This is a genomic window from Caballeronia sp. ATUFL_F1_KS4A (assembly GCF_023630905.1).
In the GTDB taxonomy this organism is placed as follows: Bacteria; Pseudomonadota; Gammaproteobacteria; order Burkholderiales; family Burkholderiaceae; genus Caballeronia; species Caballeronia zhejiangensis.
Map to the genome: position 1 here is coordinate 398552 of NZ_JALQEB010000029.1, position 112380 is coordinate 510931.

The 112380-nt window shown below is 62.6% G+C and carries 111 protein-coding genes and 1 tRNA gene (2 of these 112 only partly in view); 59 read left to right on the plus strand and 53 right to left on the minus strand.

Annotated features, from left to right (window positions below):
• Both NCS03_RS17040 and NCS03_RS17045 read right to left on the minus strand, forming a co-directional pair.
• Nucleotides 1-694: the 5' portion of a response regulator gene (locus NCS03_RS17040; RefSeq protein ID WP_250529449.1), read on the minus strand. Its footprint begins 20 nt before the window's first position; only the first 694 of its 714 coding nucleotides appear in the window; the start codon lies at nucleotides 692-694; the stop codon falls past the left edge of the window.
• A gap of 12 nt (nucleotides 695-706) precedes the next feature.
• A complete protein-coding gene (locus NCS03_RS17045; protein ID WP_008353431.1) occupies nucleotides 707-1009 on the minus strand; it encodes an EF-hand domain-containing protein in 303 nt (100 codons plus the stop codon).
• 259 nt (nucleotides 1010-1268) lie between these two features.
• Between NCS03_RS17045 and NCS03_RS17050 the strand changes: the two genes are divergently transcribed.
• From NCS03_RS17050 to NCS03_RS17095, 10 genes are all read left to right on the plus strand, one after another.
• Nucleotides 1269-1622: a hypothetical protein gene (locus NCS03_RS17050; protein WP_250529450.1), complete on the plus strand. Its 354-nt coding sequence runs from the start codon at nucleotides 1269-1271 to the stop codon at nucleotides 1620-1622.
• A 118-nt stretch (nucleotides 1623-1740) separates the two neighbouring features.
• Nucleotides 1741-2022 (plus strand): DUF3303 domain-containing protein, encoded by a 282-nt coding sequence (locus NCS03_RS17055; protein WP_008353429.1) that lies wholly within the window; start codon nucleotides 1741-1743, stop codon nucleotides 2020-2022.
• A 176-nt stretch (nucleotides 2023-2198) separates the two neighbouring features.
• Entirely contained in the window at nucleotides 2199-3035 is an 837-nt protein-coding gene (locus NCS03_RS17060; protein ID WP_008353428.1) for a 3-oxoadipate:acetyl-CoA acetyltransferase, read from the plus strand.
• A gap of 228 nt (nucleotides 3036-3263) precedes the next feature.
• Complete coding sequence (locus NCS03_RS17065) at nucleotides 3264-3956, plus strand: FadR/GntR family transcriptional regulator (RefSeq protein ID WP_008353427.1); 693 nt, start codon at nucleotides 3264-3266, stop codon at nucleotides 3954-3956.
• Between the two features lie 133 nt (nucleotides 3957-4089).
• Nucleotides 4090-5040, plus strand: a complete 951-nt coding sequence (locus NCS03_RS17070) for a dihydrodipicolinate synthase family protein (RefSeq protein ID WP_250529451.1) — start codon at nucleotides 4090-4092, stop codon at nucleotides 5038-5040.
• Nucleotides 5041-5353: 313 nt separating this feature from the next.
• Entirely contained in the window at nucleotides 5354-6526 is a 1173-nt protein-coding gene (locus NCS03_RS17075) for an ABC transporter substrate-binding protein (protein WP_250529452.1), read from the plus strand.
• Nucleotides 6527-6606: 80 nt separating this feature from the next.
• Nucleotides 6607-7683, plus strand: a complete 1077-nt coding sequence (locus NCS03_RS17080; RefSeq protein ID WP_008353423.1) for an ABC transporter ATP-binding protein — start codon at nucleotides 6607-6609, stop codon at nucleotides 7681-7683.
• The gene (locus NCS03_RS17085) at nucleotides 7680-8543 is read left to right on the plus strand and encodes an ABC transporter permease (protein WP_250529453.1); all 864 of its coding nucleotides are present in this window, start codon (nucleotides 7680-7682) and stop codon (nucleotides 8541-8543) included. The genes NCS03_RS17080 and NCS03_RS17085 overlap by 4 nt, the downstream gene beginning before the upstream one ends.
• On the plus strand, nucleotides 8543-9451 hold the full coding sequence (locus NCS03_RS17090; protein ID WP_033536134.1) for an ABC transporter permease: 909 nt from the start codon (nucleotides 8543-8545) through the stop codon (nucleotides 9449-9451). The genes NCS03_RS17085 and NCS03_RS17090 overlap by 1 nt, the downstream gene beginning before the upstream one ends.
• Nucleotides 9448-10383 carry an aldose epimerase family protein gene (locus NCS03_RS17095; protein WP_250529454.1) on the plus strand — a complete coding sequence of 312 codons (936 nt, stop codon included), beginning with the start codon at nucleotides 9448-9450 and terminating at the stop codon, nucleotides 10381-10383. Before NCS03_RS17090 ends, NCS03_RS17095 begins: the two co-directional genes overlap by 4 nt.
• 111 nt (nucleotides 10384-10494) lie before the next feature.
• Here NCS03_RS17095 and NCS03_RS17100 read toward each other — a convergent pair whose 3' ends face one another.
• Nucleotides 10495-10947 (minus strand): response regulator, encoded by a 453-nt coding sequence (locus NCS03_RS17100; RefSeq protein ID WP_008353416.1) that lies wholly within the window; start codon nucleotides 10945-10947, stop codon nucleotides 10495-10497.
• 195 nt (nucleotides 10948-11142) lie between these two features.
• Here NCS03_RS17100 and NCS03_RS17105 point away from each other — a divergent pair, with 195 nt between their 5' ends.
• Together NCS03_RS17105 and NCS03_RS17110 are read left to right on the plus strand one after the other, a co-directional pair.
• Nucleotides 11143-11838: a response regulator transcription factor gene (locus tag NCS03_RS17105; protein ID WP_033536135.1), complete on the plus strand. Its 696-nt coding sequence runs from the start codon at nucleotides 11143-11145 to the stop codon at nucleotides 11836-11838.
• A gap of 145 nt (nucleotides 11839-11983) precedes the next feature.
• Nucleotides 11984-12499: a hypothetical protein gene (locus NCS03_RS17110; protein ID WP_250529455.1), complete on the plus strand. Its 516-nt coding sequence runs from the start codon at nucleotides 11984-11986 to the stop codon at nucleotides 12497-12499.
• Between the two features lie 16 nt (nucleotides 12500-12515).
• Here NCS03_RS17110 and NCS03_RS17115 read toward each other — a convergent pair whose 3' ends face one another.
• Nucleotides 12516-12872 carry a hypothetical protein gene (locus NCS03_RS17115; protein ID WP_008353413.1) on the minus strand — a complete coding sequence of 119 codons (357 nt, stop codon included), beginning with the start codon at nucleotides 12870-12872 and terminating at the stop codon, nucleotides 12516-12518.
• A gap of 411 nt (nucleotides 12873-13283) precedes the next feature.
• Here NCS03_RS17115 and mprF point away from each other — a divergent pair, with 411 nt between their 5' ends.
• Complete coding sequence (gene mprF / locus NCS03_RS17120) at nucleotides 13284-15878, plus strand: bifunctional lysylphosphatidylglycerol flippase/synthetase MprF (RefSeq protein WP_250435741.1); 2595 nt, start codon at nucleotides 13284-13286, stop codon at nucleotides 15876-15878.
• Nucleotides 15875-17170: a virulence factor family protein gene (locus NCS03_RS17125; RefSeq protein WP_250440588.1), complete on the plus strand. Its 1296-nt coding sequence runs from the start codon at nucleotides 15875-15877 to the stop codon at nucleotides 17168-17170. Before mprF ends, NCS03_RS17125 begins: the two co-directional genes overlap by 4 nt.
• Nucleotides 17171-17188: 18 nt before the next feature.
• On the opposite strand, the gene NCS03_RS17130 is transcribed toward NCS03_RS17125, so the two are convergent.
• Both NCS03_RS17130 and NCS03_RS17135 read right to left on the minus strand, forming a co-directional pair.
• Entirely contained in the window at nucleotides 17189-17698 is a 510-nt protein-coding gene (locus NCS03_RS17130) for a DUF1993 domain-containing protein (RefSeq protein ID WP_008353409.1), read from the minus strand.
• Between the two features lie 92 nt (nucleotides 17699-17790).
• Nucleotides 17791-17976, minus strand: a complete 186-nt coding sequence (locus NCS03_RS17135; protein ID WP_235366212.1) for an oxidoreductase-like domain-containing protein — start codon at nucleotides 17974-17976, stop codon at nucleotides 17791-17793.
• Nucleotides 17977-18118: 142 nt separating this feature from the next.
• Here NCS03_RS17135 and NCS03_RS17140 point away from each other — a divergent pair, with 142 nt between their 5' ends.
• From NCS03_RS17140 to NCS03_RS17150, 3 genes are all read left to right on the plus strand, one after another.
• Nucleotides 18119-20569 carry a penicillin acylase family protein gene (locus NCS03_RS17140; RefSeq protein ID WP_250529456.1) on the plus strand — a complete coding sequence of 817 codons (2451 nt, stop codon included), beginning with the start codon at nucleotides 18119-18121 and terminating at the stop codon, nucleotides 20567-20569.
• 98 nt (nucleotides 20570-20667) lie between these two features.
• Nucleotides 20668-22137 carry a M20 family metallopeptidase gene (locus NCS03_RS17145; RefSeq protein ID WP_250529457.1) on the plus strand — a complete coding sequence of 490 codons (1470 nt, stop codon included), beginning with the start codon at nucleotides 20668-20670 and terminating at the stop codon, nucleotides 22135-22137.
• Nucleotides 22138-22316: 179 nt separating this feature from the next.
• Nucleotides 22317-23426, plus strand: a complete 1110-nt coding sequence (locus tag NCS03_RS17150) for a malate/lactate/ureidoglycolate dehydrogenase (RefSeq protein WP_008353401.1) — start codon at nucleotides 22317-22319, stop codon at nucleotides 23424-23426.
• A gap of 58 nt (nucleotides 23427-23484) precedes the next feature.
• Here the strand turns inward: NCS03_RS17150 and NCS03_RS17155 are convergent, their stop codons facing one another.
• Entirely contained in the window at nucleotides 23485-24381 is an 897-nt protein-coding gene (locus tag NCS03_RS17155) for an NAD-dependent epimerase/dehydratase family protein (protein ID WP_250529458.1), read from the minus strand.
• Nucleotides 24382-24518: 137 nt separating this feature from the next.
• Here NCS03_RS17155 and NCS03_RS17160 point away from each other — a divergent pair, with 137 nt between their 5' ends.
• On the plus strand, nucleotides 24519-24911 hold the full coding sequence (locus NCS03_RS17160) for a RidA family protein (RefSeq protein ID WP_008353398.1): 393 nt from the start codon (nucleotides 24519-24521) through the stop codon (nucleotides 24909-24911).
• A gap of 3 nt (nucleotides 24912-24914) precedes the next feature.
• Here NCS03_RS17160 and NCS03_RS17165 read toward each other — a convergent pair whose 3' ends face one another.
• The 3 genes from NCS03_RS17165 to NCS03_RS17175 form a co-directional block, all read right to left on the minus strand.
• Nucleotides 24915-26612 (minus strand): acid phosphatase, encoded by a 1698-nt coding sequence (locus NCS03_RS17165; RefSeq protein ID WP_250529459.1) that lies wholly within the window; start codon nucleotides 26610-26612, stop codon nucleotides 24915-24917.
• Nucleotides 26613-26864: 252 nt separating this feature from the next.
• A complete protein-coding gene (locus NCS03_RS17170) occupies nucleotides 26865-27659 on the minus strand; it encodes a sulfite exporter TauE/SafE family protein (RefSeq protein ID WP_175979322.1) in 795 nt (264 codons plus the stop codon).
• Nucleotides 27660-28071: 412 nt separating this feature from the next.
• The gene (locus NCS03_RS17175) at nucleotides 28072-29055 is read right to left on the minus strand and encodes an acyltransferase family protein (RefSeq protein WP_250529460.1); all 984 of its coding nucleotides are present in this window, start codon (nucleotides 29053-29055) and stop codon (nucleotides 28072-28074) included.
• 200 nt (nucleotides 29056-29255) lie between these two features.
• Between NCS03_RS17175 and NCS03_RS17180 the strand changes: the two genes are divergently transcribed.
• Nucleotides 29256-31496 carry an amylo-alpha-1,6-glucosidase gene (locus NCS03_RS17180; protein ID WP_250529461.1) on the plus strand — a complete coding sequence of 747 codons (2241 nt, stop codon included), beginning with the start codon at nucleotides 29256-29258 and terminating at the stop codon, nucleotides 31494-31496.
• A gap of 48 nt (nucleotides 31497-31544) precedes the next feature.
• On the opposite strand, the gene NCS03_RS17185 is transcribed toward NCS03_RS17180, so the two are convergent.
• Both NCS03_RS17185 and NCS03_RS17190 read right to left on the minus strand, forming a co-directional pair.
• Nucleotides 31545-32726, minus strand: a complete 1182-nt coding sequence (locus NCS03_RS17185) for a 4-hydroxybenzoate 3-monooxygenase (protein ID WP_175979325.1) — start codon at nucleotides 32724-32726, stop codon at nucleotides 31545-31547.
• 186 nt (nucleotides 32727-32912) lie between these two features.
• The gene (locus NCS03_RS17190) at nucleotides 32913-33965 is read right to left on the minus strand and encodes an aldo/keto reductase (RefSeq protein ID WP_250521665.1); all 1053 of its coding nucleotides are present in this window, start codon (nucleotides 33963-33965) and stop codon (nucleotides 32913-32915) included.
• Nucleotides 33966-34184: 219 nt separating this feature from the next.
• On the opposite strand from NCS03_RS17190, the gene NCS03_RS17195 reads away from it, so the two are divergent.
• The 5 genes from NCS03_RS17195 to NCS03_RS17215 all read left to right on the plus strand — a co-directional run bounded on the left by NCS03_RS17195 (nucleotide 34185) and on the right by NCS03_RS17215 (nucleotide 37291).
• Complete coding sequence (locus tag NCS03_RS17195) at nucleotides 34185-35171, plus strand: AraC family transcriptional regulator (protein WP_008353388.1); 987 nt, start codon at nucleotides 34185-34187, stop codon at nucleotides 35169-35171.
• Between the two features lie 165 nt (nucleotides 35172-35336).
• Nucleotides 35337-35717: a COG4315 family predicted lipoprotein gene (locus tag NCS03_RS17200; RefSeq protein ID WP_033536167.1), complete on the plus strand. Its 381-nt coding sequence runs from the start codon at nucleotides 35337-35339 to the stop codon at nucleotides 35715-35717.
• A gap of 74 nt (nucleotides 35718-35791) precedes the next feature.
• Entirely contained in the window at nucleotides 35792-35932 is a 141-nt protein-coding gene (locus NCS03_RS17205) for a hypothetical protein (protein WP_160172887.1), read from the plus strand.
• A 46-nt stretch (nucleotides 35933-35978) separates the two neighbouring features.
• On the plus strand, nucleotides 35979-36503 hold the full coding sequence (locus tag NCS03_RS17210; protein ID WP_008353386.1) for an RNA polymerase sigma factor: 525 nt from the start codon (nucleotides 35979-35981) through the stop codon (nucleotides 36501-36503).
• Complete coding sequence (locus NCS03_RS17215; RefSeq protein ID WP_175979328.1) at nucleotides 36500-37291, plus strand: anti-sigma factor family protein; 792 nt, start codon at nucleotides 36500-36502, stop codon at nucleotides 37289-37291. The genes NCS03_RS17210 and NCS03_RS17215 overlap by 4 nt, the downstream gene beginning before the upstream one ends.
• Nucleotides 37292-37358: 67 nt before the next feature.
• Here NCS03_RS17215 and NCS03_RS17220 read toward each other — a convergent pair whose 3' ends face one another.
• Complete coding sequence (locus NCS03_RS17220; protein ID WP_008353384.1) at nucleotides 37359-37583, minus strand: hypothetical protein; 225 nt, start codon at nucleotides 37581-37583, stop codon at nucleotides 37359-37361.
• A gap of 399 nt (nucleotides 37584-37982) precedes the next feature.
• On the opposite strand from NCS03_RS17220, the gene NCS03_RS17225 reads away from it, so the two are divergent.
• Entirely contained in the window at nucleotides 37983-38507 is a 525-nt protein-coding gene (locus NCS03_RS17225; RefSeq protein ID WP_175979329.1) for an RrF2 family transcriptional regulator, read from the plus strand.
• 6 nt (nucleotides 38508-38513) lie between these two features.
• On the opposite strand, the gene NCS03_RS17230 is transcribed toward NCS03_RS17225, so the two are convergent.
• A complete protein-coding gene (locus NCS03_RS17230) occupies nucleotides 38514-38936 on the minus strand; it encodes a BspC domain-containing protein (protein WP_008353380.1) in 423 nt (140 codons plus the stop codon).
• Between the two features lie 236 nt (nucleotides 38937-39172).
• On the opposite strand from NCS03_RS17230, the gene NCS03_RS17235 reads away from it, so the two are divergent.
• The 8 genes from NCS03_RS17235 to NCS03_RS17270 all read left to right on the plus strand — a co-directional run bounded on the left by NCS03_RS17235 (nucleotide 39173) and on the right by NCS03_RS17270 (nucleotide 49746).
• Nucleotides 39173-39736, plus strand: a complete 564-nt coding sequence (locus tag NCS03_RS17235) for a putative glycolipid-binding domain-containing protein (protein WP_175979330.1) — start codon at nucleotides 39173-39175, stop codon at nucleotides 39734-39736.
• A 32-nt stretch (nucleotides 39737-39768) separates the two neighbouring features.
• A complete protein-coding gene (gene selD, locus NCS03_RS17240; RefSeq protein ID WP_250529462.1) occupies nucleotides 39769-40824 on the plus strand; it encodes a selenide, water dikinase SelD in 1056 nt (351 codons plus the stop codon).
• Between the two features lie 15 nt (nucleotides 40825-40839).
• The gene (locus NCS03_RS17245; protein ID WP_175979332.1) at nucleotides 40840-41766 is read left to right on the plus strand and encodes a cation diffusion facilitator family transporter; all 927 of its coding nucleotides are present in this window, start codon (nucleotides 40840-40842) and stop codon (nucleotides 41764-41766) included.
• Nucleotides 41767-41911: 145 nt separating this feature from the next.
• Nucleotides 41912-44467: a mechanosensitive ion channel domain-containing protein gene (locus NCS03_RS17250; RefSeq protein ID WP_175979333.1), complete on the plus strand. Its 2556-nt coding sequence runs from the start codon at nucleotides 41912-41914 to the stop codon at nucleotides 44465-44467.
• Between the two features lie 98 nt (nucleotides 44468-44565).
• The gene (locus NCS03_RS17255; RefSeq protein ID WP_033536139.1) at nucleotides 44566-45648 is read left to right on the plus strand and encodes a purine-nucleoside phosphorylase; all 1083 of its coding nucleotides are present in this window, start codon (nucleotides 44566-44568) and stop codon (nucleotides 45646-45648) included.
• A 538-nt stretch (nucleotides 45649-46186) separates the two neighbouring features.
• Complete coding sequence (flhD, locus tag NCS03_RS17260; RefSeq protein WP_008353371.1) at nucleotides 46187-46504, plus strand: flagellar transcriptional regulator FlhD; 318 nt, start codon at nucleotides 46187-46189, stop codon at nucleotides 46502-46504.
• 18 nt (nucleotides 46505-46522) lie between these two features.
• Complete coding sequence (gene flhC, locus NCS03_RS17265) at nucleotides 46523-47194, plus strand: flagellar transcriptional regulator FlhC (protein WP_008353370.1); 672 nt, start codon at nucleotides 46523-46525, stop codon at nucleotides 47192-47194.
• A gap of 164 nt (nucleotides 47195-47358) precedes the next feature.
• Nucleotides 47359-49746 carry a DNA polymerase II gene (locus NCS03_RS17270; protein WP_250529463.1) on the plus strand — a complete coding sequence of 796 codons (2388 nt, stop codon included), beginning with the start codon at nucleotides 47359-47361 and terminating at the stop codon, nucleotides 49744-49746.
• 9 nt (nucleotides 49747-49755) lie between these two features.
• Here the strand turns inward: NCS03_RS17270 and NCS03_RS17275 are convergent, their stop codons facing one another.
• Entirely contained in the window at nucleotides 49756-50760 is a 1005-nt protein-coding gene (locus tag NCS03_RS17275; protein ID WP_008353368.1) for a hypothetical protein, read from the minus strand.
• 244 nt (nucleotides 50761-51004) lie between these two features.
• Here NCS03_RS17275 and NCS03_RS17280 point away from each other — a divergent pair, with 244 nt between their 5' ends.
• Nucleotides 51005-51244, plus strand: coding sequence for a hypothetical protein (locus tag NCS03_RS17280; protein WP_008353367.1), 240 nt, complete (start codon nucleotides 51005-51007; stop codon nucleotides 51242-51244).
• Nucleotides 51245-51253: 9 nt separating this feature from the next.
• Here the strand turns inward: NCS03_RS17280 and NCS03_RS17285 are convergent, their stop codons facing one another.
• The gene (locus NCS03_RS17285) at nucleotides 51254-51535 is read right to left on the minus strand and encodes a hypothetical protein (RefSeq protein WP_250456753.1); all 282 of its coding nucleotides are present in this window, start codon (nucleotides 51533-51535) and stop codon (nucleotides 51254-51256) included.
• Nucleotides 51536-51769: 234 nt separating this feature from the next.
• Here NCS03_RS17285 and NCS03_RS17290 point away from each other — a divergent pair, with 234 nt between their 5' ends.
• Nucleotides 51770-53155, plus strand: a complete 1386-nt coding sequence (locus NCS03_RS17290) for a glycosyltransferase family protein (RefSeq protein ID WP_250519902.1) — start codon at nucleotides 51770-51772, stop codon at nucleotides 53153-53155.
• 7 nt (nucleotides 53156-53162) lie between these two features.
• On the opposite strand, the gene NCS03_RS17295 is transcribed toward NCS03_RS17290, so the two are convergent.
• Together NCS03_RS17295 and NCS03_RS17300 are read right to left on the minus strand one after the other, a co-directional pair.
• Nucleotides 53163-53573 (minus strand): HPF/RaiA family ribosome-associated protein, encoded by a 411-nt coding sequence (locus NCS03_RS17295; RefSeq protein ID WP_008353363.1) that lies wholly within the window; start codon nucleotides 53571-53573, stop codon nucleotides 53163-53165.
• A gap of 94 nt (nucleotides 53574-53667) precedes the next feature.
• Nucleotides 53668-54549 carry a LysR family transcriptional regulator gene (locus tag NCS03_RS17300; RefSeq protein WP_008353361.1) on the minus strand — a complete coding sequence of 294 codons (882 nt, stop codon included), beginning with the start codon at nucleotides 54547-54549 and terminating at the stop codon, nucleotides 53668-53670.
• 123 nt (nucleotides 54550-54672) lie between these two features.
• Here NCS03_RS17300 and NCS03_RS17305 point away from each other — a divergent pair, with 123 nt between their 5' ends.
• Nucleotides 54673-55458 carry a TerC family protein gene (locus tag NCS03_RS17305; protein WP_008353360.1) on the plus strand — a complete coding sequence of 262 codons (786 nt, stop codon included), beginning with the start codon at nucleotides 54673-54675 and terminating at the stop codon, nucleotides 55456-55458.
• A 122-nt stretch (nucleotides 55459-55580) separates the two neighbouring features.
• A complete protein-coding gene (locus NCS03_RS17310; RefSeq protein WP_250529464.1) occupies nucleotides 55581-56987 on the plus strand; it encodes a hypothetical protein in 1407 nt (468 codons plus the stop codon).
• Here the strand turns inward: NCS03_RS17310 and NCS03_RS17315 are convergent.
• Nucleotides 56972-58570 (minus strand): Na+/H+ antiporter, encoded by a 1599-nt coding sequence (locus NCS03_RS17315; RefSeq protein ID WP_175979337.1) that lies wholly within the window; start codon nucleotides 58568-58570, stop codon nucleotides 56972-56974. The two genes, NCS03_RS17310 and NCS03_RS17315, sit on opposite strands and share 16 nt — an antisense overlap.
• Before the next feature lie 135 nt (nucleotides 58571-58705).
• On the opposite strand from NCS03_RS17315, the gene NCS03_RS17320 reads away from it, so the two are divergent.
• Both NCS03_RS17320 and NCS03_RS17325 read left to right on the plus strand, forming a co-directional pair.
• Nucleotides 58706-58930, plus strand: a complete 225-nt coding sequence (locus NCS03_RS17320; RefSeq protein WP_008353357.1) for a hypothetical protein — start codon at nucleotides 58706-58708, stop codon at nucleotides 58928-58930.
• 110 nt (nucleotides 58931-59040) lie between these two features.
• A complete protein-coding gene (locus NCS03_RS17325) occupies nucleotides 59041-60879 on the plus strand; it encodes a glycoside hydrolase family 15 protein (protein ID WP_175979338.1) in 1839 nt (612 codons plus the stop codon).
• Between the two features lie 44 nt (nucleotides 60880-60923).
• On the opposite strand, the gene NCS03_RS17330 is transcribed toward NCS03_RS17325, so the two are convergent.
• The 4 genes from NCS03_RS17330 to NCS03_RS17345 form a co-directional block, all read right to left on the minus strand.
• A complete protein-coding gene (locus NCS03_RS17330) occupies nucleotides 60924-61865 on the minus strand; it encodes an ABC transporter substrate-binding protein (protein ID WP_008353355.1) in 942 nt (313 codons plus the stop codon).
• A 65-nt stretch (nucleotides 61866-61930) separates the two neighbouring features.
• Nucleotides 61931-62962: an ABC transporter permease gene (locus NCS03_RS17335; RefSeq protein ID WP_250529465.1), complete on the minus strand. Its 1032-nt coding sequence runs from the start codon at nucleotides 62960-62962 to the stop codon at nucleotides 61931-61933.
• A gap of 30 nt (nucleotides 62963-62992) precedes the next feature.
• On the minus strand, nucleotides 62993-64504 hold the full coding sequence (locus NCS03_RS17340; protein WP_175979339.1) for a sugar ABC transporter ATP-binding protein: 1512 nt from the start codon (nucleotides 64502-64504) through the stop codon (nucleotides 62993-62995).
• A gap of 54 nt (nucleotides 64505-64558) precedes the next feature.
• Nucleotides 64559-65287 carry a GntR family transcriptional regulator gene (locus NCS03_RS17345; protein WP_175979340.1) on the minus strand — a complete coding sequence of 243 codons (729 nt, stop codon included), beginning with the start codon at nucleotides 65285-65287 and terminating at the stop codon, nucleotides 64559-64561.
• A 159-nt stretch (nucleotides 65288-65446) separates the two neighbouring features.
• Between NCS03_RS17345 and NCS03_RS17350 the strand changes: the two genes are divergently transcribed.
• Nucleotides 65447-66760 (plus strand): L-fuconate dehydratase, encoded by a 1314-nt coding sequence (locus NCS03_RS17350; protein WP_250529466.1) that lies wholly within the window; start codon nucleotides 65447-65449, stop codon nucleotides 66758-66760.
• Nucleotides 66761-66994: 234 nt separating this feature from the next.
• Nucleotides 66995-67071 (plus strand) — tRNA-Val (locus tag NCS03_RS17355).
• A gap of 60 nt (nucleotides 67072-67131) precedes the next feature.
• On the opposite strand, the gene NCS03_RS17360 is transcribed toward NCS03_RS17355, so the two are convergent.
• The 11 genes from NCS03_RS17360 to NCS03_RS17410 all read right to left on the minus strand — a co-directional run bounded on the left by NCS03_RS17360 (nucleotide 67132) and on the right by NCS03_RS17410 (nucleotide 76071).
• Entirely contained in the window at nucleotides 67132-67350 is a 219-nt protein-coding gene (locus tag NCS03_RS17360) for a hypothetical protein (RefSeq protein WP_033536141.1), read from the minus strand.
• Nucleotides 67351-67451: 101 nt separating this feature from the next.
• On the minus strand, nucleotides 67452-68192 hold the full coding sequence (locus tag NCS03_RS17365; RefSeq protein ID WP_250529467.1) for a DUF429 domain-containing protein: 741 nt from the start codon (nucleotides 68190-68192) through the stop codon (nucleotides 67452-67454).
• A gap of 108 nt (nucleotides 68193-68300) precedes the next feature.
• Entirely contained in the window at nucleotides 68301-69515 is a 1215-nt protein-coding gene (locus NCS03_RS17370) for a porin (RefSeq protein ID WP_250529468.1), read from the minus strand.
• Nucleotides 69516-69525: 10 nt separating this feature from the next.
• Entirely contained in the window at nucleotides 69526-71031 is a 1506-nt protein-coding gene (locus tag NCS03_RS17375; protein ID WP_250529469.1) for an aldehyde dehydrogenase family protein, read from the minus strand.
• Nucleotides 71032-71042: 11 nt separating this feature from the next.
• Nucleotides 71043-71501, minus strand: a complete 459-nt coding sequence (locus tag NCS03_RS17380) for a c-type cytochrome (RefSeq protein WP_008353340.1) — start codon at nucleotides 71499-71501, stop codon at nucleotides 71043-71045.
• Nucleotides 71498-71983 carry a c-type cytochrome gene (locus NCS03_RS17385; protein WP_250435828.1) on the minus strand — a complete coding sequence of 162 codons (486 nt, stop codon included), beginning with the start codon at nucleotides 71981-71983 and terminating at the stop codon, nucleotides 71498-71500. Before NCS03_RS17385 ends, NCS03_RS17380 begins: the two co-directional genes overlap by 4 nt.
• Nucleotides 71980-72501, minus strand: a complete 522-nt coding sequence (locus NCS03_RS17390; protein ID WP_008353338.1) for a methylamine dehydrogenase light chain — start codon at nucleotides 72499-72501, stop codon at nucleotides 71980-71982. The genes NCS03_RS17385 and NCS03_RS17390 overlap by 4 nt, the downstream gene beginning before the upstream one ends.
• A 39-nt stretch (nucleotides 72502-72540) precedes the next feature.
• The gene (gene mauD, locus NCS03_RS17395; protein ID WP_175979346.1) at nucleotides 72541-73194 is read right to left on the minus strand and encodes a methylamine dehydrogenase accessory protein MauD; all 654 of its coding nucleotides are present in this window, start codon (nucleotides 73192-73194) and stop codon (nucleotides 72541-72543) included.
• A complete protein-coding gene (locus NCS03_RS17400; protein ID WP_175979347.1) occupies nucleotides 73191-73748 on the minus strand; it encodes a MauE/DoxX family redox-associated membrane protein in 558 nt (185 codons plus the stop codon). The genes mauD and NCS03_RS17400 overlap by 4 nt, the downstream gene beginning before the upstream one ends.
• A gap of 9 nt (nucleotides 73749-73757) precedes the next feature.
• The gene (locus tag NCS03_RS17405; RefSeq protein ID WP_250529471.1) at nucleotides 73758-74888 is read right to left on the minus strand and encodes an amine dehydrogenase large subunit; all 1131 of its coding nucleotides are present in this window, start codon (nucleotides 74886-74888) and stop codon (nucleotides 73758-73760) included.
• Between the two features lie 241 nt (nucleotides 74889-75129).
• A complete protein-coding gene (locus tag NCS03_RS17410; RefSeq protein WP_250502983.1) occupies nucleotides 75130-76071 on the minus strand; it encodes a helix-turn-helix domain-containing protein in 942 nt (313 codons plus the stop codon).
• 421 nt (nucleotides 76072-76492) lie between these two features.
• Between NCS03_RS17410 and NCS03_RS17415 the strand changes: the two genes are divergently transcribed.
• On the plus strand, nucleotides 76493-77902 hold the full coding sequence (locus NCS03_RS17415; protein WP_250529472.1) for a spinster family MFS transporter: 1410 nt from the start codon (nucleotides 76493-76495) through the stop codon (nucleotides 77900-77902).
• A 32-nt stretch (nucleotides 77903-77934) separates the two neighbouring features.
• Here the strand turns inward: NCS03_RS17415 and NCS03_RS17420 are convergent, their stop codons facing one another.
• Complete coding sequence (locus NCS03_RS17420) at nucleotides 77935-79404, minus strand: sensor histidine kinase (RefSeq protein ID WP_250435835.1); 1470 nt, start codon at nucleotides 79402-79404, stop codon at nucleotides 77935-77937.
• A gap of 224 nt (nucleotides 79405-79628) precedes the next feature.
• On the opposite strand from NCS03_RS17420, the gene NCS03_RS17425 reads away from it, so the two are divergent.
• The 3 genes from NCS03_RS17425 to NCS03_RS17435 all read left to right on the plus strand — a co-directional run bounded on the left by NCS03_RS17425 (nucleotide 79629) and on the right by NCS03_RS17435 (nucleotide 82015).
• Nucleotides 79629-80804, plus strand: coding sequence for an acyl-CoA dehydrogenase family protein (locus NCS03_RS17425; RefSeq protein WP_175979351.1), 1176 nt, complete (start codon nucleotides 79629-79631; stop codon nucleotides 80802-80804).
• A gap of 43 nt (nucleotides 80805-80847) precedes the next feature.
• Nucleotides 80848-81204 (plus strand): hypothetical protein, encoded by a 357-nt coding sequence (locus NCS03_RS17430; protein WP_175979352.1) that lies wholly within the window; start codon nucleotides 80848-80850, stop codon nucleotides 81202-81204.
• A 67-nt stretch (nucleotides 81205-81271) separates the two neighbouring features.
• Nucleotides 81272-82015 carry an SDR family NAD(P)-dependent oxidoreductase gene (locus NCS03_RS17435; RefSeq protein WP_250529473.1) on the plus strand — a complete coding sequence of 248 codons (744 nt, stop codon included), beginning with the start codon at nucleotides 81272-81274 and terminating at the stop codon, nucleotides 82013-82015.
• 10 nt (nucleotides 82016-82025) lie between these two features.
• Here the strand turns inward: NCS03_RS17435 and NCS03_RS17440 are convergent, their stop codons facing one another.
• On the minus strand, nucleotides 82026-82658 hold the full coding sequence (locus NCS03_RS17440; RefSeq protein WP_175979354.1) for a response regulator transcription factor: 633 nt from the start codon (nucleotides 82656-82658) through the stop codon (nucleotides 82026-82028).
• Nucleotides 82659-82947: 289 nt separating this feature from the next.
• On the opposite strand from NCS03_RS17440, the gene hpaC reads away from it, so the two are divergent.
• Nucleotides 82948-83484 carry a 4-hydroxyphenylacetate 3-monooxygenase, reductase component gene (gene hpaC / locus NCS03_RS17445; protein ID WP_250529474.1) on the plus strand — a complete coding sequence of 179 codons (537 nt, stop codon included), beginning with the start codon at nucleotides 82948-82950 and terminating at the stop codon, nucleotides 83482-83484.
• Nucleotides 83485-83527: 43 nt separating this feature from the next.
• Here the strand turns inward: hpaC and uraD are convergent, their stop codons facing one another.
• Together uraD and NCS03_RS17455 are read right to left on the minus strand one after the other, a co-directional pair.
• Nucleotides 83528-84052 (minus strand): 2-oxo-4-hydroxy-4-carboxy-5-ureidoimidazoline decarboxylase, encoded by a 525-nt coding sequence (gene uraD, locus NCS03_RS17450; protein ID WP_008353319.1) that lies wholly within the window; start codon nucleotides 84050-84052, stop codon nucleotides 83528-83530.
• A gap of 110 nt (nucleotides 84053-84162) precedes the next feature.
• A complete protein-coding gene (locus tag NCS03_RS17455) occupies nucleotides 84163-85110 on the minus strand; it encodes a LysR family transcriptional regulator (protein WP_250529475.1) in 948 nt (315 codons plus the stop codon).
• Nucleotides 85111-85398: 288 nt separating this feature from the next.
• On the opposite strand from NCS03_RS17455, the gene NCS03_RS17460 reads away from it, so the two are divergent.
• From NCS03_RS17460 to NCS03_RS17475, 4 genes are all read left to right on the plus strand, one after another.
• The gene (locus tag NCS03_RS17460; protein WP_250521686.1) at nucleotides 85399-86739 is read left to right on the plus strand and encodes an MFS transporter; all 1341 of its coding nucleotides are present in this window, start codon (nucleotides 85399-85401) and stop codon (nucleotides 86737-86739) included.
• A gap of 1 nt (nucleotide 86740) precedes the next feature.
• Nucleotides 86741-87259: a hydroxyisourate hydrolase gene (locus NCS03_RS17465; RefSeq protein WP_175979356.1), complete on the plus strand. Its 519-nt coding sequence runs from the start codon at nucleotides 86741-86743 to the stop codon at nucleotides 87257-87259.
• A gap of 39 nt (nucleotides 87260-87298) precedes the next feature.
• Nucleotides 87299-87637: a hydroxyisourate hydrolase gene (uraH, locus tag NCS03_RS17470; protein ID WP_008353315.1), complete on the plus strand. Its 339-nt coding sequence runs from the start codon at nucleotides 87299-87301 to the stop codon at nucleotides 87635-87637.
• A 255-nt stretch (nucleotides 87638-87892) separates the two neighbouring features.
• A complete protein-coding gene (locus NCS03_RS17475) occupies nucleotides 87893-88390 on the plus strand; it encodes an H-NS family nucleoid-associated regulatory protein (protein WP_008353314.1) in 498 nt (165 codons plus the stop codon).
• Nucleotides 88391-88460: 70 nt separating this feature from the next.
• Here NCS03_RS17475 and NCS03_RS17480 read toward each other — a convergent pair whose 3' ends face one another.
• The 5 genes from NCS03_RS17480 to NCS03_RS17500 all read right to left on the minus strand — a co-directional run bounded on the left by NCS03_RS17480 (nucleotide 88461) and on the right by NCS03_RS17500 (nucleotide 94256).
• On the minus strand, nucleotides 88461-88862 hold the full coding sequence (locus NCS03_RS17480) for a VOC family protein (protein WP_033536174.1): 402 nt from the start codon (nucleotides 88860-88862) through the stop codon (nucleotides 88461-88463).
• A 58-nt stretch (nucleotides 88863-88920) separates the two neighbouring features.
• Nucleotides 88921-89346 carry an organic hydroperoxide resistance protein gene (locus NCS03_RS17485; protein ID WP_008353310.1) on the minus strand — a complete coding sequence of 142 codons (426 nt, stop codon included), beginning with the start codon at nucleotides 89344-89346 and terminating at the stop codon, nucleotides 88921-88923.
• A gap of 183 nt (nucleotides 89347-89529) precedes the next feature.
• Nucleotides 89530-91335 carry an alpha/beta fold hydrolase gene (locus tag NCS03_RS17490; RefSeq protein ID WP_239294403.1) on the minus strand — a complete coding sequence of 602 codons (1806 nt, stop codon included), beginning with the start codon at nucleotides 91333-91335 and terminating at the stop codon, nucleotides 89530-89532.
• Nucleotides 91336-91647: 312 nt separating this feature from the next.
• On the minus strand, nucleotides 91648-92646 hold the full coding sequence (locus NCS03_RS17495; RefSeq protein ID WP_250529476.1) for a PDR/VanB family oxidoreductase: 999 nt from the start codon (nucleotides 92644-92646) through the stop codon (nucleotides 91648-91650).
• 65 nt (nucleotides 92647-92711) lie between these two features.
• Nucleotides 92712-94256 (minus strand): Rieske 2Fe-2S domain-containing protein, encoded by a 1545-nt coding sequence (locus NCS03_RS17500; RefSeq protein ID WP_250529477.1) that lies wholly within the window; start codon nucleotides 94254-94256, stop codon nucleotides 92712-92714.
• Between the two features lie 221 nt (nucleotides 94257-94477).
• Between NCS03_RS17500 and NCS03_RS17505 the strand changes: the two genes are divergently transcribed.
• Complete coding sequence (locus NCS03_RS17505) at nucleotides 94478-95170, plus strand: GntR family transcriptional regulator (RefSeq protein ID WP_008353303.1); 693 nt, start codon at nucleotides 94478-94480, stop codon at nucleotides 95168-95170.
• 77 nt (nucleotides 95171-95247) lie between these two features.
• Here NCS03_RS17505 and NCS03_RS17510 read toward each other — a convergent pair whose 3' ends face one another.
• Nucleotides 95248-96561 (minus strand): MFS transporter, encoded by a 1314-nt coding sequence (locus NCS03_RS17510; protein ID WP_175979360.1) that lies wholly within the window; start codon nucleotides 96559-96561, stop codon nucleotides 95248-95250.
• 120 nt (nucleotides 96562-96681) lie between these two features.
• On the opposite strand from NCS03_RS17510, the gene NCS03_RS17515 reads away from it, so the two are divergent.
• Nucleotides 96682-97593, plus strand: a complete 912-nt coding sequence (locus tag NCS03_RS17515; protein ID WP_250529478.1) for a LysR substrate-binding domain-containing protein — start codon at nucleotides 96682-96684, stop codon at nucleotides 97591-97593.
• A 7-nt stretch (nucleotides 97594-97600) separates the two neighbouring features.
• On the opposite strand, the gene NCS03_RS17520 is transcribed toward NCS03_RS17515, so the two are convergent.
• The 3 genes from NCS03_RS17520 to NCS03_RS17530 form a co-directional block, all read right to left on the minus strand.
• Nucleotides 97601-97933: a hypothetical protein gene (locus NCS03_RS17520; protein ID WP_008353299.1), complete on the minus strand. Its 333-nt coding sequence runs from the start codon at nucleotides 97931-97933 to the stop codon at nucleotides 97601-97603.
• Between the two features lie 1037 nt (nucleotides 97934-98970).
• Nucleotides 98971-100500, minus strand: a complete 1530-nt coding sequence (locus NCS03_RS17525; RefSeq protein WP_250529479.1) for a sensor histidine kinase — start codon at nucleotides 100498-100500, stop codon at nucleotides 98971-98973.
• Nucleotides 100497-101228 (minus strand): response regulator transcription factor, encoded by a 732-nt coding sequence (locus tag NCS03_RS17530; RefSeq protein WP_250529480.1) that lies wholly within the window; start codon nucleotides 101226-101228, stop codon nucleotides 100497-100499. The genes NCS03_RS17525 and NCS03_RS17530 overlap by 4 nt, the downstream gene beginning before the upstream one ends.
• Nucleotides 101229-101411: 183 nt before the next feature.
• Between NCS03_RS17530 and msrB the strand changes: the two genes are divergently transcribed.
• The 3 genes from msrB to msrA are packed head-to-tail and all read left to right on the plus strand — an operon-like array spanning nucleotide 101412 to nucleotide 104516.
• Nucleotides 101412-101915, plus strand: coding sequence for a peptide-methionine (R)-S-oxide reductase MsrB (gene msrB, locus NCS03_RS17535; protein ID WP_008353296.1), 504 nt, complete (start codon nucleotides 101412-101414; stop codon nucleotides 101913-101915).
• A gap of 43 nt (nucleotides 101916-101958) precedes the next feature.
• A complete protein-coding gene (locus NCS03_RS17540; RefSeq protein ID WP_250529481.1) occupies nucleotides 101959-103779 on the plus strand; it encodes a cytochrome c biogenesis protein DipZ in 1821 nt (606 codons plus the stop codon).
• Between the two features lie 41 nt (nucleotides 103780-103820).
• A complete protein-coding gene (gene msrA, locus NCS03_RS17545) occupies nucleotides 103821-104516 on the plus strand; it encodes a peptide-methionine (S)-S-oxide reductase MsrA (protein ID WP_250529493.1) in 696 nt (231 codons plus the stop codon).
• Here the strand turns inward: msrA and NCS03_RS17550 are convergent.
• A complete protein-coding gene (locus tag NCS03_RS17550) occupies nucleotides 104480-105607 on the minus strand; it encodes an aminotransferase class I/II-fold pyridoxal phosphate-dependent enzyme (protein WP_250529482.1) in 1128 nt (375 codons plus the stop codon). The genes msrA and NCS03_RS17550 overlap by 37 nt on opposite strands.
• Before the next feature lie 94 nt (nucleotides 105608-105701).
• On the opposite strand from NCS03_RS17550, the gene NCS03_RS17555 reads away from it, so the two are divergent.
• The gene (locus tag NCS03_RS17555) at nucleotides 105702-106595 is read left to right on the plus strand and encodes a LysR family transcriptional regulator ArgP (RefSeq protein WP_250529483.1); all 894 of its coding nucleotides are present in this window, start codon (nucleotides 105702-105704) and stop codon (nucleotides 106593-106595) included.
• Between the two features lie 3 nt (nucleotides 106596-106598).
• Here the strand turns inward: NCS03_RS17555 and NCS03_RS17560 are convergent, their stop codons facing one another.
• The 3 genes from NCS03_RS17560 to NCS03_RS17570 form a co-directional block, all read right to left on the minus strand.
• A complete protein-coding gene (locus tag NCS03_RS17560; protein WP_250529484.1) occupies nucleotides 106599-106976 on the minus strand; it encodes a DUF427 domain-containing protein in 378 nt (125 codons plus the stop codon).
• A 94-nt stretch (nucleotides 106977-107070) separates the two neighbouring features.
• Nucleotides 107071-107403, minus strand: a complete 333-nt coding sequence (locus tag NCS03_RS17565) for a DUF4148 domain-containing protein (protein WP_250529485.1) — start codon at nucleotides 107401-107403, stop codon at nucleotides 107071-107073.
• A 103-nt stretch (nucleotides 107404-107506) separates the two neighbouring features.
• Nucleotides 107507-108400, minus strand: coding sequence for a ketopantoate reductase family protein (locus NCS03_RS17570; protein WP_250529486.1), 894 nt, complete (start codon nucleotides 108398-108400; stop codon nucleotides 107507-107509).
• A 458-nt stretch (nucleotides 108401-108858) separates the two neighbouring features.
• Here NCS03_RS17570 and NCS03_RS17575 point away from each other — a divergent pair, with 458 nt between their 5' ends.
• Nucleotides 108859-109569, plus strand: coding sequence for a FadR/GntR family transcriptional regulator (locus NCS03_RS17575; RefSeq protein WP_008353287.1), 711 nt, complete (start codon nucleotides 108859-108861; stop codon nucleotides 109567-109569).
• Between the two features lie 13 nt (nucleotides 109570-109582).
• Here the strand turns inward: NCS03_RS17575 and NCS03_RS31160 are convergent, their stop codons facing one another.
• Nucleotides 109583-109711 (minus strand): hypothetical protein, encoded by a 129-nt coding sequence (locus NCS03_RS31160; protein WP_268811586.1) that lies wholly within the window; start codon nucleotides 109709-109711, stop codon nucleotides 109583-109585.
• 37 nt (nucleotides 109712-109748) lie between these two features.
• Here NCS03_RS31160 and NCS03_RS17580 point away from each other — a divergent pair, with 37 nt between their 5' ends.
• Nucleotides 109749-110222 carry a ferritin-like domain-containing protein gene (locus NCS03_RS17580; protein WP_008353286.1) on the plus strand — a complete coding sequence of 158 codons (474 nt, stop codon included), beginning with the start codon at nucleotides 109749-109751 and terminating at the stop codon, nucleotides 110220-110222.
• A 66-nt stretch (nucleotides 110223-110288) separates the two neighbouring features.
• Here NCS03_RS17580 and NCS03_RS17585 read toward each other — a convergent pair whose 3' ends face one another.
• Nucleotides 110289-110945: a peroxiredoxin gene (locus NCS03_RS17585; protein WP_250440627.1), complete on the minus strand. Its 657-nt coding sequence runs from the start codon at nucleotides 110943-110945 to the stop codon at nucleotides 110289-110291.
• A gap of 432 nt (nucleotides 110946-111377) precedes the next feature.
• On the opposite strand from NCS03_RS17585, the gene NCS03_RS17590 reads away from it, so the two are divergent.
• Nucleotides 111378-112380, plus strand: partial view of an amino acid permease gene (locus tag NCS03_RS17590; RefSeq protein WP_033535977.1) — the 5' portion only. It continues 506 nt past the right edge of the window; only the first 1003 of its 1509 coding nucleotides appear in the window; the start codon lies at nucleotides 111378-111380; the stop codon falls past the right edge of the window.

Genomic DNA, 112380 nt, shown 5'->3' on the forward strand with positions numbered 1-112380 from the left:
GCAGCATGTAGCCGACGCCCCACACGGTCTTGATGAACCGAGGCTTGCCCGGATCTTCCTCGACGATCTGACGCAGCCGCAACACCTGCACGTCGATGCTGCGATCGAGCGCGTCGTGATCGCGGCCGCGCGTGCGGGCGATGAGGTTGTCGCGGCTGACCGCGCGGTTCGGCGACGAGCCGAACGCCGTGAGCAACTGCATCTGCGCGGAATGAATCTCGAACGGCTCGCCGCCGCGATACAGCTTTTGCTTCGCGAGATCGAGGCAGAAATCGCCGAAACGGATGCGCTGCTGCGTATGCGTCGGGTCGCCCGCCGCAATCTTCTGGCGGCGCAGCAACGCACGCACGCGAGCGACGAGTTCCTGCGGCAGAAAGGGCTTGGCAAGGTAATCGTCGGCGCCGGTTTCGAGGCCGACGACCTTGTCGACCGGATCGCCTTTCGCGGTGAGCATCAGGATCGGCAGCGTCTGGCCTTCGGCACGCAGGCGCTTGCAGACCGAGAGGCCGTCTTCGGGCTCCATCATCCAGTCGAGCACCAGCAGGTCGTAAGGCTCGCGCTGCAAATAGCGGTCGAGCCGATTGCCATTTTCGACGACGCGTACCTCGAAACCCTGCGAACTCAGAAATCGCTGCAGCATGTTGCGCAACTCGGCTTCGTCGTCAAGCACGATGATCTTCGGCAGGGTTTCCATGGAGGCTCCGGGTCAGCGTTGCGCGGCGTGCTCGTGCATGAAGGCTTCGATTTGCGGCAGCGTGACGTAGCCGTTCTTCTGCGTGTCGATTTCGTCGAAGTGCTTGGCGACCATCGGCATGCCCGTGGATGCCTGCTCGCGCGTGAGCTTGCCGTCGTGCGTGGTGTTGGCGCTCGAAAAGCGCGTCTGCAACTGGCCGAGCACGTGTTCGAGGCGCGGGCTCGCGCCCATCGGCTGCGTAGCGGTCTGCGCGAACGCCGCGCCCGACGTGGCGCACGCCGCGCATGCCGCAAGGATGACAAGAATCTTTCGCATGGCTCTCTCCCCTGATTCGCTACGGATGAACGTCGACGGTGATGCCATTCTATTGAGCCGCGCGGCGAACGCAATCTTGGGGATGCTACGAATCATGTCGCCGTATTTCGCGTTCGATGCCGCGCATTCGCGCCGACATCACGCGACATAAGTTACGGCTCACGCATCGGGCAGGGCTTCGCTATCGTTCTCATCGCCGGCAGTTGCATTTCTTTGTTGCTGCCGTATTCAACGTCTCACGATGCATGAGGACTTCAACATGAATTGCCGTTTGCTCAGCGTTTCCGCCGTTGCCGCCATCAGCCTGACCTGCGCGAAGACCGCATCGGCTGGAACGAGCGTGCAGGTTTCCTACGTCGCGCCCGCCGTCGTTTACGCGCCGCCGCCGCGTCCCGTGTACTACTACGCGCCGCCGCCGAGGCCGCAGTATTACTACGTGCCCGCGCGCACGATCGTCGTCGAGCCGGCGTTCGCGCCGGTGGTGGTCGCCGCGCCGCCGCCGCCTCCGCCGCCGCAGCCTGCGGTCATCGTGACGCCGTATGGAGTTGCGCCTGCCGTCAGAGTGACCTACGCGCAGCCGGTGCTCGCGACGCCCGTCGTCGTCATGCATTGAGCAATGCGATCCACGGCCGCCTCCTATACTGGATGAACCGCATCGGCGCAACTGCCGATGCGGCGGCGAGCCCGGCGCGTCGCGCCGTTTCATGGCGTTCCAACAGGAGGATCGAGCCATGCTATTCATCGTCAACTGGACTGCGCAACCCGAGGCCGAACGACTCGCGGCCGAGCGATTCCTGCAAACTCGCGGCGCGCCGCCCGACGGCATTCATCTGCTGGGCCGCTGGCATGCGATCGGTTCGATCTGGGGTATCGCCGTGTGCGAATGCGACAACGTCGAGCCGCTCGCGCAATGGGCGCACGAATGGGCCGATTTGTTCATGTTCGACATCAAGCCGGCGATCACGGACGAGCAGGTCGGAAAAATGCTCGCCGAGTATGCGCAGCGACAGTAGCGGGGCAAGCGGCCCGATTCGTCGTACGAACGCGCGTCGAGAGCTTAGGGTTTGCGTGGCTTGCAGCGGCACGGAGAATGCCTCAACATCACAAATGTACTAGTTAGTTCAAATTTGAGCGCCATATTCGATCTCCGCGAAGTTGTTTCAAGCATGGCGCCGTCAAGGAGCGAAGCGTGACCCAATCCCCTACGAAAGAACCTTGCGTCATATCGGTTGCGATCACCGGCTCGGTGCCGCGCAAGAAAGACAATCCTGCCGTGCCGATCACGATTGCCGAGCAGATCGAAAGCACGCACGAGGCGTATGAAGCGGGCGCGACGCTCGTGCATCTGCATGTGCGCGACGAGGATGAACGATCGAGCTCGGACCGGCACAGGTTCGCGGAATTGCAGGAAGGCATCCGCAAGCATTGCCCTGACATCATCATCCAGTTCTCGACGGGCGGGCGCGGGCGTTCGTTCGAGCAGCGCGGCGCGATGCTGGACTTGAAGCCTGACATGGCGTCGCTCGCGACGGGATCGGTCAACTTTCCGACGATCGTCTACGAGAATCCGCCCGATTTCGTGCGCTCGCTCGCGCAGACGATGCTCGATCACAACGTGAAGCCCGAGATCGAGATCTTCGATCTGGCGATGCTCTATAGCACCGTCGATCTCGTGAATCAGGGTTTGTTGAAATCGCCTGTACACGTTCAGTTCGTGCTCGGCGTGAAGAACGCATTGCCCGCGCGACGCGAGATTCTCGAGTTCGAGGTCGAGCAGTTGAAGAAGAATCTGCCGGATGCCACGTGGACGGCTGCGGGCATCGGGCGCCATCAGCTCGAAGTGAATCATTGGACGTTGCAATTGGGCGGACATTGCCGAACGGGACTCGAAGACAACGTGCGCTGGGACAAGGACACGCTCGCGAAGAGCAATGCGCAACTCGTGAGCCGGGTGGCGTCGTTATGCGCGGAGTACGGTCGGCCGGTGGCGACGGCGAAGGAAGCGAGGAAGCTGTTGTCGATCTGAATTTCGATGGCGATGGCCGAAGCGCGCTTGCGGGAGACCGCGGGCGCGTTTTTGTTTACGCTGCGCAATATCGCTTCGCATGCCGAAATGTCATTCACGGCTCGCACTTCGCGTGCGGTGAAATACTGAGCATGGGACAGGCGGCTTGCGGTGCCTCGCGCGAAAATCTGCCTGACAAAATCTGCCTTACAATCGGTCTCCACCCTGACAAGCACGTCACGCGCGAACATGAACGAGCGTAAGTCATCCGGCCTCGCCGACCGGATTTATAGCGACATCCTCAACAGCATCATCGAAGGCGAGTTCAAGGAGGGCGACCGGCTCCTCACCGAACACGCGCTCGCGGAACGATTCGCCACCTCGCGTCCGACCGTGCGCGAGGCGCTCGCGCGGTTGCGCGCAGACGGCATCATCGTGACGCGGCGCGGATCGGGAACGATCGTGGGTCGCCGCCCCGATCCCGACGTGCGCCGCTTCGCTCCGCTGGAAACGCTATCCGACATTCGTCGCTGCTACGAATTTCGCGTGGTGACGGAGTCGGGCGCGGCGGAACTGGCCGCCGTCAAGGCCGAGGAGCAAGACATCCGCGCGATTCAGGACGCGTGGGATCAGCTCGAACGCGTCGTCGAAACGCAGGAGGGCATCGGCGCGAAAGACGATTTCGCGTTTCATCTCGCGGTCGCGCGAGCGTCTAAAAATCAGTTCTTCATCACCGTGCTGTCGTTCATCGAAGAACAGGTCGAAGTCAGCATGAACCTGTCACGCAACCTGTCGTACGTGAAGACGCTCGAACGCCAGCGTCTCGTTCAGAGAGAGCATCGCGAAATCCTCGAAGCGATCCGCGCGCGCGATTCCGCCCGAGCCGGGCAAGCGATGAAGGCGCACCTCGAGAACGCGGTCGAGCGCATGTTCGGTGAATAATTTCGACCCGACAGTTGTCACACAACCTTAGCCAACTTGCGATAAACCGGCTCCCTCCCGGCAAAGTTGTTTGACAACTTTAACCCGCCTTGCTACCTTCTGCGGACCTTTTCCGTCGATTCAGCGAGGCGTCATGAATACCGATCCCATCGTCGTCAGCGAGTTTTCCGCATCCGTCATGGCGGTGCCGCCCCTGGCGCGTCGCCCGGATTATTCGCTCGATCCCAAAGCCAACCGCAGGCTGATCGCTCATATCGAGGCCGGCGGCGTCTCCACGCTGCTTTACGGCGGCAACGCGAATCTGTACCACGTCGCCGTCAGCGAGTTCCGGGAGTTGCTTGACATGCTGGCCGAGTCGGCTGGCCCGCGGACTCGCGTCATTCCGGCCATCGGCCCTGACTACGGGAAGATGCTCGATCAGGCGCGCATCCTCGCGCAGACGGGCTACCGCACCGCGATGATCCTGCCGCTCGCGGGTTTCACCACGCCGGAGGGCGTCGCGCACGGCCTCAGACGTCTTGCCGATGTGGCCGGCATGCCGTTCACGCTCTATATCAAGAGCGAGAGTTACATCGACGTGGACGGGCTTGCCGGCCTCGTCGATGACGGCACGCTGCTCGCGGTGAAATACGCGATTCAGCGGGCCAATCCAGCGGACGACGGCTATCTGCGGCGCTTGCTCGAAAGCGTGCCGGCGTCGAAGGTCGTGTCGGGCATGGGCGAGCGCCCCGCGCTGGTTCACACGCGCGACTTCGGTCTCGCGTCATGGACGACCGGCTCGGGATGCATCGCGCCGCACGCAGTGATGGCGCTGCTGCGCGCGGCAAAAGCAGGCGGCACCGGGGCTGATTCCATCTACGAGCACTTTATGCCGCTCGAAACCCTTCGCGACGAAGTCTCGCTGATCCGCGTTCTGCACGACGCCGTGACCTTGTCGGGCATCGCCGACATGGGCCCGGTACTGCCGTTGCTGAGCGCGTCGCCCGAAGCTGCGTTGCCGGCCATCGAACGTGAAGCGCGCGCGCTGCTCGCATTCGATGAAACCCTCCGCGTTTCCGGGAAACGTGCAGGAAACCCCAGTTAAATACAGGTTAAAGCGGGAGGTAACAAGCGCTCGGGGTATATCCCGAGACGGCTTGCAAAGCGCTATCGGCAGAGGAAAAAAGCCGGTTCGGCTGTTTCGGTAACAGCATCGGCGGGTTGCGATTTGCTTGACATCCTATAACCTCGTTAGCTATTTTTCAGCATCCAAGCCGCAACGAGGACGCACGCGCACGATAGACACGCAAGAATCAGAACGAAGTACAAACAGGCCGGCGATCAACACAATCGACAACATCGACGATCCGACCGGACCTCTTCCCGACCAGCGGTTGCGAGAGAAGTGAGGAGACAACATGGCTTTCAAGGCAGGACTGTCAGTGAAACTGGCGGCGATTTGCGTCGCCGTGAGCGCGGCTTTCGGCACGAGCGCGGCCCACGCGGCCGATCCCGTGTCGATCAACATCGTCGACGTTGCAGGCAATCTGCAACTGACGCAAAAGGGCTTCGAGGCGTTCAAGGCCAAGTATCCGAACCTCGTGTCCAGCATCACGTTCACGAATGCGCCGGCGCCGCAACTGCCGGGCAAGATCAAGGCGATGCAGGCGGCGGGGCGCTCGGACATCGACCTCGTCGTGACGGGCACCGACGCGCTCGCGGCCGGCATTCAGCAAGGTCTGTGGGAGAAGCTTCTGCCCGACAACGCCAAGGCATTCCCCGGCGTGCTCGACAAGTACGCGCCCGGTCCGCGCAAGATGCAGGACATCGCGCAGGGCTACGGTCTGGAAGTGACGTACATGCCAGCGGGTCCGCTGCTCGAATACAACCCGGCCAAAGTCACCGATGTCCCCAAGACGCCGGATCAACTGCTCGCGTGGTGCAAGGCGCATCCGAACAAGCTGATCTACGCGCGTCCGGCCAACTCCGGCCCGGGCCGCACCTTCCTGATGGGCCTGCCGTACGTGCTCGGCGACAAGGACCCGATGGACCCGATCAACGGCTGGGACAAGACCTGGGCGTTCCTCAAGCAACTGAACGACTGCATTCCGTACTACCCGGGCGGCACGTCGGCCGTGATGAAGGAGCTGGGTGAAGGCACGCGCGACATGACCGTCACCGTGACGGGCTGGGACATCAATCCGCGCGCGCTCGGCATCGTGCCGGCGGAATTCAAGGTCGGCGCATTCGACAACATGACGTGGGTCAACGACGCCCATTACATGGTGATTCCGAAAGGCGTGCCGAAGGAAAAGCTCGACGTGCTCTACAAGCTGATGAACTTCATGCTCGAGCCGGCGCAGCAGGCGCTGACATATGACGATGGCTATTTCTATCCTGGCCCGGCGGTGAAGGACGTGCCGCTCTCGATGGCGCCCGCGAAGAGCCAGGAAGTCATCCAGAAGTTCGGCCGTCCGGAATACGCGAAGCTCCTCGCCGACCGTCCGCACGTACTGCCGCTGAACGCGCAGGCGATGGTCGCCGCGTTCCAGAAATGGGACCGCGAAATCGGCGCGGCGAAGACGAAGTAAGTCGACGTATCGGTGTGATGAGACGGCGACGTTCCTCGCGAGGAGCGTCGCCGCTTGTACAAAAAAGCGCAGGAAATGTCATGAAGCACACTTTTGAGCAGTTGCGCCTCGACTCGGTCTCGCGCAGCTTCACCAACGCCGAAGGTCAGCAACTCGCGGCGTTGAAGGGACTCGATCTGAACATCCAGCGCGGCGAGTTCATCGCACTGCTCGGACCGTCGGGCTGCGGCAAGTCGACCGCGCTGAACTGCATCGCCGGATTGCAGCCGTTGACCGGCGGCGGCATCTGGCTCGACGACAAACGTATCGACGTGCTGCCGCCCGAAAAGCGCGGCTTCGGCATGGTCTTTCAGAACTACGCGCTGTTTCCGCACATGTCGGTGCTGGACAACGTCGGTTTCGGATTGAAGATGCGCGGGGTATCCAAGGCCGAAGCGACGAAGCGGGCGAAAGCCGCGTTGCAACTCGTGCAACTGATCGGCCACGACGCCAAGCTGCCCGGTCAGCTTTCCGGCGGCCAGCAACAGCGCGTGGCGATCGCGCGCGCGATCGTCATCGAACCGCCGCTCGTTTTGATGGACGAGCCGCTCTCTAACCTCGACACCAAGTTGCGCATCGAAATGCGCGCCGAGATTCGCCGCATCCACGGCAAGCTGGAGCGCGCGACGATCTACGTCACGCACGATCAGGACGAAGCGCTCTCGATGGCCGATCGCATCGTCGTGATGAAAGAGGGCGTCGTGCAGCAGGTCGCGTCGCCGAAGGAAGTCTATTCGCGTCCGAAGAACCTGCACGTCGCGCGGTTCATGGGCTTTCGCAATGTCGTGCAGGCGACGCTCGAAGGCACGCAGGGCGATTGCGTCGCGGTGAACGCGAACGGCGTCAGGCTGCTCGGCACGCCGATGGAAGGCTTCGACAGCAAGCGCGTTGCGGTCGCGCTGCGTCCGGAAGACATGGAGCGCGTCGCGCCCGGCACGGAAAACGCGTTCGACGCGCACGTCGAAGTCGTCGAGTACGGCGGACGCGATTCGCTCATCATCATCGATACGGCGTTCGGCAAGCTCTGGGCGCGCATCGCGGGCGAATGCAGCGAAGGCGAGCGCATCACGCTGCGCGTCGCGCCTTCGAAGACGCTCGTGTACGGAGAAGAAAAATGATCGCGCTTCCCGCGCAGCGCGATCCGAAGGGCTGGCTCGTAGCGCCCGCGCTCGTCTTCATTCTCGCGCTGTTCATCTATCCGTTCGCCTATGGGCTGATGCTGTCGTTCAATCCGATGAACGGCGGCGGCATGTGGGCGAACTACGTCACGTTCTTCACCGATTCGTCGATGTGGCCGACGATCATCGTCACGCTCAAGCTCGCCGTGCCCGCGACGATCATCAACGTCGGCGTATCGGTGCCCGTCGCGTTCGCGCTGCGCCGCACGTCGCCGTGGCAGAAGTTCGCGACGACGCTGCTCGTCGTGCCGGTGACGCTCGGCACCGTGCTGATCGCCGACGGCATGCTCACGTACTTCAGTCCGAACGGCTGGTTCCCGCAGGCGTTGCAGGCGCTGCATCTCTACGGCGATGAAGTGCGTCTCACGCACAACTACTGGGGCGTGCTGATTTCGCTGATCGTGTCGGGATTTCCGTTCGCGTTTCTGCTGACGCTTTCGTACGTGACCGGCATCGATCCGACGCTCGCGCGCGCGGCGGCCACGCTCGGCGCGAATCCGTGGCAGCAGTTCCGTCAGATCTATCTGCCCTTGCTGTTGCCCGGCCTCACGATGACCGCGTGTCTCTCGTTCGTGCAGGCGTTCTCGGTGTTTCCGTCGGCGGTGCTGCTCGGCGCGCCGGCCGGCCCGACGCGCGTGATTTCGATCGCCGCATCGGAGGCTGCGTTCGAAAACTACGACTACGCGCTCGCATCGACCATCGCGATCGTGATGGGCTTCGTGCAGTTGCTCGTGGTCGGCGGCATGCTCGGCGCGCGCCGCTTCTTCTATACGGGTCCGGTGACGGGAGGCAAGGGATAATGACGACCGATAACCGCGCGGCGTCCGGCTGGCAGGCCGGCGCCCCGACTCGAAGCACGGGCAAACAGATGAAACAGCAAGCGAGCCTGCGCGCCAGGCTATGGAAGTTCTTCGTCTGGACGACGATGGCCTTCTTCCTCGTCAACGTGCTGCTGCTGATCGCGACGGTCGCCGTGAATTCGGTGGCGACGCGCTGGTTCGGCACGCTGCTGCCGCAAGGCTTCACGCTGCACTGGTACGCGCAGGCGTGGAGCGACTTCCAGCTTTCGAGCGTGCTGCTCGTGACGCTCGAAGTGGTCGGCGCGGTCGTGCTGCTGTCGATCGCGCTCGGCGTGCCCGCCGCGTATGCGCTCGCCCGCGTGCAATTCCCCGGCAAGCGTTTCGCGATGCTCGTCTTCCTGCTGCCGCTGATGGTGCCGCCCGTGACCTACGGCATCCCGATGGCGACGGTCATGTACAAGTTCCATCTCGCGGGCACGCTGACCGGCGTGATCCTCGCGAACCTGGTGCCTGCGCTGCCGTTCGTCATTCTCGTGATGACGCCGTTCATCGAGCAGATCGATCCGAATCTGGAATCGGCCGCGCGCATCTTCGGCGCGAACACGGCGAAGTATTTCCGCTACGTGCTGCTGCCGCTGCTCGTGCCGGGCATGCTGGCTGCCGGCTTGCTGGTGCTGGTGCGGACCATCGGCATGTTCGAGCTGACGTTCTTCACCGCCGGTCCGACGACGCAGACGCTCGTCGTCGCGCTGTACTACGCGGTGTTCTCGACGGGCGTGCGCGCGCCGCAGTCCATCGACGCGATGGCGATGATCTACATGGCCATCACGATGATCTGGGTGCTGATCGCGTTGCAGTTCGTGAGCCCGACGCAGCTCGTGTCGCGCGTGAAGGAACAGAAGCAGTGACGAAATTTCGTGCAGTTGGAGAGCTGAACGCGGAACCGCGCCTGAGTATCGCGAGCGGGCCGCATGTGATCGAAATCGCGCCGATGGCGGGCGGGCGCATCACGCGCTTCGCCACGCGGGATGCGCGCGGATTGCATGACTGGCTCGCGCCGGTGACAGTCGCGAGCTGGTCTTGCGATGCGTGGCCCAAGGGCGGCAGCTATCCGCTCGTGCCGTTTTCGAATCGCGTGCGCGATGCGCGTTTTCCCGCGCCGGACGGTTCCGTCGTCGAACTGGCGACGTTTCCAGGCATGACGCACGCGTTGCATGGATTCGGCCAGTACGCGGCGTGGAGCGTCGAGTTGCACGAGGCGGATTGCGTCGTGATGCGTTACACGCATGGCGAGGGCGAGCACGGCTGGCCGTGGGCGTTCGAGGCCGTGCAACTGATCGAGGCCAATGCGGATGGCGCGCGGCTGTCGATGCGTGTCGCGAACCGGTCGTCGAGCCCGATGCCGGTCGGCCTCGGTTTTCATCCGTATTTCGGCGCGCTGGAAGCCGAACTCCATACGACGACGCATTGGCGTCACGAAGCCGAAATCGCGATCGAGCCGACGGACGAACGTCCCGCGCTTCTCCACCAACGCGAGACGGAAGGGTACACGCGCTATCTGAGCGGCTGGGACGGCCGTGCGACGCTGCATTACGCCGACGGCCGCACGCTCGGATTGATCGCCGACGACGCGCTCGGTCACGTCGTCGTGCATTGTCCGGCCGGGGCGGGTTATCTGTGCGTCGAACCGGCGTCGCACGTGAGCGACGGCTTCAATCTCGCGGCGCAGGGCTTGCGCGGGACGGGCATCGCCGTCATCGAGCCAGGTAGTGAAATACAGGCGTCGCTCTCGATGGCAGCCGGCGCGAACCCGGCCCGGCACGACGGCGCCGCCGCCTGACGCGCGCTTCGACACAGGCGCGCTCGCGGACCGCGCGGCAGCGCGATGCGTTCGCGGGCAGCACGCCCCCGACGATGCAAATATCCGTGTTCATGGCGCACCTCCATCGACTCAGCGCGTGAGCGGCATCGAAAAGAACGATTCGACGAGATCGACGATGCGCCACGTCGCGCAAGGCCGACGGCAATGGGCGTCGAAACCGGCGTCCTTGAGCGTCTGCACCGGATCGGCGGGCCACACGTTGCTCATCGCGACGAGCAGGCGGCCGGTGACATCGCCGTCCGTACTCAACGTGCGCAGAAAGACGTAGCCGGATTCGTTGTCGAGGCTCGTGTCGAGAAGCAGCGCGTGCGGATGCCAGCTATTGACCAGCGCGCGCACCGACTTCAGATCCTGCGAAAGGATGACCTGCAAGCCTTTGAGCCGAAGTTGCACGGCGAGCGAATCGCCGATCGACTTGTCCTTGTGGGCGATCAGCACACGGCGCGATGCGTCTCCGGTACGCGCCCGCTTGATGCGCCACAATGCGAATTCGCTTTCGCTGGCGGCCAGACGGCTTGACATCTCATCCTCCATTCTCGTTTTGGGTTACGTGGTGATTCGACTGCGTTCAGTTTCGGCCGAACGTGCCGGTCGCTAAACCCGGCGCGGGAGGGGAACGCGGGAGATTTTGGGAGACTGCCGAATGTATCCCTGCGAAAGGAGGGTGGAAGTCGGGCAAGGCGCGCGTAATATCGGAACCGTTCTCGGAGCGTCGCAATGGAAAATGGCTATTTCAAAACTGTGTTGCTAGTAGAGGACGAAGGGCTCACCAGGAGCGCGATGAAAAGCCTGATCCTGGCGAACGAGCCTTTGCTCGAAATCGACGAAGCCGATGGAGTCGAGCAGGCGAAAGCCAAGCTTTCCGCCAATACCTACGATCTGATGTTTCTCGACTACCACTTGCGCGGCCAGGCGACCGGCATGGATCTGCTCAACTGGATCCGCGAAGAAGAACGCGAAGTCCAGACGATCATGCTGTCGGCGCAGGATGACCGCGACACGGTGCTCGAATGCATCAAAAACGGCGCGTGCGGATTCATCTCGAAGGGCAGCGAGCAGGGCGCGGGCGTGTTTCGCGAGGCGCTGAAAACGATCCTGAACGGGCGCGTGTATTTGCCGAATACGGTGCTGGGCAAGGGCGGTCACAGCCCGAAGCCGGTTTCGCCGCACGCGGGCGTGACGATCGAATCGCTCGAACTGCCGCCGCGCCTCACCGAGACGCTGCGCTATCTGCTGCAAGGGCTGTCGAACAAGGCGATCGCGCGAAAGATGAACATCAGCGAAAACACCGCGAAGGAATATTCGAGCGATCTGCTCGCGCGCTTTCACGTCACGCGGCGAACGTTTCTAATCGTCGAAATGGCGCGGCGCGGGATCGAAATGCCGATGAGCAATACGTCGTCGGCGTCCTGAGCCGCCAGTTTCTCTTCCTCGACGCGGGCGCACCGAAAGGGCGTCCGCGTCGTCTTTTTTTCATCGGTCCGATGAATCATCCCGGGGATGGTAAGGTAGAGCCCGGACTAAATTTGAGATGGGGTCAGCGTAGGTGATTCGCAGGATGACGTTCACGAAAATGCAAGGCGCCGGCACGGCATTCACGGTGACAGCGGCGCTGCTTCTTGGCGCATGTGCGCCGCTTCCGCAGCAGAACGACACGGCCGCGGCGGCATCGGCGGCATCGGCCGCGCAAGCGGCTCAGGCGGCGGTCAAGGCGCCCGTCGCGCCGGCCCCGCCGGGGGAAAGGCGCATCATGGTCGGCACCGCGAACGGCTATCACCTGATGCTCAAGACGACGCCGCCATCGCAAGTCTGCGACGACAACGCGTTCGCCGACGGCGTGCGCTACGGCTATGCGCTGACATGGAACCGGCTCGTCAGCGAAGACGTGCGCAACGGCGGCAAGGCGAAGCGCAAGTTCGACGCATCGGCCGTTCATTCCCAGGACGATCAATACAAGATCCAGTGGGAAGGAAAGGAGCGCGTCAACGCGTGCGCGTCGGATGGTTATCTGATCGGGCGTGTCGTCGGGACGCATCTCGCCGGCGTCGACATGCGCAACGGCAAGCCCTCCTGAAGCGCGGAAACCGGGGTTAATCGCAGGTGTGCGTCGCGGTGACGTAGCGGCCGGCCGCCGCGATGTCGCCGTAGATCGTGTAGCCCGTGCCGTTCGCCGACGCCTGCGCGATGACGAGCACCAGCGACTGGCTCGTCAGGCCGCCGCTGGGCACGGAGACGGCCAGCGTGTCGGAGCTCGGCGAGTATTCGCGCACGCGCGGCGCGATCGGCGTCCATTTTTCCTTCACGCAGCGGATGAACTCGTACGGCTTGTACTGCGACGTGCCCGACCCGAACGGGACGGTCTTGAGCAGGGCGTCGTCGGTCGAAACGCAGGCGCTCAGGGCGCACGCGCCGATGGCGGCGAACAAGATCGATGTGGTTTTTCTCATGATTCCGATGCCTTTTTCTGTAGTATCCGCTTAAGCTACCGACCCGCGTCTATTCGATGCCCGACAAGCTTCACGGCCGTCGATCCTAACCGTTTCCCTGACAAACCGTAAAGCATGGGCGACCGCTCGTTCGTGCCGGTCGCGCTGTCCGGAACTCCGCGCCAGATCTGAAAGCCAGCTTTCGATCCGTAGTTTTCCCAATATTGGTCAAGTCGGGTCAACCATGGCCGTTATATAGGCGTTTCACACGTTGAAGCCTTTTGTATGGCGCGAGCGCGGGCGGCGGGAGCCGAAATGGCGCTCTCCGTCCGCGCGAAGTCCCGGCAATGCGTGGACCCCGATAACCTTGACGTACCGTTGCCGTCGTCGATTCGCTGACGAAACGCAGCGTGAGCCAGTTTCATAGAACGCATGTCTCGCACAAAGTTGCTCGCCCGGCTTCGCGCCATTTCCCCGATCGGACGTTTGTCCGGCGGCGTCGATCTTCAGCGGCTCGCCGCGCCCGTGCTCACGGTCGTCATCTGCGTGCTGCTGCTCGTCGTCTTCCAGCATCTTTCGCGCTCGGTCGATTACAAGTCGGTCATGCACTCGCTGCGCATGATGACGGCGCAAGCGTGGTTCGCCGCGCTGTTCGCCACCGCGCTCAGCTTCGCCGCGCTCGTCGGGCGTGACGCCGTGGGGCTGCGTCACATCGGCGTCGCGGTGCCGCGGTCTTTGTTGTGGGTCGGCGCGACGGTCGGTTCGGCGCTCGGCAACGTGACCGGTTTCGGCGCGCTGACGGGCGGCGCCGTGCGTTGCCGCGTGTACGGCGCGGCCGATGTCACGCCCGCGCAAGTCGGCCGTCTGACGATTTTCACGAGCATCACGCTCGCGCTGTCCCTCGCGTTCATGGCCGCCGCCGGCATGGTGTTCGGCGCGGAGACGCTCTCCGGCATGATGCACCTGCCGCCGGCCGCGTTGCGCGCGACCGGCGCGGCGCTGCTCGCCGTTTTCGCCGCGATGGTCATCGTCTGCGGCCGCGAGCCGCGCACTTTGCACTCGCGCTGGAAGTGGCTGTCGTTCACCGTGCCGGCGCGCCGCGATTTCGTCGCGCAGGCCGCGCTCGCCGTCGTCGACGTGTTCGGCGCCGGACTCGCGCTCTGGGCGCTCCTGCCGAATCCCCAGGTCGGCTTCGGCGAATTCATGACGGTCTTCTCGGCGGCGATGCTGCTCGGCATGATCGGCCATACGCCGGGCGGCGTCGGCGTGTTCGAGGCGGCGATGGTCTTCGCGCTCGGCGGCAGCGCACAGACGCCGGACGTCGTCGCCGCGCTGCTCGCGTATCGCGCGATCTACTTCGGCTTGCCGCTGATCCTGTCGGCCGGCGTCATGGCCGCCTTCGAAGGCCGCGCGCTGAAAGGCCGCTTCAATTTTCTGAGCCCGCATCACGTTTCGCAGCTTGCGCCGTTGTTCCTGTCGATCGTCACGTTCGCGGCAGGCTCGATGCTCGTCATCTCGGGCGCGACGCCCGCGTTCAAGATGCGTATCGCGCTGTTGCAGACCATCGTGCCGCTTTGGGTGCTGGAAAGCTCGCAACTGCTCGGCTCGGTGCTCGGCGTGCTGCTGCTGTTCGTCGCGCGCGGTCTCATGCGCCGCCTCGACGCCGCCTGGTGGCTCGCGCTGATTCTCGCGGTGGCCAACCTCGCGCTGTCGCTCGCGAAAGGTCTCGCGTTCGTCGAAGTGGGCGTGCTCGCGTTTCTCGTCGTGCTGCTCGTCCTGACGCGCGAGCGCTTCAATCGCCGTTCATCGCTCTTCGCCGAGCGTTTCACCGCGACGTGGCTCATTTCGATCGGCGTCGTGATGGCGCTCGCCGTGTGGATCATGTTCTTCGCCTTCCGCGACGTGCCTTATAGCCGCGATCTCTGGTGGCAGTTCGCATTCGACGAGCGCGCCCCGCGTGCGCTGCGCGCGACGCTCGCGGCGGCGCTGTTCGCGTCCGCGTTCGCGGTGTGGCAACTGCTGCGCCCGGCGGCGGGCCGCTTCGTGAAGCCCGCGCCGCAGGATCTCGCCGATGCCGCACGCATCCTGCGCGCGCAGGAACGCAGCGACGCCGGCCTCGCGATGATGGGCGACAAGAGCTTCCTCTTCTCCGAGTCGCGCGAAGCCTTTCTGATGTACGCGAAACACGGCCGCACGTGGGCCGCGCTGCACGATCCGGTCGGTCCGCGCCGCGAGTGGGCCGAACTGATCCGCAAGTTCGTCGAGCTCGCGCACGCGCACAACGGCCGCGCGGCGTTCTATCAGGTGCGCGCCGATGCGCTGCCGCTCTATCTCGACGCCGGCCTCACGCTGATGAAGCTCGGCGAGGAAGCGCATGTCGCTCTGTCCGACTTCGATCTGAAGGGCTCGCATCGCTCGCATTTGCGCTATGCGATCAAACGCGGCGAGCGCGACGGTCTGGACACGGAAGTCATCGGACCGGAGCGCATCGGAGCAAGCATGCCGATGTTGCGCGCCATCTCCGACGACTGGCTCGGCAGCCGCTCGGCGCGCGAGAAGAGCTTCTCGGTCGCGGCGTTCAACGAGGAATACCTCGCGGCGCAGTCGGTGCTGCTCGTGCGCCAGCAGGGCGAGCCGGTCGCGTTCGTCACTTTCATGACGACCGACATGAACACCGAAGCGACCGTCGGCGTGATGCGCCATGTTTCGGCCGCGTCGCCCTACGCGATGGAATATCTCTTCACCAAGCTCGCGCTGCATCTGAAGGAAGCGGGTTTCAAGTCGCTGTCGCTCGGCATTGCGCCGCTGTCGGGCATGGAGCCGACGCCGCTCGCATCGCCGTGGCATCGGATGGCCGGACTGGTGTGGCGCTTCGGCGGCCGTTTCTACAACTTCCGCGGTCTGCGCGGATTCAAAAGCAAGTTCCAGCCGCGCTGGGAGCCGCGCTATCTGGCGGCGTCCGGCTCGGTCGGCGTATTTTTCACTTTGGCGGATCTTTCGCTCCTCGCGGGCGGCTGGCGTTCATGAAATTCCTTTGCAAGAAAGCGGCGGCGCTCGTGGTGGCCGCCGTCTGTGGTGTGTCCGTGACGGGTATGGCGCATGCCGCCGAGTCGATCTCCGGCGGACGTTACGGTCAGGTCCAACTCACGAAGCCTGCGGGCGACATGACCGGCTTCGTCGTGCTGTTTTCCGAGAAGAGCGGCTGGACGCCGGCCGATCAGCAGGCCGCCGATGCGCTCGCCGCCAAGGGCGCGATGGTCATCGGCGTCGACACGCCGCGCTATGCCGCGCGCCTCGCCGCCGACAAGACCGAGAAGTCCTGCCACAACCTCGTCGGCGATGCGGAAAACATGAGCCATCAGCTCGAACGCACCGTTCAGTCGAATCGATATTTTTCGCCGATTCTCGTCGGCACCGGGCAGGGCGCGATGGTCGCGGAAAGCGCGCTGAAGCAGGCGCCGGACAACACCGTCGCGGGCGCGGTCTCGCTTGCGGCCGACCCGATGCTCGACCCGCGTTTCAATCCGTGCGCGCCGGATGCGACCATCATCCACGCAAAGGGTTTGCCGGGCTTCTTCGAATACACGGCCGTGCTGGAAGCGAACCGCTCGAAGGCCGACGCGCTCGTCGCGATGACGGCGCCGCGTCTGAAAAAAGCCGGGCGTCCGACCGAGAACGATGTCTCCGATCTCCCGCTGATCGAACTGCGCGCCGCGCAACCGACCGACTTGCTGGCGATCGTGATTTCCGGCGACGGCGGCTGGCGCGATCTCGACAAAACGATGGCGCTGGCGCTGCAACGCGATGGCGTGTCGGTGATCGGCCTCGACTCGCTGCGTTACTTCTGGAGCGAGAAGTCGCCGCAGCAAACCGCCGACGATTTGGCGCGAATCATCCGCACGTACAACGCGCGCTGGCATACGAGCCATGTCGCGCTCGTCGGCTATTCGTTCGGCGCGGACGTGATGCCGTTCGCGTACAACCGTCTGCCGGACGCAGTCCGCGCGCAGGTGTCGTATATCTCGCTGATGGGCTTCGCGCCCGACGCCGACTTCCAGATTCGCGTGACGGGCTGGCTCGGCATGAAGGCGAGCGACAAGGCGCTGAAGGTGCGGCCAGAATTCGACAAACTGCCGCCATCGATGGTGCAGTGCATCTACGGCGCGAACGAAGAAGACACACTGTGTCCCGCGCTGACGAAGACGGGCATCGAAGTGGTGAAGCTGCCGGGCGATCATCACTTCGGCGGCGACTACGATGTGCTGGCGCGGCGGATTCTCGCGGGCTGGCGCAAGCAGATCGCGGCGCGGCAGCAATAACGCAGCGCCGCGACCGGCTTACTTGAGCGGGCCGAGATAATCCCGCTTGCCGATCGGCGCGCCGAGATGGCGCAGGATGTCGTGGGTCGTGACGACGTGGAAATAGAAGTTCGGCAAGCCGAAGCCGAACAGATAATCGTCGCCTGAGAACGAAGGCGAGAAATCCGGGAATTTCAGCGTGACGGTGCGCGTTTCGCAGCCGGCGAGCGAAGCCTTGTCGATGCTCTTCAGGAACGCGATCGTCTTCTCGATGCGCGCCTGCAGCGCCGGAAAGCTGTCCTCGTTGTCCTCGAAGCGCGGCGCCTCGATGCCCGCGAGACGCGCCGCCGAGAGCTTCGCCGTGTCGCTCGCGCGCTGGATCTGCGCGGCGAGCGGCAGCATGTCGGGCGCGAGGCGCGCGTTGATCACATCGGCGTGAGCGAGGCCTTTTTCATCGGCGAAGGCGGCGCCTTTCTTCAGCAGATCCGCGCAGACTTCGAGTCCGCGAATGAAGACCGGAATCGATGCGCGATACATCGTGAGGGACATGGGTTGCGCTCCTTGAGGTTTGGATTCGACAGCGACAGGGGTCACAAGCATAGCGCCGCGCCCGGTTGCCTGCTCGAATCGGCCGGAGTCACTCACGAACGGGAAGCCTGCGCATGCCGCGCTTCCCACGCGCGCACGTCGGCCTCGTAGCGCTCCAGCGCTTCCCTGTACAACTCGAACACGCACTGATTGCAGCCGCTGCGGCAGCAGTCTTCCGGCAGCGGACGCTCGGGCGGCGTCGGGCGAGGATCGTCGGCGGGGTGGGATGGATCGTTCATCGCTTCATTGTGCATCGGCTTCGCTGAGCGGACGCGGGCGGCTAGACTTTGGCTGCGGCGCGCGTCATGCGCAATGCGATACTGCGCGCGGGGCGGCGATTGCGCCCCGTCATCACGTCGATCGGATCGAGGAACTCACGCGATGAATCAGATCGTCAGCCTTGCGATCTCCGCTGCGCTCGCGAGCGCTTTGCTTGGCGGCTGCGCGGCGCCCGGCCAGCAGCCGGAGTCCGGCGCTCAAACAGCCTGGCACGCCGAAATCCGCCGCACGCAGGACGGCATTCCGCATATCCGAGCGGCCGATTGGGGCAGCCTCGGCTTCGGTTTCGGCTACGCGCAGGCGCAGGACAATCTCTGCACGCTCGCCGATGGCTTCGTCACGTATCGCGGCGAGCGCTCGGCGTATTTCGGCGCGGATGCACGCCCGACGTCGGCGGCGACGTTCGGTCAGCCGCGCAACATGGACGCCGATTTCTTCTTTCGTCTGGTCGGCGATCAGGCGGCCGTCGAGCGTTACCGTGCGGCGCAATCGCCCGAATTGCGCGATCTCATCGACGGCTTCGCGAACGGCTACGACCGCTATCTCGACGACCTCAACGCCGGCAACTTTCCCGAGGCACATGCGGCGTGCCGGGGCAAGCCGTGGGTCGACAAGATCAGCGCCGACGATATCTACCTGCGTCTGATCGCGGCGAATCTCGCGGGCGGCTCGGCGCGTTTCGTGACGCCCATCGCGCTGGCGCATCCGCCGAAACCGGGCGCGGCGGCCCCGCGCGGCGACAACGCCGACGCCGACGCCGCGCGGACCGCGCTCGATTCGCTGCGGTTTCCGATCGGCGAAAATCCGGGCATCGGCAGCAATGCGCTCGCGTTCGGCGCGCAGATCACGCGCGACCGGCGCAGCATCCTGTTCGGCAATCCGCACTGGTTCTGGCGCGGCCCGGACCGTTTCTATCAGGCGCAACTGACGATTCCCGGCCAGATGAACGTCGCGGGCGTGTCCTTTCTCGGCGTGCCGCTGATCGTCCTCGGCTTCAACGAAAACATCGCGTGGACGCATACGGTGTCGAGCGCGCGGCGTTTCGGCATCTTTCAGTTGACGCTCGATCCCGCCGATCCGACGCGCTATCTCGTCGATGGCCAGAGCGAAGCGATGACGCCCGTGCCGCTCACTGTGCGCGCGCGCCGCGCCGACGGCACGTATGAGTCCGTGTCGCGCACGCTGTACAAGACGCGCTTCGGGCCGGTCGTCGATCTGTCCGCGATGGCGCAAGGCCTCGGCTGGACCGCGCAAACCGCCTTCGCGATCGCGGACGTGAACGTCGACAACACGCGCGCCTTTCAGAACTTCTTCGCGTGGAATCAGGCGCGCTCGCTCGCCGATTTCATGACGATCCAGAAGCGCTACGCCGGCATGCCGTGGGTCAACACGTTCGCGATCGGTCGCGACGACGTGCGCGTCTGGTTCGCGGACATCGGCCCGATCCCGAATGTGCCTGACGCGCTCGCGCAATCGTGCACGCCGCCCGCCGGACGCGCGTTCGCGGCCCGCGCGCCGGGCGTGCCGTTCCTCGACGGCTCGAAAAGCGCGTGCGCGTGGCGCGTCGATGCGACGAGCGCGCAGCCGGGCGCGTTGCCGCTGGAGCAACTGCCGAGCGCCGTGCGCGGCGACTACGTCGGCAACTTCAACGACAGCTACTGGCTCACCAATGCGAATGCGCCGATGTCTGGCTATCCGCGTATTGCGGGCGCGGCGCGCGTCGAACAATCGCTGCGCACGCGCTACGGCCATCTGCTCGCGGCGCGTCTGCAGCGCGAACGCGGCGGCGTGACGCGCGAGGCGCTCGAATCGGCGGTGCTCGAGACGCACTCGATGTCCGAGCGGCTGTTCCGCAAGTCGCTGCTCGACGCCGTGTGCACGGTGAACGAAGCGGGCGGGCCGCTGCACGAAGCCTGCGAGGTGTTGCGCAAGTGGAACGGCACGGCGGATATCGACGCGCGCGGCGCGAACCTGTGGGACGAGTTCTGGCAGCGCGCGATGCAGATCGCGCCCGAGCGCCTGTACGAATCCGGCTTCGATCCGAACAAGCCGCTCGCGACGCCGGGCGGCTTCAACATCGACAATCCTGCCGTCGTGCAGGACTTGCGTCAGGCGCTGGGCGGCGCGGCGCTCGCGCTGAAGCTGAACGGCTTCGCGCTCGATTCGCGGCGCGGCGACATCCTCTACACGACGCGCAACGGCGCACGCGTGCCGCTTTACGGCGGCTGCGACGAAGCGGGCTATTTCACGATCGTCTGCGCGCGGCGTCCGCTCGATCCCAAGGGCTATCCGATGGACTCAAGCGGCCAGGGCGACAGCTACGTGCAAGTCGTCACCTTCGGCGAAAACGGCGTCGAAGCCGACACGATGCTGTCGCACTCCGAATCGGACGATCCGGCATCGCCCCATTCGGGCGACGCGACGCGCGCGTTCGCGGCGAAACGCTGGGCGCGCTTTCCCTTCACCGAACAGTCGATCGACTCCGATCCGGCGGTGACGCGCGTCGTCGTTTCGGGAACGCGCGACGGAGGGCCGGGCGCGCCGAAACGTTGAAAAAAGTCGCGGAAAACGTGCGCGCGCGGCGCGGTGGCGGTCGAACCGCGGGCAAATCCCGTCTATGATGGAAGTTTGCCTCGAAGGGAAACACGGTCATGACTATCGGCGACAGCACGCATCACGACGAAGCAGTACGGCTCGATTCCGTCGCGCTGCGGGATTTCGTGGATCGCAAATGGAATGACGAAATCGTGCCCGCGCTGACGGACTACATCGCCGTGCCCGCGAAAAGCCCGATGTTCGACAGCGACTGGGCGCGTCACGGCTTCATCGAACGCGTGGTCACGGACGCCGTCGACTGGATCAGAACGCAGCCGGTCAAAGGCCTGAAGGTCGAAATCGTCCGCTTGCCGGAGCGCACGCCGGTCATTTTCTTCGAAGCCCCCGCCACGCGCTCGGGCAGCACCGAAACAGTCGTGCTGTATGGCCATTTGGACAAGCAGCCGGAATTCGAAGGCTGGCGCAGCGATCTCGGTCCGTGGACGCCCAAGCTCGAAGACGACAAACTGTACGGCCGCGGCGGCGCCGACGACGGCTACGCGACCTACGCGAGCATCACCGCGCTGGCGGCGCTGGATGCGCAGGGCGTCGAGCGTCCGCGTTGCGTCGGCATCATCGAGACGTGCGAGGAATCGGGCAGCTACGATCTTTTGCCGTATATCGACGCCTTGCGCGACCGGCTCGGCGATGTCGGCCTCGTGATCTGTCTCGATTCCGGCGCCGGCAATTACGATCAGCTCTGGCTCACGACGTCCCTGCGCGGCCTCGTCGCCGGCGATCTCGAAGTGCAGGTGCTGGACGAGGGCATTCACTCGGGCGGCTATGGCGGCATCGCGCCGTCGGCATTTCGAATCTTGCGGCAACTGTTCGAGCGCCTCGAAGATTCGAGCACCGGCAATCTGCTGCCGGAAAGTTTTCATTGCCCGATTCCGATGCTGCGCCGGCGCGAAGCCGAAATGACCGCGCGCATTCTCGGCGACGATGTCTGGAAGAAGCTGCCGTGGGCGTGCGGCGCCGATGGCGGCAGCGTTCTGCCCACGACGACCGATCCGCGCGAGGCACTGCTCAATTCGACCTGGCGGCCGTCGCTCACGGTGACGGGCGCGTCGGGCCTGCCGCCGCTGGCCGATGCCGGCAACGTACTTGCGCCGCGCACGGCGTTCAAGCTGTCGCTGCGCTTGCCGCCGCTCGTCGACGCTGCCAGTGCGATCGTCCGCCTGCAGCGGCTGCTCGAAATGGATCCGCCGTACAACGCCAGGGTGACGTTCAAGCCCGAAGCGGGCGCGGCGACGGGCTGGAATGCGCCGGATCTCGCGCCGTGGCTGCGCTCGTCGCTGAATGAGGCGTCGAAACGGCACTTCGGCGCGGATGTCGCATACATCGGGCAGGGCGGCACGATTCCGCTGATGAATACGCTCAAGGAAGGCTTCCCGCGCTCGCAATTCATGGTGTGCGGCGTGCTCGGTCCGAAATCGAACGCGCACGGTCCGAACGAATTCCTGCACGTGCCGTACGCGAAGAAGCTGACGGCGTCGGTGGCCGAGGTCATCGCGGCAGCGCCCTGAGGCCGGGCGGCCGAACTTCTGTCTGGAGAAAGCCCGGTTCGTCCGGGCTTTTTTTCGGCCGATTTCAGCGATTTCGTAAAAACAAAGTGGTAAGGCCAGTTGATCGTCTGTAAAGTGATAATCCGCGCGCATCTCGAAAAGCAGAGCGCGAGCCATCAACTATGGAGACGAGTGTCGCAATGAATGCATCCCCCACGTCCACCCCATCCGCCACTGAACGGCGCATCGCCGCCGACACGCTGCACGCGTACGTCCGCGCCATCTGGGAGTCGGCCGGCAGCGCGCCGCGCGAGGCGGAACTGGTCGCGGATCACCTCGTGATGTCGAACCTTTCGGGCCACGATTCCCACGGCGTCGGCATGATCCCGCGCTATGTCGCGTCGCTCTCCGAAGGTCAGTTGCAGCTCAACACGCACGCCGAAATCGTGCGCGATGCGGGCGCGGTGCTGACCGTCGACGGCCGCAAGGGCTTCGGTCAGGTTGTCGCCTACGAGGCGATGGAGCACGGCATCGAGCGCGCGAAGAAGCTCGGCGTATGCGCGGTCGGCTTGCGCAACGCGCACCACATCGGGCGTATCGGCCACTGGGCGGAACAGTGCGCGAAGGCCGGACTCGTATCGTTCCACTTCGTGAACGTGGCGGGCGATCCGCTCGTCGCGCCCTTCGGCGGCATCGACCGGCGCTTCGGCACGAATCCGTTCTGCGCAGCCTATCCGCGCGACGGCAAGAGCCCGCTCGTGCTCGATTTCGCGACGGCGGGCATCGCGTACGGCAAGACGCGCGTCGCCTACAACAAGGGCGTAAAGGTCGCGCCGGGCATGTTGCTCGATCATGAGGGCAAGCCGACGATCGAGCCGAAGGTGATGCACGAGGAGCCGTTCGGCTCGCTCACCGCGTTCGGCCTGCACAAGGGTTCGGGCCTGGCCGCGCTGTGCGAGATCTTCGGCGGCGCGCTCTCGGGCGGCTACACGACGCACGAAGAGACGCTGGAGAAATCGAGTGCGATCATCAACTGCATGACTTCGGTGATCGTCGATCCGAACGCGTTCGATGCGCCCGCCGCGCAAGCAGAGGCCGAAGCGTTCCTCGAATGGATGAAGGCGTCGCCGCGCGCGGAAGGCGTCGATGCGATCTACGCGCCAGGCGAGCCGGAAGAGGCGCGTCGTGCGGACCGCGGCGCGAACGGCATCGCAATCGATCCGACGACGTGGCAGCAAATCCGCGATTCGGCGACGAAATCGGGCATGCCGGAAGCGGAAATCGAAAAGTTCGCGGCGGCGCTGCAGTAATTGCGTGAAGCGGTAGGCGCGGCAAATTGGTCAAGCCAATTTGCCGCGCGAACTTCACTCAAGCAGTCAATCCCGTTTCGATCCATTCGACCACCGACGTGCGCGACGGCTGCCAGCCCAGAATCTCGCGGGTTCGCTTGCTGCGCACGCGGCTGTTCGAGCCGAGGCCGTACGAGGCCATCTCGTAGCCCCATTCCTTGATCGCTTCTTCGAGCGGCCAGTCTTCCGGCCCGCGCAGATCGAGCGCCTTCGCCATCGCGACGGTCATGTCGCGGAATTGCGCCTCGCCGCTTTCGACGAAGTAGAACGTGCCCGCAGGCGACTTTTCGAGCGCGAGCCGATAGATGGTCACGACATCGTCGATATGCACGTTCGACCAGATGTTGAGGCCACGCCCCACATGGCGCACGATGCCGCTCTTGCGCGCCTGTCGTTCCAGACGCGGCAACTGCACGCTCGCGGTATCGCGCACCGCGCCGTGGCCGTAGATCAGCGTGTTGCAGAGCACCGTCGAGCGCACGCCACGCTTGGCGGCGTCGAGCACGAGATTGTCGATCGCTACGCGCGGCGCCTTGTCGGGCGTCGGCTCCGGCAGGTCGTCCTCGGTATAGATCTTCTCCGATGCCTCGCCGCCCGATGCGTCGCCGACGATGCTCGATCCGCTCGTATGCAGGAACGGCTTGTTCGTGCCTTCGAGCGCGCCGATCAGCGTTTCGACCGCGCCGCGATGATCGCTGCTCGCCGCGTTGATGACGGCATCGGCCGCGTGCGCTTCGGCGGCGAGCAAGGCCGCGTCGTCGAGACTGCCGATCACCGGTTCGATGTTCAGGCGTTTCAGTTCGTCGGCCTGTTCCGCGCGACGGATGAGGCCGCGCACGCGATGTCCGTCCCGCGCGAGTCCCGCCGCGATCGAGCCGCCGATGAAACCGCCCGCGCCCGTGATGAAAACGTTCATGTTCTTGCTCCGTTGAATGTTCAAACTGCGATGAACACAGTATGAGCCGCTTCGACTTTCGCAAAAACGGTGATAGTCTCAAATGAAACTTGACTCGGAATCAATAATCCGAGGCCATCCATCCAACGCGACCGACGATGCCACCAATCGAACTCATCAACGCTCCGGGCCTGCCGATTCCCGCCGGACACTACAGCCACGCGACGCGCGCCGGCAATCTCGTCTGCGTTTCGGGTCAATTGCCGATGCGCGCGGACGGCACGCATACCGGCGATCTGCCGTTCGACGAGCAGGCCGAACAGACGCTTTCGAATCTGCGCACCGTGCTCGAAGCCGCGGGTGCGAGCCTCGCGGATTGCATCGAGGTGACGGTGTATCTCGTCGGCGTCGAACACTGGAAAGCGTTCAACGAGATCTACGCGCGTCACTTCGGCGCCTGGAAACCGGCACGCGCCGTCGTGCCGGTCGGCGCGCTGCACTACGGCTATCTGCTGGAAATTTCCGCGCGAGCGTGGGTCGAACGCGTCTAGCCGTTACGCGAGATCGAGCGATTTTGTCAGGTCGCCGAGCGGCGCCTGACCGCTTGCGGCGAACGCGCGATCCCGCGCGGCCACGCCGTCCAGCGGCGCGAGATCGTGCACGCGCGAGATGAAGCGCAGGATCGAGTTCGTGTCATACACGGTGTGATCGACGTAGCCCTTCTTCGCGAACGGCGAAATCACGAGCGCCGGGATGCGCGAACCGGGCCCCCAGCGATCGCCCTTCGGCGGCGAGACGTGGTCCCACCAGCCGCCGTTTTCGTCGACGGTGACGATCACCACGGTGTTCTCCCATTGCGGCCCGCGCCGCAGACGCTCGATCACGTTCGAAATATGCCGATCGCCCGAAGCGACATCCGCATAGCCCGCGTGCATGTTGAGATTGCCCTGGGGCTTGTAGAACGTGACGGCAGGAAGGCGGCCCGCGTCGATGTCCGCGAGTAGCTTGTTCGTCGACGGATCGTCGCCAAGTCCCGCGTCGCGCAAATGCTGCGCCCGTGCGGCCGTGCCCGGCGCAAACTTGGCGAAGTAATTGAACGGTTGATGGTGGTACTGGAAGTCCGGCACCGCGCCGGTGTCCCGATGTTCCAGTGCGTACTGCCACGCGCCGCTGTACCACGCCCAATCGACGTTCTTGTCCGACAGGCGGTCGCCGATCGTCGCGTACGTCTGCGGCGGCAATACCAGCGCGTTCGAGCGGTCCGCATAGCGCGAGTCGCCGCCTTGCGGAGGCGGCACGTTGCTCGGCTGATACGGCGGGAACATGGTGTTGACGGCGTATCCGTCCGCCGTGAGCGCGCCGTCGCGCACGTACTTCGGCGGGCCCTCGAGCGCGGATTTGGGCGAATCCGGGGCGAGCTTCAGGCGCGAACCGGCAGGATCGTCGCCTTCGACGACCGCGAGCAGCTTCGCAGCCGGGCTGCCTTTGACATCGGGATAGAAGGGCGCCTGCGCGGAAATGAGGAAGATGTGGTTCAGCCAGGAGCCGCCGAACGCCGACATGAAGAAGTTGTCGCAGAGCGTGTATTGCTGCGCGAGCCCCCAAAGTTTCAGCGTTTCGGGTGAGTTTTGGTAGTGCCCCATGACGAGGCCGCCCGAATCGCCCCACGCCGCGAACTGGTTGTTGCGCCCTGCGTTGATCTGCATCTGATTCTGATAGAACCGATGCACGAGATCGCGCGTGATGACGGAATTGGGCAGCGGCGCACCGTGCGCGTCTGCGATCTGGAAGGGCGCGTTGCGCAGATCGATGATCTGCTGCTCGGTGATCGCGTAGCGCTTGCCGTCGACTTCCTGCGCCTGCGGCACAAGCCCGCCCCAGATTTTCGGCAGCGTGGGCATGGGCGTGACGCCATCGCGATCGAGTTGCGTGTAGTGCGATGCCGGCACCGCCGACAGCGGATATTGCACGCCCGGATAGTTGCCGTAGAGATTCGTGAAGCTGCGGTTTTCCGCGTAAATCACGACGATGTGCTGCACTTTCGCGGCGAGCGTGCGGTCGAGTGCGATATCGGCGGCAGTTTTCGGGGTGGTCGGCTTGTTTTCGAACAGATTGCACCCGCCGAGCGACAGCCCCGCCAGGCCCACGCCCGCGGCGAGCAGCCGCCGCCGCGCGGGGTCGGCGGGTGCGTCGCCTGGTGGCGTATCGTTGCCGGAAGGAAGCTCGTGCTGCGGATGATCGTTTTCATTCATCGCCTGACTCCTCGTGAATATGCGGCCCACGCCCGTTGACGCACGCTGCATGATCGACGCCGAAAGATGACGCGCCCGTTACCGGCGCCCCGACTTGAACCGCTCTGCGTGCGGCTCAACTGAGTGGGGATGATGCCGCATCGTCCCGCCGCGGGAAACCCGGCCGAACGACATAGGCAAAAAACAGGAATATCGTACGAATCGGCCTATGTCTTTTGGCCGACTGGAAAGCGCGAACGACCGTGACTAACATCAACTGAACACGAGCTTTGCTCCGACGAGAACGAGCGTCGCGGCGAGAACGTGACGGAGTAACGCTTCCGGCGCCTTGGTCGACAGCATGCTGCCAAGGGCGATGCCGGGAATCGAGCCCACGAGGAGCGAGGCGAGCAAGGACCAGTCGACTGAGCCGAGCATCCAATGGCCAGTGCCGGCAATCAGCGTGAGCGGCACCGCGTGAGCCACGTCCGAGCCGACGATGCGCGCCGTCGCTAGACGCGGATACAGCAGCAGAAGTACAGTCACGCCGATTGCGCCTGCGCCCACGGAAGTGATCGAGACCAGCAGGCCGAGAATCGCGCCGGTGAAGACGGTCCACGCGGCGGTACGCGTCGGGTGTTCGGGGCGGCCATGTCCCTTTTTGTAGGCAAGGCGCGCGAGTTGCGGCCGGAAGATCAGCGAAACCGCCGTGATGAGGAGCGCGGTGCCGAGTATCAGTTGGATGAGCCGCGCGGTGCCCGGCGCTGTCAAACCGTGTTCGTGCAGAAAGTAGAGTGTGATGGCCGCAGCGGGCACGCTGCCCGCCGCGAGACGGCCGGTGATGCGCCAGTCGACCGAACCCTTGATGCCGTGCACGAGCGTGCCGGCCGTCTTGGTCGCGGTGGCGTACAGCAGATCGGTGCCGACGGCGGTCGCCGGATGTATGCCGAACAGCAGGACGAGCAGCGGGGTCATCAGGGAGCCGCCGCCGACTCCCGTCAGGCCGACCAGGAAACCCACTGCGAGACCTGAGGCAGAATAAAGTAAGTCGATATGCGGAAATGACATGCCGGACGCCCGCAACCCTTGCTGGGCGGGGCTGTTTAACGTTCATCCAAAATTTGTCCGAATCGCGACTCTTGGCTTCGGACATCCTTGTACGACTCGGTCATCGCGGCCGACCGACGCCCGAAAATTGCCCGGGCAAAATCCTTTCCTTTTTCCTGCAAACGGAGGCGCGCCGAGAGCGGTCGGATTTCGTGAGAACCTTCGGCGTCGCGGCTTAGGGCGTCCCGATTTCGCGCGCGTCCGCGAAGTACTCTTTCAGCGATCGGAGCCCAAACGCTGCGCCGGCCTTCTAATGAAACCGTGCGCCTCCCGGCAGACGCCTTTTAGCGCTGGCCGGACAAAAGGGCTAAGAGCATAGCACTCTTCAGCTATGGCTCGCGGAGCCTATGCCGAACTGACCAGCCTGGCCGGCCTAGACCGCAGTTGGGCTTGCGCGTTGTCCCGATTCGATCGAGAACACGCGCGCGATTGCCGGAATGCGTCGAAGCAGGAAAACGAACCCGACGGCTAACGCCATTTCCGAAGCAGCGAAGACGAACCACGGCGTGGTCGGCGCGAACAGCCACTGAGCAAAAAGATTGAGGGGATAGTTGAACGCGAATATGGGCAGCGTGTTTTTACCGAGAAAACTGAGTGCGCGCGACGTCGCGGTGAGCCGGGCTAACCTGGCCAATGCCCATATCCCACATATTGATGCGAGGAGGAACAGCGCTGGATTACCGATAGTCTCGCCGGCGAGGTTCGCTGCTTTGGGATTCCACAGCGAAGCGATGATCCATCCGAGCGCGCAAAGTGGCAGCGTCCAAGCGGGAAAACGCCTGCCGTCCAGCATTTTGGATTCGGCTGCAACGAAACCCAGGTGGAAATAAAAGAGCGCGACAAAAGCGATCTTGATGTTCCAGGGTGAGAAGCCTTTCACGAAGGCCATTAACGTGCAGCCGACGACCAATGATGCGGCGATCACGACATGCACAACGTGTCGCGCGTACCGGGTCAACGCCGCGTACATGGCTTCGGTGCAGAACAGGCAAGTTAGAAACCAGAGCGGCGTGCAATAGAAAGTAAGATTCGATCGAGGTATGGAATACGCGGTACCTCCGAGTTGCACGAAGAATTGGGAGAGACTGGTTGTATTCCCAAATAGAATCGACGGGAAGATCGCGATTGCGGCGGCGACTGCGTACGGCATCAGAAGGCGTCGGGAATTCCTGCGCATGACCTCTAGCGGACCTCTCGTGCCGTTGAAAAGGTATCCAGACAGGAAAAAGAACAGAGGCATATGACACGAGTAAATGACTCGGAAGAGCCACTCTGGCAAACCAATGGCGTGTCCAAGGACAACAAGAACGATCCCGATCCCTCGGGCTGCGTCGATTGTTCTGTTGCGCAAATCCACCTCTGAGTTCGCTCAAAAAGCGCAATTTTAGCCCAAGCCATTGCCACATAAGGCCGAGAGGCTTATGGTCCGACATATCGAGATGACATTGCGCGCGGAGAACGCGTCAGGCGTGGGCGGGTCGAAAGGCTGTCGATGACAGCGGGTAAGCGCCCCCGAACGCCTCACGAAACCCTTCAGATTACTTTCAGGAAGGTGCAATGAACACACAGGAACAGCAGCAACAACAGCAGATGCGGGTGTCGCAATCGAAGCTGCCGGACGAAGCGTTCATCCCGACGGAGCACCCGAACATACCGAGCGAACGCCAGTTCGTGCTGAAGTCGGGCAACACGTTCGCCGTCTACGATGCGAACGGCGATATCCGCGGCGACGACGACGGCCTCTTCGTCAACGACACGCGCGTGCTGTCGGAGCTCGTGCTGACGTTCGGCGGACGCGCGCCGTCGCTGCTTTCGGGCAGCGTATCGAGCGACAACGCCGTCTTTACCGCGCACCTGACCAACCGCCCGCTGCCGCCCATCGGCGGAGCACGCACGCCGGAAGGCGTAATCCACGTCGAACGCAAGCGCGTGCTGTCGGGGCATGTGCTGCACGAGAGCATCGTGCTGACGAACTACGGCACGGAGCCGTCCACCGTGCCGCTGTCGATCTCCTTCAAGGCCGACTTCCTCGACATGTTCGAGGTTCGCGGCGCGATACGTGGCAAGCGCGGGGCTTTGCGTCCGCCGGTCGTCGAGAACGGCGAGGTCGTGTTGCGCTATGTCGGCCTCGACGAGGTGGAGCGCACGGCGCGCATCCAGTTCACGCCCGCGCCGGACGTGCTTTCGCCCACCCGCGCCGACTACGCGCTGCATATCCAGTCGGAAACGGCCATTTCCGTGTACCTCTCGGTGACGGCCGTGACGCACGCGCTCTCGGACGCCAGCGAGCAAAGCAAGCGCAACGCCGCGGAAGCGGCCGAATGCGCGCCCGAATCGGGCCGTCCCGCGATCCGCGACGCGCTCGTGGAGGCGCATCGCCGCATGCGCGACCGGCGCCGCGCGAGCGCGCGCGTGCGTTCGAGCAATCCGCTCTTCAGCGAATGGATCGACCGTTCGCTCGCCGATCTCGGGCTGCTCACCACCGATCTCGAAACCGGCCCTTATCCGTACGCTGGCATTCCGTGGTTCTCGACGGCGTTCGGCCGCGACGCGATCATCACGTCGCTGCAAATGCTCTGGCTGCATCCGACGCTCGCGCGCGGCGTGCTGCGCTTCCTCGCCGCGAATCAGGCGCGTGAAGACTCCGCTTTCCGCGATGCCGAAATCGGCAAGATCATGCACGAGACGCGCAAGAGCGAGATGGCGGCAACCGGCGAAGTGCCGTTCGCGCTCTATTACGGCGGCGTCGACAGCACGCCGCTCTTCATCGTGCTGGCGGGCGCATACGCGGAACGCACCGGTGACACCGCCCTGATCGATGAAATCTGGCCGGCGCTGCAGCTCGCGGCGCAATGGGTCGCGCGCCATTGCGACAAGAATCCGCACGGTCTGCTCGACTACCAGCGCGCATCCGAGCACGGTCTGGCGAATCAGGGGTGGAAGGACAGCCAGGATTCGGTCTTCCACGCGGACGGCAAGTTTCCGATCGGCCCGATCTCGCTCGTCGAAGTCCAGGGTTACGCATCGACCGCGTTTTCCACGATGGCGCGTCTCGCCCGCGAGCGTGGACAAGGCGAGAACGCAAGCGAGTTCGAGCGGCGTGCGCGTCACATTCGCGAGCGTGTCGAAGAGATGTACTGGATGCCGGAGATGGATTTTTACGGCATTGCGCTCGATGGCAAGGGCGAGCTATGCCGCGTGCTGTCGTCGAATGCGGGGCATCTGCTCGCGTTCGATCTCGTCGAACGCGAACGCGGCGAGGCTGTCGCCAAGCAACTCGAATCGGCGCTCTTTCACACGGGCTGGGGCGTGCGGACGCTTGCGGCGGGGCAGCCGCGCTTCAATCCGATGTCGTATCACAACGGCTCGGTATGGCCGCACGACACCGCGCTCTGCGCACGCGGCCTCGCGCGCTACGGCGATCGCGGCGCGGCCGTGGGACTGCTGCAGTCGCTGTTCGAAGCCGCCGTCACGTTCGACATGCGTCTGCCGGAGCTTTTCTGCGGATTCACGCGCCAACGCGGCGAACGGCCGATCGCCTATCCGGTCGCGTGTCTGCCGCAGGCGTGGGCGGCGGGCGCGCCTTTCATGATTCTGGAAGCGTGTCTCGGCGTGACCGTCGACGCCGTCAAGGAAGAAGTGCGTATCGACCGGCCGGAGTTGCCCGAAGGCATCGACTGGCTCGAAATCGGCGATCTGCGGCTCGGCGACAAGACCGCGACGATCACGTTCCGGCGCGTCGGCGGGCAGGTCATTCCGTCCGTCGAAGGCGACGTCAGGGTCGTGGCCGTTCTGTAACGTCGACGACGCACGGCGCCGACCAAGCGCCGTGCGACCGGTCCGCGCTTATACCGCGACGCTGCCCACGTAATTTTCGGCGAGGGCAGTGGCGGCCGCGCGCGATGTCGTCACATGTTCGAGTTCGGCCACCTGCAGGCGCTGCTCGAACGGCGACGTATCGTCCAGCTTGTGCAGCATGCGCGTCATCCACCACGAGAAATGCTCGGCGCGCCAGACGCGCTTCAATGCCGTTTCCGTATAGTGGCTGAGCTTCTCGCCGTTGCCTTCCTGATAGAAATCGAGAAGCGCGGCGTTCAGTACGCGCACGTCCGACACGGCGAGGTTCAGGCCCTTCGCGCCGGTCGGCGGCACGATATGCGCTGCGTCGCCCGCGAGGAACAGCTTGCCCGACTGCATCGGCGTGGACACGAAGCTGCGCATCCCGACGATGTTCTTCTGGAAGATCTTGCCTTCGGTGATCTGCCAGCCATCGGCGGTATCGACGCGTGCGTGCAGTTCGGCCCAGATGCGGTCGTCGGACCAGGCATCGACCGTATCTTTCGGATCGCACTGGAAGTACATGCGCTGCACGCCCGGCGAGCGCGTGCTGATGAGCGCGAATCCGCGATCGTGCCGCGCGTAGATGAGTTCATCGGAGGAGGGCGGCGCTTCGACCAAAATGCCGAACCAGCCAAACGGATAGATGCGCTGATAATCCTGCCGCACCGCTTCGGGAATCGACTGTCGCGAAACGCCCTGCGAACCGTCGCAGCCGATGATGAAGTCGCATTCGAGTTCTTCGTCGCGGCCTTCGTGCTGATACTTGATGCGCGGCTTGCGATCGCTGCCATCCTGAAAGTCGTGCAGCGACACATTCGACACGTTGAACTTCAGCTCGCCGTTCGCCGCGAGCCGCGCCGCGACCAGATCCTTGATGACTTCGTGCTGCGCGTAGACCGTGATCGAGTGACCTGTGAGCTCGGTCAGCGCGATACGGCGGCGCTGGCCTTCGAACGCGAGCTCGAAACCGTGGTGCAGCGCGCCTTCGGCCTGCATGCGCGCGCCGAGACCGGCCTGAGTGAGCGTGTCCATCGTGCCTTGTTCGAGCACGCCGGCGCGAATCGTCGATTCGATGTCGTTCTGGCTGCGCGCTTCGAGCACGACCGATTCGATGCCGCGCAAATGAAGCAGGTGCGAGAGAAGAAGCCCGGCCGGGCCGGCGCCGACGATGCCGACTTGAGTACGCATGATTGTCTCCGTGAGGCAGTGGTGATGTTGTGCGTACAGTGTCGGTAGAGCGGCCTTATGCCGCAACGCGATAGGGAGGATAAGAACTATCTGATTCGGAGATAAAGCCCCTAAAACGCGGCAAAATGGCCTGAAGTACGGGTAAATCCCTAGCCGGCGCGGGCCGGTCGCCCGCGCCGGACGGCCTTACTCCGCCGCTTCCTCCTTCAACTGATTACGTCGATATTCGCCCTGGCGCGTGAGCATCCAGCCGGGATATTCCGACGGCAACTGGCTCACCTCATCGAGCGCGGCGAGTTCGTCTTCGTTGAGACGCACGTTGGTCGCCGCGATGTTGTCGTCGAGCTGCTCGATCCGTTTCGCGCCGATGATCACGCTCGACACGACCTTCTGATGCAGCAGCCAGGCAAGGGCGATCTGCGCGACCGATACACCCTTGGATTCCGCGATGCGGCGCATCACGTCGACGCAGTCGTACGCGCGTTCGACATTGACCGGCGGGAAGTCGAACTTGGTGCGCCGGCTGCCTTCTTCCTTGCCGCCTTCGCGCGTGAACTTGCCCGAAAGCAGGCCGCCCGCGAGCGGACTCCAGACCATCAGCCCGACGTTCTCGCTTTGCAGCAGCGGCACGATTTCGCGTTCCAGATCGCGGCCAGCGACCGTGTAATACGCCTGAAGCGACTCGAAACGCGCAAGACCGAGACGCTCGGAAATACCGAGCGCCTTCATGATCTGCCACGCCGCCCAGTTCGAAACGCCGATGTAACGCACGTGTCCATGCTGCACGAGATTATCGAGCGCGCGCAGCGTTTCTTCGATCGGCGTCGCCGGATCGAAACCGTGAATCTGGTACAGATCGACGTGATCGAGCTGCAGCCGCTTCAGGCTCGCCTTCACGCCATCGATGATGTGATAGCGCGACGCGCCGCGCGAATTCACGCCCTTGGTGCCGGTCTCGCCAAGGATTTTCGTCGCGACGACCACGTTTTCGCGCGGCACGTTGAGGTTCTTCAGCGCCTGGCCGGTGATGATTTCGGATCGGCCGTCGGCGTAGACGTCGGCGGTGTCGATGAAATTGATGCCCGCATCGAGCGAACGGCCGATCAGCTTGTCGGCTTCCGCCTGCTGCAACTGACCGATGTTGTCCCAGATTCCGCCCGTTCCGCCGCCGAAGGTCATCGTGCCCAAGCACAGCTCCGAGACGAAAAGACCGGTGTTGCCGAATTTCCTGTAACGCATGGTTGCTCCCGAGTGACTGGAATGGCGCGGCATCGCACGACCTTCACGACAGGGTCCGCGCCGGCAATGCAGTATCGTCCCGGCGCGCGGCGGGTTCATAGCCTGATCCTGTTCAATCCTTGCCTGTTCCTGCAAACGCTGGGGGCGCGCGCGAGCAATCACGCGCTCGCGCGAGTAAGCTAACCAGACTTCTCCCATCTTGAAAATGGTCCGCAAACCATGGCTCTGAACGACACGCCCGGCTTCGCCGGAAAAGAAAGTCATGACCAGCCGAAAGAAACGCGTCATGACGCCGCGCTGGATCAGGCGCGCCTCGATCTCGTCGCGCTGCTCGACCGTTTCACCATCGGTTGCGAAGGCTCGGTCGAGACGCCGGTGCCGGGGCTGTTCCTGCATCGGATCATGAATCCGGGCGGGCCGAAGCACGGCATCCAGACGCCCGCGCTCGCGCTCATCGCGCAGGGCAGCAAGCGCCTCATGGTCGGCGACGAGGTCTATATCTACGATCCGATGCACTATCTGGTGTCGTCGGTGGATCTGCCGGTGTGCGGGCAGGTGTCGGTGGCGAGCGAGTCCGAGCCGTATCTCGGCATGCGGCTCGATCTCGATGTCGACGAAATCACGTCGCTGATCCAGGACGAAAGCCTGCCGCCCGCGACGCAGACCGACGCCTCGCGCGGTCTCTACGTGAACCGCCTCGGCAACTCGATGCTCGATGCCGTGTTGCGCCTTTTGCGGCTCGTCGACACGCCCGAGGACGTGCCGATCCTCGCGCCGCTCGTCAAGCGCGAAATCCTGTATCGCCTGCTGATGAACGGCTCCGGCGCGCGTCTGCGGCAGATCGCGCTGCAGGACAGCCAGACGCAGCGCATCGCGAAGGCGATCCAGTTGCTGCGCCAGCATTTCGACCAGCCGCTACGCGTGGAGGACATCGCGCGGGACGTGCACATGAGCGTGTCGTCGCTGCATCATCATTTCAAGGCGGTGACGGCGATGAGCCCGCTGCAATACCAGAAGCAGCTGCGGCTTCAGGAGGCGCGCCGCCTGATGATGCTCGATATCGTCGATGCCGCCACCGCCGCGCATCGCGTGGGCTATGAAAGCGCATCGCAGTTCAGCCGCGAGTACAGCCGGCTTTTCGGTGCGCCGCCGTTGCGCGACACCCGCCGCTGGCGCGACGCGACGGCCGCCGCCGCGGGGGCCTGAGCACCGAAATTTCAACGAAGCACTGGCCGAGCGCGCGCGAATGGTCTTGAATGGATTGCCGACAGGCGATGCGACGGCGCTGCCGCATCGATTTATTTCATCGTCCGCGGAATAGTGCAGCGCTTCCGAACGTTCTACGGATACTTCTACAACAAGGAAGATGAAATGAAGAAGCGTATCCAGATGTTCGTCGCTGCCGCAACCGTCGCTACCGCTTTTGCTTCGCTCGCGTCATCCGCGCATGCTGCGGCGCCGAAAGAATCGAACGGCATGTTCGTCGATGAAAACGGCATGACGCTCTACACCTTCGACAAGGACACGAAAGGCGGCCCGAGCGCGTGCAGCGGCGGCTGTGCGCAGGCCTGGCCCGCCGCGATGGCGAGCGACTCCGACAAGCCGAGCGGGAAATGGACCATGGAATCCGCCGACGGCGGCAAACAGTGGGCCTATGACGGCAAGCGCGTCTATCGCTTCGCGAAGGACACGAAGCCCGGCGACAAGAACGGGGACAATTTCCGCGATGTCTGGCACGTCGTGAAGCCCTGAGCGCCTTCGCATCGATGCCGGCTCGCGGAATAAATCGGCGAGTCCGCCAGTCTTTCAATCAACAGGTAACGACCATGAAACGATCGATCGGCGTGACGGCGCTCCTGATCGCGCTCGGGCTCGCGCTCGGCACAGCGGGCTGCGCGAGCGGTACGCAAAGTGCGCCGCCTTCTTCGGGTGCGCCGAGCGGACCTGCCGGCGGAGGCAGCTACTGATGGCGAACGCCTCCGGCTCGCCCCGCACGCAAGAGGACGCACGGTCTTGAGCTTCGAGAGCGATCTTCTCGCGCATCTGCCGCAGTTGCGCCGCTACGCGCGCGCGCTGACGGGCGATCGCGCCTGGGCCGACGATCTCGTGCAGGACGCGACCGAGCGCGCGCTCAATCGCGCCCGGTCGTTTCATGCGGGCACGAACTTGCGCGCGTGGCTGTTCACGATCATGCGCAATCTGTATATCGACCAGTTGCGCGGTCGCCGCGATATCGCCGTCGACGACGAAAGCGCGCCCTGGCGGCAGATGGCCGCGCCGCGCGGGGAAGTCGACGGCCTCGTGCTGCGCGACGTGCAGCGCGCGCTGTACTGTCTGCCGGTCGAGCAGCGCGAAGTGATGCTGCTCGTGTGTGTCGAGGAAATGAGTTATCAGGAGGCGTCCGTGGTGTTGAATGTGCCGACCGGAACCGTGATGTCGCGCTTGTCGAGAGCGCGGGAGCACATGCGCGTTCTGCTCGGCGAGGAATCGGGCCGCAAGGCGTCGCCTTCGTCGCTGAAAGTGGTGAGCCGCTCATGACCAATCAAGACCGTCCATCCGAAGGCGGCGACCGTATGGGGCCGCCCAAACCCGATCGCGATCTGCAGGCGCTGTCCGCCTTTATCGACGACGAACTTCCCGGCAATGAGCGCGACGCCGTGGCCGAACGCGTCGCGGGCGATCCCGCGAGCGAGGCGACCGTCGCCGCGTATCGTGCGCAGGACAATGCGTTGCGCGCGCTCTTCGCCGATCAGAGCGAGCCGCAGATCGTGCGTCTGCGGCCGCGCTCGCGCGAGCGTTATCTGATCGCGGCAGGCTTCATGGCCGTCGGGGTCGCGTGCGGATTCCTGTTGCAGATGCTCCTGCCCGCGCTCGGCGACAAGCCGCGCTTCGCGGAACGCGCGGATATCGCGTATGCCGTGTACGCGCCCGAGCAGCGGCACGCGGTGGAAGTGGCGGCGTCGCAGCAAGATCATCTCGTCACCTGGCTCTCGAAGCGGCTGAATCGCGCGGTGACGATTCCGTCGCTGGCCGAGTACGGATTTCAGCTCGTCGGCGGACGCCTGTTGCCGGACGAAGAGGGTCCGGCCGCGCAGTTCATGTATCAGAACGCGGCGGGCGAGCGCCTCACGCTCTACATGACGACCGCCACGATCAGGCGCAACGACAGCAAGATCCGCACGCTGAAGGACGGACAACGCACCACGTTCTATTGGGCGTGGAATCGCGTCGGCTATGCGCTTTCGGGGCAGATCGGCGAGGAAAAGCTGCAGGCAATCGCCTATGACACCTGCAAGGAGCTGGGCGGCGATCCGAAGAACTGGTGAGCCGGGAATCCATAAAAAGGCCGCAACGATGCGTGATCGTTGCGGCCTTTCTCATGCGCGATCGTGCTTATCGATAGCGATGCGGCGGAGGCGGCGCGACGTGGTGATGATGGCGTTCCCATTCCTGACGCTGCCAGTAACGATGACCGTCCCAGTAGCGCTCGCCATGCCAGCCGACCGTCACGCGATGCGTGGGACCGTGGTGAACGTCCGCCGACGCCGCGTTTGCGAGACCCATGCCCAGCGCGGCGGCAAGGGAAGCGATCAACAGGCTTTTCTTCGTCTTGTTCATGATGTGTGCTCCTTGGTCGTTTGCCTGGCGGTGAAACCGCGAGTCGATTGGTCGCAGTTCGGCCCAACTTTGGCGTGTGGTTCAGGACCGGCTTATCAACGGTAGTAATCGTGATGATGGTGATAACCGCCACCGTCCGGCACGACGATGCAGCCCGATAGCGCGCTACCCAACAACACGCTCAACGCTGCAAGGATCGCTAGTTTCTTCATGGGTTTCTCCGTGTGAATCCATGGAGACCAATTTAGCGGTTCGCAAAATGACAAGCCGTGTTCGTTTGTAAGCAAACGTGTAATCTGAAATATTCGCGACGGGCGTCTACAAGCTCCGTCGTGCGCCGTTGTACGGCGGATGCAGGACGCGCTATTCTGAACTCCGATTCGAAATGTCGGAGTGAACATGTCTCACATCAGCACGGGCGTCGAGTACGCGCTGCACTGCATGCTGTATCTCGCGGAGCCGCCACACGGCGTGCGCGAGGCGAGCGTGCGCGATCTGGCGGAATTGCAGGGCGTGCCTGCGGAATACGTCGCGAAGCTCTTCACGAAGCTGCACAAGGCGGGACTCGTCGTCGCGACGGAAGGGGCGCGCGGAGGTTTCGCGCTCGCGCGTCCGTCGAAGGAAATCAGCGTGCTCGATGTCGTCGACGCAATCGACGGCGACAAGCCTCTCTTCGAATGCAGGGAGATTCGCGCGCGCTGCGCCGTGTTCGGCGACGACGCGCCGCCTTGGGCGACGAGCGGCGTATGCGCGGTTCACGCGGTGATGAAGAACGCCGAAAAGCGCATGCGTGAAGCGCTCGCGGCGGATCGGCTGGCGGATCTCGCCGGGCGCATGCATGCGAAAGCGCCGCGCACGTTCGGGCCGCAGGTCGTCAAATGGCTCGGCGGGCGCACGGACCAGCGCCGCGCGGCCAAGCGCTGAAAGACTTTAGCGGACGATCTTCGGCTTCATGTTCGGCGTGAGCGATACGCCGACCACATGTCCGGCGCGCACGCCACAGCGGCTATCTACGCGCGTCCATTGCTCCTTGCCGCGCGCCTTCGCGAACGCGCGCATCACGATGACCTGATCGACCGGAATCGGGTTGCCGACACTGAAGATCGTAGTATCGTCGTCGATCTTCGCGGAGAGCACGCGGCGGTCGGGCACGATGAGCGTGTCGTACTTCGGCGCGTTCTCCACCCAGCGATCGAATGCGGCGACACATTGCGCGACGGCATCCGGCACGTGAAGCCTCGTCAGATACGAATAATCCTCGGGCACGTCCGGCGTTTCCTGCGCCTGGACGAGCTGAAACATCGACGCCGACAAAGCGAGCGCGGCCAGGGCGGGAGCAAGAATGTTCTTCATGCGATGGGCGATGAAAAGGGCGTTCGGAGATGTTCGGGCAGAGCGCGGATCGCCGGAGCACGGATCGCGTGAATGGCGCTGAACGTGCGGTGCGCGCGCCTGCGCAGGAATGGCGCGAAGTATACCGTGTGACGTTTTGTGACGTCGAGCGATTCGCGCAGGTCGAATGCCGATCGAAAGCCTCGCCCGCCGCGATGTATCCTTTGATGCCGATAAACACGCGAACGAGGTGCCCAATGAAAGCGGTGCGATGGTCGCAACAAGACGGCTCAGGGCTCGAGCATCTCGTTCTCGATGAGACGCGCGATGGCATCGTGATCGAAAGCGCGGTCGTGGGCGAAGACGAAGCGCGTGCCTTCGGTCTCGTGTATCGCATCGAATGCGATGCGCGCTGGCAAGTGACGCGGCTCGCGCTGAAGCTCGCGGGCGGCGCATCGCTCGATCTGCATCGCAGGGACGGCGACAACGGCGACGCGCACGCATGGACCGATGCGAACGGCGAGCCGCTCGAGGCGCTGCGCGGCTGTATCGACGTGGACATCACCGCGACGCCTTTCACCAACACGCTGCCCATCCGCCGCCTGAAACTCGAACGCGGCGAACGGCGCGTGATTCGCGTCGCCTATGTGCGCGTGCCCGAGCTCGGCGTGAGCGCGGTGGAGCAGGCTTATACGTGCATCGAGCCGGATTGTCGCTATCGTTACGAAGGGCTCGACACGGGCTTCACGGCGGATATCACCGTCGACGAAGACGGCCTCGTGATCGACTATCCCGGCCTCTTCACGCGCATCCGGCGATAATACGCAGACATTCGCCTCAACCGATTTCCACTATGACCGACACGACTTCCCCCCGGCTCACGAGCCTGTCCCACGGCGGCGGCTGCGGCTGCAAGATCGCGCCCGGCGTGCTCGCCGACCTGCTCAAGCGCGCGACGCCGCTGCCCGCGTTCCCGAATCTTCTGGTCGGCAACGACACCGCCGACGATGCCGCCGTCTACAAGCTCAACGACGAGCAGGCGATCGTCGCGACGACGGACTTCTTCATGCCGATCGTCGACGATCCATTCGACTTCGGCCGCATCGCCGCGACCAACGCGCTCTCCGACGTCTACGCGATGGGCGGCAAGCCGATTCTCGCGCTCGCGCTCGTCGGCATGCCGATCAACGTGCTGCCGCATGAAGTCATCGCGCAAGTGCTGAAGGGCGGCGAAGCGGTGTGCGCGGAAGCGGGCATTCCGGTGGCGGGCGGCCATTCGATCGATTCGGTCGAGCCGATCTACGGGCTTGCGGCGCTCGGCATCGTGCATCCGTCGCGCGTGAAGCGCAACGCGGCCGCGCGCTCGGGCGACGTGCTCGTGCTCGGCAAGCCGCTCGGCGTCGGCGTGCTGTCGGCGGCGCTGAAGAAGGACAAGCTCGACGCGGCGGGCTACAGGGCGATGATCGACGCGACCACCAAGCTCAATCGTCCCGGCGCGGAACTGGCGCAACTCGACGGCGTGCACGCGCTCACCGATGTCACCGGTTTCGGCCTGCTCGGTCACACGCTCGAACTCGCGCGCGGCGCGCAACTGACGGCGCGCATCCGTTACGCCGATCTGCCGTGGCTGCCGCAGGTGCGCGAATTCGTGCGCGCGGGCATCTACACGGGCGCGTCGGGACGCAACTGGAGCGCGTATGGCGACCACATCTCGTTGAACGTCGAAGGCAAGGAAGGTGAGGAGGCCCGCGCCTTGCTGACCGATCCGCAGACCTCGGGCGGCCTGCTCGTGTCGTGCGCCCCGCATGCCGTGAACGACGTGCTCGCGATCTTCCGCGCGGACGGCTTTCACGACGCGACGATCATCGGCGAAATGGTGGACGGCCGGGGCCACGTCGACGTCAGCTAAACAAACTCGAAACGCATGAAGGAAGAATCCCCGAAAGCCATTTTCTACGCGCTCGCCGCGAATTTCGGCATCGCCGTCTGCAAGTTCGGGGCGGCTGCCTTCACCGGCTCGGGCGCGATGTTCGCCGAAGCCATCCATTCCACGGCCGATTGCGGCAACCAACTGTTGCTGCTCTTTGGCCTGAAGCGCGCGCAGGCGCCCGCGAACGCGCTGCATCCGCTCGGCTCCGGGCGCGAAATCTATTTCTACGCGCTCATCGTCGCGCTGCTGCTGTTCTTCGTCGGCGGAGCGTTCTCTGTGTACGAGGGCGCGCATCGGTTGATGCATCACGAGCCGTTGTCGAACCCGATCGTCGCGCTCGTGATTCTCGGCATCTCCGTCGTGCTCGAAGCCTTTTCGCTCGCGGGCGCGATCCGCGAAATCCGCAAGGGCGCGCCGAACAAAACCTTATGGCGATGGTTTCGCGAAACGCGCGAATCGGAATTGCTCGTCGTCGCCGGCGAGGACGTCGCGGCGCTGCTCGGCCTTGCGATCGCGTTCGCCGCCGTGCTCATGACGATGCTCACCGGCAACCCGGCCTACGACGCCGCCGGCTCGATCGGCGTCGGCGTGCTGCTGATGATCATCGCGTTTCTCGTTGCGCGTGAAGTGAAGTCGATGATCGTCGGCGAATCGGCGAGCCCGGAAGTACGCAAGGCGATCGACGCGCACTTGCGCACGCGCCCGGAAATCACGCGCATCATCAGCCTCATTACGCTGCAATGGGGCAAGCACGTCGTGGTGGCAGTGCAGGCCGAAATGATCGATTACGCCAGCGGCCGCGCGATGATCGATGCGATCAACATCATCGAAGACGATCTGCAGCGCGCCTTTCCGCAAGTGCGCTGGGTGTTCTTCGAACCCGACGTAGCACGCGATCGCGGCGAGCCGACGGCCGCCTGAGGCGAGGGCAGGCCAGGAGCGCGGCGTGCTACGGCTTTCAGGGTCGTCCGGGACCGCTCCTGCCGCGCGGACGTCATCGCGCTAGCATATGGCGTGCGCGTCGTCCGCATCGAGTCCCTGAAATTCTGTGATCTTCATCCGACCCATGCGCAAATTGCTCCTTGCAGTGCTGCTCGTCGCCGTGGCGAGCGTTCTCCCGATCTTTTCCCAGTCCTCCTTTGCCGCAGCCGCTTCCCCGCAGCACGCGTCGCAGCCGGCGGTCGCGCTGACGCCGCAGCAGGCGCGCGATGCGCTTGCCGTGCTCAACGATCCCGCGCGCCGTTCGCAAGTTGCGGATACGTTGCGCGCGATCGCCGCGGCAGGCGCGCTGGCCGCGCCCGCGAGCGCGCCGCAGGCGGCATCGTCCGCGGCGCCGGCATCGGGCGCATCGGGCGTGCTCGCGCATTCGTTGACCGCGAATGGGCTCGCGTCGCAATTGTCGCGGCAGGCGGGGCACTGGCTCGTCGAGATCGGCGCGGGGCTGCGGCATTCGACCGTCGCGCTGCTCGATTTCGGCTCCGTGATTTCGTGGTGGCGCGACCGTACGTCGAGCGACGCGGGGCGCGCGCTCATCGGCCATGTCATGTGGACCGTGCTGGCCTCGCTGATTCCCGCGTTGCTGCTCGAATTCTTGTGCTTGCGCCTGCTGAAGCGCCCGCGCGCCCGGATCGCGGCACGCGGCGTCGCCGATGCTGAGGAGCAGGATCCCGACCTCGTGCGCGAACAGCACGCCGCCGAGCGCGCGGAAGACGCCGCCGCGCAAACCGGCGACGCCACCGCGATGCATCTTGCCGAGCGCAAGGCGGACACCGCGCGCGGCCAGCGTCACGCCGCGCGTCACTGGACGCTGTTGCAGCGCCTGCCGAGCGCGCTCCTGTACGGCTTGCTGTCGCTGGTTCCGCTGATCGTGTTCATCGGCGTGGTGACGTTGCTGATGTCGATCTTCATCGACGACAACACGGCCGAGGCGCGCGTCGCGGGCTCGCTCATCGACGTCTATCTGGCGTGCCGCGCCGTCGTGATCGTGAGCGGCTTTTTCGTCGCGCCGCGCGCGCCCGGACTGCGCCTCATCCAGATGCGCGATGCCGCCGCCGCGTACACGCATCGTTGGGTGCGGCGCATCGTGTGCACCGCCGGCGCGGGCATCGCGCTCGCCAATGCCGGCGAACCGATCGGCCTGTCGGGCGATGCGCGCATCGCGGTGCTGAAGGTCACGCTGCTGATCGTGCATCTGATGATCGCATTCGTGATCTTCCAGAGCCGCAATTCGGTGGCGGAGCGCATCCGGCAGCGCGCGCGTTCGAACCGTTCGGTGAGATTGGTCGGCGCGTGGTTCGCCGATATCTGGGCGGGCGTCGCGATCTTCTTCGTGATCGCGCTGTGGTTCGTGTGGGCGCTCGACGTGCAGAACGGCTACCGCACGCTGTTTCATCTCGGCGGCGTGTCCTTGCTCGTGCTGGTCGGCGCGCGCGTGCTCGCGATCGTCGCGTTCGGCGCGCTCGGCCGCGTTTTCCATCAGAACGACGAAGAGGATCTCGCCGGCGAGTCGATCGCGCGGCGTCGCGCGTATCGCTATTACCCGGCGCTGCGGCGCATCGTGCAGGCGCTGATTTCCGTCATCACCGTGGTCGCGCTGCTGCAGGTGTGGCACGTCGATATCGTGCATTTCTTCACGTCGGGCGGCGTCGGCAACCGGCTCGCGTCGGCGCTCGTCACCATCGTGATCGCGGCCGTGTTCGCCGTGCTCGTGTGGGAAGCGGCGAACATCGTCGTCGAACGGCGGCTCGAACAATGGACCGCGAGCGGCGAGCGTCTGCGCGCCGCGCGTCTGCGCACGCTGCTGCCGATGATGCGTACCGGCCTTTTCATCGTGATCGCGATGGTCGTCGTGCTGACGGGCCTTTCGGAACTCGGCGTGAACACCGCGCCCTTGCTCGCGAGTGCGAGCATCTTCGGCGTGGCGCTCGGCTTCGGCTCGCAGAAGCTCGTGCAGGATCTCATCACAGGCATCTTCCTGCTGATGGAAAACGCGATGCAGGTCGGCGACTGGGTGACGCTCGCGGGCGTGTCGGGCACCGTCGAATATCTGTCGATTCGCACGGTGCGCTTGCGCGGCGGCGACGGCTCGCTCTACACGGTGCCGTTCAGTTCGGTCTCGACGGTGAACAACACGAATCGCGGCATCGGCAATGCAGCGGTGCGCGTCTCGATCGCACTCGGTCAGGACGTCGATCTCGCCATTTCGACGCTCAAGGAAATCGGCGCCGCCTTGCGTGACGACGAAGCGTTCCGCGACGGCATTCTCTCCGACTTCAGTTTCTGGGGCGTCGATGCCGTCGACGGCTCGACCGTCACGCTCGCCGGCCAGATCCAGTGCCGCGACAGCGCGCGCTGGCCGGTGCAGCGCGAGTTCAACCGGCGCATTCTCAACGAGTTCACGGCGCGCGGCATCGAGATCGCGAATCCGCAGCGCAACTTCGTGATCGTGAACGGCGGCAATCAGGAAGGCGGCCCGGAAGGCGTTCAGGACGCGGACGAGGCGGGCGCGGATCAGCGCGGCGAGCCGTCGAAGGCCGCGCAGCATCCGACGGGCGAGGCGGCGGGTTCGGCGAACGTCGCGTCGAACGCGCCGCCGCCGCGGTCATCGCAAAGCGGCACCTGAGTTTTCGGTTAGCGCTCCTATAATCGTGCGGGTTGACCGCGCCCTGGCCGGGCGCGGTCTTCTTTCGAAGGTCGAACCCTTACGAGGATCCGCTCGCCATGAGAAAACTCCGCGCGTCACGATCGATAAAGCTCAGAAAAACCGCCTGTGCGTCACTGTTCGCCGCCGGCCTCGCGACCCTGACAGGTTGCGCGTTCGCCCAGCCATCCGATGACAGCGGCCCCGAAGGCGGCCGCCACGTCAAAGTGATGATCGTCACGATGTTCGGCCCCGAGGGCCAGGTCTGGCTCGACAAGCTCGGTCCGTGGCAGGCGATCAAGGTGCCGGGACTGTCGCCGGATTATCCCGAGGTCAATTGCAATCGCGACGATGTCTGCGTCATCACGACGGGCATGGGTCACACCAACGCGGCCGCGTCGATGATGGCGCTGGCATTCTCCGACCGCTTCAATCTGCGGCACACGTATTTTCTCGTCGCGGGCATCGCCGGTATCGATCCGAAGCAGGGCACGGTCGGCTCGGCAGCCTGGGCGAAGTATCTCGTCGATTTCGGCATTCAATGGGAACTCGACGCGCGCGAGAAGCCCGCCGACTGGCCTTCGGGTTTCCTCGGCATCAACACGAAAAGTCCGTACGAGAAACCGCCGCTCGACTATCGGACGGAGGCGTTCGCGCTCAATGCGTCGCTTGCGGATGCGGCCTTCGCGATCTCGCGCAACGTCACGCTCTCGGACAGCGATCAGGCGAAAGTCGCGCGCGCGAAATTCAACTACGCGCCGGCCAACCAGCCGCCGCGCGTGATCCAGTGCGACACGCTCGCCGGCGATACGTGGTGGTCCGGCAAATATATCGGCGAGCGGGCGAGGGAGTGGACGCGCCTCCTGACCGACGGGCGCGGTGTCTATTGCACGACGCAGCAGGAAGACAACGCGACGTACGAGGCGCTCAAGCGCGCGGCGAGCGTGAAACGGGTGGATCTGTCGCGCGTGGCGGTGCTGCGCGCCGGATCGGACTTCGACCGGCCGTACGAAGGGCAAGCCGCTTCGGACAATCTGCTCAATTACGCCGATCAGGGCGGCTTTGCGCCGGCCATCGAAAACCTGTATCGAACGGGCAATCCATTCATACAGGAGGTTGTTACACATTGGGGCGCCTGGCGCAAAGGCATCCCGCAAAAGTAACGCCACGGCGTTACAAAGCCGGTAACAAGGCCATGTTTCTGGCAGTAACAACTCTGTTACTGCGACCAAGTAACTATTACCCAACCTGCCGCGGATCGGTAATCGCCGATTTCGCGGCATTTTTTTGCTCTTTCACGTCCGATGAATGGCGAATAAAAGCTGGGTCTTGGCGTCAACGGAATCCCGTAAATGCCCGTTATATGGCGCGGAAGGCGATTATTAGGATAAAAACGAAGCCGCGCCGGGCGGACCTCGCAAACGTTAGACAAATACGCACCGGATCAAAGAATCGGTCAAATTCTCCAGACCGAAAAAATTACCGACCTAAAGTGTTGTTTGCAACAAAATATTATTGAGACACTCTTGCTTTAGGTTCAGACAGTTCTTAGAATCCGTCTCACAGTGGTTGTTACAAGATGTAACGCACTGAAACAAAGATTACGCGGTACGTAGCCGGGCAGAACGAGTCCGGTGAGGCACAAAAAAGACATCGGCAAAAAGCCGGCGGGAAATCGGGGATTTACTGGAAGTTGCAACCATGAACGGTCGCGAAACGCTGGAATCGATCCGGGAAATCAATTTGTCGTACATCATGCTCGCGCAGCGTCTGCTGCGCGAAGACCGCGCCATCGGCATGTTCCGGCTCGGTCTGTCGGCGGAACTCGCCGATCTGCTGTCGGGCCTCACGCTCGCACAGGTCGTCAAGCTCGCGTCGTCGGATAACCTGCTTTGCGCATTCCGCTTCAACGATCACACGATGCTGTCGGCCTTGGTGCAGCCCGCGAAGAACGCGGACATCGCGCCGACGCACGCGGCAATCCTGCTGGCTGGCCAGCCGGCCGAACAGTTCGCTTAAGTGATGACGGAGCGAGCCATGCTGAAGAAGAGCCTCACTGAAGACGCCCAGGAAGTGTTCCGCGCCATCGCGCTGATCGAGCTCGGCGCGCGCATGCAAGTGCTGGAGAGCGAACTCACGCTCTCGCGCGATCGCATGATCCGCCTGTATCGCGAAGTGAAGGGCGTGTCGCCGCCGAAGGGCATGCTGCCGTTCTCGGCCGACTGGTACATGACGTGGCTCGCCAATATCCACGCATCGCTTTTCTATAACACCTATACGTTCCTGAAGAACGAAGCCGGCTGTTCGCATCTCGATGCGTTGACCAAGGGGTATCGGCTGTATCTCGAGCACTGCAACCATAGCGGCGCCGAGGCGGTACTCGATCTTACGCGGGCCTGGACTCTTGTGCGCTTCTTCGACGCGGGCATGCTGCAGATGACGGCTTGCTGCCGCTGCACCGGGAAGTTTGTCGCACACAAACATGATTTGCAGAACAACGTGGTGTGCGGGGCCTGCCAGCCGCCGTCACGCGCGGGGAAGACCAAGAAAGCGGCGGCCGCGAAACAGGCCAGCAAAGAAGCCGCGCTGGAGGTAGTGATGTCGAAGAACGAAGTGCCGGAGCATGCGGAGCACACGGTACTCGCTAACGTAGCGGCAGTAGCGGCGTTACAGCCGCAACGAGCTAGCCTGGTCGCACAGGCTGCTTAGGCGGTAGCGGCCGCCGGCTTTCCTTCCGGGGACTGTCCGCGAGGATGGTGGATGTCCGGCTCGCCGCTACCGCGTTTTACTTCCCGCCCGTTTTCCCGAATCCATAGCCCGGCGCCGATTGGCGTGCCGGGCTTTTTTGTTTTGCCGCCCAGTAAAATGCTTCGATGGCACGCGCTCTCGAAGATAACGGCTTGGCTACCGCACAACAGGGTTTTCTGCTGACTCGTCACTGGCGCGACACCGCGGCAGGGACGGAAGTCGATTTCTGGCTCGCGACCGACGACGGCCCGAGAAAGATCCGCATCGCGACGCAGACGAGCGTCGCGTTCATTCGCGCCGAAGATCGCGCGAAGGCGGAGCCTGTCGTCGCCGGCGTGCGCGACACGTATCTGCGCGAGCTGCCGCTCAAGGACTTCCGTCAAAAGCCGGTGCTCGGGCTTTACTGCCCGCAGTATCGTCAGTTACTCGCGCTCGAAAAGAACCTGAGAAGCGCCGGCGTCAATGTCTTCGAGGCCGATATCCGTCCGCACGAGCGCTATCTGATGGAGCGCTTTATCACGGCGCCGGTGTCGTTCGAAGGCGCGCCGCGCGACGGTTACATTTGCAGCGAACTGAAGCCCGCGCCGGATTACCGGCCGTCGCTGAGCGTCGTGTCGCTCGATATCGAAACGAGCGTGAAGGGCGATCTCTATTCGATCGCGCTCGAAGGCTGCGGCGCGCGTCAGGTGTACATGCTCGGACCGCCGACCGGCGCCGCCGAGCCAGCGGATTTCGCGCTCGACTATTGCGACACCCGCGCCGACATGTTGCGCCGCTTCAACGCGTGGATCGCGCATCACGATCCGGACGCGATCATCGGCTGGAATGTCGTGCAGTTCGACTTGCGCATCCTCCAGCGGCACGCCGACGACTACGGCGTGCCGCTTACGCTCGGCCGCGACGGCGGCACGGTCGAATGGCGCGAGCACGGCATGAAGCGCAATCACTGGTTCGTGTCGATCGCGGGCAGGCTCGTCATCGACGGCATCGAGGCGCTGCGTTCGGCGACGTGGAATTTTCCGTCGTTCAGCCTGGAGTACGTCGCGCAATCGCTGTTGGGCGAGGGCAAGGCCATCGACAGTCCGTACGCGCGCATGGACGAGATCGAGCGGCGCTTTCAGGAAGACAGGCTCGCGCTCGCGCGTTACAACCTGAGCGACTGTGAACTCGTCACGAAAGTTTTCGACAAGACCGAACTGCTGCCGTTTTTGCTGGAGCGCGCGACCGTCACCGGTTTGCAGGCGGATCGCAGCGGCGGATCGGTCGCGGCGTTCACGCATCTGTATATGCCGCGGATGCATCGGCTCGGCTATGTCGCGCCGAATCTCGGCGACGTGCCCGAGGAAGCCAGTCCCGGCGGCTTCGTCATGGATTCGCGTCCCGGTCTCTACGATTCCGTGCTCGTGCTCGATTACAAGAGCCTGTATCCGTCGATCATCCGCACGTTTCTGATCGATCCGGCCGGGCTCGCGCAAGGCATGGCGGCTTCCGACGAGACCGCCACGGTTCCCGGCTTTCGCGGCGCGCGATTTTCACGCGACACGCACTGTCTGCCCGCGATCGTCGCGCAAGTGTGGGAAGCGCGCGAAGCGGCGAAGCGTCAGCGCAACAAGCCGCTGTCGCAGGCGCTGAAGATCATCATGAATTCGTTCTACGGCGTGCTCGGATCGAGCGGCTGCCGCTTTTTCGATCCGCGTCTCGCGTCGTCGATCACCATGCGCGGTCACGAAATCATGCATCGCACGCGCGAGCTGATCGAAGCACGCGGCTACGGCGTCATCTACGGCGATACGGATTCCACTTTCGTCTGGCTGAGGCGCGCGCGCAGCGAGGAAGACGCGGGGCGCATCGGCCGCGCGCTCGTCGCGCATGTCAACGAATACTGGCGCGAGCATTTGCGCGAGACCTTCGGGCTCGACAGCGCGCTGGAATTGCAGTTCGAAACGCATTTCACGCGTTTTCTGATGCCGACGATACGCGGCACGGAAGAGGGCAGCAAGAAGCGCTACGCCGGCCTCACGACGCGCGCGGACGGCACCGAGGAAATCATCTACAAAGGGCTCGAAACGGTGCGCACCGACTGGACGCCGCTCGCGCAACGCTTCCAGCAGGAGCTTTACCTGCGCGTCTTCAAGGGTGAGGCATACGCGGACTACGTGCGCGATTACGTCGGACGCACGCGGCGCGGCGAGCTGGACGAACTGCTCGTCTATCGCAAGCGCCTGCGCCGCACGCTCGGCGACTATCAGCGTAATGTGCCGCCGCATGTGCGCGCCGCGCGCATCGCCGATGAGTACAACGCGCGTGCCGGACGCCCGCTGCAATATCAGAACGGCGGCTGGATCAGCTATGTGATGACGGCGGCCGGTCCCGAACCGGTGGAAGCGCGCCACGCGCCGATCGACTACGAGCACTACGTCAGCAAGCAGCTTCAGCCGGTCGCGGACGGCATTCTGCCTTTCCTGCGCGACGATTTCACCGCGCTGATGTCCGGTCAGAAAGAGCTGTTCTGAGTTCCGAGTCTAGAAACGCACGCCGAAACCCGCTTCGATGATGTCCGCATCGCGGTCGTAACGCGTGACCATGCGATTCCACGTCACGCGCGCGAGCCATCGATCCGAGAAGCGGTAACTCGCCGACACCGATACGAGACCGGAGAAGCGTCCGTCGCCGGTGCGGTTCTGCGCCAGATCGTCGTTCTGCGTGATCGACAGATACGGCCCCGCGCCGACGCCGAGCGTCAACTTGTCATTCAGGAACGCGCGCGTCGCCCAGAGTTGCGCGGCAACGCCGTCGCGGCGCGACTGGACGTGGCCGCCTTCGTGCAGATACGACGCGGTGAAGTCGAAGTAACGCCACAATCCGCGCCGATATTCGATGCTCTCCGCCAGATTCGTTTCCGAGTCGGGACTGTTGAGGATCGTCGTGCCGAGCATCACCGTGACTTCGTTGTTGGTGACGTTGGTCGTGCGCGACACGGGGCGCGCGCGCGGTCCGCGTCCTTCGGGCGCGTCGAGCTGATAGCCGATGCCGAAGAGCAGCGCGGTCGTGTCGGGACCGCCGAATGCCTGCACGCGATTGAGCTTCATCTCCGCGATCCAGCGGTTGTCGAAGTAATACGCCGCGCGCAGCGTGAACATCGCGCCCCAGCCGTGCGTGTTCGAGTATTCGCCGCCCGACTGCGCCTCGCTCGTATCGAAATAGCGATACGGCCCGGCGCCCGCCGACAATTCCAGCCGCTCGTTCCAGAGCGGCAGGCGTCCCCATAACTGCAGCGCCTGCCCGTCACGGTGATGATCGGGAATATGGCCCTCGTTGAGCCAGGAAAAGCTCCAGGCGGCGTAAGGCCCGAGCCCTTCACGATAATTCGCTTCCCACGAATACGTGTTCTGGCTGCTGCTCTGGAGTGCGCCAGCCAGAAACGAAAATTCCTGCGAGTGAGCCGCGCTGCTCGCAATGCCGAGTAGCGCGAAAGCGATCGCGCGAAGGGCCGTTCTGCAATGTCGTTCGTTCTGGGTTCTTGTCATCGGCGAGGTCGGATTCGGAAGGTTCCGGCAACTTTCGTGCGGTCTGTTCCGATGCAGGATACAGACTTAGGAAAACTCCCGCAAAGTTCTGACTAATTCCTATTTCCACCGACGGCAAGGTGAAACGTTTGCGCGGAACAATCGCTCGGCATGCGTTCGCAGCCACTCACACGCGGGGTTACGCGTTTCGCGGACCTTGCGTAGATTGAGTTCTCCCAGTGCATTCAGGCAAACGAGGTCAGCGATGGACTCCACCCCAATCGAATATCGAGGCTGTGAGCTTTCGGTCATCGTCCAGCATCGGGCTGGAGAATTCGTCGCGACGCTTCTGATCGAGCGGCCGGGCGGCGTGCGGCGCGCGATCGGGCCGATGCGCGCGTTTGCGACGGCGCAGGCCGCCGCGAACTTCGCGTTCGAATGCGGCAAGGCGGAACTCGACGGCGCATCCGCGATGCGCGCGCCGCGCGTGGCGGTGTCGGGGTGATGCCGTCGCTCAGGCGCCGCTCGTGCGCGGCTCGCCCGAAGTCGCCGCCGCGGCGCCGTCCGGCGTCGCCGGATGCCGCGCGCGATACACCGCGAGCGCGCACACGCTGACCGCAGCGATCGCGACCGGCACGGCTACCGCTTCGAAAACGCGCGGCGGCAACCAGGGCGCGCCGAGCATCGCGCCGCCCGTGCCGGTGCCCGTCACAAAGAGCGCACTCAGCGACAGCCACGCGAGCGCCGGTTTCCCCGCGAGATGTCCGAACGACGCGAGACTCGACGTCGCGCACACGAACGCCGCCGCGAGCACCTACTGCGGATTGACAAGAACACACGCAATAGCATCGCTGACCGCGCCGTCGACCCGTCTCAAGAAATGCTGAGAATCGGCCTATTCCTAGGGGCAATCCGCTGATTTGACGCAATAATTTACAAATCCACGAGACGGGCCGGATAAGCTCGGATGTTCCATCCGGGCGGGTCGTCCGTATCTGCTCGCTTTCCGTCTTCCGACTGTTGAACCGCCATGGTGACTCTGGTTAGCTGTTTCTCCGATCGCAACGCGACATCATCGCTCGACAATCACATCGAATATTGCCGGCGCGCGAACGCGAAGCATCGTTTCGAGCCGATATCCGGCTGCGTCGATTCGCTCGAATTGCGCACGCTCTACAAATACCAGTTGCTGAACGACGTACTGCGGGAGGCCGAAGAGGGCGAACTCGTCATTTTCGCCACGGAAAACGCGTTGTTCCTCCGCTTTCACGACTTCGAGCCGATCATGGCGGACCGCGACGTCCTGGTCACGAAAGGGCATTTCGGCATCAACACCGAGATGTTCGTGCTGCGAAACAATGAAGAGAACCGGCGCATGATTCGTGGCTTCGCCGCGCAATGCCGCAAATACTTCGAATACGGCAAGTTCGTCACGGAAGAGGAACTGCTCGAAGCCCTGCCGACCGTGCCCGACTGGGACGACCTGAACGGCGTGGTGCCGATCGCGTCGATGTGGGCGAGCCAGCATCCGGATATTCGTGGCCGCGAAGTCGTCGCGGTGTCGATCGTCTACACGCCGCGCCTTTACAGCAAGTACGGGCCGCTGTGGCGCGCGGTGTTCGCGCGGCATGTGAGCGCGTGTCACGCGTCAGGCGATCTTCGCTTTTTCGACGATGCAGCGCCGATGTCGAGCGATTCGAACGAGCCGCTTTCGGTGTATCAGCCGGGACGTCCGATCGCGGTCGTGATGCTCTATACGCCCAACATCGCGAGCTATGCGCGCTTCGGCGAAGGGAGTCTGCGTGCGTACTGCGAGCAGCACGGTTATACGCTTTACGTGCATCGCGAAGTGCCGGCCGATTTCGGCCGCGATGCGTGCGGCAACTGGGCCAAGCCTTTTCTTCTCAGCAAGTACCTGCCGCAGCACGAATGGGTTTTCTGGATGGACGCGGACATCATCGCGATGAACCGGAGCGTGAAACTGGAGAAGTTCACCGAAGGGCGCGAACGCGTGCTGACCGCGGACATCTGCGGCTGGCGTTTCAATTCGGGCGTAATGGGCTTTCGCAACACCGAGGCGAATACGAACGTGCTCGACGCCGTGCTGGCGAAGGTGCGCGAGATCGAGGACATCCAGTACACGTTTTCGAGTCAGGGCGACCAGTATGTGTTCATGGAGCAACTGATCGCGCACGGTCTGTGTCCCGAGATGGATTCGCCCGAACTCGTGAGCTTTCGCGAACTGAACACGCCCTGGTATTACGCGGACCGGAACACGTTCCTCTGTCACTTTCACGGCCTGAGCACCGAGATGCGGGCGCTGTTCATGTCGATGGATTCGGTGCCGGAAGGCGGCTTCGAAGCCATCGAACATGCGGCGCCGCGCACGCCGCTCCTGATCCGCAAACCCGCGTGATCGCGGCTTACGCGCCGGCCATCTTTCTCATCAGGCGCACGCGGGGATCGACTGCTTCCTGCAGCGCCGGCTCCTCCGCGAAATGCCAGGCGAGGCTGCGCGCACGCACGCGGCGCGTCGGCTTGACGTGCTGACGCCGGCGCACCAGCGAGCGCACGGCGCGCCCCAGCGCCAGATCGATGGCTCCGCGCCAGTCGCGCGCAATCGACGTCGCGACGACCTTGTTTTCCCGATTCAACTGCACTTCCACCTGACAGCGCTTGTCGACGCCGCCGCGCGGCCCGTTGATGTCCGACAAGCTGACGGTCGCCTTCGAGATCAGCCACGCGAGACGGCGAAAGACGAATTCGCTGCGCGCTTTCGCAAGCTCGTGCATCGCAATGGCTTCGGGGTCGCGGGACTTGAACAGGACTTTCATTGACGCCTCCTCGTTGAACATGGATTCAGCGTAAAGGCCGGTCGCGATCCGAAAAAGCAGATTGAACGGAACGTGAGCTTCGAAAAAACCGAAGTTAGCTCGTGGCTCGCGCAAGCACCTGCTGAGTCAACGGATGATGCCGTCCGCGCCGCGACACGATCGCGTGCACTTCCTCTTTCACGTCCGGCGAGCGGCCGAGCCAGCGCAGTCCGCGCAACAGCGGCGCATCGCCCGCGCCGAATTCCGCGAGCGGAAACACCCCGAGGCCGCGCGCGCCGAACACGGCCATCAGCGCACTGTCCTCGAATTCGCCGACGATGCGCGGCGCGATACCTTGCGCCTCCAGCCATCGATCGAGCCTTGCCCGCAGCGACGAATGGCCGGTCGGCAAAAGAATGGGCAGCGACGCGAGACTTTCAGGGAAACGATCGATCGCGCTCTTGCGCACGATCGAAGCCGGCCCGTACCAGTCGACCGGCGAGGCGATCAGCCGCTCGCTCGTGAGACGCAGATTGTGATTGTGCGGCGCGGGGTGGCTCGCGAGCACGAGATCGAGCCGATGCAGCGCCAGTTCGCCGAGCAGTTCGTCGGTCTCGCCTTCGTGACACAGAAGACGCAGCGACGGATTGCCGAGCACTGGCGCGAGCAGCGCGTGCGCAGCAAGCTTCGAAATGCCATCCGACAGGCCGACCGCGAGACGCGCGAGCGCGCCGCTCGCCGCCTCGCGCACTTCGTCCTGAATCGACTGCCCAATATGAAAGATTTCCTCCGCACGCGCGAAGGCCACCTGTCCCGCTTCGGTCATCGTGACGCCGCGGCCTTCCGGCTTGAGCAGTTGATGCCCGAGCGATTTTTCCAGCTCACGCACTTGCGCGCTGATGGTTTGAACCGCCATGTCGAGCCGTTCCGCTGCGCGCGCGAACCCGCCTTCCTTCACGACAACCCAGAAATAATGCAGATGACGATAGTTGAGCATGTGCCGTGCGTCCTTTTCGATACATCGAAAAAACCGAAGTAGGGCTTCGATTATCGCTGATTTTTTCGAGTACGAGTTCAGCCGATCATGGCGCGATACGTTCAATCAAAAACCCTGTTACTCATGGAATATCTCCTTTCGCTCGCCGCCGATCCCGCCGTCTGGGCCGCGCTCGTCACGCTGATCGTGATGGAAGTCGTGCTCGGCATCGACAATCTCGTCTTCATTTCGATTCTCAGCAACAAGCTGCCCGTGGCGCAACGCGCGCGCACGCAGCGCATCGGCATCATGCTCGCGCTCGTCATGCGGCTCGCGCTGCTCGGCACGGTCGCGTGGATCGCGCAACTGACCACGCCGGTGTTCTCCATGTTCGATCATGCGTTCTCGTGGCGCGACATCATCCTGCTCGCGGGCGGCCTGTTCCTCGTCTGGAAGGCGACGACGGAGATGCGTCATCACGTCGGACGCGAGCACGATGTCGTGCCCGGCGTCGCGTCGAGCGTCGGCGGCATGACGGCGTGGGCTGCGATCGGCCAGATCCTGCTGCTCGATCTCGTGTTTTCCGTCGACAGCATCATTACGGCGGTCGGCATGACCGAGCATCTGCCGATCATGTTTATCGCCGTCATCTTCGCCGTCGCGACAATGCTGTTCGCCGCGCAACCGCTCTCGCGTTTCATCGAACGCAATCCGACGGTCGTGACGCTCGCGCTCTCGTTCCTGCTCGTGATCGCGATGACGCTGATCGCCGAGGGTTTCGGCACGCACGTGCCGAAGGGCTACATCTACGCGGCGATGGGCTTCGCGGGATTCGTCGAAGGTTTGAACCTGCTTGCAAGGCGCGCGAAGGGCAAGCGCGAGGCGAGCGTTCCCGCGCGTAATTCCGCTTGCTTCTCGTCGTCCGAGTGACTACGTTATTCGTTAGCGAACGTCTAAGTTCTTTCGGGTCCCGAAATAATCAACCGACAAATTCGCGCGCGTCGCGGCCATGGCGACCAATCGTCGGCGGAATGCAGGCGACAGGAGCGAAGATGAGCCCGCATTGGGAGATCGGCACGGTGAGCGAAGCGTTCGAGCCCATCGCGCGGATCGATCCATACATCGTGTGGGCGCACGCGACGCGCTATCGCGATCTCGGCGGCATGCCGCGCGGCCGAATTCCCATCGCCATCGAGATGAAGCAGGGCGGCGAGACCGCGCAGCAGTTCGCGCAGACGATCGAGCGTAACGGCTGGCAACGCTGGATCTGGATGTCGGCGCTCTATCGCGATCCGCCCGCGGGGCTCGAAGCGACGCGCTTCTGCACGGCTCACGTGACGCGCGAATTCTTCGCGCATCTGAACACCGATCTCGCGGGCAAGTTCGAGCGCTTCACGGAGGCGCTGGCGATTCCAACGCACGTCGATGCGCGTACGGAACGCGTGCCTGCCGATCATGCACCGATGCGCGAAGGGCTGGGCAATGCGATCGTCGGCGTGTGCGATGAAGATATCGCGTTCACGCATCCGCGATTCTCCGAGGATGCAAACGGAACGCGCACGCGCTTTCAATGCTTCTGGAATCAGAACCATCCCGCCGACTCCGCAGCCGGGCTCGGTTACGGAAGCGAGCTGCTCAAACATCAGATGGACGCGCTTCTGGGCGACGCGCGCCTTCATGCGGAAGCGGCGGGCGCATGCATGTACGATCCGTCGCGCACGAAATCGACAGCCGTTTGCGACGCGCCCTTGCCGATGATCGGCGTGCAACTCAAACGACGCTATCGCACGATGCGCGACGCGTTCGGCCCTTGCCCCGATGCGGAAGTACTCGACGCCGTCCGCTATGTCGTGCAGCGCGCGCAGGACATCGGCAGTGCGGCGTGTCATGCGCTCGTCAGTCTGAATATCGGCAATGTCGCGTGGCAGCAGGACGGCAGCTCGCTCATCGAATGCGCGCTCGACGAACTGATGGACAGCGGCGCATGCTCGGTCGTGCTTCCCTCCGGCAATGTCGACTTGTCGCGCTGTCGCGGTGCATCGACGCTCGCGGAGCGCGCGGAATCGGAGTGGCGCTGGCGCGTGCGCGCGCATTCCGAATCGCCGAGTCTCGCGGAAATCTGGCTGTCGACCGATGATGGAACGCCTGGCGTCGACGTGCAGATCGTGCCGCCCGACGACGTCGCGAGTGCATGGATCGGGCTCGGCAACGTCGGCACGTTTACGCGCGGCGGCGATCCCGTGTGCACCGTCGTGCATCTCGGGCGCGGCGCGCGCGGCGAAGGGCACATGATCCTCGTCGCGCTCGCGCCGACCGCCACGCGCAGCGGCGTGCGCCGCGCGACCGCGGGCGAGTGGCTCATCCGCCTGAGGAACAACGGGCGCGCGACCGTCACGGCCTATGCGTGGATGCAGTGCGACGAAACATGGGCGCGCGATCCTGCTCAACCGCGCGCATGAAGCGCGATGATCTCCTGAAGATCGAGGTCGTGCTCCAGCGAATGCAGAAGCTCGTCGTGGATTTCCCCCGCGCGATGCATCCGCAGCAACTCCGTGCGCCCGGCGGCAATCGCGGCGAGCACGACGTCGTAGTGCGCGTGGCGGGCATCCGTCGGGAACTCCTCCATGTCCTCGAAGCGCTTCGTGAGTCCCGCGCGATACGTGTATTGCTCGAGCAGTCGCGGATGGATCACATTGCCATCGGCGTCGTGCACCAGTGGCTGGATCGCCGCCAGTTGCGCGGTCTCCATGCGCGCCCACGCCTGCGGCTCGCTGAGATGGCGTGACGAGCGCTCGTGACCGCGCGTGAGCGACAACAGCGCGATGAGCGGGCCGATTGTCGCGCCCTGAAGGAGCACGGTGACGAGAATCACCGCGAAGCCGGCAAAGACAATCAGATCGCGGCCGGGCATCGTCTCGGGCAACGAAAGTGCGACGGCAAGCGTCACCACGCCGCGCATGCCGGCCCAACTGACGACCGTGGCCGCGCGCCAGTCGGGAACGCCTGCGGCGTCCGCGCGCTTGCGTCCGGTGACAGTCCACGCGAGCCACTTCATCGCCTCGACGCCGAACACCCAGACAAAGCGCGAGAGGATCACGACCGCGATCACCGCCGCCGTCGCGGGTCCGAGGAGAGAGAATGCATCGCCGACGCCACCGAGCCGCACCGCGATGCCGCGCAGCGACAGTCCGATCAGCACGAACACGAGCGCTTCCAGCACGAACACGACAACCTGCCAGAACGCCGTGCCGCGCATGCGCTGCGCCGCCGTGAACACTTCGTGCTGGTGCCAGCCGACGACCATGCCGCACGTGACCGTCGCGATGACGCTCGATACGCCGAGCTCCTCGCCCGCGATATAGCTGACCCACGACGTCAGCATCGACGTGGTGATGACGAGGTAATCGTCCTCGAGCGCGCGCATGAGCTTCACCGCGATGAAGCCCGCGACGATCCCGACGACGATGCCGCCGATCGCCAGCCCCGCGAAGCTCGCGACGGCGCGTGGCGCGCTGAACACGCCGCTCATCGCGGCCACGAGCGCGAAGCGGAAGAGCACGAGGCCGGCGGCGTCGTTGAGCAGGCTTTCGCCTTCGAGCAGCACCATCAGCCGACGCGGCAGCGCGACGCGCTCGAGCACGGCCTTGGCGGCGACCGCGTCGGGCGGCGAGACGACCGCGCCGAGCGCGAAGCACGCGGCCCAGGGAAGTTGCGGCACGACGAGATGTACCGCGACGCCGACGACGAGCGTCGTGAACGCGACCGCGCCGATCGCGAGCAGCAGAATGCCGCTCAGGTTCCGCTTGAAGTCGTCCCACACGAAGAAGTACGCGCCGTACATCAGGAGCGGCGGCAGGAACACGACGAGCACGAGCTCCGGGTCGAGCTCGAATTGCGGCAGGCCCGGCACGAACGCCATCGCGACGCCGCCGACGAGCAGTGCGGCCGCGGGTGGCAGGCGCACGCGCTTGGCGAGCACTTCGAGCGCGATGATGGCGATCAAGGAGACGAGCACCAGATTGAATGCCGTAGCGGCGTGCATGGAATGTCCTCGGATTGTTTGGGATTTTTTTGCGGCAGTGCGCGGCGGCCCACGCAGATGACACGCCTCGCGCTGCTACCATCGACGCGGGACCGGGCCGCGAGCCGGGGTCATCGTATCCGAAAGGGAGGAGTAATGAGACGAAAGTCGTCGGGCGTGGCTGTGGCGGCCGTTCTGGTGGGCGTCGCCGTGGCGGCTGTGGTCTATATCGCGAGCTTCGGCCGTTCGCGTCATGCGGATGCCCCCGTGCCGACGCCTTCCGTGCTCGCCGCGCAAGACGGCGCCGCGAGCGCGGCCGCTTTCGGCGACGCGCCGAAGCATCCGGAGACCGCACCGGGCGACCGGACCGCCGCGCGCTGATTCGCACTGTCTAGCGTTTGTCGCACGCATCGTAGCGGTCGCGTTCGACAGGAATATGACTTGCTCGATTTCCGACGATGTCATTCCACGCTCGTCGGGAGCACTTCGCGATGGGACACCATCCTGAGCAGATTCCACCGGCCGCGCTGCCCGTCGACGGGCGCGGCATGATCGGCAACATGAAGACGGCGGCGCTCGTGTCGCTTTGCGGCGCGATCGACTTCATGTGTTTCCCGCGCATCGACTCGCCCACGGTCTTCGCCGCGCTGCTCGATGGCGATCGCGGCGGCGCTTTCGCCATCACGCCGCGCGCGCCCAACGCGAACGTCAAGCAGATGTATCTGCCCGAAACGAACGTGCTCCTCACGCGTTTCATGACCGGCGACGGCGTGTGCGAGCTGCTCGATCTGATGCCGGTCGCATCGAACGCGACGCGCGCCGATGCGTTGCCGAACTGCGTGCTGCGCATCGTGCGACTCGTCTTCGGACGCATGACGCTCGACGTGCGCTGCGATCCGCGCTTCGATTACGCGCGCGCGAAGCACACGGCCCATGCGGTGGAGAAGGGCGTCGAATTCATGCGCGACGACGGTGCGCCGTCGTTGCGGCTGCGCTCGAATGTGCCGCTTACGATCGACGGCCAGAGCGCATGCGCGACGCTGAATTTGGAAGAAGGCGCTTGCGCCTGCTTCGTGCTCGGCGAGGCCGAAGGGCTCGCCGACATCGACGCGAATCACGACTCGATCCTCACCGAGACCATCGATTACTGGAAGGAATGGTCGTCGCGTTCGACGTATCGCGGGCGCTATCGCGAAGTCGTGCTGCGCTCGGCGTTGACCTTGAAGATGTTGAGTTCGGAAGAATTCGGCGCGATCGTCGCCGCGCCGACCTTCGGCTTGCCCGAGGCGCAGGACGGTTCGCGCCGCTGGGATTATCGCTTCACGTGGATACGCGACGCCGCGTTCTCCGTCTACGCGCTGCTGCGCCTCGGCTACACCGGCGAGGCGGAACGCTTCATGAAGTGGATCGCCGAGCGCAGCCGCGATTGCAGCGCGCACGGCCAGTTGCGTGTGATGTATTCCGTCGATGGCGCCGACGCGCCCGAAGAAAGCGAGCTGAAGAGTCTCGTCGGCGAAGTGCCGGGACGGATCGTGATCGGCAACGGAGCGCGCGAGCAGGTTCAGCTCGATGTCTACGGCGCGCTGCTCGATTCCGTCTATCTCTACAACAAGTACGGCGCGGCCATCTCCTACGATGGCTGGCGTCACGTGACGCGCACAGTCGATTACGTCGTCGAACACTGGCGCGAGCCGGACAACGGCATCTGGGAGTTCCGCAACGGCACGCGCGCATTGTTGCATTCGCGTCTGATGTGCTGGGTGACGGTGGATCGCGCGCTGCGGCTTGCAGAAAAGCGCTCGTTGCCCGCGCCGCTTGCGCGCTGGTTCGAAACGCGCGATGAAATCCATCGCGACATTCACGAACAGTTCTGGAACGACGACATCGAGAGTTTCGTGCAGACGCCCGGCTCCGACACGCTCGACGCCTCTGCATTGATGATGCCGCTCGTGCGCTTCATCGGCCCGAAAGATCCGCGCTGGATCGGCACGCTCGATGCAATCGGCCGCGAGTTGCGCGTCGATCCGCTGATCTTCCGCTATACGCGCGGCTCGACGCTCGATGGCTTGCCCGGCACCGAGGGCGGCTTCTCCGCGTGCTCGTTCTGGTATGCGGAGGCGCTCGCGCGCGCCGGACGTGTCGACGAAGGCCGGCTCGTGTTCGAGAAGATGCTCGCCTACGCGAATCATCTCGGGCTCTTCTCGGAGGAAGTGGCGACGAGCGGCGAGGCGCTCGGCAATTTTCCGCAGGCGCTGACGCATCTCGCGCTCATCAGCGCGGCGTATCAGCTCGACAGGAATCTCGATCGCGTGCACGTTCCCTGGACGTGATCGCATGAAGAGAAGAGGACGGGCGCGACCCCGTCCTTTGCCGATCAGTCGTACAGCACGGCGGCGATCTTCGGATCGTTCATGTTGGACTTGTCGTACCAGTAGAAGCCGGTATCGACCTTCTTCGGCAGCTTTTCGCCCTTGAGCGCCTTCATCGCCGAATCGACGACGCACCTGCCGATGCCGACCGGATTCTGCGTGATCGCACCCGCCATGAGGCCCGACATGATGTCTTCCTTCTGCTCCTTGCCCGAGTCGTAGCCAATCAGCACGAGCTTCTTGCCCGATTCCTTGATGCCGATAGCCGCGCCCGCGGCCGAACCTTCATTGGCGCCGAAGATGCCCTTGATGTTCGGATTGGCCTGAATCATCGCCTTCGCGATCTCCGCCGACTTCAGATGATCGCCGCCGCCATACTGCACCGATACGATCTTGATGTTCGGATGCTTGGACTTCATCTGATTGAGGAAGCCGTCGCGCCGGTCGATGCCGGTGCGGCTCGTCTGATCGTGAACGATGACGCCCACTTCGCCCGCATTGCCGATGGCTTCGGCCATCTTGTCGGCGGCGAGCGCGGCGGCGGCGAGATTGTCGGTGGCGCAGGTGGTGAGCGGAATGTCGCTATCCACGCCCGAGTCGAATGCGATCACCGGAATCTTCTGGTTCTGCGCCCGCTTGAGCAGCGGAACGGCGGCCTTGCTGTCGAGCGCGGCAATGCCGATCGCCTGCGGCTTCTTCGCGAGCGCTGCGGAGAGCATGTCGATTTGCTTGTCGACCATCGCTTCGGTTTCGGGGCCTTCGAACGTGATGCGCGCTTTCTGCTCTTTCGCGGCCTGTTCCGCGCCCGATTTCACGGCTTGCCAGAACTGATGCTGGAAGCCTTTCGATATCAGCGGAATATACGGCTCGTCCGCATACGCGGCGCTCGTTGCGCCGACGAGCGCGCCCGCTCCGATCAGTGCGCCGATGATTCTTCTTTTCAGCATGATGGATCTCCTCCAAAGGTCAGGTTATCGATTTGTGCTCGCCGTGCGAGCTTTGATGCTCCCTGTCACGCTCCGCCTTTCTTGCGCCGCAGAATGTCCGCATACACCGCGAGAATGATGATGAGGCCGGTCACGACGATCTGCCATTCCTGAGCGACCGACATGATGCGCAAGCCGTTGGTCAGCACGCTCATGATGAACGCGCCGATGATCGTGCCGAGTATCGTTCCCGAGCCGCCCGATAGCGACGTGCCGCCGATGACGACCGCCGCGATCGCATCGAGTTCGTAGCCTTGTCCGAGCGCGGGCTGCGCCGAATTCAGCCGCGAGGCGATAAGCAGTCCGGCGATGCCGCAAATCGCGCCGCCCAGACCGTAGATGGCGATCTTCCATCGGTCCACGTTCACGCCCGAAAGACGCACCGCTTCCTCGTTGCTGCCGAGCGCGAACGTATAGCGCCCGAGCGCGGTGCGATTGAGCGTGATGGCGCTCGCGATCGCGAGAAAGAACAGGATCAGCACCGCGTTCGGAATCGGCACGCTCGGCAGGAAAAAACCGATCAGCGAGTCCTGCGAGATCATGTAGAAGTTTTCGGTGTCGGTGAAGTAGATCGGCTTGTCGGACGCGACGACGAGCGACAAGCCCTTCAGCAGCATCATCATGCCGAGCGTCGCGATGAAGGGCGGGATCTTCATCTTCGCGGTCAGCGTGCCCGAGATGGTTCCGCATATCGCGCCGGTGACGATCGCGGCGATCACGCCAATCCACATCGGCAAATGCCAGTAGGTGAGGAACACGCCGCATATCACTGCGGTGAAGGTCATCAACGTGCCGACGGACAAGTCGATGCCGCCCGTGATGATGACGAACGTGGCCGCGATCGCGAGCACGCCGTTGACCGCCGTCGCCTGCAGGATGCCGAGGATGTTGTCCATCTGCATGAACGCGGGCGACGCGAAGCTGAAGAACGCCAGCAGCAGGATGAGGCTCGCGAACGCCAGCAGCTTCTGCAATGCAGTAGGCGAAAACACGCGCGCGCGCAGGCCGCCAATGCGTCGTTCGTTGGTGAGCGGCGCGGTATCCGTGGGTTGTGTCATGAGTTGACCTCGTGTGTTCGAAAGTCCGGCTTATGCCGCTTGCAAAGATTCGCGCCGCGTCGCGAGCTGCATGATGCGCTCTTGCGTCGCTTCGCCCGATGACAGCTCTCCGGTGATGCGCCCCTCGCACATCACGACGATGCGATCGCTCATGCGCAGCACTTCCGGAAGCTCCGACGAAATCATCACGATGGCCTTTCCTTCCTGCGCCAGCGCGCGCAACAGCTTGTAGATCTCGCTCTTCGCGCCGACATCGATGCCGCGCGTCGGCTCGTCGAAGAACAGCACGTCGCAATCGCGCTCGAGCCACTTCGCGATGACGATCTTCTGCTGATTGCCGCCCGAAAGCAGGCGCGCGGGCTGAGTAGGCGAGGGCGTGCGGATCGCGAGCAGCTTGATGAAATGCGCGGCCGTCTTGCGAATCTTCGCGCGGCGCAGGAACATGCGGCCCGCGAGAAACTTGCCGAGGTTCGACATCACGATGTTCGATTCGACGTCCATGCCCGTTGCGAGACCGAAGCGCTTGCGGTCTTCCGACAGGTAGCCGATGCCGCGCTTCACCGCATCGCTCGGCTTTCTGATCGCGGCCTTCGCGCCTTTGACGAAAATCTCTCCTGATTCCACCGGGTCCGCGCCGAACACCGCGCGCGCGACTTCGGTGCGACCCGCGCCCATCAGGCCGGCGAAGCCGAGGATTTCACCGCGATGCAACTTGAAACTGACGTCCCGTACCAGCGGCCCGGCGTTCAGATGACGCACCTCGAGCGCCACTTCGCCCTGATGCGCGCCGCCGAGAAACGACGTGAGGTCGGTGAGCGTTCTGCCGACCATCATGCCGATGATCGTCTCGACGCTCGTCTCATGCGTGTTCACGGTCGCGACATATTCGCCGTCGCGCATCACGGTCACGCGATCGGAAATCTGCTTCAACTCGTCCATCTTGTGCGAGATATAGACGATGCCGACACCGCGCTCCTTCAATTGCCGGATGATGCGAAACAGCTCGGCGATTTCCGCATCGTTGAGCGCGGAAGTCGGCTCGTCCATGATGAGCACGCGCGATTCGAAGGACAGCGCCTTGGCGATCTCGACCATCTGCTGGCTCGCGACCGTGAGCGTGCCGACGACAGTGCGCGGATCGAGATTCACATGCATGCGTGCGAGAATCGCGCGGGCGTCGTCGTTGAGCTTGTCTTCGTCGAGCAACAAGCCCATGAGCTTGCGAGGCTCGCGGCCGATGAAGATGTTCTGCGCGATCGTCAGATGATTCATCAGTTGCAGTTCCTGATGAATGATACCGATGCCCGATGCCTGCGCCTCGCGTGGACTCGTGAAGTCGACCGGCTTGCCGTCGACGAACATGTCGCCGGAATCGCGCGTGTACACGCCCGCGAGAATCTTCATGAGCGTGGACTTGCCCGCGCCGTTTTCGCCCATCAACGCATGGACCTCGCCCGGCATGACGTCGAAGCGCACTTCATGCAGCGCGCGCACGCCCGGAAAGCGCTTGCTCAACTGATTGACGGAGATGAGGGGTGTCATGGATGTGGCATGAATGCTCGGTTTCGTTGGACCTGTCATACGTGCGTCGAACGGCTATGGCGCGAACTGGTCGGGCCGTTCCTGCGCCGAACGGCGCAATTCCGCGACGACCTGATCGAGATGATCGTGCATCGCCTTCGCGGCAGTGTCGGCGTCGCCGCTGCGAATGGCGTCGAAGATGCGTTCGTGTTCATCGAGCGTATGGACGAGGCGCTCCGGACTCGCGAGAAGCTGTCTCGCGCGATCGAGCGCGCTGCGCGACACGGCGACGATCTCCTTCACGCGCGGCAGGTTGATCGCGTCGAGCAGGATTTCGTGGAAGGCGAGATCGAGCGTATGGAAGGCGAGACGCTGATCGGTCTTCAGCATCATCCGTTGCTGTTCGAGATTGAGCGCGAGCGCGTCGAGCGTCGCGGCCTCGCGAATGCGGGCGACGCCGCGCACCGTCTCGACTTCGAGCGCGCTGCGAATGAACAGATGCTGATGAATGTCTTCGAGCGCGATGGGCTTCACGCGCGTGCCGCGCTGCGGCAACACTTCGACAAGACCTGCGTGCTCGAGCCGGGCCAGCGCGGCGGAAACCGGAAATCGCGAGACGCCCATGCGCTCGCAGACGGCCAGTTTGTCGATCATCATCCCAGGCTCCAGCGCCAGCGTGACGATAGCTTCCCGCAACGCTGCCTCGACTGCATCGGTCAGGCTGCCGCGTTCGCCGCTGCCGATCTTGTGCAGTGCATCATAGGGAGTGCTGACGGTCGTCGCTGTATCGAGAGACGTGTTCACCGGCGCTTGATTTTCGAGATGGATGCTAGCATGCTAGAAAGCATCGACGGCGTTGTCAACGCGTGCATATGCCTAGTTCGAAGATTGGGACGTAGCGACTTTTTCATCGGTTAAATCGCAGACTCGACTTGGTCGACGACGCTTTCGGAGGGCGTTCATATGACGACGATCACCAGGCTGTCCGTGAGGGACATTCGCTTTCCCACATCGCGTTCGCTCGATGGCTCGGATGCGATGAACGCGGCGCCGGACTATTCCGCTACCTACGTCACGCTCGAAACCGATTCACCGGAAGGGCACACGGGCCACGGCCTGACGTTCACGATCGGCCGTGGCAACGAGATCTGCGTGGCGGCCGTGAATGCGCTGGCGCCGCAAATCGTAGGGAAGAAGCTCGCGGACATCACCGCGAACATGGGTGCGTTCTGGCGTGAATTCACGTCGGATAGCCAGTTGCGGTGGATCGGCCCGGACAAGGGCGCGATCCATCTCGCGACGGCCGCGGTCGTCAACGCGGCATGGGACCTGTGGGCGAAGTCGGAGGGCAAGCCGGTGTGGAAGCTGCTCGTCGACATGACGCCGGAAGAGCTCGTGCGTTGCCTCGACTTCCGTTACGTGACCGACGCCATCACGCCGTATGAGGCTATCGCGATTCTGAAGCGTCATGAAAAGACGCGCGGCGAACGTGTGAAGGAAATGCTCGAACAAGGTTATCCGGGCTATACGACGTCGGCGGGCTGGCTTGGCTACGACGACGACAAGATCCGCCGGCTCGCGCGTGAAGGCGTCGCGCAAGGATGGACGCATTTCAAGCAGAAGGTCGGCGGAAACATCGAGGAAGACGTGCGGCGCGCGCGCATCTTGCGTGAAGAGATCAGCGAAAAATCGAAGCTGATGATGGACGCCAATCAGGTATGGGACGTCGACGAAGCGGTGACCAACATGCGACGTCTCGCGGAGTTCAATCCATGGTGGATCGAAGAGCCGACGAGTCCCGACGATGTGCTCGGGCACGCGGCCATCCGCCAGCGCCTGAGTCCGCTGATCGGCGTCGCGACGGGCGAGCACTGCCAGAACCGCGTGATGTTCAAGCAGCTATTGCAGGCCGAGGCGATCGACTTCTGTCAGATCGACAGTTGCCGTCTTGGCGGGCTGAACGAGGTGATCGTCGTGCTGCTGATGGCGGCGAAGTTCGGCGTGCCGGTGTGTCCGCATGCGGGCGGCGTCGGGCTGTGTGAGTACGTGCAGCACATTTCGATCTTCGACTATGTTTGCGTGTCGGCGTCGCTGGAGAATCGCGTGCTCGAATATGTCGATCATCTGCACGAGCATTTTGTCGATCCGGTCGTGATCCGCAATGGGCGATACATGCCGCCGCAGAAACCGGGCTACAGCATCGAGATGAAAGCGTCGTCGCTCGACAGGCATCGCTTTCCGGACGGTGAGGCGTGGCAGGGTTTGAAAAGGAGTTGATGATCGTTTGGCTACGGGCCATGCGGGGTGATACCGGCGGCTCGTGGCGGCTGACGCGCGGTATGGCTGCGGTGTTTCCCACTTGGGACCTACAAATAACTCCGATAATTTGTGTTATGTAAACTGACGAAGTTGCGGTCGAGCGGTCTTCACGTCCGAAAAATCCTCGATCAAAAATTTTCGCCTGAGAATCCCCACAACGCGAAACTTTCCCCTATAATTCGCGGCTTCCGTAGGCTCGTAGCTCAGCTGGTTAGAGCACCACCTTGACATGGTGGGGGTCGTTGGTTCGAGTCCAATCGAGCCTACCAACGACATCCAGACGCACCGTCGCGATCGTATCGCCACGGTGCGTTTTCATTTCAGGCGCGTCAGTCCCAGCAGTTGCGGAACGCCACCGCGACGATCACCGGCACCGTCAGCACGAGCGGAATCGCGAAGTACGGCACTTCGAGATGGACGATCCACGTATAGATCAACCAGGCGACGCCCAATGCGAGCGTGGCAAGTCCGATGAGCGCCGTCAGCACGTTGAGCGTGCGTGGCGTCATCCGCTTGCGGGAGGCTTCTTTGCCCGACGGAGTTTCCATGGCAGCGGGCGCATTCGAGCGCGATACGAGTACGTCTCAATTTTATACCGCCGTGCTCGCCGTCGTATTTCGAATTCTTTTGACGAAACCGTCCGCCAACATCAGCAATGAATGGCCATGGGAAGACTTTCCGAATCGAACTCGATGTCGTCGGGCAGACGGAATGTCGTTGCCGAAACGATTCGGCGCGCGGTCCATAACGCCGCGAATGCGTCGAGCACATCGTCCAGCGACGCTTGCGCGGGCTTGCGCGCCGCGAGCGCCGTATCGATCGAGCCGCCGAAGCATCGCACGAGCAACGCGCGACGCAATGCGAATCCCGATGCAATCGCCTTGCTTTCGCGCAGGCCGTGCGCCGGACCGCCCTGCTCCATTCGCAGATGCATGAAGCTCAACTCGGGATGCACTTCGAAGACGCGCACATCATCATCGGCGAGCGTGCGCAGCATGTCATCGACTTCTGCAATCTTGTTGCGAAGGTGAAATGCCTGAATGGAGATTCGTTTTCCGGTGACGGCCTGATTGACCGCACACGCTTCTTCATAGCTCGACGAGACTAAAGCCGCGCGAATCGGCGGCGTAAAGACAGAGCTTGCGCGCGGACGTCCGAGTATTTTTCGAGCGAGCGTGTCACACGTCCGAACGCCATTCGATGAAAGACCGATCGGCATATCCACAGCAACGATAGCATTCGCGCGCTTCCATTCGAGCAGATCTTCGAAGCGGCCGATAACTTTCGTCGCGATCGTTCCGGTGCGACCGCATTGCTTCGCGACGAACCAGCCCGCCTTGCAGCCATCGACTCCGTACAGATCGGCATGTACATCGCGCTTAATGTTCATGCTGCGATCGTATCAACGATCATCAAATCATGCGTATCTCTTGAACGCGAGAAAAAAAGCCCGGCGGGAAATCGTTCCGGCCGGGTCAAAGCACGCCCCTGGAAATACTTAAAAGTTATGCCGTATGCCGAGCGTCACGGACAACTGGCGATCGCTGTTCGAATTCGGCAGATTGGGAATCTGCGCGTAATTCGCCGGTCCACCCGTCGCCGGATCGATGCCTAGTCCCGCGCCGACCGCCTTCTGCATGATCGCGACGCCATACAGCGCAGTGCGCTTGGACAGCGCATAGTTCGCGCCGACGTTCACTTGATGAAAACGCGTCGATGAACCGCCGGCCGGCTTCGCATTGTTATAGATATAGGCAAGCCCGAGTTGCAGGAACGGCGTCGCGGCATAAGTCAGATTCACTTCGCCGATATCGAACGCGATGTCGCGGCCCTGCGGATTAGCGCTATCGGCGAAGTACTGGCTATGCTCGAGACGACTATGCGTATAAGTCAGCGCGATAGTCGCCGGCCCGATTGCATAAGATGCGCCCGCGCCATACGCCTTCAACGCTTCCGCGTTCTGCAATTGACAATAGAGTGCCGACGGATTCGAACACGCGAAATCGCCGATGTAGCCGTTTGCTCCGCCCAACGCCGCATCGAGCGGATTGTGCAGGTTCAGATAACCTGCGCTGATCGAGATGGGCAAACGCGTATAAGCCGCGGCGAACGAATATCCGCGCCGTTGCCCGAAGTCGCCTGCAATGCCGCCGAGGCTATAAGTGCCGCCCACCGAAAAGCCATTCCAGTCCGGGCTCGTGTATTTGATCGCGTTGTTGAAGTTGAACGCTTCGTTAAGGTTATCGACGTCGCCGATATGCGAACCATAAAGCGTCGCCCACGAATTGCTCGATACGTAAGGCCCGAGGAAATCGCTATACGAGTCGTATTGACGTCCGAGGGACAACGTGCCGAACTGTTCGTGCGCGAGGCCCACCCAAGCCTGACGGTTGAATAGCGCCCCGCCCTGCACCAGGCTTCCCGTTCCCGTATAGAAACTGTTCTCCACGTTGAATTTCGCTTGCAAGCCGCCGCCGAGATCTTCCACACCGAGCAAGCCGAAGCGTGAAGGCACGAGATTGCCGCCGGAGAACGCGAAGTTATGCCCCGAACCGACGCTCCCGTCCGCATTGGTGACTTGCTGATTCGTCGTATAAGTCAGCCCTGCATCCACCGTTCCATACAGCGTCACATTGCTTTGCGCCGATGCGCTCGCGCACACGGCGAGCGCCGCTGTCGAGACAAGTTGCCGCGCGATCGTTTTAGTTGTCATGCAAGCGTCCTCACGCGTAGTTGATCAGCACCGACTTGGTCTCTGTGTACATGTCGATCACCGCGCGTCCGAGCTCGCGCCCGAAACCCGACTGCTTGAATCCGCCGAACGGCATCGCGTTATCCAGCAGCGAGTGGCAATTGACCCATACCGTGCCCGCCTTGATGCGCGGCACGAGCTTGTGAATTTCCGAGAGATCGTTCGACCAGATGCTCGCGCCGAGTCCATAAGGCGTGTCGTTTGCCTTGGCGACCACGCTGTCGATATCGATGAACGGCATCGCGACGAGCACCGGTCCGAAGATCTCTTCGCGCACGACCCTCATCGAATGATCGGTATCGACGAGCACTGTCGGCTTCACGAAGAAACCGGCGCCGTCCTTGCGCGCATCGCCCGCGATAGCACGCGCGCCTTCATCGCGGCCCGCTTCGATATAGCTCAGCACACGATCCATTTGCCGTGCGGAAACCAGCGGGCCGATCTGCGTCGATTCATCGAGGCCCGGTCCCATCGGCAAGGATTGCGCGATCGCCGCGACACGCTCCATCACGCGATCGAATACTTTCTCGTGCACATAGACGCGCGAGCCCGCAGTGCAGACTTGTCCCGAGTTGAAGAAGATCGCATTGGCGACGCCTTCTGCAGCTTTATCGATATCGACATCCGGCAGCACGATAACCGGCGATTTGCCGCCGAGTTCGAGCGACATGCGCGTCATGTTATCGAGCGCCGCGTGACCGATAGCTTTACCCGTCGGCGTGGAACCCGTGAACGCGATCTTGTCGATGCCCGGATGACGCGCGAGCGCCGCGCCCGCCGTGCGGCCGAGGCCGGTGACGACATTCACGACACCCTTCTCGATGCCCGCCTCTTCGATCAGCATCGCGAGCCGCAATGCGGAAAGCGGCGTGTCTTCCGCAGGCTTCAGCACGACGGTGCAGCCAGTCGCGAGCGCGGGCGCGAGTTTCCACGATGCCATCAGCAGCGGAAAATTCCACGGAATGATTGCGCCGACGACGCCGACCGCTTCCTTGCGCGTATAGCCGAAGAAATCGTTCGACGGGCTATATGGAATCGATGCTTCCAGCGTGCTGCCTTCGATCTTGGTCGCCCAGCCGGCCATATAGCGGAAGCATTGCGCGGCCATCGACACATCGAGCCCGTGGGCGACCGTCACCGGTTTGCCATTGTCGAGCGATTCGATTTCCGCGAGCTCGCGCGCGTTCGCTTCGATAAGATCGGCAACGCGCAGCAAGAGACGCTCGCGATCGGTCGGTTTCATGCGCGACCATGCGGAGTCGTCGAACGCGCGGCGTGCGGCTTGCACGGCGCGATCGACATCGATTTCGTCGGCGCTCGGCACGCGTGCGAGCAGTTCTCCATCGGCGGGATCGATCACATCGAGTGTCGCGCCGCTCGCGCTATCGACCCATGCGCCATCGATGAGCATTTTTTTCGCCGATGCGAGGAATGCGCGCGTGGAATCGAGCATCGCGGGATGCTGGCTGTTATTCATCGGGTTGTCTCCTAGTAATGTTCCGGGACGGCGTTCACGCCGTTCTCCTGCAATTCCTTGACGAGCTTCATGCGGATACGCGCGACATCGGTGAGCGCGGGTCTGCGATGCGCCGCAATTTCTTCCGCCGTATAAGGCTTGAACGATGCGGGCCTCGATTGCTCGTTCATCGTCGCGAGCAACCAGTTCAAGACGTTCGCGAGCTCTGCGTCGTTCAATGCGGAATTGGCAGCGCCCGGTACTCGCATCACAAACTGACGGCCGTCGGGAAGCGAGACGAAATGACCGAGCGAGTTGCGCAATGCGGGCACCTTGCCGGGAATGCCCGAGCCGTCGGCGGTGTGGCATCCCATGCAATTGAGCACCCAGTCCTGTCGCGCGCGCGCCGCGTCGTACGCCTGCGTCTGCGATGCCGCCGTCGTCGACAGCGCGGCCAGCGTCGCAGCGACGAGCATCGCCCGCGGCTTCATAGCCCCAGGCCCTTCACGACTGCTTCGCGACGCTGGTGCACGGCGGTCTGATCGAGCGGGCCCGCGCGCCATGCCTTGACTTCGGCGACGTCGAAAGGCTTCGCTGAACCATGCTGCGCGTTCAGATCGAACACGACGTAGTTCAACACATCCGCGATCTCTTCATCGGAGAGCGATGCGAAGCTCGGCATCTTGAAGTTATAGCTTTTCTCCTTGACCTTGATCGGGCCGAACATGCCATAGAGCACGGTGTGCCCTAATTGCGCGCGGCCATCGGCAGAGCCCGCATATTTGCCGGGATATTCGACGAGCGGCGGCGCAAGTCCGTCCATGCCTTTTCCGCCTGCCTGATGACAGACCGCGCATTTGCCATCGAAGGTCGATTTGCCGCCCGGGTAATGCACTGTCTGTGCGAAAGCGCCCGAAGCAAAGCTCATTGCGCCGGCGACCAACGCCGCCATCAAAACAGTTGCAGTCTTCATTGCGTTGCCGCTCCCAACAGGACCGATACCGAGCAGTGGTAATTCGAATTGCCGTTCGCCATGCACCAGTTGATATCGTTATTGAGCGATAGCTTGTAAAGCGGCTTTTCGCGTTCATTGCGATTGCAGAAGCAGCGTCCGCAGCTCGTCTTGCCGCAGCAGTCGTTGTACGACACGATGTAATCCGAGCCGTCGTGCGGATTGCGGCACGTTCCGATCCACGTGATCGGAGAAGGCGTCGTGCCCGGCGGGCAACTGCTCGACGTGCCGCCACAGCAGCTGCAAAGCCAGCCGTCGATCGCGCAATACTTCCAGTAGTCGCAACTCGTCGGATCATCGCTTGCCGATGAACCCGGCTTCTTCGGCTCCGTTGCATAGGCGGTGCGATCGACCGGCAACAGCGGCACCATTGCCGATCCGACCAGCACTTTCCCGAGCTTCGCCATCGCGCTGCGCCGCGAACTGCGTTGCGCGACGCCGCGCGCCTTATGTTCGAAGAATGAATCCAGCCATTTCATGGACGCTCACCTGTAGGAATGGAAAAGTTATCGGCGTCTTCAGGCGTGCTGCCCGACTTGCGCTTCGTGGTCGTGATGGCCGTGATGCGCGTGGTCATCGTGCTTGCCGTGCACGAATTCCTGCAGCGACGCGACACCGCGTTCCTTCGCTTCGAACAGGCTTTCCAGATGTTCACGCGTGTTCACGAGACCTTTCGCGCGGACCTTGCCTTCGTCATCGAGCAGCACGGCATAGGGCAGCTTGCCGATCTGATAAGCAAGGCCGAGTTCCTGCGACAGCACATACGGATATTGCGAAAGACCGGACTTGCGATAGAACGCGGCGTGCTCTTCGAATTCGCCATCGCTGGCAAGCACGATGTCGACCGAACCTTCGCGCGCCTGGATCGACGGAAGCAAAGGCAGCAGCTTCTTGCACACGGGGCACGTCGGCGAAAGGAAGAAGACGAGCGTGTTGCGCTTCGAGTTCGACAGGCCGCCGACCTTCACTGCGCGGCCGGCGATATCGCCGAGTTCGAACACCGGTGCGATCGCGCCGACGGCCGGTCCCTTGTCGATCATGAGCGCGCCCGCGGGCATCATGCGTTCATAGAGAATGCCGACTTGGCGAACAAGTGCGAGACAGATCGCGCCGAGCGCGAGCAAAGCGGCCCACGACAGTGCGGCCGAAATCATCAGGGCGGTTTGCATCATGAATTCCTCAGAGAATCGAGCTTGGGAAGATTGACCAGCAGCACGTCGAGCGTGAACCACGCCGCGACGGCGAAAAGCGTGCAGGCGCCTGCGCTCAGATAGTCGAACCACATCAGCGCGCGGCTCGTAGCGGGAATGAGTGCGGCGGCCGCGAGCGCGGCGAGCATCAGAGCACGCGCGACGTGCCACCATCCGATCGACTTAGGCGTGCGCGTCGATGAGCTTGCTGCGATGAAGCCCGAGCAGCCACAATCGATGTCGGTATGACCGCGCAGCACGTTGATCGCGAGCGCCGCGCCGAAGAGCACGAAAAGCGCGGCCAGCACGATGGCGCTGACCATGCGGGTATCGGCGAACAACACGCCGATCGCGCCAGCCGCTTCGAGTGCAGGCAACGCGAACGACAACGGCGTCACTGCGAACGACGGCAGCAAGGCGAACGCTTCGAGCGAAGCGCGAAAGCGTGATGGTTCGCGCCACTTCGGCGCCGTGCCCGCGAGTGCGATGATCGTCGCGCTTGCGATGCACACCATGAGAATGACGGGATCGATCATCGCGTCACCTCAAGGGTTGAGCAGCAACGTCGACGTCGTGCCGAGTTGCTTTTCGACATGCTGGCGCTTGCCGGTCGTCGCGTCCATCACGACGAGATCGGATGTCGGCGTGAGGCCGTAGAAGAGCGGCTTGTCATCGGTGCTGACCTGGATCGCGAGTAGCGGATCGATCTTCTGCTTCGCGAGATCCCAGCGCGCTACGCGCTTCTTGCTCTGCGTGTCGTAGACCCAGATCTCCGTGCCCGGCTCTTTATGCGAACCGTCCGCGCCCTTGTGCATGGCCACGTAAAGACGATGTGTGCCCACATTCAGCGCGGTCTGCTGCAAGCCTCCCGGACGCCAGCCTGCCTTGCGTTCCTGATCGCTCAGCAAGGACCACGACGTTCCGAACACCGGTGCATCGCCGGAGAAATCGGCGGTACGCACGTTGCCGTTGAACGTGGTGAAGAGATACTGGTTGCCGTCGCGCACCGCGTTGATGAAGGCCGGGTCTTTATCGACGTCGATGAACGCGTCGGAGAGCTTGCGGCTCGCTTCCTTGCCGCTTGCATCGAGCTTGATGGTGAGCGCCTTGCCGCTCTCGCACAGTGCCGAGAAGCGGTCATTGCCGCTCGGATACGCGAGCACGCAAGCATCGGTGTCGATCTCTCCGAGAACCTTCTTCGCGGCCGTATCGATGACCGTGACCGATGTCGACGGCGTAATGTTCGACACGTAAAGTCGGCTACCGTCTTGCGAGAGGATCGTGCTGTAAGGCGTCGGCACGGTCTGACCGTGCTTGGCCGGGATCACGATTTCATCGGTCACCTCGAGCGTCGTGTTATCGATGATCTCGACTACATCGGTGCGTGCGCCATGGCTGCCGCGCGCGAAATACGTCGTCGCGACATAGCTCGTCTTGTGGTCGGGGGAGATCGTGAAGCCCGGAGCAAAGCCTGCATCGATCTCGCCGAGGAAGCGCTTCGTGTCGCCGTCGAAGACATGAACGCGCGCATCGGTCATGCTCGCAAACGACACATCCGTCACGAACACGCGATGCGGGCTATAGGGCGGGACCTTCGCAACCGTCAGTTCTTCCGGCTTTTCGGCCGCGCCCGCGTGCGGCTGACACGCAAGCAGTCCATACAGTAAGGCCCCCATGGCGGTGGCTAGCCGTCTCATCTCCATCTGTGCGTCTCCTTGTTTATCGTCGAAACGACTCTAAAGACGACAATAAAAAGAAGCACTTCGGAACCGGCAGCGCGTGCGTGCCGAAATGGAGCATTCGAAAGGGAGCCGACAGAGATCAGGCTTTTCGCGCAGATTTTCGAAGCACGAATGCCGATATCAAGCCGCGACAATGCGGCCTGTTATCGGCAACCAGGAATGCGTGAAGCGCTGTTCAGCGGGCGCGCGGCGTTTGAGAGGGAAGTTCGCCGAACAGGCTTTTGTAATCGCTCGCGAAGTGGCCGAGGTTGGAAAATCCCCAGCGCATTGCAGCCTCGCGAACCGGTACTTCGCTTTGCGATGTCGTCGTAAGAAGCCGTCTCACCTGAGCAAGGCGCACGGCTCGCAGATAACTTACAGGGTTCATCTGCGTGACGGATTGAAAGCTGTTTTGAATGGTGCGGCGGCTCACGCGCAGTTTTTCGCATAAATCCAGCACCGATATCGGCTGCTCCGGACGCGCAAGCACGAGATCGTGTGCGCGCCGCACGACGTCGGCGCGGCACGCATAAGTGAGCCGGTCCTCGCGCGTCGGTACATGAAACGTCAGGAGGTCGAGGATGCTTTCGGTGACCGTATGTGTGAAGCAATGCGCGCCATCATCGGACAAAATCGGATTCCGGTCCGCCAGCACGGTCTCGACCGCCGCGATGATGCGCTTACCCGCACGCGCGCCGGCCGCGCCGGGAATGCTCAGCACATGACGGCTGAGGATTTCGTCCTGCACATCGACGCCCGCCGCGTCCGCCGCTGAAGCAAGCAATTGCGCATCGATGGCGACGCCAAGCATCGACATATCGGGCGGCGAATGCAGAAGAAATTCCTTGTCGCCGGGCGCGACGACGAGCGCGTTTTCGTCGACCCGCACGCCCTGAAACGAGAACGGCGCGCCACCGCCGAGCACGAGTCCGAACGTGACGAATCCGGCCGGCAATTGCCCGCGCTGAACGATACGCACGTTCGCAGATTCCTGAAAGACCTGAACGCCCGCTAATGAAACCTGCTTCACCGTGCTGCGGAATGCGCCCTCGCCCACCTGGTCATAGCGCTGCTCCCACCCCGCCAGCGCATGCGCGTGGTGGTCGGCGTCCTCGAAGGTTTCGTAGTTGGCGTACATGCCCTCCTCCTGCTGCTTGCGTCGCCTCGACGCGACTGCTTATAGGTTTTCAATTTTTTGGCGTCAAGCTTTTCGATTCTTCTCCTCTAGTGCCTGTTGCGCAATCCTAGGAATGCACGATTGAAAAACGCATGCGCTCATGCGTAGGCGATCACGCGCTATCGCGAAGTTGAGTAATTACTTTAACTACTAGTTCGCAAGGATTGCACCCTGATAGTGCGCCCAAGAAGGTTCGCAGATCAGAAGTCTGCGTTTTGACCTCGCGACACGGCAAATCAGTCAAAAGCGCATCTATCGATAAATGCCGCCGATGTCGATTCAAATTTGCCTCACTGATGATCGCATCCCTTTTCGGCGAATTTGACGCCGATATCCTCCGCATCGACACTGCCTCACACCCGAACCTCACTTCCCAACCACCATGAAGCCCAAAAGCAAGCGCTATACATACGAGTGGTATGTCGTCGTGATCTGCATGCTGGCTTATGTGTTCTCGTTCATCGACCGGCAGGTGCTCGCGCTTATGATCGAGCCGATCAAGCGCGATCTGCATCTCAGCGATACGCAGTTCAGTCTCTTGCACGGCTTCGCGTTCTCGCTTTTCTACGCGGTGATGGGCATGCCGATCGCGTACCTCGCGGACCGTTTCGCACGTCCGCGCATCATCGCTGCGGGCATTGCGCTGTGGAGCGTCGCGACCGCGGCATGCGGCCTGAGTCAGAGCTTCGTTCACATGTTCGTCTCGCGCATGAGTGTCGGCGTGGGTGAAGCCGCCCTATCGCCGGGAACCTATTCGATGCTCGCGGATTTTTTTCCCAAGGAAAAGATGGGCCGTGCAATCGGCATCTATTCGCTCGGCTCGTTCATCGGCGGCGGCATTGCATTTCTTGTCGGCGGTTATGTGATTGCATTGCTCAAGCACGCGAGCGTGTTCGCCTTGCCGCTGGTCGGCGAACTACGCGCATGGCAATTGACGTTCTTCATCGTCGGATTGCCGGGTCTTCTCGTCGCCTTCGTCTTCATGCTGACGGTACGCGATCCCGCGCGCAAAGGACTTGCGCAGGACGGGTCGGGCAAGGTCAAGCGAGTCGCGATGGGTGATGCGCTGCGTTTCATCGCCAATCATCGCAAGACCTTTTTCTGCCACTACGTCGGCTTCTCGTTCTATGCGATGGGCCTGTACTGTCTGATGAGCTGGACACCTGCGTTCTATATGCGCCGTTTCGCTCTCTCGCCGGTCGAAGCGGGTTATATGCTCGGCATCGTGATGCTCGTCGCCAATACGACGGGCGTCTTCTGCGGCGGCTGGCTCAGCGACTGGCTGCTGCGTCGCGGACACACCGATGCGCCGATGCGCGCAGCGTGGATCGGCGCGGCATGCATGCTCGCTCCTGCGATCGCGTTCACTCAGACGACGAGCCTCGCCGCATCGCTCGCATGGCTCGTCGTGGCGATGTTCTTCGCGTCGTTCCCGTTGCCGACTTCCGCCGCCGCCATGCAGGCACTTGCGCCGAACCAGATGCGCGCACAGATATCCGCGATGTTCCTGCTGGTATCGAATCTCATCGGACTGGGTCTCGGCACGACGCTCGTCGCGCTTATCACCGACAAGGTATTCGGATCGCCGCTCGCGGTTGGTCACTCGATGGCCATCATCAATGCCGTGGCGATCGGGCTTGCTGCCGTGCTGCTTTTCGTCGGATGCAGTCAATACCGATCGAGTCTCGAACGCGAAACGCGTGAAGCGCGCGTGACGATCGATAGCCCGGGCCTGCATGAGAGCATGCCCTCCGGCGCGACGCCGACACCTCGATATGCCGAGCGCTTGTGATCCATGTTGCTCACTCAACGCGCAACGTCGTGTCAATCCGTATGGTGCAACAAGGGCAACGCGAAGCAGCATTCCAGTCCGCCGCCCGCCGCGCGTTGCGCCCAGATCCGTCCTTCGTGACGCGACACGATGTTCTTGCACAACGACAGGCCGATGCCGTTGCCGCCCGCCTTCGACGACGAGAAGCCGTCGAACAGGCGTTCGAGCGCATCATCGGGCACGCCTGGTCCGTCGTCGATCACATGCAGTTCGGCTGTCTTTCCGTTCGTCATCGCGGCAAGCGTGACGGTGCCGGCAGACGGTTTCATGCCGCTCATTGCTTCGACTGCGTTGAATGCCAGATTGAGGATCACCTGACCGATAAGCACGCGCTCGCAACGTATCGGCAACGGCTCGTGCGATGGCTCGATCCTGACCGTCACGCCTTCGTCTCGCGCGCGCAACTGGATGAAGTAAGCGACATCCGCGAGCACGTCGCGAAGATCGGTCTGAGCTTCGGCAGGCTCCCGCTTCACGATGAACTCGCGCACGCTCTTGATGATATGCGCCGCGTGCTCTGCTTGCCGGTCCGCTGCACGCAGGCCCCAGATCGCGCTGTCGATGGAATCTGGCTGCGCGAGCCGCTGAATCGCGCCTTCGATGAAGTTGCGCACGGCAGCGAGCGGCTGGCTCAACTCGTGTGCGATCGCGGTCGCCATTTCGCCCATAGCGTTATAACGTCCCGCGTATTCGAGCATCCGCGCTTCGCTTCGCCGGGCTTCCTCGATCGCCACTTCATCGCTGATGTCGCGGAAATGAACCAGTGTGCCGTCTTCGATATCGATGCGCCTGCACGTTATGCGCAGCCATCGTTTCGCGCCGTCACGACGCGTGATCGCATAGCGTTGCGCGGGCGTCGAATGTTGGCGCGTCGCACTGCGCAACTGGGTGACGAGCCGGTCGCGATCGGATCTCGTGCAATAGTCGAGCGCGACGCCGAGTGGCGCATCGTTCGCGACACCGAGCACGCGTCGTCCCGATTCGCTGATGAAACTCACCTTGCCGCGCGGCGTCAGCACTGCAACGCCCTCACCCAGATCCTGCATGTATTCGCGCAAGCGTGTTTCATAGCGGCGCAATTTCTGCCGCATTGCATCTTCAGCGCTGATGTCGCGAAACTGCACCATCACAACTTCGCGTCCCGTGAGCGGTACGTATGTCGCGATTGCCTCGGACAGCATGTCGACGCCCGCGCGCGAGCGATAACACCACTCATAACTTTGCGGACCTTCCGTGATGGAGCGATCCATCGCATTCACGGCAATTTCGCGGCGATACCTGATGTCATCGCGCGTCATATCGTGCGCCTTGAGCGGAAGCAATTCTTCCACCGAAAAACCCAGCGCGATGCATGCTGCGCGATTGGCCCACACGATGGCCTTCGTTTCGGCGTCGTGTAGCAGCACGCATTGCGTCAGCGCATCGAGCAGGCGGTGGAAATCGTCTTCGGTGGGGAAGTTCATGTCGTGGCGCATGGGATACATGGTTGCAACGCTAACCATAGCATCGGCGCGTCCCGCACGTCCCTAAAGATTTCTTTAGCCGGACGGGAGGCTTCACCGAATCGCACGCTCGCCTTCCCAATTGTTTCAGCCTTTTTGCATTCCTAGACTGGCATTACTGCGTGTGGCTCGAAAGCACTTCAACTCAATCTCATGCGCCATACGAACGAAAAGGAGATGTCCCCATGTCAGCATCCGCGATTGCAGTCGCCCTTCGCGACGATCTGTCCAGTCAAACCGACGCGATAGCGCTCGACGATGTGATCGCCGAAATCGCCCGGCGTCGCGATGAATTCGACCGCGTGTCGCACGTACCGCGCGATGTCATCGACAAGCTCAAGCGCGCAGGTATCTATCGTGCGGCCACGCCAAAACGATTCGGCGGTGACGCGCGCGCACCGGGAGAATTTCTGCAGATGATCGAGCGCATCGCTGTCGCTGACGGCTCCGCCGCATGGGTCGCGAGTTTTGGATCAGCGAATCTCTATCTCGCCGCGTTGCCGCTTGCGACGCAAGCTGCAATCTACGCCGACGGTCCCGACCAGGTGTTTGCGGGCGGCCTCTTCCCCGTTCAGAACGCACAGCCAGCATCGGGCGGCTATCGCGTGAGCGGCACATGGAAGTTCGCGAGCGGCTGCAAGGGCGCGGACTGGCTCGGCGTCGGCATCGGCACCAGCAAGCCGGGTGAAGCACCAGGCAAGCCGCGTACGGCCGTGTTTCGCCCCGCGCAAGTCGAGATCGTCGAGAACTGGAACGTCGTCGGCATGCAGGGCACCGGGAGTCACGATTTGCGCGTGACGGATCAATTCGTTGCTGAAGACTGGACGTTCGTTCGAGGTGGCCCATCAACGGTCGATGAACCGCTCTATCGCTATCCGACCATCGCTTATGCGGCGCAAGTGCTCGCCGTCGTGAATCTCGGTCTGGCGCGCGCAGCGCTCGATGTCGCGAATCATATGGCCGGAGGCCGCAAGACAACGACAGGCGCGCCGCAACTCGCCGACCGCGCCTACTACCGGATCGAGCTTGCAAAAGCGGAAGCACAACTGCGCAGCGCACGGGCCTTCTTCTACGAATCGACCGACAGCGTATGGCAATCGATTCTCGCGGGCAATGAAGTTATGCCGGAACAAGTGAGCCTGCTACGCCTCTGCGCAACGCAGATTGCGCGTGAGGGCGCCGATGTCGTGAATCGCGCCTATCGACTAGGCGGCACGATGGCGATCTATCGCACGCATCCATTGCAACGCCTGATGCGCGACGCGATGGTCGTCACGCAACACGCATTTCTCGGCGAAGGGAACTACGACGGCGCGGGTGCCGTGTTCGTCGGTGTGCCGCCCATTCCCGGCTATCTTTGATCCCCATTCATCGCATAACGCATAACATCAGGAGTAACGCTTCATGACCGATAACCGAAACCTGCCTTTGCGCGTGCTCTTTTGCTGCGGCGTAACGCAGAACTTTTTTGATTTGCCGCGCGAGAAGATCGGCGAAGTATGGCAAGCCTACGGCAAGATGCTCGCTGCTGTCGAAGCGATGGAGAACGTGCGCGTGCTGGGCGTGATGGACGACGATCGTCTCGTCGTCGGCCAATCCGATGGCGCGCCGTGGACCTTCTACATCATGGCCGACGTAGCAGACTTCGATACGGCCGCCGCGGTATGCAATCTCTATCGCACGACGCCCGTCGGCGAATACAACCTGTGGCGTTATGGAAAGATCGAGGCGCGTGTCGGACGTGCATTGTCGGTGCCGTAACGCAACGCTCTGCATCGTCGCCGCATACATTGCGGCCGCTCTCGCTCATTAGAAAGGGAACTCGAACATGTCCAACAGAATCGCGCTCATCACGGGTGCCGCGCGCGGCCTCGGCGCCGTGGTCGCGCGCCGCTTTCATGCCGCAGGCTATAGGGTTGCGCTGGCCGATATCGCAATTGAAGCAACGCAAGCGCTCGCATGCGAGCTGAGTGCGGACCAGAGCAGCGCATTCGCCATCAGGCTGGATGTGGCATCGAAGACGGACTTCGAACACGCACGCGATGCCGTGCATGAACGCTGGGGCCGAATCGATGCGCTCGTCAACAACGCGGGTGCATCGAAAGTCGTGCCCGTGATGGAGATTACCGCAGAGCAGTTCGATCAGGTCATCGATATCAATCTGCGCAGCGTGCTCTTCGGCTGTCAGGTATTCGGCCTCTATTTCGCGGACCGCGGCGCGGGTCGCATCGTCAATATCGCATCGCTCGCGGGACAGAACGGCGGTTCGGCGACCGGCGCGCATTACGCGGCCGCCAAAGGCGGTGCGATTACATTGACCAAGGTTTTTGCGCGCGATCTGGCCGCGCGCGGCGTGACCGTCAACGCGATCTCACCTGGTCCGCTTGACCTTCCGATCGTGCATGAGAGCCTGCCTGCCGACAAACTCGACAAGGTTATCGCCGGCATTCCCGTGGGACGTCTCGGCTCGGCCGATTACATCGCCGACGTGGCCGTGCTGCTCGCATCACCGGATGCGTATTTCGCCAACGGTGCATGCTGGGACGTGAACGGCGGCCTTTACATGCGTTAGCGAGTTCGAATCATGCGCGCTCGTCGCCGGATGGGCTCCATACTTCGAGCACATCGCGCACGAGCGTCGCGATGGATGCAGCTCCGAGCTTGTCCTTGATGCTCGCGCGATGCACGTCGACGGTCTTGACGCTGATCTGCAGATCGGCGGCGATGCGCTTGCTCGCTTTGCCCTCGATCACGCCGCGCAAGACCTCCTTCTCGCGCCCGGTCAGCGAGTCGACGCGCTCGCGCAACTCGCGTTGCCGCTGGTCTTTCGCGTGACGCTGCATCGCGAGCTTCATCGCGCGCTGCACGCGATCGAGCATTTGCTGGGAGTTATAGGGCTTCTCGACGAAATCGATCGCGCCATGCTGAAGCGCGCGAACGGACATCGGAATGTCGCCGTGACCGCTCACGAAGATGATCGGCAAAGTCGCACCGCGGCGGTTGAGTTCGGCTTGTACGTCGAATCCGCTCGCCTCCGGCATCCGTACATCGAGCACGAGACAAGCGGGACGACTCACATCGAATGCGCGCAGAAAATCGGCGGCATTGGCGAACCCTTCCGACTTCACGCCGACTGAATCGAGCAGCCATGCAAGCGAGGTACGCATGCCGTTGTCGTCATCGACGATATAGACCATGGGAGCGGAAGAATTCATTGCGATTGCTCTTTCGATGCGCGCATCAGGGACCAAGCGCGCCGGAAGATTCGGCTGTCTCATCGCAGGGTCTGTTTTTTGATGCGCCGATGATAACCAGCCGAAATTCGCCGCGAAAGTCCTTTCTTTACCTCGATGACGCAAGATAGGTAAAAGCTTTAGTGCGTTCGGTAACTACGCCGGGCGAGCGGGCGGGACGTGCCGATTTTATTTGTGCGGTTCAGCGCGTACGCTTGATTGACCATTTGCTATACACAACCTGAACATGAAACGAACAGGAGACGCTCCCATGTCCGCGCTGCCCCGTCCCGACTTTTCCGATATCGATCAGGTGCGCAAGCTGTTCCGCCAGGCCATGGCTCATCTGGGCGCAGCAGTGAATGTCATCACGACGACAGGCACGCATGGCCGTTGCGGCATTACCGCGAGCGCGGTGTGCTCGGTCACGGATGCGCCGCCTACGCTGCTCGTCTGCATCAACAGGTCGAGCGCCATGCATGCCGCATTCGTGAACAATCGCAATGTGTGCGTGAACGTGTTGCCGGGTCATCTCGAACAGATCGCGCGACACTTCGCCGGTCTCACGCAATTGTCGATGGACGAGCGCTTTTCGTTACCGGTGTGGGACGAAGGCGCGAACGGCGTGCCGGTGTTGCGCGATGCGCTCGCCAGCCTGCAAGGCACGATCGTCGAGGCGAAGGAAGTAGGATCGCACTCGGTGATGTTCGTGCAAACCACCGCGATCCGCGTGCGCGACGACGGCGATAGCCTGATTTATTTCGATCGAAACTTTCATCGCGTGCCGCGTGCATGTGATGCGCGGTAGTGTGTGCGCGAGCCTGATTCGTTTTCAGGCTCGCGCACACTGATCAATTCAACGCCGAAAGACGCGTATTCAGCCGCGCACGCGTGATCGCTGCGATTTGCGCGAGCGCCTCATCGAGTTCCTGCTGCGTGCTGCGTCCAATGCGACGTTCGAGCGCGCTGAAGATGCCTTCGCGCGTGTAGTGCCGCACGCAGATGATGAATGGAAAGCCATGCCGCTCGAGATAAGCTCTGTTGAGACGATCGAGCGACGCTTCCTGTTCCATCGACATGGCATCGAGCCCGGCGCTCTTTTGTTCGGCATCGGAATCGGCCGTCATCGTTCCCGAGCGAATGTTTGCGCCCGATAACAACGGATGCAGGTTCAGAAATGCGCGCTGGCTTTTATCGTCCAGATTGCGGATGACATCCATCATCGCGTCATGCAAGGCATTGGCGGATGCGAACGGCCGCACGCTCCACGCGCCCTCCGCCGCTTGCGGAAAATGCTCGAACACGCTTGCGAATGCACCAATGAATGCCGCGCGGTCCAGCGAATTGACCGGCTCCAGGTTGATCGACTGTGACATGCTCGCGTCTCCTATGGCGTGTCGATGGCAATTCGTGCCGAGTATAGGAACCGCGCGATCGGGCGGCGAGACAGCCGATCCTATTGACCGCATAACAGAACACGATAGCGCTACGCGCGATGCATGTCGCGCAGCGCGCGCAATTCCTGAGCGGCCGCCGTCAGCATGCCGCGCAGCCAGACGTGCGATGCCGAGCGATGCCGCGACGGATGCCACAACTGATAAAAGCGCATGAACGGAAATTCAATCGGGGCGTCGAGCACAACGAGCGGAAGATGCTTCGCGTGATAATTCGCGAAATGCCTGCCGGTCGTGAGAATAAGATCGGTGCCCGGAATCAGGCTCGGCGCGAGATTGAAGTACGGGCAGCTCACGCGGTTATCGCGATGCACGCGCATGGTGCTGAGTCCCGTATCGACGACGCCGCGCTGATCGCGCGAATATGGCGTGGGCACGATATGCGATGCACTCAGATAGTCCTGGGCATCGAACTTGCCTGATTGCGCATAGACGCTATCGCGCGCGACCACGCACACGACATCGTCCTCCAGCAATACCGACAAATGAAGATGCTCGGGCGGATTGGGCCAGTTGCCGATTACGATATCGGGCGAGCCTTCGGAAAGCCCCTGTTCGTAATTGAATGAAGCCGAAAGCGGCACCGCAATGAGGCGCGCGCGTGGTGCAGCGTGCCTGAATTCGCGCACGACATGCGCAAAAAACGGGGGCGCCAGATAATCGGGCATTCCGACGGTAAAGCTTTGCTCGGTTGTCGCGGGATCGAAATGATCGTCGGATACGAGCAGGTTATCGAGCGCACTCAATGCGGCCTGTGCGCTCTGCGCGAGCTGAATCGCGCGTTCGGTCGGCACCATCGCGTTCTTTTCGCGCGTAAGCAGCGGATCGTTGAAGATGGCGCGCAGACGCTTGAGCGCCGAGCTGATGGCCGGCTGCGACTGGTTCATACGAATGGCCGTGCGTGACACGCTGCGTTCCCCGATCAGCGTGCACAGCACGCGCAGCAGATAGGTATCGAATGGATCGTCGGTGCGATTCATGATGATTTCGGTGTCTCTATTGTTCGCGTGGCTGCGCCGCTATTTTGCCAGCCGGCACTGCGGGAACCGCTTCATGCGAGGCGCGCTAGGGTAATCCATAAGGCGTGAAAAGTGCGGCGAAAAACCGTGCAAAGCCCTATCGCACAAGGCTTTCGAACCCATATACATGTTGCTATGGGGCCTATTGGCTCGTCCCCCGTTCCCGATTTTTTGGCCGTTTCTATACTTGCTTCCAACCGAGCGCACGGCCGTGTCCGCGCGACGCAAACCGACTGGAAAGGAGAAACCATGTCGCTCATCAAACAGGAGATGCCGGTTTTCGCGAGCGCGGTAGAAAGCGCCGAAGCAAGCGTCTATCGCAAGGTTTCATGGCGCCTGCTGCCGTTCCTCGGCGTGCTGTGGGTGCTCGCATGGCTGGATCGCGTCAACATCGGCTTCGCGAAGCTGCAGATGCTCGACTCGCTGCATTTCAGCGAAGCCGTATACGGTCTCGGCGCGGGCATCTTCTTCATCGGCTACTTTCTCTTCGAAGTGCCGTCGAACATGCTGCTGCAGAAGATCGGCGCGAAAAAGACCATCATGCGTATCACGATATGCTGGGGCGTCATCTGCATGTTGCAAACGCATGTCACCACGCCCACGCAGTTCTATGTCCTGCGTTTCCTGCTCGGCGCATTCGAAGCAGGGTTTTATCCGGGCGTCATTCTTTACCTCACTTACTGGTACCCGTCGCAGCGGCGTGCGCGCGCCTTCGGCACGTTCATGTCGGCTTCTGCGATCGCGGGCGTGCTCGGCGGTCCTCTCGCCGGCTGGATCATGACGTCGATGGGCGGCGTGCACGGCATGCACGGATGGCAGTGGCTCTTCATCATCGAAGGTATTCCGTCGGTGCTGGCCGGTGTGTTCGCGTACTTCTACATGACCGACAAGCCCGAGCAGGCGCGCTGGCTTTCCGATGATGAAAAGCGCGTCGTGCTCGATGCCCTGCAACGCGACAACGCAGCGATGGGCGAACGCGGTCACGACTGGCGCTCGCTCTTCAAGAACCGCAAGGTGTGGCTGCTGATCGCGATCTTCTTCTGCCTGCTGTGTGCGAACTCGACGCTCACTTTCTGGATTCCCACCGTCATCAAGGACGTTGGCATCAGCACGCCGATGGCGGTCGGCTGGATCGCGGCGGTCGCCTATTTGTGCGGTGCTGCGGGCATGATCATCAACGGCGCGCACTCGGATCGCAGCAATGAAGTGCGCTGGCACTTCAGCGGTGCGGCAATCGTCGGAGGCATATCGATGGCCGCGCTCGCGATGCTGATGGGTTTCGACAAGATCTCGCCGGTGATCGCGCTGCTCGCGATGACCGCATCGCTCATCGGCACCATGAGCGCGATTCCCGTTTTCTGGCAATTGCCCAACCGCTATCTCGCTGGCAGTGCGGCCGCAATTGGCGTGGCGCTCATCAATTCCGTCTCCAATCTCGCGGGCTTCGGCGCGCCCTATGTGATGGGACTCATCAAGAACGCGACGGGCAAGGTGACGACCGGCCTGTACGTCGTGGCCGTAATCGAAGTGCTGGCCGCGGTGCTCGTGATCGTCGGCATCCGCAAGCTCGGCAACAAACAAGAGGCCTGACATGCGCGACAAGAACACATCATCCCCTGCGTTCGACGTGAGTCGCCGTCGCTTTGCTCTGCAATCCGTGGCGCTTGGCGGCAGCATGCTGATCGCGAAGACGGCGCTGTCCGCCGATGCACCTGCGCCGAATCAGACGACCGGCCCGGTGCAACAGGATGGCCTGAGCCCACGCCTCACGATGCACGGCCTGGACACATGGCATGGCACGCCCGCTTCGGGTATGCGCGTCGAGCTGTTTGCGATCGACGACGGGCGTTCGAAGTTCCTTCAGACGATCACGCTGGCTGCAAGCGGACGCAGCGAGCCTCCCCTCCTGATCGGCGATACCTATCGCGCGGGGACTTATGAGTTGTTGCTGCATGTGGACGAATACTTCGCCGCACGCAAGGCGGATCTTCCGCAGCCGATGTTTCTCTCGAAGATCCCGCTGCGCTTTCGCATCACGGACGTCAATCAGCGCATTCATTTGCCGGTGCTGTTCGGACCGTGGAGCTACAACTACTACCGCGGCAGTTGAGCCGGAAAGTACTCGAACGCGAGATCAGGAGAAAACATCATGGCCGCAGGCATTACCACGCACGTACTCGACGTCGCACTCGGCAAACCCGCCGCCGGGATGCAGATCGAATTGTTCGATATCGGCAGCGAGCCGCCCACGCTGCTCGCGCGCACGCGCACCAATCGCGACGGACGCACCGACTCGCCGATCCTGCCGGCGGCGCAAGCGCGAGCGGGGAATTTCGAGTTGCGCTTCTGGGTCGCCGATTACTTCAAGACGCCCGATGTATTCGCGGACGTCGTGCCGGTTCGCTTCACGCTCGCCGATGCGACGCAGCACTATCACGTCCCGCTGCTTTGTTCGCCTTGGAGTTTCGGCACCTATCGCGGAAGTTGAATCAGCGCTTACTGCAATTGACGATTGATGTTTCGCAACATGGAGACGCGCACGAACGGATAAGAAAATGTCTAAAGCAACTTCCATTTCTTATTCGAACCGGAGTGAAATCTGGATTTGCAATGTGCGTCTCACCACTTACCGTCCTGGAGCGATATTCTAGACTTTCCACTGCTACGCATTTACACGAATCTCCTCTAGCGCATTGCGGATGTGCATGGCATAGTGCGATCGACGATCTATTAGAGGTAACTCATGTCAACGCTAGAAAGTATTCAGGCGCGTATCGAAGCACTTCAAGCGAAAGCGGATGCGCTCGTTGCAAAACAATCCGAGAATGCGCTGCAAAAGATTCATCACCTGATGTCGAGCCATGGATTGACCATCTCGGACATCGAAAGCTATTCCGGTTCACGCAAGAAGGCGGGCAGTTCGGCTTCCGCGAAGAAGCCCGGCGCAGTCGCCTATCGGGATCCAAAGACCGGTGCGACCTGGAGCGGCCGCGGACGCGCGCCGGGCTGGATCGCCAATGCAAAGGACCGTAGCAAGTTTGCGGTTGGAGCAAGCGCGCAGGGAACCAAGGCTAAAGGAAAAACGCGCGCTGCTGTCAAGCGCAAAGCAAAGGGACAACCGCGCGGTCCTCAACCCGCGCTCTATCGCGATCCGGAAAGCGGCGCAACGTGGAGCGGTCGTGGCCGCGCACCCGCATGGCTCGCATCGGTTAAAGATCGGACACCGTTTCTGATTGCCTGACACTGTATTCACACAAACGGCGGAGTTCGTGCACGACTCCGCCGTTTTCTTTGCGGTCCGGAGTTTCAATCTATACACGCGGATCGAAATCGAATTCGATCCTGATGCCGCCCGGTTCGTAAATCATCATGTGGCGCTTTGGACCGGCTCCTAGCAGTTCCGGCGCGAATTCCACTGCCACTCCCGGCCATGTCGACACGCGCTCGAGAATCGTCGCGAGTGCGGCTTCATCCGTTGCGCGTAATGCGAGATGATGAAGCCCGATATTCTTTCGCCGATCGAATGCTATAGGCGCCGATTCATCCTTCACCTGCCATAACGTAACCAGCAGCTTTCCGTCCGATACGAATACGGCGGGATACTCGGACCGCTCGCCGACGATCTGCCAGCCGAGACATTGAACGAAAAAGTCACGCGTTGCGTCGAGATTGCGCACGGTGAGACCTACGTGATCGATTCCAGATGTCAGCATCGCTTCCTCCGCGTGCATTCGAGCGTTCAGGAGAAAGGCCCCCGAACATTCGACATGCTTATGCCAGCGTCAATTTGACGTCGATATTATTGCGCGTTGCATTCGAATAAGGACAGACGATATGCGCCTTGTCTACAAGCGCCTGTGCCTCGCTGCGATCCATTCCCGGTAGCGAGATCTTCAATTCGACCTCGATGCCGAAACCGTTCGGGATTTGACCGATGCCCACGCTGCCATCCACCGCGACATCTTTCGGCAGCGTGATCTTGTCGCGAGCGGCGACGAATTTGATCGCGCCGATAAAGCACGCGCTATACCCTGCGGCGAAGAGTTGCTCGGGATTGGTGCCATCGCCACCACCGCCGCCGAGTTCTTTCGGGGTTGTCAGCTTGAGATCCAGATTGCTTTCGGGCACGGTCGCGCGGCCGTCGCGCCCGCCAGTGACATGAGCATGTGCACGGTATAGAACCTTTTCAATCGACATCGCCAGACTCCTGTGCGTTGTGTTGAGCGGATCTCGCGGCGCGCATGTGCCGGACGAAGTCCGCCGACATGAGTTCCCCACTGGACGCTGCCCGATATGGGCACGTTCCAATAGCGAAGGATACTCAAGTCACGGCGAGCTCGCCTGACGCATGACCGACGCGCCGAAGCAAGCTCGCTTCAATCACAAGACGACGGGTTCTCTGCCTGAAAAGACCGGATCTGCAACGGGCGATGTGTTTTCCTTCGCGATACGTTCGCACACCGCAACCACATGCGCCGATCCGGTCGTCATGAAGAGGGCGTGATCGAGGTCCGAAAAGATCGCCATTCGCACGGATGGATAGCGCGACAGTCGCGCGCCCTGCTTGCCGAAATGCGCGGCGATCAGATCCATGCCCGCATCGTACGCGCCATAGACGAGCGCTGTCTTTACGCCTTTGGCATCGAGCGCACGAATGATCGGTCCCGGTTCGGTCGCGAGCTCCGGCGCCGTGCTGCTCAGGCGGTCGAGCCTCAACACATCGACGATACGCGAACGCGCGCGCGTCGCCATATAGCCGAGCACGAAGCGCAATACGCGCATCAACTGCTTTTCGCCGCGCAGGATCGCTTTCCATTTCTGCGGATCGAGCATCGAGAATGCATAACCCGCCATGGAATTGCGCGTCGATTGACGCAAGCCGTCGGGCGCGACGTCCGCCGGTCTTTTAAACGTCGGCAGATTGACTGTGACGACACCGTTGATCGCATTCTCGGCGACCGCCGCCTTGAGCGCGTGATAAGCGCCCGAGCACACGCCGAATGCAAAGATCGACTTGTAGCCCTGCCGCGCGAGCCAGCGTGCGGCGGCCGCGGTGTCGTCAGTCGCGATCTGGTTATAGATTCGGCCGAACGCCGTATCCGATTGCACTGCGCCGGGCGCGGCCGGACTGTCGCCTCGGCCTCGCGCATCGAAACGCAATGATGCAATGCCGCGCCGCGCAAGCTCGCGTGCAATGCGAACGGATAGCCGGCTGTCGCCGACGCGCGCACTCGCCGATGTATTCGCAATGAGAAACACCGGACCTCGCGCGGCCCCCGTGCGCGGCTCGCACAAAATGCCGAAAAGCTTTTCGTCGCCGATGCGTACTGGGCGTTCGATAGCTTCGGGTGTGTCTATCTTTAGAGCGGACCAGTCAACGGCATCGGCCGACGACGGCGCTTGCCTGTTTGATGAATCCTTGCCAGCGATCCATTCCACGACTTGGGCGAACGCTGCGCGCGGCAATGCGTTGAATGCAGTTTCCTGAAGAAAGCCAGTGAGATCTTCGAACGGACGCGCCTGTGCTTCCACGCCCTTTTCGATGAGCGCGTCGCACAATGGATCCGTGCCGCCCGCCTTCATATTCATGACCAACGCGCGACGCGCTGGTGCCGCCGCAGCGTCTCTTACGCTCGCGACGAGATCGATCGCCTGCAATGAGCCTTTGAATTCATCGCTATAAACCTGGCCGAGGACGTTGAGCCGCGCGTCGTCCTTTTGCATCTCACGCAAAGGCGGTGCAAGCAGTTCGAGCCATGTCTTGCGCACGATGCTCAACTCGCGCATATACACGCGGCCACTCGCAACGGGTGCGAGCAGTACGAGGTCATCGACCGGTTGACGCAATGCGGCCTCGAGCGCGAACGCGGCGCCCACGCGAAAGCCGCATAACGTGACGTGCTCTATGCCTGTCGATGTCTTCAGCCATTCGATGGCCGCGTCGACGTCATCGACCGACGATTGGAATTGATCCGGTGCGAGATCGGCGCCCGCCGAGTCGCCCGTGCCTCGATAGTCGAAACGCAGCACCCATATGCCTCGCGCGGACAGCGCTTCGGCGAGATGCCGCATGCCGCTATATGTCCACACGTATTCGTGCCCATAGGTATTGCAGAGCACTACGCCGCGCGTGCCGCTTCCGGCGTGCAGCCATCCAAATCGGTTCCCGAATACAACCGGTCTCATATCGATCTCGTCCTCGTCTTTGGTGGCGCGCAAGGATCGATGACTCGTCGTCCCGTTCTTGCAATGCCTGGCCGTCAACGTCCCGCCGAATACGGGATCGCGAGGTATTGAGACGATTATATTAAGCGTCCTCTTCGTAACACGGCTTGCACCGGCGAATAGGTGCGAATGAGCTACCTATTGGCGCATAAGACATAGCTTGTGTGAGCTACCGCTCATTTCTTTATGCAAGGTTCGTCGGCATAACGTCAGATTGGCCGCAGACGAGTCACCTCGCCTGCCTATATGACTTTTTGGAAGATCGATTCTCTATCAGAGATCCAATACGAGTACCTTGCTCGTCGCACGCGACACGCACGCGGTCAGAAAGTCGGTCTTTTCTTCTTCGCTCATGATGCAGTCGTTGTGCTCGACGTCTCCTTCGAGATAACGCACCTTGCACGTACCGCACAAGCCCGCGCAGCATGATGTCTCGATGAACACGCCCGCTCCCGCCAGTGCATCGGCAATGCTCTCGTCCTTCGTCACTTCGATTTCCTGTCCTGTGCTCGCGATACGCACGATGAAGCTGTCGTTCGCATCGTTGGCGGCCTGCTCGCCAGCGTTGCGCTCAGGTGCCTTGAAGTGCTCGAAATGCACCGTTCCGGACGGCCAGTGCCGCGCCGCATCCGCGCACGCTTGCATGAAGCCGCCTGGACCGCAGTAATAGACGTGCTCGCCTTCGCCGGGCGCATTCAGCAAGTCCCCGATATCGAGGCCCGCCGATGGATCGCCGCCATCGAAATGAAAATGCAGACGCCCGCTTGCGCGCATGAGCTCGAATTCCTCGGCGAACGCTGCGCTGCCCGCATCTTTCGCGCAGTAATGCATTTCGTATTCGATACCGGCATCGTCGAGTTCATGCGCCATCGCCTTCAATGGTGTGATGCCTATCCCGCCCGCGATCAGCAACACGCGGCGCGCGCCGTCGACGAGATGAAAGTTATTGCGCGGCCGGCTTACACGCACGATGTCCTGCACGCGCAATTGCTCGTGAAGCGCCTTCGAACCGCCGCGCCCGCGTTCATCGCGCAATACGGCGATCACATAGCGATGCCGCTCGCGTGGCGCATTGCTGATCGAATACTGCCGCACGACGCCGCCCTCGAGATGAATGTCGATATGCGCGCCCGCCGTGAAAGGCGGCAATGGCGCACCGTCGGGATCGATGAGTTCGTATGAATTGATGCCTCGGCCTTCGAAGCGGACCTGACGCACGAGCAGATTCAAGGTCTGACTCTGCGCGTCGGTCGAGATGGATTGTGTTGACATGGTCGACTTCCTCGAATCGATGATCCCGCATCGCGAGCGCGCCATGCGCCCTCGCGTCGGCCGGCTTATTGCTTCATCGCGAGTTCGAGTTCCTCGAAGCGTTCGCGTACGAATGCGGTACGTGCATCACCCTTCAGCTTTTCGCTTTCCGCAAGGATCGCAACGATCTGCCTCGTCACCTTGCGACGGCGCACGACTTCTTCTTCGACGGTTTCGCCTTCGGGGATCTCGAACACATTGCCCGAGCAGAAGCTATTCGGCGCGCCCGCGTTCTCACGAAACCATTCCGCGAAGTTTTGCGCCGACGCGGCCGGATTCGAACCGCGCAACGCGTCGCGCAGCATCTTGCGGAACAGGAACAGGCCCGCGTCGAACTTCGTCGGATTCTCGAGCGCATGCACCGCGATTGGCCGTTGGCTGATGATGGCTTCGTAGTCGCCGGGCGCGTATTGCGCCTGCTTGTAGTTCGCACGCTCACGATGATTGGGCGGAATCGGCACGATGTCCTCGATCGTGTATTCGGCGAAGCGCTCGGGACGACGCATCGCGACCTGGCCGTCGAGGAAGTCGATCGACTCATAGCCCACCAGTTCCTTCTTGCCGATACCGCGCGTATCGATGCCGGGGCCCATGACGCGCCAGCCGATCATCTTGCTGTTTTGGTCGTCGACCGGAACCGTCCATCGGATGATATGAAAGCGGCTGAAGAGCTTCTTCTTCGAACCATCTTCCGATGTATAGGCATGCAGGCTCAGATTTGGCAGCACTTGATGCTGCACGCGCACGAACAAGCGGTCCTTGTTCACGCGGCGCGCGCCCGCGCACGCCAGACTGCGGCCTTGTTGGACCGGCTGAAAATGCATGTCGGGCGCGACTTCCATCGACGCTGCGCCGACTTCGTCGAACGTCGTGCCCTGGAACTGCCCTTTCACCACGTTCTTCGCGGCATGCAATGCGGTCGGATGAAAGTTATCGGCGGCGTTGTCCTGAACCTGCAACCAGTTGCAATGCTGGAAGTTGCTGTAGGGCACGAGTTCGTCGCCGGGCATCACGGTGTAGTCGCCTTCCCACTCCGGAAACGGCGGCTCGTTTTCCGGCGGTCCCATGTAAGCGAACACGAGACCGTGACGCTCGACTGCCTTATACGCACCCTGCCGAATGGAACACGCGTACTTTTCGGCCTCTTTCTCTTCGCCCTTCGGAAACGGCACATGCAGGCACGCGCCGTCCACGTCGAACACCATGCCGTGATAACAGCACATGATGCCGCGCTCTTGAATCGCGCCGTATTCGAGCGATGCGCCGCGATGCGCGCAATGCGCGTGCAGCAGACCCACACGCCCGCTGCCGTCGCGGAATGCCACCAGTTCTTCGTTGAGGATCTTCAGAAAGCGCGGCGTGTCGGTCAGCTCCATCGACATGCAGACCGGATGCCAGAAGGCGCGCATGTATTCACCCATCGGCGTCCCGGGGCCCGTCTCCGTCAGTTCCGGATCGTGGCCCGGCACCTTGTTCACGTAGTAACCGCCGTAGGGCACGAGCTTCTTGACTGTCGCGGCCGCGCCGCCGCTGCTCTGATGCCCTTCCAGCTTGTCCGATTTGATGGTCATGGGAAATCCTGTTTCGAGTGGGGTTGAATCGATCGATGCCTGAGACCTGAATTCTGCCTTCCGAACTCCGAACTCTGTATACAAAGATTAGCGATGTGGATCGGCGTTGTCTCTATGGGTAAACGTGAATGAAAACAGGCACGCGATAACGTTGCGTTGACGCGTAAGGCCGGCCCGCTGTACCCTTGCCGTATTCTGTATCCAGAACTTACGCTCGAATCATGCCCGCCAAACTTCTCAAGCTCCAGGCCCGCACCGACTATGTCGACGAGGTCTACAAAGTTCTGCTCGACGCCATCAGTTCGGGTTCGCTCGCGCCCGGCACGCGCATCACGCAGGAAGAGATCGCCGAACAGCTTGCGGTTTCGCGCTCACCCGTCCTGCAGGCGCTGCGTCTGCTGAAGAAAGACGGTCTTGTCGTCGATGCGCCCGGACGCGGTCTCCTCGTCACGCCGCTCGACCCCGCATGGATCAGTCATCTCTATGAGATTCGCGGCGCGCTGGATTCGCTCGCTGCGCGTCTCGCCGCCGAACGCGGCGCGAAGATCGACAAGGCGATCATCACCAATGGCAGGCGCGCGTCGAAGAGCGACGATGTCAAGGCGATGATCGATGCCGACATGGCCTTTCATAACGCGATCTACGTGGCATCGGGCAATCCGTTGATCGCCGAGACCGCGCAGACGCACTGGGTTCATCTGCGCCGCGTGATGGGCGCCGTGCTGCAGGCATCGGGACAACGCAAATCGATCTGGGACGAACATGCTGCCATCGCGGCGGCCATCGCGGAAGGCAACGGCCACCGTGCCGCCGAACTTACCGATCTGCATACCGCCAACGCGCGAAGAAACCTCGTCGAACGGCTCGGCGTCGTGCTGAGCGAGCAACGCGAACGGGAATCGGAAGCAACGTGATCTCACGCACGGGTTGCGAGTTGCATCGACGGCGAAAGCCCCTGTTTCAAGGGGCCGTTTCGCTTGGCGTGCGCGAGTCAGTCGCTGCGACGGCGGCTGTTCACGAGCGCGGCGGGCACCGCGAACACGAGCAGGCTGCCGATCACGCAACTCGCCGCGAGACCGAGCACGCCGCTGCCCGTCGAACCCGACTGCGTCTGGATCACGCCGATGAGCCAGGGACTCACGACGCCCGAGATGCTGCCCACGGAATTCGCAAGCGCAAGGCCCGCGGCCGCAGCGCCGCCGCTGAGAATCGCGGGCGGCAGAACCCAGAACTGCGAGATGGTCGTGACTACGCCCATCGTCGCGAGCGTGAGACCGATCATGCCGAAGAACGTGGAGTGCGCGTACATCACGCTCATAAAAAGGCCGAGCGCGCCGACGAAACCCGCGCCCGCAAGATGCCAGCGTCGCTCGCCACGCTTGTCCGAGCTATGGCCGACCGCGAGCATTGCAATGGCGCCCGCTGCATAGGGAATCGCCGAGAGCAGGCCGATATCGAGCGGATCGGTCACGCCGCTCGCCTTGACGAGCGTCGGCAGCCAAAAGCTCACGCCGTAGAGCCCCATCGTGAAGAAAAAGTACGTCACGGACAGCAGCAGTACTTTCGGATGCAACAATCCATCCTTTACCGAATGCAGCGCATGCGCCGGCTCTTCGTCGCGCAGATTGGCTTCGAGCATTGCTTTTTGCGAGTCGTTGAGCCACTTCGCATCGGCGACCTTGTCGTCGAGATAGAAGTACGCGACCACGCCCAGAACGGCCGTCGGAAGGCCTTCGAGCAGGAAGAGCCATTGCCATCCCGCGATGCCGTGCGCGCCGCCCATATGCGTCATGATCCAGCCGGACAGCGGCCCGCCAACGACGCCGGACATCGGAATGCCCGTCATGAAGAGCGCGGTTACTTTGCTTCGGCGCGAAGCGGGAAACCAGTACGTGAGATACAGCAGGATCGCCGGAATGAAGCCTGCTTCGGCCACGCCGAGCATGAAGCGCATGATGTAGAAGCTCGTCGGCGTCGTGACGAACATCATGCCGGCAGAGATCACGCCCCACGTCACCATGATGCGCGCGATCCAGCGACGTGCGCCCACGCGCAACAGAATGAGATTGCTCGGCACCTCGAACAGCAGATAGCCGACGAAAAACACGCCCGCGCCCGCACCGTAGACGGCGTCGCTGAAATGCAGATCGTTGAGCATCTGCAACTTCGCGAAGCTCACGTTGATGCGATCGAGATACGCGCACAAATAGCACACGAAGAGAAATGGCAGCAGACGCCATGTCACCTTCGCATACGTCGACGATTCATCGCCTGTCAGATACGCAACCGGACTGTGGGAACTCATGCTTTGTCTCCTGGTTATGTCATGCGTCTGGATCGCTCACATGTTCGTCACCTCAAACCAGAAAGACAAACGATGCCTGTTCATCCATCCATGACAGGCTCTCATGCATAAGGTATTTCCATGAGGCGCATTCCGAACTTCGTACTCCTGCGCGCATTCGAAGCAGCCGCGCGTCTGGGAAGCTTCACGCTTGCCGCAAGCGAGCTTCATCTTACGCAATCGGCGATCAGTCATCAGGTCAAGGAACTCGAGCAGTATTTCGGCAGGCCGCTCTTTCATCGGCGCAACCGGCGCGTGGAGACGACGTCCGAAGGCCGTCGCCTGCATGAAAGTCTCGGACGCGTGTTCGATGTCATCGAAGCCGCATGCGCCGAAGTCACGCTCGATCCGCTCGCGCAAGTGCTCGCCGTTCATTGCGCGCCGAGCTTCGCCGTGAAATGGCTCGGGCCGCGTCTGCCCGAATTCATGCAGGCCCATCCGAACGTGACGATACGTCTGTCGTCGGACGCTGAGCCCGCCGATCTCGCACGCGCGCGCGAAGTCGACGTTGCCATTTCATATGGCTTCGCACACGAACGTGCCGGTGTCGTCTCGCGCGCACTGGGCACGGAGCGCATCATCCCGATGTGTTCTCCGTCCTTGTTGCAGGAAGGCGTGCCAGCGCCGGAGCACATTGCGAGGATGACGCTGATCGACTCGCAACTCAGCCGTGTGACGTGGCCCGGCTGGTTCGAGCTCAATGGGCTCGACATGCCACGCGGGCCGCGGCCTTCGTTCGACCGTGCGGCGCTCGCGATATCCGCGGCGGTGGATGGCATGGGCGTCGCGCTGGAAACGACGCGCCTCGCCGAGCGCGAGCTTGCGCGCGGCGATCTGATCGAGTTGGGCGCGGGTGTGTTCGCGCCGCTCGCAAGGGAGACGCACTTTCTCTCTTATCGCGCCAACGAACGTGATGTCGAAAAAGTGAAATGTTTCTGCGACTGGGTGCTGGCGAAGGCTGGCCTCGAAGACGCGAAAGAAGTCGAAGCGTGAGGCGAAATCATGCCGCCTGTCTCGCCCGCTCCTCCTCGACCATCCGGGCGTGTGCATACACGCGATCGCGTTCGCGCGCGACGAGCGTGCGCTTGCGTGCAAGCGTCTGTCGATGATATTTCGGGTCACCCATCTGCATCACGTATTCACCGTGACGATGACGCAGGTAGCGCTGGAAAAACTCGGCGCCGGGCAAGCCGCTGTCGAGCGCCATGAGCACGCCGTAGTCGATGTCGTGCACATCCCCGAGTGCCTTGATTGCGGATTCGAGCGCGGCATAACGCTGCGGCAGTGGCACCCCCTTGTCGCATAGCGCATGAAAGCGCTGATAAGTCAGCACTTGTCCGTGCGATGCACACCGCCATAACACTTTCGCAAGCCGTTGACTGAGTTCCGTTTCCACGTTTCCTCCCGCAAGGTGCGCGGATCGTATGAGTGTGACATTCCACCGTCATTCGGATTTCGAAGACGGCATGCGGTTGCCTGGAAAATCACCTGCAACGCCAGAAGATATGCGCAACGCTCGCCATTGCGCCAAATCGCCTTGCGCGCATCGCCGAAAGCGTCATGCAATGCGGCCAGGTCGAAGAAACCTGTCTATGAAGATTCAGTTGAGCACGTTTTAATAATTCGCATGTTTCTATTTCCCACGCTGAAAGAAAGAACTCATATAGCGAAGAACACGAAATGCGATAAACGTCTATGCTTATTAGACCTTTCACAATGCACCTATAGCATTGCGCACGAATCCGCACCGCTGCATGATGCAGCAGTGGGACTCGCGGGAACCTTCTGACACGAGCGACTCGGCGCGACTTGTGTGCGCTTTCGCTTAATATTGACCTCGGCGGGTCTTATTGATTGCCACGCCACAGCGCCGTAACTTTCGACCAGCAACCATGCGCGGCGGCTGCGACTCGATTACATGCTAGCAAACATATTGCAGGAAACCAAGGAAAGATTCCACATGAAAGAACGTTCCGCGCTTTCGCGCGGCTGTCGTTCGGCATTTTTTTCCATCGTCGCCTGCGGCCATATCGGCCGATCAATTCGCAATGCAATGAAGAGGAGCCTCTAAAGAAACCATATAACTTGCTTAAGCAAAGACGCCACGCAGATTACGCGCCGTTTCACCGGCTCCGCTCGGCGCGCACTTCACACGCGGCACACTTCTTAAGATTGGTTTAAGTCTGAGAGACTAAAACGTCATCAAACGCGGGCAAGATAGTGCCCCTTGCAATTTGCTTCGTATCGGTTTTCACGAAAACGTCCACGCGGATGGTCAGGCCGGGCAACGCCGCACGCGCAATCCAACAGCGCGATCAGGCGCAGGCGACGACCATCCCATTCAGCCCGGCAGAAATGCCGGGCTTCTTTTTAACCGCGCCCTCCGCGCACTTGCGGCGCGCCATTGCCGGTCTGCGTAATGGCGACGGGCAGATCGAAGTGAAACGTGGTGCCCGTGTCTTTCGAATCGATCAGGCGAATCTGGCTGCCGTGCAATTGCAGCATGCGTTGTACGATGAGCAGCCCTAGCCCGCCGCGATGCGCGCCGCCCGAAGCGAACGGACGCATGAAGAGCGCCTTGCGCATTTCCGGCGGAATGCCCGTACCCGTATCGCTGATCGTGACTTCCACTCTGTCAGATCGTTCGCGCGCAAGCGCAAGTGTCACGTCGACGACGCCTTGCGCAGGCGTATGACGGATCGCGTTATCGAGCAGATTCGTGAACACGCGCTCGATCATGCCGAGGTCCGCCGTTACGTTCGGCAAGCGTGGCGCGATCTTGGCATTCAGGCGCACGCCTCGCGATTGCGCGGGCAGTTCGAACTTTTCGAATACGTCCTGCACCAGATCGGCGAGAGAGAACGCCTCGGCTTCGGGCGCGACCATGCCGTGTTCGAGTTTCGCCAGTTCGAACAATGACTGCGCGAGATGACCCACCTTCGCGCTCTGTGCAAGCGCGATCGACAGATAACGACGCCGATCGGTATCCGGCAGCGTGTCGGACTTGAGCGACAGCGTCTCGAGATAACCATGCAGCGATGACAGCGGCGTGCGCAAATCGTGCGAGATGTTCGCGACCATCTCGCGACGCTCGCGATCCTGCTGACCCAGCGCGCGCCACTGCTCGCCGATGCGTTCCGCCATCTGCGCGAACGCGCTTTCGAGCACGACGATCTCGTCGCGTTCGTTCGCCCGCGCATCGGGCGTGTCGATGCGCGCGAGCGCCGGCGGTTCTGCTGGCGCGCCACGCGCGTCGAACTTGCGCATTGCTTCGGTGAGGCGGCGCAGCGGCCGCGTAACGAGCCCGAATGCAACGAGGCCCGCGACGAGCCCGAGCAATGTGACGAGGCCCATCGACGCGAGCGTGGTGCGCAACACCGCGCTCGCCGATGCCTTCGCAGCCAGCGCATCGTGCTCCTCGCCGAGCAGCACGACATAGACATAGCCGAACGGCGGCTTGCCGGGCGCGGCGAGCGGCGCTGCGCTGAAGACTTTGCGCTTGCCCTCGCTGCGCGGATCGTCACCGAGAATCGGCAACACGGCGCCGTCGAGGAACTGCCGCACCGGCGCGAGATCGACATGATCGCGCTTGAGATGTCCGGGCGGCGCATCGTCGGCACGCACGCGCCCCGTGTTATCGAGCAGATAGACTTCGACGCTCGGGTTCACCACCATCAACTGACTGAAGAGCCGGCGCACGGCGGGCGCATCGATGTCGTTGGCATCGGCGAGCGCGCCGTCACGCGCGATATGCGCCGCAAGCCCGCGCGAAAGACTCTGAATGACTTCCTTCTCGCGCAGATCGCTCGCGCGAATCTGCAGCCACGCCGATGCGCCGCAGCACGCGAGCAACAGCACGCAGAACACCGCGAAGAGCCGTTGCGACAAGGTGAGCTTCACGACGCGCCATCCTTGCCGTCAGGCGATTGCGCCGCGAGCTTATAGCCGTGGCCCCATACCGTGAGAATGCGCTTCGGATCGGCTGCATCTTTCTCTACTTTCGCGCGCAAACGATTGATATGCGTATTGACCGTGTGCTCATAACCTTCATGCCGATAACCCCACACCGCATTGAGCAGGTCCATGCGCGAGAACACCTTGCCCGGATGACGCGCGAAGTGATAAAGCAGATCGAACTCGCGCGGCGTGAGTTCGATGAGCGCGCCATCCACCCATGCTTCGCGCGCGAGCGGATCGATCGCGATGCCCGCCACTTCGATGCGCCCCTTCTCCAGCCGCGAGTCCTTCGCGACCGCATCGACGCGGCGCAGCAGCGCCTTCACGCGCGCGACGAGTTCGAGCACCGAGAACGGCTTCGCAAGATAGTCGTCCGCGCCGAGTTCGAGGCCGAGAATGCGATGCACCTCGCTCGAACGCGCGCTCGTGATGATGATCGGCGTATAGCGTGTCATCGCGCGCGCACGCCGGCAGATTTCGAGGCCGTCGACGCCGGGCAGCATCAGATCCAGAATCAGCGCATCCCATCCGCCCTGTTCGAGCAGGCGCAGCCCTTCGGCGCCATCGGCGCTATGCACGACTTCGTAGCGTTCGTCGCGCAGGTTGAGACTCAGCACATCGGCGATATGCATGTCGTCTTCGACGATCAGAATGCGTTTCGGATGATCCATGAGGAATGTTATCGGCAGAGAAAAACACGCGCGCCCAATCCGCAGAACAATGGACGAGCGTCTGTGCCATTGTGCAGAAAAGCGCGCGGCCAAGTATCACATTTAATTTAACTTTCGGTGAGGACTCGGGGATGCGCGCGCGAATACGATGCCGCTACACCACTCGAACCCGAGGCACGCATCATGCAAACCCGACGCCGCTTTCTCCTCACAGGCACCGCGGCCGCCGCCGCAGCGTTCGCACTGGGCGGACGCTTTCGCGCGCTCGCGGCCGATCCGAAGACGCAGGAAAGCTTCGAAATCGTCCATAGCGACGATGAATGGCATCGTCTACTCGATCCGGTGCAATTCGACGTATTACGCCGCGAAGGCACCGAACGCCCTTATACGAGCCCGCTCAACGACGAGCATCGCGCGGGCACGTTCAGTTGCGCGGGTTGCAAGCTGGCGGTGTTCTCCTCGCGCACCAAGTTCGACAGTCATACCGGCTGGCCGAGTTTCTGGGCGCCGCTCGATCATGCGGTCGCGACGCGCATCGACGGCTCGTTCGGCGTCGTGCGTACCGAAGTGCATTGCCGGCGCTGCGGCGGTCATCTGGGCCACGTCTTCGACGACGGTCCGAAGCCGACGGGCCTGCGCTACTGCATGAACGGCGTCGCGATGAACTTCACGCCCGGCGCAGCCTGAATCGCGCCAGCACTCCGATCAACCTCGACCACCCGATACCATCATGCTGCTCATCGTTCTTGCCTATCTCGGCGGCGCGCTGACGATTCTCAGTCCGTGCATCCTGCCGGTGCTTCCCTTCGTGTTCGCGCGCGCGGATCAGCCGTTCGTGAAAAGCGGCTTGCCGTTGCTCGCGGGCATGGGCCTGACTTTCGCCGTCGTCGCGACGCTCGCGGCCGTCGGTGGCGGCTGGGTCACGCAGGCCAATCAATACGGTCGCTGGGCGGCCATCGTCCTGCTCGCAGTGTTCGGCCTCACACTGCTGTTGCCGAGTCTCGCCGAGCGCGTGATGCATCCGCTCGTGAGCGCGGGCAATCGTCTCACCGCATTCGCGCAACGCGGCGACGGCAAGCCGAGCTTCGTCGGATCGTTCATGCTCGGCATCGCGACCGGTCTTCTGTGGGCGCCCTGCGCAGGCCCGATCCTCGGACTCGTGTTGACGGGCGCGGCGCTCAACGGCGCGAGCGTCGGCACGACTCTGCTCCTGCTCGCGTATGCAGCGGGCGCGGCGACCTCGCTCGCGGTTGCCTTGCTGATCGGCGGACGCGTGTTCGCCGCGATGAAGCGCTCGCTCGGCGCAGGCGAATGGGTGCGGCGCGGCATCGGCGGGGCGATGCTGCTCGGCGTTGTCGCGATCGGGCTCGGGCTGGACACCGGCGTGCTCGCTCGTGTATCGACGGTCGCCACCTCGGGCATCGAACAACAGCTCGTCGACAAGCTCTGGAACAAGAACCAGGGCGCGATGATGATGTCCGCGAACGCGGCGAAGGTCGATAACAACGGACCCGCGATGATGCGCGCGAGCACCGAGCCGCCGAAGTCGCCGAACCCCGCGCCGCTGCCCGTGGAAGGCACGCTGCCTTCGCTCGATGGCGCGGTGCAATGGCTCAACTCGCCGCCGCTTACAAAGGAAGCGTTGCGTGGCAAGGTCGTGCTCGTCGATGTATGGACGTACTCGTGCATCAACTGCCTGCGCACGTTGCCGTATGTGAAGACGTGGGCGCAGAAGTATCACGATCAGGGGCTTGTCGTGATCGGCGTGCATGCACCGGAGTTCGCATTCGAGCGCAACGTCGATAACGTGAAGAAGGCGGTTCACGATCTCGGTATCGATTATCCCGTTGCGATCGACAACAACTTCGCGATCTGGCGCGCGTTGAATAATCAGTACTGGCCGGCGCGTTATTTCATCGACGCCAAGGGGGATATCCGCTATCACCACTTCGGCGAAGGCGATTATGCGCACTCGGAGCAGGTGATTCAGCAACTGCTTGCCGAAGCGGGTCACGGCGCCGCGCCTGCCATGGCGATGAGCGCGAAGCATGACGATAACGACATCGGTCAGGGCGCGATGATGCAGGCCGACAACGCGGACATGCGTTCGCCTGAAACGTATATCGGTTACGAACGCGCGCAGCAGTTCATGTCGCCGGGCGGCGAAACGCAGGATCGCATTCACGACTATGCCGCGCCCAACGCCCTCGACGTCAACGACTGGGGACTCGCGGGCGCGTGGAAGGTCGGCGCCGAGCACGCGACGCTCGAAGGCGCGACGGGGCGCATCGTGTATCGCTTTCATGCGCGCGATCTGCATCTCGTGCTCGGGCCGTCGAAAGATGGCAAGCCGGTGCGCTTTCGCGTGAGCATCGATGGCGCGGCGCCGGGCGCATCGCATGGCAGCGACATTCAGGCGGACGGAAGCGGCACCGTGACCGAACAGCGCCTCTATCAGTTGGTGCGGCAGGCGGGCCCCGTCGCCGACCGCACGTTCACCATCGAATTTCTCGACCCCGGCGTCGAAGCGTATGCCTTCACGTTCGGTTGAATGCGACTTCTTGAGGAGCAGACATGTTCAGGACCAACAGCATGACATTCAAGGCCGTCAGCGTGGCCGTATTGTTCGCGGGCGCGTTCGCACTGCAGCGCGTCGCGCATTCGAGCGAGGAAGCCGTGAAGATTCCGCCGCCCGCGCATGACGAAAGCGCGACGGCCGTGCATACGGAAACGGCCGTATTCGCGGGCGGCTGCTTCTGGGGCGTGCAAGGCGTGTTTCAGCACGTTCGCGGCGTGAAGGAAGCGCTGTCGGGCTATGCGGGCGGCGCGGCCGGCACGGCGCAATACGATCGCGTGAGCGAAGGCGATACCGGTCATGCGGAATCGGTGCGGATCACGTATGACCCGGCGCAGGTGTCGTACGGCAAGCTGCTGCAGATCTTCTTTTCGGTCGCGCACAATCCGACGCAACTGAACTATCAAGGCCCCGATCACGGCACGCAATATCGCTCGGCCGTATTCCCGACGAACGCAGCGCAGCGCGAGATCGCCAATGCGTATATCGCGCAGCTCGACAAGGCGCATGTGTATGGCGGCAAGATCGTCACGAAGATCGAAGACTACAAGGGCTTCTATCCGGCCGAAGGCTATCACCAGAACTATCTGACGGAGCATCCGGAAAGCCCTTATATCTCGATCAACGATCTGCCGAAAGTGGCGAACCTGAAGCAGATGTATCCGGACGCCTATCGTCAGGACGCGGTGCTCGTGACGGTCGCATCCAAATAGGCATCGACGATCGCGAGCACATCGGGCATGTTGCGCCTGCCGAAACCGAGGCGCACATGCTCGTCGCCGTGATCGACCAGCGTCGAGGGCAAGAGCAGCACGCCCGTGCGTTCGAGCAGTTCTGCGCAGAACCGCTCGGCGCTTTCGCGCTTCAACCGCACGAAACCGATCGTGCCCGCGCGCGGACGATGCCACTCGAAACGATCCGCATGGCGCGCGAAGAAGGCGTCTAGCACGCCCAGATTCGCGCGGATGATCGAAACATTGCGTTCGATAAGCGCATCAGTGTGGCGCACTGCAATCGCCGACAGATACTCGCTCGGCGCGCTGTTGCTGATGGTGAGATAGTCCTTGAACGTGCTCATGCGTTCGAGCACTTGCGCGCTCTTCGTCGCGATCCAGCCGAGGCGCAGGCCGGCGAGCCCGTGCGTCTTCGAGAGCGCACCGAGTGAAATCGCGCGCTCGTACACATCGCATGCGGCGGGCAGATGATCCGCGCGATCATGTTCGAGCCCGCGATACACCTCGTCGGTGAATAGCCATAGTCCATGCTTGCGCGCGAACGCGACGATCGCATCGAACACGTCGCGCGACGGCAGATAACCGGTCGGATTGTGCGGCACGCACATCACGAGCGCGCGTGTGGCCGGCGTGACGAGCGTTTCGAGCTCCGCCGGATCGAGCGACCAGCCCGCTTCTTCGCGCGCCTTCCACGGCGCAACGCTCACGCCCAGCGCCTCGGCCACCGTGTAATGCGACTGATAGCCCGGCATATGCACGATCATGTGATCGCCTGGCGCGAGCATCGTGTTCATGAACGAATAGATCGCTTCCTGAGCGCCCGTGTGCACGATGATCTCGTCAGCATCGATGTTCTCGTACAGCGTCGCCAGTTCGCGCCGCAGCGCGGGTGCGCCGGGATATTCCGTATAACCGAGCCAGGTATCGCGCAGACCGTCGATCGAGTCCGGTTCATATGCAAGCAGTTCGCCGATCGACATCGATTCGGGATCGGAACTGCACAACAGATGGCGCGCGGTGAATTCGTGCTGCGAGAAATAGCGTTCGAGTTTGAACGGGTTCGGTTGCATCGCGTCGCTTGATCGGAATGGAAGAAGGCTCTAGTTTGCGCGTCTGATGTACATTCACGCAGCTAAACTTTCTAGTTCCGATTAAGGAACGCTAATGCTCGACTACGCTCTCCTCGATTCGCTGCTTGCCGTCGTGCGCACCGGTTCTTTCGAGCGTGCGGCGCGCGAACTGAACGTCACGCCTTCGGCCGTCTCGCAGCGCGTGAAGCTCCTTGAAGAGCGCGTGGGCGCCCTGCTCGTCAAGCGCGGCCAACCATGCGAAGCAACTGCTTCCGGCGCGCTCTTGTGCCGCCACACCGAACGCGTGCAATTGCTCGAAGCCGAACTCGGCGGGCGCATGCCGGCCTTACCGGGCGCGCAGAGCGGGCGGCGCGCGAAATTGCGCATCGCGGTGAACGACGACAGCATGAGCACATGGTTCATCGACGCCGCGGCGGACTTTTGCATCGAACGTGAACTGCTGCTCGATGTCGTCGTCGACGATCAGGATCACACGGCGCAACGCATCCGCGAAGGCGATGTGCAAGGCGCGATCACCACGCAAGCCGAGCCCGTTCCCGGCTGGCGTTCGATGAAGCTCGGACGCATGCGTTATCGCGCGGTATGTTCGCCCGCGTACTTCGCGCGCTATTTCGCCGATGGCCTCACGCGCGATGCGTTGCGCCGCGCGCCCTGCGTCAATTTCAACGAAAAGGATGAATTGCAGAAGCGCTTCATCAAACGCATGAGCCGCGCGGAGATCGAACCGCCCGCGCATGTCGTGCCGCATGGCGATGGCTTCGTGCGCGCGTGCACGTCGGGGCTGGCGTGGGGAATGTGTCCGCAACGGCTCGTCGCGCAGCACGTCGAAAACGGCGACCTGGTGGAAGTGTCGCCCGGTGCGCGCTTCGACGTCGATCTTTACTGGCAGAGCTGGCGTCTTTCGATCGGCTGGCTGGACGACTTCAGCGCGATGCTCAAACATTGCGCCAGATCGTTTCTCGATTGAGCATTACGCTTCGCGGGTTTCGATCGAATCCACGCGATCTCGATAGAACGCGAGATGATCTTTTATCGACGCAACAGCCTCATAAGGAGACTCATACGACCACACCGCGTTGGCCGACTTTTGTCCACCTGAAGGGATACTGTAATAGCTGCACTCACCCTTGTAAGGGCAGTATGTCGTTTGCGACGTGCGTTCGAGTTGCGACATGTCCACGTCCTTGCGCGGCACATATAGCACCTCGGGATACGATGCCTCGCGCAATGAAAGCGCTTCGGTCGTATCGGCGATCACGCGTCCGCCCGCTTTGACCAGCACGCGCGACGGACTGCGCTCGATCGTGATCGGATGATCGGGACCGGGAATCTTGACGGCTTTATCCATGAGTGTCTTCCTGCGAACGAACGCACCATAGCGAACGGAAGAATCGATGGTAACGCCGTTGCGTCGAACACGCAGAACCCGGCCCCTCGCAGCATCAATGACCGAAATAAAGGGGCTTGGTGCCGTCGTTGTCCATCCGCGGCATCGCGCGCATGCCTGCAGCCGAGCGGCCGCTGGTCGCGCCGCCGTAGGAAGTCATATCGGCGTTATAGGCATTGTTCTGCCCCGATGCGCGGCGCTCGGCGCGCTGGATATCCGACGGATACGAAGTCTGGTCCGAGCGCGACGGATCGTAGCCCGCTGCTTCGACCTGCCTCAGATCTTCCTTCACCTGACCCCGCGTAAGCGACGAATCGGTTTGCGCGAATGAAAGCGCCGGCGCCACCACTACAGCGGCGACGGCCACGGCTTTGACGAACGATTTCATGGTGAACCTCCGGTATGTTGGCCTGCGCACGGTGATTTCTGTGCGTGCTTCATACTCAGCATCGCCCGTGCCCGGCAACGACCGTCGTCCGTCTAAAACGCGCCTACGAACCCTTGCTCTCGATTGCCTTGACGAGCGCATGCAGCACGCGATTCGCCGGCGTCGGCACGCCGAGCGCTTCGCCACGCCGCACGATCAGCCCGTTCAGATGATCGATCTCGCTCTTCTTGCCGCGCGCGAGATCCTGCGCCGTCGACGAGAACTGATTCGGCATCGTCTCGGCGATACGGCGCACGGCGGCATCGACATCGCCGGGAATCGTCACGTTGTCCGCTTTCGCGACCGCAAGGCATTCGTCGACGACATCGCGCATCGTGCGTGTAATGCCCTCGCCGTGCACGAGCTTTCCATAAGGCAACTGCGTGATCGCAGACAGCGCGTTGTAGGCGCAATTCAGCACGAGCTTCGCCCATAGCGCGCCGCGCACGTTGTCGGAGATTTCGGTCGGCACGCCCGCCGCCACGAGCGCACGCGCAACGCCTTCGCTCTTCGTCGATGGCTCGATCACGAGTTCACCGCGTCCGTTGTGCTTCACGTGCCCCGGCCCCGCCATTTCCGTCGCGACGTACACGACAGCGGCCGCCGCCTCTTGCGGCAACAGTTCGCGCAGGCGCTCCGCATTCTCGACGCCGTTTTGCAGCGACAGCAGCAGCGCATCGTGTTCGAGATAAGGCGCGAGTGCCTTCGCGGCGCTTTCGGTGTCCGTGGACTTCACGCAGAAGAGCACGAGTTGCGCGCCCTTCACGGCGCTCGCATCGGTGCTCGCGGCGACGTGTACCCGTTCGTCGAAATGCTGCGTGTCGAGCCGCAAGCCGTCGCGTTCGATCGCCTCGACATGCGTCGGCCGCGCGATCAGCACGACCTCGTGACTCGCGCGCGCGAGCATGCCGCCGTAATAACAACCGACCGCGCCCGCACCCATGACGGCGACTTTCATGTTTCGCTTCTCCCGTTGCGATGTTGAACTGTGGCTCGAAAAGGTAACACATGGCTGCGGACGGTCCGTTACGTCACGGATGTTGCGCAAACGCTTGCGGACTTCGCATGGATTCGCGCATCTGCCCGTGTCCACGCGATTTTGTGGTCGGACGCACCATAGTCAGTCGAATTCGCGGCTCACCATATTGTTAAAACGGGCCACGCACAATACGCTTCTTTCAGCGGATCGACGATGCTGTCCAAACAATGCCGACCGCTGCGGGGTGTGCGGCCAAGGCCGCATCGAGTAGTCAAATCCGGGGGACCAAATACACGGCGTGCCGGGCAAGCGCATCGCGCGAGCGGTCGACCGTGCGGCGCACCGAGGCGCCGTGAACTTAGACAAGCGCTGGCCTTGCCGCTCGGCGACGAGCAGCTCGAAGCCGCAGGCGCGGGCGTTATCACGAGAACAAAAACATGAATCATGGATATGAAGCATCGCTCGTCAAGCGCGTGGTGAATCAACTCGTCGCGGGCATCGTGAGCGGCGAATACCAGGACAACGTGCTTCCGCCACAAGTCATTCTTTCGAAGAAGCACGGTGTGAGCCGGACCATCATGCGAGAGGCGTTGAGCATTCTCATCTCGCGCCGCATGCTCGACGTGCGGCCCAAGACGGGGACGCGCATCAAGCCTGCCCGCGAATGGCTCATCATGGACCCGGAAGTCGCCGAGTGGCGCATGCGTGCGCTGCACGATCCCGACTGCATCCGCAGGCTGATGGAATTTCGCGCGCTCGTCGATCCGCCTGCCGCCGCGCTCGCCGCGACGCGTGCGAACCGGCATCAGCGCATCGCCATCAACGCGGCCTATCAGCGGCTCCTGCATGCGAGCCCGTCCGAACCCTTGCAGTCCGCCGCCGAAGAGGCGCTGCAGGCCGCCATCGTCGATGCAAGCGGCGATGAAGTGCTAAGGCAGATGGGCAGCGTCGTGCGCGTCGGCATCCGCACCATGAAGGCGGCGCTGCGCAATCAGCCCCATGCGCTGCCGCGCGTGCCCGATTCGCAGCTCGGCGATTACGGCAGGCTCGTGCGCGCGATCGAAACCGCCGACGGCGACGGCGCGCGAGCGGCCATGTCGCAAGTGCTGTCGCGCACGGCCTCGCTCTGGATCGAAGAAATCGCCTGAAGCCGGTTCTGAATCACCATTCGGATGCAGCGGCGGGCAGGCCGCCCGCATCGCCTTCATGGCCCGCCGGGAGCGCATCTTGCGCGCCCGGACGCCGCACTTTCGCCTCGCATGCGCCGCGCGCGTGACTACAATGAGTCATGCCTGTGCATGCGCGGCGTTGAAAAACGGAGGCAAGAATGGCAGAGCTCGAAAAGGAAAGGGTCGTCGGCGTCCTGAACAAGATTCTCGAATCCGAACTGGCGGGTGTCGTGCGTTACACGCACTATTCGTTTCTCGTCTTCGGCTTCGGACGCATTCCCATCGTCTCGTGGCTGCGCGCACAGGCCGATGAATCCCTGCTGCACGCGCATCAGGCCGGCGAATGGATCACGACGCTCGGCGCGTATCCGTCGCTTGAGATAGGCCCGCTGCTCGACAATCACACGTTCGACATCGCGACGATCCTGCGCGAATCGCTGCAATCGGAAAACGTCGCGCTCGGTCAATATCGCGAGTTGCTCTCGCTCGTCGAAGACCGTTCCGTCGCGCTGGAGGAATACGCGCGGCAGATGATCCAGGTCGAGGAACTGCACGCGGGCGAAGTGGACAAGATGCTGCGCAGGCCCGGCGAAGTCGAAACGTCGCCCGAGCGACGCACGGGGCATAACTGAGCGAAATGAAAAGCGCCGGTCCGCATTTCGCGGGCCGGCGCCTGAGACGCCCGGAAGCGCCGTGGCTTACTTCGGCTGCGCGACCGTGCGCAGATAGGGCTTCAGCGTCTTGAAGCCTTCGGGATACTTCTTCTTCGCGTCTTCATCCGAGACGGACGTCGGAATGATGACGTCATCGCCCGGCTTCCAGTTCACCGGCGTCGCGACCGTGTGCTTCGCGTTCAGTTGCAGCGCGTCGAGCAGGCGCAGCACTTCGTCGAAGTTGCGGCCCGCGCTCATCGGATACGTGAACGTGGCCTTCACCTTCTTGTCCGGACCGACGATGAACACCGCGCGGATCGTCGCGTTGTCGTTCGCCGTGCGCGGATTCGCGCCGCTCGCGTTCGGATGGATCATGTCGTAGAGCTTCGCGACGTTGAGATCCGCGTCGCCGATCATCGGATAGTTGACCGCCGCGCCCTGCGTTTCCTCGATGTCCTTCGCCCACTGCGAGTGATTCGTCACCGGGTCGATCGAGAGGCCGATCACCTTCGTATTGCGCTTGTCGAACTCGGGCTTGAGCTTGGCCATATAACCGAGCTCGGTCGTGCAAACCGGCGTGAAGTCCTTCGGATGCGAGAACAGGATTGCCCATTTGTCGCCGATCCACTCGTGAAAGCGAATCGTGCCTTCGGTCGTCTCTGCCGTGAAATCGGGGGCTTCATCACCAATGCGTATAGCCATATCAAATCTCCACGTGAGGAAAAGGCCGGTGAACGCTCCATATGCATAAGAACGGTTTCCGGGTTAAGGATTGCAATCGTGAATGTGATTATAGTGCGCGATGCATCGGCAATTGATGACCGCTGGCGTCGTGTGGTCATGCGTCGCGCCGCACGAGCCACGGCGGATATAGCCAGCGGCACGTTTCCTGCTCCGTACCCGCGACGCCGTGAATAAGCATATTTCGTAAATGTCCGTTGCTCGCGTTTCGCACGGCGCCGCGCTCGAATTCGCCGGCGAAATCTGCTATCACGAGACACATACGTCAGACCGAACGTGCAAGTGCAAGGCCGCAGGCACCTGGATCATCGCGCAGTCGAACAGGCGACAGAATTCGCCGCGCCACCCGGCGTGGCCACGCTGCCGCCGCATAAGGAGGCGATCGTGACCGTCATGCAAAGAAAGTCCGTTGCTGCGTTGCAAAGCGAAGCGGCCGAAAGCGAGGAAGTGCTTCAGGAACACGGCGGCCACGCGCTGAAGCGTTCGCTCACCGCGCTCGATGTCGTGTTGCTCGGCATCGGCTGCATCATCGGCGCGGGGATTTTCGTGCTGACGGGCCACGCGGCCGCCACCAACGCCGGCCCCGCGATCATCATCTCTTTCGTGCTCGGCGCAATCGTTTGTGCGCTCGCTGGCCTGTGTTATGCAGAGATGGCTTCCACCGTGCCCGTATCGGGGAGCGCGTACACCTACGCTTATGCGACGATGGGCGAACTGATTGCGTGGCTCATCGGCTGGGATCTGATACTCGAATACGCGGTCGGCGCAACGACCGTCGCGATCGGATGGTCGGGTTATGTCGTGAGCTTTCTGCATTCGATCGGCATCGACATACCCGAGCAGCTTGCGAAAGCGCCTTTCGCTTACGATCCCGGTCACGGCTGGAGTCATGTCGGCGCGATCCTCAACGTGCCCGCGATGGTGATCGTCGGGCTCATCACGATTCTTCTGGTTATCGGCATACGCGAGTCGGCGCGTGTGAACAGCTTCATCGTCGTCATCAAGGTGCTGATCGTGCTCGCGTTCATCGCGGCGGGCATCGCCTATGTCGATACGAACCACTGGGTCACGGCGCAAAATCCGACCGGCGCGTTCATACCGCCGAATACCGGCGAGTCGGGCGTGTTCGGCATGAGCGGCGTGTTGCGTGGCGCGGCCGTCGTGTTCTTTGCCTATATCGGTTTCGATTCGGTATCGTGCGTCGCGCAGGAGACGCGCAATCCGCGACGCGACATGCCGATCGGCCTTCTCGGTTCGCTCACGATCTGCACCATTCTCTACGTGCTCGTTTCGTACGTACTCACCGGCATCGTGTCTTACGACAAGCTGAACGTGTCGGACCCGATCGCAGTCGGCGTCGATGCGATCGGCATGCGCTGGCTTTCGCCCATCGTGA

Bases quoted from the DNA above. Each gene is read 5' to 3' on its own strand.
- NCS03_RS17410 (WP_250502983.1), bottom strand. From the start codon at position 76,071: ATGTACGCCAACTACGAAACCTTCGAGGACGCCGACCACCACGCGCAT.
- NCS03_RS17090 (WP_033536134.1), top strand. From the start codon at position 8,543: ATGACGACCGATAACCGCGCGGCGTCCGGCTGGCAGGCCGGCGCCCCG.
- NCS03_RS17270 (WP_250529463.1), top strand. From the start codon at position 47,359: ATGGCACGCGCTCTCGAAGATAACGGCTTGGCTACCGCACAACAGGGT.
- NCS03_RS17540 (WP_250529481.1), top strand. From the start codon at position 101,959: ATGCTGCTCATCGTTCTTGCCTATCTCGGCGGCGCGCTGACGATTCTC.
- NCS03_RS17100 (WP_008353416.1), bottom strand. From the start codon at position 10,947: ATGTCAAGCCGTCTGGCCGCCAGCGAAAGCGAATTCGCATTGTGGCGC.
- NCS03_RS17250 (WP_175979333.1), top strand. From the start codon at position 41,912: ATGCGCAAATTGCTCCTTGCAGTGCTGCTCGTCGCCGTGGCGAGCGTT.
- NCS03_RS17295 (WP_008353363.1), bottom strand. From the start codon at position 53,573: ATGAAAGTCCTGTTCAAGTCCCGCGACCCCGAAGCCATTGCGATGCAC.
- NCS03_RS17555 (WP_250529483.1), top strand. From the start codon at position 105,702: ATGCTCGACTACGCTCTCCTCGATTCGCTGCTTGCCGTCGTGCGCACC.
- NCS03_RS17580 (WP_008353286.1), top strand. From the start codon at position 109,749: ATGGCAGAGCTCGAAAAGGAAAGGGTCGTCGGCGTCCTGAACAAGATT.
- NCS03_RS17460 (WP_250521686.1), top strand. From the start codon at position 85,399: ATGTCGCTCATCAAACAGGAGATGCCGGTTTTCGCGAGCGCGGTAGAA.
- NCS03_RS17050 (WP_250529450.1), top strand. From the start codon at position 1,269: ATGAATTGCCGTTTGCTCAGCGTTTCCGCCGTTGCCGCCATCAGCCTG.
- msrA (WP_250529493.1), top strand. From the start codon at position 103,821: ATGACATTCAAGGCCGTCAGCGTGGCCGTATTGTTCGCGGGCGCGTTC.
- NCS03_RS17110 (WP_250529455.1), top strand. From the start codon at position 11,984: ATGACGTTCACGAAAATGCAAGGCGCCGGCACGGCATTCACGGTGACA.
- NCS03_RS17220 (WP_008353384.1), bottom strand. From the start codon at position 37,583: ATGAACAAGACGAAGAAAAGCCTGTTGATCGCTTCCCTTGCCGCCGCG.
- flhC (WP_008353370.1), top strand. From the start codon at position 46,523: ATGCTGAAGAAGAGCCTCACTGAAGACGCCCAGGAAGTGTTCCGCGCC.
- NCS03_RS17505 (WP_008353303.1), top strand. From the start codon at position 94,478: ATGCCCGCCAAACTTCTCAAGCTCCAGGCCCGCACCGACTATGTCGAC.
- NCS03_RS17075 (WP_250529452.1), top strand. From the start codon at position 5,354: ATGGCTTTCAAGGCAGGACTGTCAGTGAAACTGGCGGCGATTTGCGTC.
- NCS03_RS17215 (WP_175979328.1), top strand. From the start codon at position 36,500: ATGACCAATCAAGACCGTCCATCCGAAGGCGGCGACCGTATGGGGCCG.
- NCS03_RS17205 (WP_160172887.1), top strand. From the start codon at position 35,792: ATGAAACGATCGATCGGCGTGACGGCGCTCCTGATCGCGCTCGGGCTC.
- selD (WP_250529462.1), top strand. From the start codon at position 39,769: ATGACCGACACGACTTCCCCCCGGCTCACGAGCCTGTCCCACGGCGGC.
- NCS03_RS17570 (WP_250529486.1), bottom strand. From the start codon at position 108,400: ATGAAAGTCGCCGTCATGGGTGCGGGCGCGGTCGGTTGTTATTACGGC.
- NCS03_RS17455 (WP_250529475.1), bottom strand. From the start codon at position 85,110: ATGAATCGCACCGACGATCCATTCGATACCTATCTGCTGCGCGTGCTG.
- NCS03_RS17585 (WP_250440627.1), bottom strand. From the start codon at position 110,945: ATGGCTATACGCATTGGTGATGAAGCCCCCGATTTCACGGCAGAGACG.
- NCS03_RS17230 (WP_008353380.1), bottom strand. From the start codon at position 38,936: ATGAAGAACATTCTTGCTCCCGCCCTGGCCGCGCTCGCTTTGTCGGCG.
- NCS03_RS17105 (WP_033536135.1), top strand. From the start codon at position 11,143: ATGGAAAATGGCTATTTCAAAACTGTGTTGCTAGTAGAGGACGAAGGG.
- NCS03_RS17150 (WP_008353401.1), top strand. From the start codon at position 22,317: ATGAATGCATCCCCCACGTCCACCCCATCCGCCACTGAACGGCGCATC.
- NCS03_RS17145 (WP_250529457.1), top strand. From the start codon at position 20,668: ATGACTATCGGCGACAGCACGCATCACGACGAAGCAGTACGGCTCGAT.
- NCS03_RS17365 (WP_250529467.1), bottom strand. From the start codon at position 68,192: ATGAACATTAAGCGCGATGTACATGCCGATCTGTACGGAGTCGATGGC.
- NCS03_RS17420 (WP_250435835.1), bottom strand. From the start codon at position 79,404: ATGAACTTCCCCACCGAAGACGATTTCCACCGCCTGCTCGATGCGCTG.
- NCS03_RS17380 (WP_008353340.1), bottom strand. From the start codon at position 71,501: ATGAAGCCGCGGGCGATGCTCGTCGCTGCGACGCTGGCCGCGCTGTCG.
- NCS03_RS17575 (WP_008353287.1), top strand. From the start codon at position 108,859: ATGAATCATGGATATGAAGCATCGCTCGTCAAGCGCGTGGTGAATCAA.
- NCS03_RS17225 (WP_175979329.1), top strand. From the start codon at position 37,983: ATGTCTCACATCAGCACGGGCGTCGAGTACGCGCTGCACTGCATGCTG.
- NCS03_RS17185 (WP_175979325.1), bottom strand. From the start codon at position 32,726: ATGCGTACTCAAGTCGGCATCGTCGGCGCCGGCCCGGCCGGGCTTCTT.
- uraD (WP_008353319.1), bottom strand. From the start codon at position 84,052: ATGTCACAGTCGATCAACCTGGAGCCGGTCAATTCGCTGGACCGCGCG.
- NCS03_RS17350 (WP_250529466.1), top strand. From the start codon at position 65,447: ATGACGACGATCACCAGGCTGTCCGTGAGGGACATTCGCTTTCCCACA.
- NCS03_RS17290 (WP_250519902.1), top strand. From the start codon at position 51,770: ATGGTGACTCTGGTTAGCTGTTTCTCCGATCGCAACGCGACATCATCG.
- NCS03_RS17125 (WP_250440588.1), top strand. From the start codon at position 15,875: ATGAAATTCCTTTGCAAGAAAGCGGCGGCGCTCGTGGTGGCCGCCGTC.
- NCS03_RS17405 (WP_250529471.1), bottom strand. From the start codon at position 74,888: ATGGGGGCCTTACTGTATGGACTGCTTGCGTGTCAGCCGCACGCGGGC.
- NCS03_RS17305 (WP_008353360.1), top strand. From the start codon at position 54,673: ATGGAATATCTCCTTTCGCTCGCCGCCGATCCCGCCGTCTGGGCCGCG.
- NCS03_RS17340 (WP_175979339.1), bottom strand. From the start codon at position 64,504: ATGACACCCCTCATCTCCGTCAATCAGTTGAGCAAGCGCTTTCCGGGC.
- NCS03_RS17430 (WP_175979352.1), top strand. From the start codon at position 80,848: ATGACCGATAACCGAAACCTGCCTTTGCGCGTGCTCTTTTGCTGCGGC.
- NCS03_RS17135 (WP_235366212.1), bottom strand. From the start codon at position 17,976: ATGAACGATCCATCCCACCCCGCCGACGATCCTCGCCCGACGCCGCCC.
- NCS03_RS17045 (WP_008353431.1), bottom strand. From the start codon at position 1,009: ATGCGAAAGATTCTTGTCATCCTTGCGGCATGCGCGGCGTGCGCCACG.
- NCS03_RS17530 (WP_250529480.1), bottom strand. From the start codon at position 101,228: ATGGATCATCCGAAACGCATTCTGATCGTCGAAGACGACATGCATATC.
- NCS03_RS17130 (WP_008353409.1), bottom strand. From the start codon at position 17,698: ATGTCCCTCACGATGTATCGCGCATCGATTCCGGTCTTCATTCGCGGA.
- NCS03_RS17300 (WP_008353361.1), bottom strand. From the start codon at position 54,549: ATGCTCAACTATCGTCATCTGCATTATTTCTGGGTTGTCGTGAAGGAA.
- NCS03_RS17055 (WP_008353429.1), top strand. From the start codon at position 1,741: ATGCTATTCATCGTCAACTGGACTGCGCAACCCGAGGCCGAACGACTC.
- NCS03_RS17360 (WP_033536141.1), bottom strand. From the start codon at position 67,350: ATGGAAACTCCGTCGGGCAAAGAAGCCTCCCGCAAGCGGATGACGCCA.
- NCS03_RS17385 (WP_250435828.1), bottom strand. From the start codon at position 71,983: ATGAAGACTGCAACTGTTTTGATGGCGGCGTTGGTCGCCGGCGCAATG.
- NCS03_RS17510 (WP_175979360.1), bottom strand. From the start codon at position 96,561: ATGAGTTCCCACAGTCCGGTTGCGTATCTGACAGGCGATGAATCGTCG.
- NCS03_RS17330 (WP_008353355.1), bottom strand. From the start codon at position 61,865: ATGCTGAAAAGAAGAATCATCGGCGCACTGATCGGAGCGGGCGCGCTC.
- NCS03_RS17495 (WP_250529476.1), bottom strand. From the start codon at position 92,646: ATGTCAACACAATCCATCTCGACCGACGCGCAGAGTCAGACCTTGAAT.
- NCS03_RS17170 (WP_175979322.1), bottom strand. From the start codon at position 27,659: ATGTCATTTCCGCATATCGACTTACTTTATTCTGCCTCAGGTCTCGCA.
- NCS03_RS17165 (WP_250529459.1), bottom strand. From the start codon at position 26,612: ATGAATGAAAACGATCATCCGCAGCACGAGCTTCCTTCCGGCAACGAT.
- NCS03_RS31160 (WP_268811586.1), bottom strand. From the start codon at position 109,711: ATGACTCATTGTAGTCACGCGCGCGGCGCATGCGAGGCGAAAGTGCGG.
- NCS03_RS17190 (WP_250521665.1), bottom strand. From the start codon at position 33,965: ATGCGTTACAGGAAATTCGGCAACACCGGTCTTTTCGTCTCGGAGCTG.
- NCS03_RS17550 (WP_250529482.1), bottom strand. From the start codon at position 105,607: ATGCAACCGAACCCGTTCAAACTCGAACGCTATTTCTCGCAGCACGAA.
- hpaC (WP_250529474.1), top strand. From the start codon at position 82,948: ATGTCCGCGCTGCCCCGTCCCGACTTTTCCGATATCGATCAGGTGCGC.
- NCS03_RS17440 (WP_175979354.1), bottom strand. From the start codon at position 82,658: ATGAATTCTTCCGCTCCCATGGTCTATATCGTCGATGACGACAACGGC.
- NCS03_RS17400 (WP_175979347.1), bottom strand. From the start codon at position 73,748: ATGATCGATCCCGTCATTCTCATGGTGTGCATCGCAAGCGCGACGATC.
- NCS03_RS17065 (WP_008353427.1), top strand. From the start codon at position 3,264: ATGAACGAGCGTAAGTCATCCGGCCTCGCCGACCGGATTTATAGCGAC.
- NCS03_RS17155 (WP_250529458.1), bottom strand. From the start codon at position 24,381: ATGAACGTTTTCATCACGGGCGCGGGCGGTTTCATCGGCGGCTCGATC.
- NCS03_RS17500 (WP_250529477.1), bottom strand. From the start codon at position 94,256: ATGACCATCAAATCGGACAAGCTGGAAGGGCATCAGAGCAGCGGCGGC.
- NCS03_RS17160 (WP_008353398.1), top strand. From the start codon at position 24,519: ATGCCACCAATCGAACTCATCAACGCTCCGGGCCTGCCGATTCCCGCC.
- NCS03_RS17255 (WP_033536139.1), top strand. From the start codon at position 44,566: ATGAGAAAACTCCGCGCGTCACGATCGATAAAGCTCAGAAAAACCGCC.
- NCS03_RS17245 (WP_175979332.1), top strand. From the start codon at position 40,840: ATGAAGGAAGAATCCCCGAAAGCCATTTTCTACGCGCTCGCCGCGAAT.
- NCS03_RS17565 (WP_250529485.1), bottom strand. From the start codon at position 107,403: ATGAAATCGTTCGTCAAAGCCGTGGCCGTCGCCGCTGTAGTGGTGGCG.
- NCS03_RS17370 (WP_250529468.1), bottom strand. From the start codon at position 69,515: ATGACAACTAAAACGATCGCGCGGCAACTTGTCTCGACAGCGGCGCTC.
- mauD (WP_175979346.1), bottom strand. From the start codon at position 73,194: ATGATGCAAACCGCCCTGATGATTTCGGCCGCACTGTCGTGGGCCGCT.
- NCS03_RS17310 (WP_250529464.1), top strand. From the start codon at position 55,581: ATGAGCCCGCATTGGGAGATCGGCACGGTGAGCGAAGCGTTCGAGCCC.
- NCS03_RS17080 (WP_008353423.1), top strand. From the start codon at position 6,607: ATGAAGCACACTTTTGAGCAGTTGCGCCTCGACTCGGTCTCGCGCAGC.
- NCS03_RS17195 (WP_008353388.1), top strand. From the start codon at position 34,185: ATGGCTCTGAACGACACGCCCGGCTTCGCCGGAAAAGAAAGTCATGAC.
- NCS03_RS17085 (WP_250529453.1), top strand. From the start codon at position 7,680: ATGATCGCGCTTCCCGCGCAGCGCGATCCGAAGGGCTGGCTCGTAGCG.
- NCS03_RS17515 (WP_250529478.1), top strand. From the start codon at position 96,682: ATGAGGCGCATTCCGAACTTCGTACTCCTGCGCGCATTCGAAGCAGCC.
- NCS03_RS17115 (WP_008353413.1), bottom strand. From the start codon at position 12,872: ATGAGAAAAACCACATCGATCTTGTTCGCCGCCATCGGCGCGTGCGCC.
- NCS03_RS17560 (WP_250529484.1), bottom strand. From the start codon at position 106,976: ATGGATAAAGCCGTCAAGATTCCCGGTCCCGATCATCCGATCACGATC.
- NCS03_RS17490 (WP_239294403.1), bottom strand. From the start codon at position 91,335: ATGAGACCGGTTGTATTCGGGAACCGATTTGGATGGCTGCACGCCGGA.
- NCS03_RS17475 (WP_008353314.1), top strand. From the start codon at position 87,893: ATGTCAACGCTAGAAAGTATTCAGGCGCGTATCGAAGCACTTCAAGCG.
- NCS03_RS17275 (WP_008353368.1), bottom strand. From the start codon at position 50,760: ATGACAAGAACCCAGAACGAACGACATTGCAGAACGGCCCTTCGCGCG.
- NCS03_RS17480 (WP_033536174.1), bottom strand. From the start codon at position 88,862: ATGCTGACATCTGGAATCGATCACGTAGGTCTCACCGTGCGCAATCTC.
- NCS03_RS17325 (WP_175979338.1), top strand. From the start codon at position 59,041: ATGGGACACCATCCTGAGCAGATTCCACCGGCCGCGCTGCCCGTCGAC.
- NCS03_RS17200 (WP_033536167.1), top strand. From the start codon at position 35,337: ATGAAGAAGCGTATCCAGATGTTCGTCGCTGCCGCAACCGTCGCTACC.
- NCS03_RS17180 (WP_250529461.1), top strand. From the start codon at position 29,256: ATGAACACACAGGAACAGCAGCAACAACAGCAGATGCGGGTGTCGCAA.
- uraH (WP_008353315.1), top strand. From the start codon at position 87,299: ATGGCCGCAGGCATTACCACGCACGTACTCGACGTCGCACTCGGCAAA.
- NCS03_RS17435 (WP_250529473.1), top strand. From the start codon at position 81,272: ATGTCCAACAGAATCGCGCTCATCACGGGTGCCGCGCGCGGCCTCGGC.
- NCS03_RS17390 (WP_008353338.1), bottom strand. From the start codon at position 72,501: ATGAAATGGCTGGATTCATTCTTCGAACATAAGGCGCGCGGCGTCGCG.
- NCS03_RS17280 (WP_008353367.1), top strand. From the start codon at position 51,005: ATGGACTCCACCCCAATCGAATATCGAGGCTGTGAGCTTTCGGTCATC.
- msrB (WP_008353296.1), top strand. From the start codon at position 101,412: ATGCAAACCCGACGCCGCTTTCTCCTCACAGGCACCGCGGCCGCCGCC.
- NCS03_RS17235 (WP_175979330.1), top strand. From the start codon at position 39,173: ATGAAAGCGGTGCGATGGTCGCAACAAGACGGCTCAGGGCTCGAGCAT.
- NCS03_RS17485 (WP_008353310.1), bottom strand. From the start codon at position 89,346: ATGTCGATTGAAAAGGTTCTATACCGTGCACATGCTCATGTCACTGGC.
- NCS03_RS17140 (WP_250529456.1), top strand. From the start codon at position 18,119: ATGAATCAGATCGTCAGCCTTGCGATCTCCGCTGCGCTCGCGAGCGCT.
- NCS03_RS17315 (WP_175979337.1), bottom strand. From the start codon at position 58,570: ATGCACGCCGCTACGGCATTCAATCTGGTGCTCGTCTCCTTGATCGCC.
- NCS03_RS17415 (WP_250529472.1), top strand. From the start codon at position 76,493: ATGAAGCCCAAAAGCAAGCGCTATACATACGAGTGGTATGTCGTCGTG.
- NCS03_RS17335 (WP_250529465.1), bottom strand. From the start codon at position 62,962: ATGACACAACCCACGGATACCGCGCCGCTCACCAACGAACGACGCATT.
- mprF (WP_250435741.1), top strand. From the start codon at position 13,284: ATGTCTCGCACAAAGTTGCTCGCCCGGCTTCGCGCCATTTCCCCGATC.
- flhD (WP_008353371.1), top strand. From the start codon at position 46,187: ATGAACGGTCGCGAAACGCTGGAATCGATCCGGGAAATCAATTTGTCG.
- NCS03_RS17375 (WP_250529469.1), bottom strand. From the start codon at position 71,031: ATGAATAACAGCCAGCATCCCGCGATGCTCGATTCCACGCGCGCATTC.
- NCS03_RS17070 (WP_250529451.1), top strand. From the start codon at position 4,090: ATGAATACCGATCCCATCGTCGTCAGCGAGTTTTCCGCATCCGTCATG.
- NCS03_RS17320 (WP_008353357.1), top strand. From the start codon at position 58,706: ATGAGACGAAAGTCGTCGGGCGTGGCTGTGGCGGCCGTTCTGGTGGGC.
- NCS03_RS17465 (WP_175979356.1), top strand. From the start codon at position 86,741: ATGCGCGACAAGAACACATCATCCCCTGCGTTCGACGTGAGTCGCCGT.
- NCS03_RS17425 (WP_175979351.1), top strand. From the start codon at position 79,629: ATGTCAGCATCCGCGATTGCAGTCGCCCTTCGCGACGATCTGTCCAGT.